Origin of the sequence: Marinobacter santoriniensis NKSG1 (assembly GCF_000347775.1) — a bacterium.
Classification (GTDB): Bacteria; Pseudomonadota; Gammaproteobacteria; order Pseudomonadales; family Oleiphilaceae; genus Marinobacter; species Marinobacter santoriniensis.
This window is the reverse complement of the sequence record NZ_APAT01000022.1, coordinates 115,343-230,685: the sequence shown is the minus strand read 5'-3', so window position 1 is coordinate 230,685 and position 115,343 is coordinate 115,343. Positions and strand designations below refer to the sequence as shown.

Sequence of the window (115,343 nt, the reverse complement as noted above, 5' to 3'; positions counted from 1 at the left end):
CATTCACGACGGTGGCACTGAGCACCGTCGCCATGGTGCCCAGCATCACCGTGATCACCGCCAGCCAGCGCCAGCGTTCGCCGTATCGGGCTCGGAGCCCCTCTACCGTATTATCCGACAGGTCCGGGCTCCGTTATGATTTCTGCTTTTCCGCATTTTCCATGATCTTGTGGAAAACACGCAGGCTCACCTCGATGTCCTCATCGCTGACACCATCAAGCATTTCCTCACGCAACCTCGCCGCTCGCTCGGACAGGTCGTCCATAAAGGAACGGCCGGCATCGGTCAGGTGCAGACGGCGGGCCCGACGATCGTTGGGGCAGGGACGGCGCTCGATCAGCCCCTGCTGTTCCAGGCTGTCGAGCAGACGTACGAGCGTCGGGTTCTCGATGGCCATCAGGCTGGCCAGTTCTCTCTGAGTCAGGCCTTCACCACCCTGCTGCAGGTACACCATGGTGCTCCAGCGAGCCTGGGTAACGCCCAGATCCTTCAAACGCTCATCCAGCATCTTGCGCCAGCGACGTGTAACCCGTGCCACCGCGAATGGAAACTGTTCTCTCATGAACTATCGCTCCTTTCCGAGAGGAAATGACTGTCAGTGCGGTCCGTACCGCAACAAAGCCTATGCTTACATTATCAGATAGCTACCAATAGTATGCTAACCATTGAAAAAAAACAGATGCCGATACAAAAATATCACCTTACGATCCGTTTATCTGGCCTGCTCGGCCTCTTGCGCCATGGTGTACGCTTCCGGAGACTGATGAAAGTCCTCGTTACGCGGATCCAGCTCGGTGAGCACCGGAGAGGACTCCGGCATGGCCGGCACGAAATGTTCCTGATCGGCGACAGCGACATCTTCCGTATGGCTGATCCGGTAACTGGTAATAACCGCCAGCAGGATCAGAACGATAGCATCACCCAGGAACAGCCCCCGGGGACCGACCACACCGATCAGTTCGGCGAGGACAATGGGGCCGATGACACTGCCAACGCCGTAACTCAGCAGAAGCGTCGCGCTGGCAGATACGATCCGGGAACTTTCCATCCGGTCGTTGGTGATCGCCACGGCAATCGGGTAGACGGTCGCCGACAGGCCGGTAAACACACCGACCAGCAGGGTCAGAAGCCACAGGTTCAATGCGCCAAGCAGTCCGACTGCACCGGCAGCCGCCGCCCCCGTCAGCGCTACCCAGAACATAACGCGCCGACGATCGAAACGGTCGCAGAGCCGGCCCAGAGGCCAGGCCAGAATCATGGCGGCCACAATGGCACTGGCCATGAACGTGGAGGTGCGGGCCACATCCAGCCCGGTGAGCGTGGCGTAGACCGGACCGAGGGCATAGAAGCCGCCGATCAGGATACCGCAGATCAGGGCACCCGCTACGCCGGTGAAGGACTCCCGCGCGAGGACAAAGAAAGAGAGGCGACTGACCTGCTCTATAGCCGGAGCCTCCATACGGGTCAGTGATAAAGGTACCAGCGCGAGGGTCAACAGAATCGCGGCGAGGGAGAAAGGCATGAAATTGGCCGGATCACCGACGTTCACCAGCAACTGTCCGCTGGCGGCCGACAGATAGAAAACGATCTGGTAGACGGCAAACAGGGCACCACGGTTGGCATTGGTGGCACGACTGGAAAACCAGCTTTCGATGACCACCAGCACACTGGCAACGGCAAACCCGGACAGGACCCGCAAGACCGCCCAGAACACCGTGGATACGGCCATGGGGTACATCAGGGAAACCACCGCTGCCAGTGCTGCCAATGCTGCGAAGGCGCGGATATGGCCCACCCGGCCAATGATTCGGTGCACGTAAAGCGTACCCAGCACGAATCCGATGGAATAACACACCAGCACCCAGCCAATCACATCGGGCGGAATCTGTTCAATACTCAGGCGGATGCCCAGCAGGGTCATCAGAAAAGCGTTGCCGCTTACCAGAAGCACGATACTCAGAATCAGAGCAGACAGGGAAGTGACCATACGGGTCATAACAACGGGCTCCAGAACACGTCTTACGGCAACAGTCGGATATGGAAAACAACATAGCAGCAGGAACCCGGAATTGCCGGGCACGGCATTAGAACAGCAACCGGATAGGGGCACCACTAGGCAATTGCCGATATGGAAAGGCATTCGTGCACAGAGATTGCTTTTACATGATTTTACATTATTAATGGGCCGTAACAGACCCGAACTCCGGGAGCAGGTACCATAAATTCACGTTTCCAAACGATTCCAACGAGCACCCTGGATATGAAAAAAACGGACTGGCCCATCCGCTGGGATCTGCTGCTTCGATATCGACTGATCGAAACCGTCGCTTACTGGGAAGGTCGGCTGACCACCAATCACATCTGCCACGGTTTCGGTATCGGCCGCCAGCAGGCGTCAAAGGACATCAACACCTACCTGCGCGAGCTCGCGCCAGGCAACCTGGTATACGACCGCCATCTCAAGGGTTACGTTCCTGCACCGGATTTTCGACCGGTGGTCACCAGTGGCCAGGTCAGTGAATATGTGGATTTGCTGGCTCGCCAGCAGAATCTCAGCCACACCGTGGATACCCTCAACATCGGATTGCCTGACAGCCACGTGGTCCAGGCCCCGAACCAGGCCATCTCACCCGACACCATGCGGGCGGTGGTAACCGCTACCCGGAATGGGCGGCGACTGAGAGCCAGTTATACGTCGCTGAGCCGGCCAGAACCGGTGGAAAGCATTATCGAGCCTCATACCCTGGTCTGTAACGGCGCCAACTGGCATCTGCGCGCCTGGTGCGACTCCAATCGTGAATTCCGGGATTTTGCCCTGACCCGCTTCCGTCAGGCACCGGAAGCCCTGCGCCAGCGTGCCAGACACACTCGCGACCAGGATGAGGACTGGAATCGTCAGGTTGTGCTGCTCGTAACCCCGGACCAGCGTCTGACACCACCGCAGAGAGACATCATCGCCCGGGATTACGGGATGACCGGTGGTCGCCTCGAGATCCGGACACGGGCCGCGCTGGCGCCCTACGTTCTGACGCAACTGGGTATTGCCTTTGACAACCAGCATCCGGACCCGCTGATCCAGCAACTGGAACTGGCCAATCCTGACCAGCTTGGCTTCGGCAGCCGCCGGGAGAGGGCGCTCAAGGCAGTCGCGGGCCTCTGCTGACCGGTCCGCGATGCTGTTTTTCCGCGCACTGCTCGCCGCGTGCCTGATCTTCCCGGGAACATCCTCCGCCCTCGCGGCAACACCCCCGTGCGGTGACCGGTTCACGCCCATCCATGCAGTCCAGGGATCAGGGGCCCGGTCTCCACTCGAGGGCAAGCTTGTCACTGTCGAAGGCATCCTGACGCTCGATTCCCGCAACCCTGGTGAATTCCAGGGTTTCTACCTCCAACAGGCCGACAACGAAACCGACGACGATCCGGACACCTCCGAAGCTCTTTTCGTGTACACCAGACGCAGCGCCGGTTCCCCCGGCAAACGCCTTCGCGTTACCGGCAGGGTCCGGGAGTTCCATGGCCTGACGGAACTGGCGGACATCAACTCGCTGCGGGTCTGCCAGGATGCCCCGATGCCTCGCCCGGTTACTCTGTCGGCTCAGGATCCGGGCAGGTTCGAAGCATTCGAGAATATGCGGGTTGACGTGCCTGCGGCCATGACCGTACTGGATACCCGCAACCTTGCGCGGTATGGCGAGGTGACCCTGGGATCCACGGATACAATCGTACCAACAGAATACCTGCCACCCGGGCCCTCGGCCGCCAGAAAACTCGCCAGCATCCACAACGGACAACTGGTGCTTGATGACGGTCGTGCCGTCCGTCAGCCACGGCCGATCCCCTGGCTGGGCGATCCCGGACATGGCCGGGCCACCCTTCGCAGTGGCGATACGCTGCAGGATCTTGGCGGCATTCTGGATTTCCGGTTCAAACGATGGCGCCTGCAACCGATCGGGACACCCAACCTGGCCAGGACAAATCCCAGATACCCGCCCCCGGCGCGCCCGCCAGGCGAGAAGACGGTCCGGGTCGTCGCCCTCAACCTGAACAACTTTTTCAATGGTGACGGCCAAGGGGGAGGTTTTCCAACGGCCCGTGGCGCACGATCCGAAAGCGAATTGCAGAAACAGCAGAAGCGGCTCGTCACGGCGCTGGGCCAATCCGACGGGGACATCCTGGCAGTGACCGAACTGGAGAACGATGGCTACGGGGCAAACAGCGCGATCAACCAGCTTGGCCACGCTCTGGGGCCCGCCTGGGACTTCGTCAGGACCCCCGGTCGGGACGGCTCAGATGCCATCCGCACAGCGCTGCTCTACCGCGCCGATCGAGTGGTCCCCACAGGACGTCCCCAACGCCTGACCAGCGGCCCGTTCCGGGACTGGGGTCGCCCGCCCGTGACGCAATCGTTTCGACGACTCGGCGGCCAACCATCGGTGCGGATCGTTGTCGTTCACTTCAAATCCAAATCCTGCCGGCATGCCGAGGGTGCCGACCGCGACCAGAACGATGGACAGGGCTGCTTCGCCCACCGCAGGACCCGTGAGGCGAAGGCCGTAACCGCGTGGCTGGATGACCTCCCGCCCGAAACCGACACGTCAGGGACGCTGGTAACCGGCGACTTCAACAGCTACTCCCGGGAGACCCCCCTGACCGTCTTCCGGGAACGCGGGTACCGCAACGAGGTGGCGCATCGCCACCCGTGCAAGCCCGAGGACTGCGACCACTACACCTATCGATTCAGGGGCCTCAAAGGTTCTCTGGACCATGCGCTGGTGTCCCCCGGCCTGAAGGCCCGCGTCATCGGTACCGCCACCTGGCTGATCAATGCCGACGAACCTCCGGCGCTGGGCTATCGGGGCGTGGCCGCAGATCGGGTCGACGGCCCCTGGCGCTCCTCTGACCATAATCCGGTCATTACCGACCTCCGCCTCTGACCTGTCCGGCACCGTGGCAGATGACCCGGCTGCCCGCGGCGGACGGCACCTGGGCCATCGCCCCGGCGCCGGCTGCCGCTACACTGATAGCTACAGTCAACGTGTCAGGATAGTGTATGAAAGTCCCCGCCCCGAATCTCTGGCCCGCGGCCCGTACCGGACAGCGCTGGTTACTCAATGCCCGGCGACGCACCACGACCCTTGATGGCCATGAAATGGTGTACCTTGAAAGGGGACAGGCCGGCGGCGGACGTCCGACAGTCGTGCTGATTCACGGTTTTGCGTCCATGAAGGAAAACTGGACACTCTGGCTTCAGCGCCTGCCCAGACACTGGCACGTGCTGGCACCGGATCTGCCCGGATTGGGAGAAAGCGATTACCGGCCGGACGCCAGCTATCGCTACGAGAGCCAGGCAAAGCGCCTCAGGGATTGGCTCACCGATCTGCCGACCGACAATATCCACCTGGCGGGAAGCTCCATGGGCGGCGCCATTGCCGCGATACTGGCCCACATCATGACGCCGGCGCCACGGTCGGTCACGCTGCTCAACAGTGCAGGCATTCCCGAGCATCCCGACGCGGACCTGAACGCGCCTTTCGAGAGCGATCGTGATGCCATTCTGATCCCTCAGGACTGGCGTGGCGTGTACCGGATGTTCAATACCGTCGGCAATGGCAAGCCGACGGTGTCGGGGATCGCCATGACCGGGTTGCTCGGCCCGGACCTGCTGGGACGAACCGAATCACTCCGCCATATTTTCCGGGACATGCTGGCCGACCCCCTGGCGCCGGCCCGTTACCTGGGAGCGGACACACCACCCTTGCAGGTCCAGTGGGGAGAGCGGGACGTGATCACGCCCACCCGCTGCGTCCGCTGGTTCGAAAAGGCCACGCCGGACGCAGAAGTGCATGTATTTCCCCGGGTAGGCCACCTTCCAATGGTTGAAACACCAGCGAAATCTGCGGCAGTGCTCCGACATTTTGTCGAGCGCTGTGCAGCCGGCCGGGAGCCGGCATAAGGAAAGGCAGTCGATCGGGCCAGTTGGCCCATCGAGCCGAATGAGACGTCACCGAAGCCATGGGCAGGGAGCGGACAGACGGGATAATCGAATAACTGACTTCATCCCTTACATAACAAGAATGACCTAACGAGGACATCCATGCACGCCTCAGTCTCAACCGCTCAGGACCTGGGTATGCCGGCGATCTACCTGCATATCCTGGCAGAACTGCTCCACAGTCTTGGAGTTGATGATCAGGGCCTACTGCTCCGTGTGGGCCTGGATCCCTCCCGTCTCAACTCCGCGGAACTGCGGGTCAGTCAGGCGCAGGCAAGCGAATTTGTGACTCGCGCTATCATCGAAAGCGGAGAGCCCGGACTGGGCATCCTGATGGCCCGGGAAATGAAGCTCCCCCTCCATGGCAACCTCGGCACCGCCGTCATGAGCAGCCGCAAACTGGCCGACAGCCTGGCCCTGCTCACCCGCTTCCTGACCCTGCGGGCGCCACACCTCCGGATCGAGAAACGCCTCGCCAACGATGAGGCCCACTTTCGCGTCTCCTGCGACGTGGATCTGGGCCCGCTGCAGGGTTTCATCATGGACGCGGTGTTGTTTGGCTGCGCCTTCATGGGCAGCCAGCTTACCGGTACGCCGATTGCGGGGGCGAGAATTCTGAGACGGGGCCCGGAGCCCCACTACTTTCCCCGGTTCCGAAAATCCATTCCGGTACCGGTCCAGTTCGATGCGATGGAGGACGCACTGGTCATACCCCGCGCGAGCCTGGACCTGTCGGTCCGGTTCTCGGATGATCAGCTTGCGGCCGCCTCACGCGCCCAGTGTGAAGAGGCCCTGCAACGCCTGACCGAAAATGCCGGCTTTGCCTGTCGGGTTCGTCGCGTCATCGAGACCAGCCACCCTTTCCCGCCGAAACTCGCGCGGGTTGCCGCCACCCTCTTCGTGTCCGAACGGACTTTGAAGCGACGGCTCCAGGAAGAAGACGCGAGCTTCCAGAATCTGGTGGACGACGTGCGGCTGGAGCGGGCCGGAGAGTTGCTCACCCGCACCCGGATGAACCTCAGCCAGGTGGCCGATGCCCTGGGTTACGCCGACGCCGCCAATTTCACCCGCGCCTTCAAACGTTGGACGGGATCCAGCCCCAGCCAGTACCGCAGCGACGCTCAGAAGGCTGCCGCCGACCTGGCTCGCTCCAGGGCGACCGCCTGAGGATCAGTCGATGCCGATGATCTTGTGCATCTGGAGCGTGAGACGCCAGCGCGGGTGTGCCAGGCAATAATCGGTGGCCTTCCGCGTGTTGCTCTGCTTGACCGGATCATCGCCGGCAGCCGGGGCCGACGGTGAAGCCATGGGGGACAGGAAATAATGGTGCGCATGGATGTGCTCGAACCGTTCGGGCATTGCCAGCGGCTGGGGGTAGACCAGTTTCAGTTCATCACAGGATTCAATCACCACCTCCGCGTCCGCCTTCGGACTGACACAAAGCCAGTCAATCCCTGCCGGTGCGGGCAGTGTCCCGTTGGTCTCAACCCCCACCTCAAAACCTCGGTGATGCAAGGCCGCGATCAAGGGCTCGTCGAGCTGCAGTAAAGGCTCGCCTCCCGTGCAGACGACATAAGGCCGTCCGGCCGCGTCGGGCCAGAGTCTTTGGATGTGATCCGCCATGGCCTCAGCGGTCTCGAACCGTCCGCCATTCTGGCCGTCGGTGCCGACAAAGTCCGTATCACAGAAATTACAGACTGCATTGGCCCGGTCCTTCTCCCGCCCCGTCCAGAGGTTGCACTTGCTGAAGCGGCAGAAAACCGCGGCCCGACCTGCCTGGGCGCCCTCTCCCTGAAGCGTGTAGAACGCCTCCTTGACCCGGTACATCAGGCGGATACCTCGTAATCCAGCGGATCGGTTACCCCGTTCGCCGCAAAGGCCTCAAGCCGTTCGACACAGGAACCGCACCGGCCACACGCCTTTTCACGGCCGTTGTAGCAGGTCCAGGTCTGGCTGTAGTCCAGGCCCAACTCCAGGCCGCGGGCAAGGATAGCGCCCTTGTCCATGGCCATGAAGGGCGCCTCGATCCCCACCGGTTCGTAGTTGGCGATCCGGCACACCGCATCCATCTTCCGGATAAATTCAGGGCGACAGTCGGGGTAGATGGCATGATCGCCCCCGTGGGCCCCGAACCATACGGCCGATGCGTCCGCGGTCACCGCATAGCCCGTGGCGAGGGAGAGCAGGATCATGTTCCGGTTGGGCACCACCGTTGCCTTCATGCTGTCCTCTTCGTAGTGCCCCTCCGGCACGTCGATATCAGAGGTCAATGCGGATCCACTCATGACCTCTGCCATGGCACGAATATCAATAACCTTGTGGGGAACCCCCAGATCGCGACAGACGTCCCGGGCACAGTCCAGTTCGCGAACATGGCGCTGCCCGTAGTTGAAGGACAGCGCATGGACGCGATAACCACAGGCCCGCGCATGGTGAAGGAGAGTGAACGAATCCATTCCTCCGGAGTAAATCACAACTACTGTGTCAGTCATTCAGGCTCCCATACCGGGTTTGGATAACCGTCGGTGTCATCACGGTTTTACAATGAGTGGAGATATTGTAACAGTGGAGGGCAAGGTTGGGTTCGCGTCTCGGCGGTGGGCCGGGTAAACTCGACTGAAAACAACGTTGAAAACGACACGGGTACCATGACCAGCGATTTCACTCCGGCATTCATCGATTTCGAGGCCTCAAGCCTGGATCTCATCGCAAGTTATCCCATTGAGGTGGGGATCTGCATGCCGGACGGTGAACTGCACAGCTGGCTCATCAGCCCCCATGTGCTCTGGCAGGACTGGTCTGAGAGCGCCGAGCGCATTCACGGCATCTCAAGGGAAACGCTGAACGAAGAGGGAATGGCCGTTGCGGAAGTGGCGCAACAACTGAACAGCCTGCTTCCGGACCAGGTTTTCTGCGATGCCTGGACCTTTGACAGCTTCTGGTTGCACCGGCTGTTCCGGGCCGCAAAAGCACAACCCAACTTCCAGCTGGAGTCGATCTCCATGCTCCTCAACAGCCAGCAGGTCCGGCACTGGTCCGGTGTGCGTCAGCAAGTCATTTCAGACTTGGGACTGCCCGTTCACCGCGCCGCAAACGATGCGCTGATCCTGCACAAGACCTGGGAACGGATTATTTTCCAGGACGAAGCCGCAGTGCAATAACCTGCAATCCGTCTTTAAGCGTGTGCAAGGTCCAGTAGGTTGCCAGGGCCATCAGCCCGGCGCCTGCAACCGTAAAGCTCAGATTCTCGCCTACCGCCTGCCCCTGGGCCAAGACCAGATAGCATACAAGCGCAGCGACCAGCGCCATTTCAACCATAAAATCAGTGCGGAATTTGTTGCTGGCAGATCCGGTTTCGTCGGACATTTTGTTCGGTTTCAACCTCTTTGTTCGTCTGGAAATTCACAATGTAGGGTGCGAATTATCTTCGAATTCCGACCAAAGGTCTGTACGAAGTACTGGCTACGAACTTTCCGAGATGCAAAAAAAAACGCAGCCAAGACGGCTGCGTAGAAAGGAGAGATCCATAGACACCTGGCGCGGCAGGCATCGCGGATTGCACAACGTAAAACACGTGACGCGGAGAATTATGCGTTCATGCCGGCCGCCCGTCTGTAAGGGTTTGCCGAAGCGGTGCGCCTATTGCAAAGCGGACGATAGCCGATACACTGAGGACTGAATCGAAACCAAAGAGCCGGTATGACCCGCATGACACCAGCCATCATTCTGAAAACAGCCGCCGACTGTCGCAAAGGGCAGGTCGTGCGCGCCATGGTGAAAGACATCTAGCGGCTTTCGGTCAGTCCCGGGAGCCTCTGCAGCGACCGGGTCGGTACTTCCCAGGAACCCCGGTTGCCAGTGGCACCGGGGTTTTTGTTTTTGCAGTCGCAAAACGATAAGGGGACTATCATGAAAAGACATCCGATACACCGCGCAGCCAATCAGCCCATGGCCAGTCGCCAGGGCCCTATCAAGCGCCCGGAGAAGCTGCCACTGCTGGATGCCATCTGCAAAAAACTCAACCAGCGCGTCAATCTGGACGATGAACAGCGGGTGCTTGGGCTCTATGAGCGAGGCTGGATTTTCAAGGGTGTCCTGGGCAACCTCGGGGGCGCCGAAGCCCGCTACGTGCGCGCCCTGGCGACCCGATACAATTCCTGGATAGCCCGCCAGGTCGCGTGAGCCAGTGAATCCCGGGGACCGGACCGGTCAGTGCGGCCGGTTCAGTCCCTGCATCATCGCCATTTCATTACCGTGAACCATGGCGTAGTTGTTGACCACGTCGTGAATCTTCTCCTGGGAATAGGGCTTGACCACATACCCATTCGCACCGGCACTGATCGCCTTCTGGATGCTCTCAATGGAATCATCGGCGGTGACCAGCACGACATGCTGCTCTTCACGCTGCTTCTTGAATTCAAGCATCAGGTCATGACCATTGCCATCCGGCAACCCGAGATCCAGCAGGATGATCTGGTATTCCTGGTCAGCGAATGCCGCACGTGCCGATGCCACGTCGACCGCCTCCACCACCTTTGATGCCCCCGCATGGTAGAGCATCTCTACCAGTCGCTCACGCATGACAGGCTCGTCTTCCACTACCAATACTCTAAGGTCCGTCATTCCTAATCTCCAATGATTTGACCCGCATTACCCCGGTTGTTGTTCATACACCATCGTTGCCGGTTCGACGGGGAAGATCCAGAGGCGCCGGACGAGGCCGGGCATCAGGATCGGTGGACGCCCGGCCCTTTTCAGCGGTCTCCGGCTGCCTTTCGTCGGCGGCAAACCGGGTCAGCAGGTTACTGATACTGACCGCCGTGCTGTACAGGGAAATGGCGATGATCAGAAGGACAGGCTGCACGAAGGCAACAAACCCCGGCACTTCCGCATTTCCGACGATGCTCAGCATCAGGATGATTGAGGGCCCCAGTACCACGAACAGGGTCAACGCAATGAAAAACACAATGCGTTCCTTGTAACGCCCCAGTTCCCGGTTGACCACCAGGCCGAGAACAAACTTTCCCATCGCGAGCCCGGCCAGGATGGCGGCGGCGATGCTGAGATCCGGCTGCATGAGCGTATCATACAGCTTGCCATCCCAGAGCCGCTGCATACCGATGACCAGGAAGGGAAAGAGCACGAACAGGATATCCGCGTAGGTCCCGTACATCATGCTCAGGGATTGCTGCTCACTGTCTTGAGATGTCGTTGCCATGGTGTGTTCCTGTCTTCCTCGGTATAAAGGGCTCAGGGCGAGGCCGTCTGCGACGCCAGCGCCCGGTCTATCATGTCATTCAGCGCCGAAAGCTCACTGCGGATCTGCTCCCAGTCCGGGTCGGCGATCTTTGCCAGAGCCTCCACAGTGCCCGCCTGCCGGGTCATCGCCGGATACCCCATGGCTCCGGCCGTCCCCTTGATCTGGTGGGCCTCTGTGCGCAGGCGCTCGCTATCACGGCTGCGGAGAGCCTCGTTCATAATAGTCTGGCGGCCTCCCAATCCATCCAGGAAACGGGACACCAGATCCGCTATATCCTCTTCCTCCGGCTCCCCGGAATGGGCTTCGGTCGCTTCCAGAAAGCGAGCGAGCAGCGCATCGAGATGCACCTGATCAATCGGCTTGTTCAGCACCCCGTCGCAACCAGCATCCATCAGGGCATCGGTCTCCTGCTGATCCCCGGCTGTGAAAGCGATGATGGGCCGACGGAATCCGGCCTGACGGAGCAGTCGGGTGGCCGCCACCCCATCCAGGCCCGGCATGTGGCGATCCATCAGTACCAGGTGAACCGTCTCCGCCAGTGCCGTTTTCACCGCCTGGTCACCACCGCTCACCGAGGTCACTTCCAGGCCCTGACGGCGCAACATCCGTTCCACCAGCTGCCGGTTATCCTCATTGTCCTCTGCCACCAGTACCCGGCCCCGGTAGCGATCGCTCGCGGATGCCGCCGAACCTGGCTGGACAACCAGATACCGGGCGAGCAATTCGTAGAACCGGCGTTTATCGATCGGCTTGGCCAGGTGTTCATTGCAACCGGCGAGTCGATAGTCGGCAATGTCTTCCGCCATGACGTTTGCCGTCAGAGCAATCACCGGGGTGTTTACCCCCGCCTCACGGAGCGCCGCGGTGGCGTCACGACCGTTCATGACCGGCATCTGGATATCCATCAGAATCAGGTCAAACGGTTCACGGATTGCCAGTTCCAGTGCCTCGGCGCCATTTCCCACGTGAACGAGCTCCGCCCCGGTCCGTGACACCAGCAGCGATACCAGGCGCCGGTTCACTTCATTATCCTCCGCACACAGAATGCGGCCGGAGAGCCTCGGCGCCAGCACCATGGGAATCGCACGGCGACGCTGACTCAGTTCGGATGCATCCCGCAGGAAATGGACACCGTCCAGCGAGCCCGTGCGGATGGTCAGTTCGAATTCACTGCCCTCACCATAGGTACTGCTGACAACGATGGTACCGCCCAGCAATTCCGCCAGTCGGCGGGAAATACTGAGGCCCAGTCCGGTGCCGCCATACTGGCGGGAAATGGCGGCACTGCCCTGGGCGAAGGGATCGAACAGTCGGCTGAGCTGTTCCGGCTTCATTCCGATGCCCGTATCCACGACTTTGGCGATCAGGGTTTCGCGGTCACTGTCGCAACGTATTACAAGCGTGATCGAGCCCTTTTCCGTGAATTTGAGCGCATTACCGCACAGATTGATGATGATCTGCCGGAAACGGGTCGGATCTGTGAGGATCTGTTCCGGCAGGGGGAAATCACAGACGATACTGAACTCCAGGCCTTTCTCCTGGGCGCGGGGCGTGAAGAATGCCCGGATTTCGTCCAGAAGCTCGGGCAGATTGACGGCCACGATGTCGACATCAAGTTTGTTGGCGTCGATCTTGGAATGGTCCAGGATGTCGTTCACCAGATCCAGCAGGTGTCGACCGCTGCGTACCACGGTCTCGGCACTGTTCCGCTTCTCAATGTCCGTCAGGTCCGGATCCAGGAGCGTTTCACCGTATCCGATGATCGCCGCCAGCGGCGTGCGGATCTCGTGACTCATATTGGCCAGAAACTGACTTTTCGCCTCGGCCGAATTACGCGCCAGCTCCTTCTCCAGGCGTTCCTGCTCACGTTCACGCTCGATACGCTGGCGCTGGTGGCTCTCCGTGGCATCGATGCAGGTGCCTTCAAGATGGGTCGGCTCCCCTTCGGCATCATAGACCGTGTGAAGGGAGAGTGTGGCCCAGCGTTCGGCACCGTCCCGGGTCAGATAGCGGGCCTCGATGCCCTTGACCGTCCCCTTGGTTTCCAGCTGTTCGATCACCAGTCGCCGGAGGCGTTCGTCCGGGAAGCAGGTCTCCAGCACGTCCGGATTCTGGCGCAGCAACTCTCCGCTGCTGCTGTAGCCGAGCATGCCCGCCATCGCCGGATTGGCGGTCAGGAAACGCCGGTCCACCGTCATCTGGAAAACGCCTTCGACGGCGTTATCGAACAGCGACTGGTAGCGTTTCAGGTTGGCCAAGGCTCGCTGGCTCCAACCCAGAGCCTCGCCCTGAACCTGCTTGATGCGATCCGCCAGCGAAAACGAAAAAAGGATGATCTGGGCAGTCAGGCCGATCTGGGTGGAATACATGGTGAAGGTATTCAGCGGCAGGTAGCCCATAACCGTCAGGGCGTATACACCCACGCCGATCAGCGCCAGGGTCCAGGCGAAAAAATAGGACCGGGCGGCCGGGTTGTAATAGCGCCAGGCCAGGTAACTGACCACGATCATGATGACACTGAGCAGGATCGATCCCAGTACGATCCACTCCATGGCAATGTGGTAGGGCAGGAAGAAACACAGGATAAAGGTCACCACCACCGAGTACAGGCACAGGCGGATCACCTGGTCGAGGTCGGCGGAATGTTCCCGGGTTTCCAGCAGGGACCGGGCCATCAGCAGGCCCCAGAACCAGGTCATCACGATCTGGAAATGCAGATACTGCTTGTTGAGAATGGCCGGTCGTTCGTCCAGCAGCTGGATACCATGCACCTGTTCGGTGGAAATGAAGATCACCGCCGAAACCAGGTAGAGCACGTAGTACACGTTGCTTCGTTCACGCACCGATACGGCCACAAACAGGTTGTAGGCGAGAATCGACAGAATGGCGCCCAGAAGCAGACCCCGGACCGCTTCCTCTACCGAGACTTTCTCGATATAGCTGTCCGGATGCCAGAGTGTGATCGGAAGCCGGAAAGTGTTGGTCGTGACAATGCGGAGGTACACGGAAGTAACCGTGTCCGGCAGCAACTTGAGACGGAACGTGGGATTGGGTACCGACAGATCCCGCTCCTGCCAGTTATCGGTATATCCCGCTCGGCCGGTAGAGACCATCTGGCCATTACGCACAAGGTACAGTGTCGCCTGGTCCACCAGCGGCAATGCCAGCTCCAGGATCCAGTCGGACGGGGCGGTGTCATCGGTGGTTTTCAGGTCGATCCGGGTCCAGTACGCGGATTCGGTATAGCCGAAATTGAGGATGCCACCGTCATGCAGGGTGAAGGCATCGGCGGGCAGGGCGAGAACATCCTCCAGCGTCATGGCCTTGCCCGGGTCCTCCAGATAGGCAATACAACCACCCAGATCCCGTATGCTGGTGGTATTGCTGTTCACCATCAGGGTGCCGTTCCGGCACCGCTCCTGTCCGTGCGCGGCCATGGACAGACAGAGCAACGCAAGCACCATCAACAGCGATACAAACACCGCCGGACGGGGACAGGAGTGGTTCAACCGTTGCTGCAAAATGTGATCTCCGCGCGGGCACAAGCCGGTATTATGATTTATTGTCAACGTCTGGGCCGGAAAGGTCGACCCGGCAGCAGGTCAACCGAGACCGCTTCCGGCCCCGCGGTTAACCACTTTAGCTTTTATTCTCACACGACGCACCTCAGGGCCTTCTGAAATGAGACATTCCTGCATTTTCACGACCGCTTCGCTACTTGTCACTGGCCTGGTGGGGTGCGGGATGGAAAGCACGGGGTCAACCACCATCAATCCGGCCCAGGATGTCGATCTCACATTCTCCACGTTCAACCTCACTAACACCGAGACCGTACCGGACAATCTGGATCACACCCGGTTCTGGGATTTCTACCGGGGTATCGAGCCGACGGGGTCCGATTCCGAGGACCAGCAAACGGTTGCCGAAATACGAAGCCACGTGGATATATTCATTGGCGCCACTCCGTCGGACGATGGCACGCACTATGTCACGGTTCGCAACCCGCTGGACCTGATGAACCAGGTCATCGCCTACGGCAATGTGGATAATTTCGATGAAGGCCGCCGTTACATCCGTCAGAGAATTGCAGACAGCGAGGCGGGCACCTATAACAGCCGGAGCAACGGCGCGCAGATCCGGTTCACGGATCAGGCGGCAACCCTGGACGCAGCACCACTCAATGACAGGATCTGGATGTATCCGACACTGGACTGGCGCTACCTGCCCCAGGGCGCCGAGGGATCGGGGCTGACCGAAAAAGTGTACCGGACCATCCAGTACGTCAGCCGTAGCGTTGACGACGCGGTCAAGGAGGATCAACCGGAACTGCTGAGTGTGCTGGCCGGGAGCCGATTCGACGCCAATGAGTTCGTGGCCCTCGGCTACAATGCGCCGGAATATGCGACCGCGGACTACCTGAGCCGCAACCATGGCAGCGTCGAGCTGCGCCAGGACTACGTCGACAATGTGGACACGCTGTTCATCAAGAGCCCGGATCAGACGGTCCTGACCCTCGGTGGTTATTCCGGTTATAGCGACAGCGATGAAAGCCCGGATTGCCTCCGGGTGGAGATGGACTACCCCGCACTCAAGGTGCGTATCTTCACATCCAACGGGGAACCCTCACGGATTGATGATCCCAACTCCGACGTCGATGGCGACACCATTCCCAACCCTGCTTACTGTGCCAACCAGGAGACCGGGGACGAAGTTACCGCCTGGAATGCCGAATCGGTATCGCAGCGTCAGTAGACGCCGCCGTCCTTGAGATCCCAGTTCTGAAGAAACCCTTTCTTGCGATCCAGCAATCGCTCGTAGGTCGAGATCATGATGTCGGCATGGGGCGCCCGGGTAAGTCGGAGAGTCTCGATGCGGCGTTCCAGTCGTTCGACTTCGGAGCGCACCTGGTCGCGCACGTGGCTACGCACACTCTCATGCTGGTCCAGCCGGACCGAGCGGCGGGTCTGCGCCTGGCGTGGGGGATCGGTTTTTTCCATGTTCGGCCTCGTCCGTTGAGCACTGAAACATCCGGTTTCTGAATGGCAGTCTGCCTGTTCCCGGGGCGGACTGCAATAAAAATGAACTGGGTTTCACTTTTGCCATCCGCCCCCGTATACCTGACACGCCAGATCCCCTGCTATAGTTCCATCTGGCAGCCATTGCGTTTCCCGTCCATTCCGGGCCACAGCAGAAGTCGAGTGAACCATGACCCAGACCACCGTTGCGGACACGCTCCGAGAATACCAGTCACTGCTGGAATTACTGGATGATGCCTACTGGGAAGCCAGCAGTATCCAGCACAAGGACATGCTTTACGACATCATCAGCATCCTCAGCCAGGAGGTGGCCGAGATCAACAAGCTGAGCGTTCAGGATCACCACTTCCCCTACGAAGTGGTGACTGAAGGCATGCGTCGGGTTGTCCCCAAGCTGGAGCGGCTGGACGAACACCGTGAAGATGTCATTCAGCGCACCCAGACACTGACCGATTTCCGGGACATCCTGTCCTCGGTACTCGGCATACTGGAAGCCCAGGTCGAAACGCTCTGAATCAGATCGCGATCAGGGGCCGCTGGGTTTCCGGAATCAGGGGGAACTGTTTGCAGACCGTGTAGACGAAGCGTGCGAGCGCCGGCAGGTGATGACCAACGATGGGGATGCCGGTGTTGAGCAGGCTGACCGAAATATCCCGTGCAGGGTCGGCCCAGCACATCTTGTTGATCAGGCCGATGTGGCCAAAAGCATACCGGCTCTGGGGCCCCCACAGGCCGACGGGGTTACCACCGAGCATCAGGCCGGCGCTGAAGCGCATCGGAATCATCATGGTCCGGTCGATCTGCAGGGAGCCAAACTGCTGGATAGCCCGCTTGACGGTAATTTCCCGGCATATCCGCTTGCCGTTCCAGACGCCACCATTGAGCATCATCTGGAAAAACCGGCCCATTTCTTCCGCCGTGCCGCAGAGATTGCCAGCGGGAATCACCGCCTCCTGGAATCGAGGGTCGTTGGTCACCTGTTCAACGGTCTTGATATCCCCGCCGAGAGCCCGGTTCACGACCCATGAGACCGGAAAGACCGGTCGCGGGCCGGTGGCATAGTTGGTCGCCAGCTCGGTGAGATGTTCGGGGGCAATCCCGTAGGTAAACCACTTCATACCCATCGGTTTGCGCAGATGCTCGTCGATATAGGCTTCAATACTGGCCCCGGTCACTTTCTCCAGCACCCGCTGCAGCACAAAGCCCCCGGTGATGGCGTGATAGGCCACCTTGGCACCATCGACCTCTACCGGCCTGGCCCCGCACAGGATTCGCCAGATTTCGTCCCGATCCCAGAGCACATCGATGGGCGTCTCCCGTGGAATGGCCGGAATACCGCCTCGATGGGAAAGAATCTGGTGAACGGTGATGGTCCGCTTGCCATGACTGGCAAATTCCGGGCAGTAATAGGAGACCGGATCCATCAGGTTGACCAGCCCCTGCTCGGACAGCATGTGCATCAGCAGGCCGGTCACCGCCTTGGACGCCGAGAAATAGCAAATCGGGGTATCTGTGGTCATCGGTACCTTCGGGGTATCGGGCCCATCCTCCGGGCCGTTGCCCCGGGTATGGCCGATCGCCCGGTGCAAGACCTGATGGCCACGGTGACGTACCGACAACTGGATACCAGGGTGGACCCCCGTCCGGTACAACGCTTCGACGCTGCGCCAGACGGCTTCAACGGAGGACGGCGACACGCCTGCCGCGCCTGGATTTTCGCCATCCGGATCCCGGAAGGTGACGCTGGCAAGGTCTTTGGGCACTTCGAAGGTGTGCAGGGTACGACGGGTAATCGACTTCATATTATCGTTTATCGTTGTTCGAGGCTGAAGGTTCGAGTGTGTCGGTGGTTTCCTCCGCTGACATTGGCCGAACTGCCATGACGACCCGATTGCGCCCTTCGGTCTTGGCGCTGTACATGGCCCGGTCAGCCGCGGCACAAAGCCGGGCCGGATCGATTCCGTGTTCGGGGTACACTGCAACCCCGACGCTGATCGTCAACCGGACGCTTTCGCCATTGTCGAGGCTAATGCGAGTATCACCGACCTTCTGACGCAATCGCTCCGCCGTTTCCTGCGCCTCACGGACATCCATTTCGGGCAGGATAATGACGAACTCTTCTCCGCCGAAGCGACCCACAATATCGACACTGCGAACGCTTTCCGACAACAACTGACTGGTGGAAACCAGCACCCGGTCACCGGCAGCATGACCATGGGTATCGTTGATCTCCTTGAAGTGATCGAAATCGATCCAGAGCACGGCCATGGACCGGCCATAACGCTTTGCCCGTTTCACTTCCTCATCCAACAGGCGCGTCGTTTCCCTCCGGTTGAACAGGCCGGTCAGCGGATCCCGGATGGCAAGCTCCTCAAGCTCGTCTTCCAGCGCCTTCCGATCCGAAATATCCAGAACGATACCTTCGAGCACCAGCTCGCCGCCGTCATCCTCAACTCCGCGCCCGCGCTCCCAAACCCAGATTTCCCGGCCATCCTTACGGATCAGGGGATATTCCAGAGAAAAGGGCTCTTCTTTTTCCAGGGCTGCCTGGACATCGCCAGTTAACTGTTCATTGATGTCTTCGCCGGCAATCAGGTCGGCAAAGGGTACGCTGCGATTGTTCACCAGCTCTTCTGGCCGGTATCCCGTCAGCCGCTCACAACCCTGGGAGACAAACAGCATGGTCCAGTACTCGTCAAAGCGGCACCGATAGGCCATGCCCGGGAGATTATCCATGAGGACGGACAGCTGACGTTCACGTTTCCGGAGTGCCTGTCTTTGATTATGCTGCAACCTCAGAAGCTTTCGATCCTTGTTGAGCTGGCGAAGCGTAACCGCGAACAGAACCGCGCCGGTCAGCAACACAAACAGAAAGCCTTTCCAGGTCTGAACGACGGTAAGGGCGTCGGAAGCCGGAAACCAATGCTCAACCAGACGATCCGAGAAGGCGACCCAGACGGTGCCAAACAAGACGTAAATAAATGCTGCCCAGAGTGCGCGACGGACGGGGCCGCGCTGGTCGCTCAAACGGCGAACACGCCGCTTGTCGACATCGAATGAAGCCATGGATACCCTTTACCCGGAATTCGGTCCTGTTCCCTATAGCAAAATAGCCCTGCCCGCGCTTCAAGTCGAGAGCCGGGAAGTCAAGCATCGTAAAAAGGAGCCCTCATGACACCCGGGATCAACACCGCGAAGCGGGCAAAGGTCAGCCACCATATCCACGAATACCAGCACGATCCAAACAGTGAGAGTTATGGCGAGGAAGCCGCGGAGAAACTGGGGGTCCCGGCGCAGCAGGTATTCAAAACCCTGGTGGTGACCCTGGACGGCAAGGAGCTGGTTGTGGCCGTTCTGCCGGTCAGTGCCATGCTCAGCATGAAGCTGGTGGCCAAGGCCGCCAGTGGCAAGAAGGCCGCCATGGCTGATCGGAAAGACGTCGAGAAGGCGACCGGCTATGTGCTTGGCGGCGTCAGTCCGCTGGGTCAGAAAAAACGGCTGCGCACGGTGATCGACGCGTCGGCGCGGTCTTTTCCAACCATTTACGTCAGTGCCGGGCGGCGTGGACTGGAAATCGAGCTGGCCCCGGACGATCTGCTGGCGCTCACCGGCGGGCAATATGCGCCGCTGCAACAGGAATAACGGCCTCCAGCGTAGGCATAAAAAAACCGGAGGCCCCTCGGGCACTCCGGTTTTTCGCCTCTGACAGGTAAGGCCTGACCAGATCACTTCACAGACGCACGGGCATCCTCGAGGATCTTGTTGAGGGTCTCACTTGGCTGCATGACATGGCAGACCTTTTCCATCGGCGGGTGGTAGTAGCCACCGATATCGGCGGGATGGCCCTGAACCACAGTCATTTCTTCCAGGATCTTGTCCTTGTTCTCTTCCAGCTGCTTGGACAGCTTGGTAAAGAACTCCTTGAGCTCCTTGTCGTCGTCCTGCTTCGACAGCTCTTCGGCCCAGTAGCGTGCCAGGTGGAAGTGGGAGCCACGGTTGTCCAGCTCGCCGGTGACGCGGGACGGAGACTGGTTGTTTTCCAGCAGGCGCTCGGTGGCCTTGTCCAGGGTCTGACCCAGCAGGCGGGCACGCTCGTTGTGCTGCTTCTCGCCCAGTTCGTCCAGGGAAACCGCCGTCGCCAGGAACTCACCCAGTGAATCCCACCGCAGGTGGTTTTCCTGAATCAGCTGCTGAACGTGCTTGGGCGCAGACCCCCCCGCACCGGTTTCGTAGAGGCCACCGCCATTGAGCAGCGGCACGATGGACAGCATTTTCGCACTGGTACCCAGCTCCAGGATCGGGAACAGGTCGGTGAGGTAGTCACGCAGGACGTTACCGGTAACAGAGATGGTGTCCAGACCGCGGATCAGACGCTCCATGGTCCAGCGGATGGCACGAACCGGAGACATGATGCGGATATCCAGACCTTCGGTATCGTGCTCCTTGAGGTACATCTCGACTTTCTTGATCAGCTGTGCGTCGTGGGCACGCTCGTCGTCCAGCCAGAACACGGCCGGCATACCAGTAGCGCGGGCGCGGCTGACGGCCAGCTTGACCCAGTCACGGATCGGCAGATCCTTGGTCTGGCAGGCACGCCAGATATCGCCCTGCTCGACGTTGTGCTCGGTGAGGACGGTGCCGTCCTCGGCGACCACACGAACAACGCCGTCTTCCTTGATTTCGAAGGTCTTGTCGTGGGAACCGTATTCTTCCGCCTTCTGGGCCATCAGGCCGACGTTGGGCACGGTACCCATGGTGGTCGGATCGAACGCACCGTGGGTCTTACAGAAATTGATGACTTCCTGGTAGATCGTAGCGTACGTGGACTCCGGCATGACCGCCTTGGTGTCCTTCAGTTTACCGTCACGGGCCCACATCTTGCCGGAGTTGCGGATCATGGCCGGCATGGAGGCATCGACAATGACGTCACTGGGAACGTGCAGGTTGGTGATGCCCTTGACCGAATCCACCATCGCGATTTCCGGACGGTGCTCGTAGCAGGCATGCAGGGCTTCCTGGATTTCTTCCTGCTTGGACTCCGGCAACTGCTTGATCTTCTCGACGACCGAGGAAAGACCGTTGTTCGGGTTGACGCCGATCTCTTCGAACAGGTCGCCGTACTTGTCGAACAGCTCCTTGAAGAAGACCTTCACCGCGTGACCGAATACGATCGGGTGGGAGATCTTCATCATGGTGGCTTTCACGTGCAGGGAGAACATGACGCCGGTGTTCTCGCAGTCCGCAATAGCGTCCTCGAAGAATTTCACCAGCGCTTTCTTGCTCATGAACATGCCGTCCAGCACTTCGCCTTCCTGCAGCGGCAGTTCGGATTTCAGAACGGTCTGCTCGCCCTTCTTGTTCTCGAACACGATGCGTGCATTGGTGGCCTTGTCCAGGGTGACAGACTGCTCACTGGAGTAGAAATCGCCACCGCGCATGTGCGCGACGTGGGTCCGGGAAGCCGGGCTCCACTCACCCATGGTGTGCGGGTACTTGCGGGCGAACGCCTTGACCGCGGCGGGCGCACGACGATCGGAGTTGCCTTCCCGCAGAACCGGGTTAACGGCACTGCCCAGGACCTTGCTGTAGCGTGCGTGGACTTCTTTCTCTTCGTCGGTCTCAGGATGCTCCTTGTACTCGGGGAGCTTGTAGCCCTGCTCGTTCAACTCTTTGATGGCCGCACGAAGCTGGGGAATGGACGCAGAAATGTTCGGAAGCTTGATGATGTTCGCGTCCGGGTCCTTGGTGTACTCACCCAATTCAGCCAGGGCATCCGGAACGCGCTGATCTTCCTCAAGGTAATCCGGAAACGCCGCCAGAATACGCGCCGCGAGAGAAATGTCGCTGGTTTCAAATTCAATGCCAGCCGGCTTGGAGAAGGTTTCCAGGATGGGAAGCAGGGACCGCGTGGCGAGAGCAGGTGCCTCGTCGGTCAGTGTGTAGACAATCTTGGCTTTGGATGATGTCATTTTCGTCCTCAGGCTATTGGGTGGATTCAGGACGGTCATTGCCGGGCCCGGGGTCTTTTGGACAGGGGGCCTGCGCCATGACTGATTCAGGAACTTTTGATAGGGCTACTAAGATACCATTTTTTCGTAATTCTTGGTTACGATCTTAGTATAAGAACGGACTAAAAATGCCGGATCTTCGGTTACAGGACGATGAAATGGCAGGAATTTACGAAAGTTTCTAACATTTTGAATTTTTTAGTCTGGGAGTATCGCAGTGGTGTGACCGCGGCCCAAAACCCGCTCAAGCCCGTCCATGGGGCGCTTGAGCTCCGCCATCCCTGGCTCCGCACAGTTTTGGGCCGCGGCCACACCACCGCTCTTCAGACGGTTTCGTCATCCTCCCGGACTGTGAAAAGAAACGGCGTATTGCGACCTTATATTGTCAACAATTTGCCGCCTCAGGCTGCCACAGGGCCTCAACCTTCCGGCAACAGTTTGGCGTCAGCCAATCGTTCCCGGATATGGTCCAGAGCTTCCGGATTCCCCAAGGCATCCCTGTTATCGGCTTTCTTGGAACCGTTGATCAGTCGGGCGACCGCCAATTCCACTTTCTTGCCACTGCGGGTGTAGGGAATGTCCGGCACCTCGACAATGTGTTTGGGCACGTGTCGGGGGCTGGCGCCCTCGCGGATGCGGGTGCGGAGTTGTTTGAGCAGGTCCGGGGTAAGATCCTGACCGTCGGCGGGCACCACCAGCAGGACGACTTCGACGTCGCCGTCGATCTGGCGCCCGACCACGAGGCTGTCTTTGACCTCGGCGACGGTTTCCACCTGTCGGTAGATTTCCGCAGTGCCGATACGGACGCCGCCCGGGTTCAGGGTGGCATCGGAGCGCCCATAGATGATGGCGCCAGCGTGCTCGGTGAACTCGATGAAGTCACCGTGGGCCCAGACGCCGGGGAAAGTGTTGAAGTAGGCATCGCGGTAGCGTTCACCCTCGGGGTCATCCCAGAAGCTGACCGGCATGGACGGCAGGGGCTGGCGGCAGACCAGTTCGCCCCGGCCCTCGCTCACTGGCTTGCCGTCATCACCGTAGGCGACGGCATCCACGCCGAGGAAACGGCACTGGATTTCGCCCCGGCGAACCGGCAACAGGGGACAGGCCCCTACGAAGCAGCCACAAATGTCAGTGCCACCGGCGATGGAACCCAGCAGTACGTCGGGGGAGCCATCGGTGTAGATCCAGTCGTAGTCTTCCGGCAGCAGCGGCGAACCGGTGGAGAACACGACGCGAAGGTCGCTCTGGTCCAGGGTCTTTGCTGGCTGGATACCCGCTTTCCGGCATCCGGCGATAAAGCGCGCGCTGGTGCCGAAGTGGGTGACCTTTTCCTGCGCCACGGTCTCCCAGAGGAAGCTCAGGTTCGGGTAACCGGGTGAACCATCCACGGTAATAACGGCAGCGCCGGTCATCAGCGCGGAGGCCTGCCAGTTCCACATCATCCAGCCGCAGGTGGTGAAATACAGGAAGCGGTCTTCCGGTCCGACATCCCCATGCAGCATCAGCTCCTTGGCGTGGTTGACCAGAAGACCGGCATTACCATGGACAATGCACTTGGGTTTTCCGGTGGTACCGGAGGAGTAGAGGATGTAGACGGGATGGTCCGGCGGCAGAGGGGTGAACGATGGGGCGTTACCCCGACCAAGGGCAAGCGCGTCGTCCCAGGTGGTTACCAGATTGCCCGGAACAGGGTCTTCGTCGGGAAGCTGCGCCACACTGACAACAGCCTTCAGTGACGGCAGGCCGGCAATGAGATCCGCGAAGTCGTCCTGGCGGGCAAACACCTTGCCCCCGTATCCGTAACCATTCACCACGATCAGCGCCGACGGTTCGATCTGACCGAAGCGGTCGTTGATCGCACCGATGCCGAAATCCGGTGACGCGGAACTCCAGATCGCACCCAGGCTGGTAGCCGCCAGCATGCCCACCATGGCCTCGTAGCCGTTGGTGACGACGCCGGCCACCCGGTCACCCTGCTGGATACCCTTGCTGCGCAGGAAAGCCTCCAGGGCACCGGCATCGGCCTTCAGCTCAGCGTAGGTTTTCCGGAGGACCGGCCGGGTTTCGCAGTAGGCCACGATCGCTTCACGATCGGCGTGATCCCCGTCCGCCAACCGCAACAGGTTGGCGGCAAAGTTCAGCTTCATACCCGGGAACCACTCGGCACCCGGCATATCACGCTTACCCAGCACCCGCTCAGCCGGGGTGTCACAGACCAGGCCACAGTAATCCCAGACTTTCTGCCAGAAGGTCTCCAGGTCATCAATGGACCACTGGTGCAACGCGTGATAGTCCGGGAAAGGGCCAAATCCCTGCTGTTCAAGCCATGCCTTGAACTCGCCCATCCGGGAATGAGTGAGTGTGTCTTCCGAGGGCGACCAGACCACCGGCGATTGTTCAGTCTTGCTCATCCGTTTCTCCTGATTCTTACTGCATATGCCATCCGTGACTGACCACGATGGACTGTCCAGTCAATGCGGCAGAGGGGAACGCGGCCAGGTGAACGGCCAGTTCCGCCACGTCTTCGAGGGTCGTGAACTCACCGTCCACGGTGTTTTTAAGCATGACCTTGCTGATCACTTCCTCTTCAGAAATGCCGAGCTCCTTCGCCTGCTCCGGGATCTGTTTGTCCACCAGGGGCGTGCGAACGAAGCCCGGACAGATGATGTTACTGCGCACGCCATGTTCGGCGCCTTCCTTGGCGACGGCCCGGCAGAGGCCAAGCATGCCGTGCTTGGCGGCAACATAGGGGGATTTCAGGGGCGAGGCTTCCAGCGAATGCACCGATCCCATATAGAGCATGCTGCCACCACCGCTTTCGTACATGTGGCGGAGCGCGGCCCGGGTCACCAGGAAGGCGCCGTCCAGATGCACGCTCATGACCTTGCTCCAGTCCGAGAAAGCCAGCTTGTGCACCGGATCAATATGCTGGATGCCCGCGTTGGCGAGGGCAATGTCCAGTCCACCCCATTGTTCCACCACCGCTTCGACACCCTGGTCCACCTGGTTTTCATTGGTGACATCCATGGCCACCGCCATGGCGGTACCTCCGGCTTGCTCGATGGCCGCCACAGTCTCCTGTGCACTATCGAGGGTCAGGTCGGCGACCGCCACCTTTGCCCCTTCCCGGCCGTAGGCTTCGGCGATGGCGCGGCCAATGCCGCGGCCGGCTCCGGTAATCAGGGCAATCCGGTTCTCTAGACGCATCGTCAGTCTCTCCTTAGTTGGCAGCAATGCTCGGCAGCCAGGTCGCAATACTCGGTATCAGGAACACAATAGCCAGGGCTGCCAGCTGTATGAGGATGTAGGGCACCACGCCACGGTAAATATCCGTCACCTTGATTTCCGGAGGCGCCACACCCTTGATGTAGAAGAGGGCAAAGCCGACCGGAGGCGTGAGGAAAGAGGTCTGCAGGCACATGGCGAACAGGATGGTGAACCACACCAGGTCAAACCCGAGATGCTGCACCACCGGCGCAACCAGGGGCAGGATGATCAAGGTAATTTCCACCCAGTCCAGGAAGAACCCCAGCAGGAAAACCGCGAACAGGATGGTCAGGATCACGCCGTCCGGACCGAAGGGCAGACCCAGCAGGGCATCCTTGATCACAACATCGCCGCCCAGGCCACGCAGCACCACGGAGAACGCCGTTGCGCCCAGGAAAATGGCAAAGATGAAGGCCGACGTCCGGGTCGTCTGATACAGGGAAGAGCGGAGTACCTCCAGGTTCAGTCGACGGGCCGCCAGTGCCAGTATCAGGGCACCCAGGGCACCAACACCAGACGCTTCCGTCGGCGTGGCAATGCCGGCGAAAATGGAACCGAGGACACCGAGAATCAGCGCTGCCGTCGGCAACACCGCCTTGAAGACTTCCCATACCAGCCCCCAGCTGACCTTCTCGATTCCCTCGGGAACCGGCGCCACCTTGGGCTGAAGGAAGGGGCGGATCAACGCATAGGCGACATACATGGTGCCGAGCAGCAACCCGGGCAGGAACGCGCCCATGAACAGGTCGCCCACCGAGGCCTCGGGAACCGCCAGACGATCGGCCATCAGAACCAGCATGATCGACGGGGGAATCAGAATGCCCAGGGTGCCCGTGGCACAGGCGGTACCCACGGCAAAGCCCTTGTCGTATTTACTCTGCAACATGACCGGTAATGACAGCATGCCCAGCAGAACCACCGACGCACCGATGATGCCGGTGGTCGCCGCCAGCAGAACACCAATCACAATCACCGTAACTGCAAAACCGCCACGGACATTACCGAAAAGCTTGACCATACTGGTCATCAGACGCTCAGCGACGCCGGACTGATCCAGCATGATGCCCATGAATATGAACATGGGTAGGGCCACAAGGGTGGGACTTTCAACAATGCTCCATATCCGTTCCGGCACCAGGCCCATGGAGGAGGGATAATCAAACCACAGGCTGGCCCCGAACTGATCCACGGCCACCACACCGATGACGGTCCAGATCACCGCCGTACCACCCAGTACCCAGGCAACGGGATAACCGGTCAACAACAGCACGCCGAACGTCGCGAACATGCCGATTACAAACAGGGTTTCGAGCTCCATCAGGACACATCCTCTTTCTTCGCGTTGTCGGACTGGACCCTGATGGGCCGGGGGAGACCAAACAGCAGGGCGGTCACTTTCAGAAGCCGGGAGACTGCCGCCATAGCAATGAGCATGAAGGCCAGGGCAAGCACTGCTTTCAGAACCCAACGATTGGAAAGACCGGCCGGGGCCTGACTGGTTTCGCCAACGTTATAGGCATTGATGGCGTAGGGCACCATCTCGTAGATGGCCAGCCCCAGGAAAGGCAGCAACAGGACCAGCAGGCCGAACAGTTCAACCCAGCCCTGGGTTCTGAGCGAAAACCGCTCGTGCAGCACATCGACCCGGACATGATCATCGACCACCAATGTATAAGCCATGCCCAGCAGCCAGCCGGCACCCGCAAAATGCCATTCCAGTTCTTCGAGCAGGACCGATCCATGGCCAAAGGCATAGCGGCCAACGACCGCGTAGATAATAAACCCGGTCACGATGACCCAGGCCCAGGACGCTCCTTTTCCGATTGCCGTCAGCAGGCCATCGATCCACTGACTGAGGCGGGTCGTGGGGAGCTCCGTGTGATGATGCAGAAATTCATCCGGATCGTCGATCGACGCCCGGGGGTTTTGCGGTGAGCCCTGATCAGACACCGTCATGGGGGAATACCTCGCTCAGAAAGCCGTTGGTGTGAAACACGGATGGCCCCGAAGGGCCATCCGTAGTGGTTCATGACGCCGAAGCTCCGTCCGGCGTTGGGAATTGGCTATCCGATCAATCCATATCCGCCGGCAGGTAAGCCCGCTGATCCCAAATCTTGTAGGTCTTCATGAACTCCTGCTGGCTCTCGTAGACTTTCTTGAAGTCTGCGTCCTTGGCCGCTTCTTCCTTCAGAACCTCCTGGGTAACGGACTTCAGCTTCTCCAGTACTTCGCGGGGAATCTGGTCCGCGTGAACACCTTCTGCCTGGAAGCCGGCCAGTACCTTACCGTTCTTGTACTCGCCTTCGGCCAGGCCGCGGGTAGTCGCTGCAGTACAGGATGCTTCAACCAGCGCCTTCTGGGCTTTCGTGGCTTTCGCCCATTCGTCGTTGTTGATCAGCATGTACTGGGCAGTGAACGGCTGGTGCCAACCCGGGAACAGGTTGTACTTGACGATCTGGTCAAAGCCGAGAATCTGGTCAATCGCGGGCATGGAGAATTCGGTGGCGTCGATGGTGCCTTTCTCAAGCGCCTGGTAAAGCTCGCCGCCCGGCATCATGGTAACGGACGCACCCAGTTTCTCGAGAACCTTGCCACCCAGACCGGCGAAACGGATCTTCATCCCCTTGTAGTCATCCAGGGATGTAATCTTGTTCTTGTACCAGCCTGCTGTCTCTGGCCCAATGATGCCGCACAGCTGCGCATGGACGTTGTAGCCTTTGTTGGCGTAGACGTCCTGGAGCATCTGCTCGCCACCACCGTAGTAATACCATCCGATGTAGGCCCAGGGCTTCATGCCGAAAGGCACGGCAGCGAATAGGGGAACAGCCGGAACCTTACCCTGGTCGTAACCGATCCAGGTGTAACCGGCGGCGACTTTGCCGTCAGATACGGAATCGAGAATATCGAACGGCGGAACCAGCTTGCCCGGCTCGTAGACGCGGACCTGGATGCTGCCGTCGGAAGCGGTGGTCAGGTTATCGGCAACCCAGGCAGCGGGGGAACCCAGGCCCGGGAGATTGGTGGAAAAGGCAACTGGCATTTTCCAGCGGAGGTTGTCTGCAAACGCGGAACCGGTGGTAATCGCGAGCGCACCGGCAATGACGGTGGCGGCCTTGAGCAGTTTCATCAATGATTCTCCTGGCATTGTTCTTGTATACGCCCGATGCAGAGAGAGGCATTCGGGTCTGTGTTTGGCCAGACAACGCAGGGAACGACACTGACAGGGGTCATTGGGTCCAACAGGGTTTCGTCAATATTGTATCTGCGTTGTTCTGACGTCCTGCATCTCACATGCAGCAGACATCGTGCCATCGATTGAAAACGCTTTCAAAACAGAAGGTTAGAAAATTACAGGCATTTCTGGAAAGGCGCAAACGTCCGGAAAACCGGACGCTCTAATACCCTGGTCGTAGGTAATTGTTCGGATATCAGGACATCTGTCCGGAAATCAGGACATCTTTGCAAGTTTCTCATAGAGAACGGATCGGGACACTCCCAGGAGTTTCGCCGCCCGGGTACGATTTCCGCGGGTAGCGACCAGGGCCTCTTCGATGGCCTGAGCCTCGGCGTCGGCAATGGTCTGGGCAAGCGGGCGGACGGGGCGGGGGGTGTTGGTGGACATCAGCCGGACGCTACTCCTGGGCAGAACCCGGAAAATTGCATCGGCGTCCAGGACACCGCCATCCTCACTCATGGTCAGGGCGCGCTCCAGGACATTTCGCAACTCCCGGATGTTGCCGGGCCAATCGTAACTGGAGAGGGCTGCCACGCCGGCGTCATTGATCTCACCTCGCAGATCCAGGCCGTCGCAGATTTCCTCCAGCAAACCCTCGCACAGCACACCAAGGTCCGCCATCCGGTCACGCAACGGGGGAATCGCGATCTCGAGGACGTTCAGCCGGTAATACAGATCGGAGCGGAATTCACCGTCGGCGATCATGGTTTCCAGGTTTCGGCTGGTAGCGGCGATCACCCGGACATCGACAGACACAACCTTGTTCGATCCGAGCGGTTCGATTTCGCCCTCCTGCAGCGCCCGCAGGAGTTTGGCCTGAAGCGGCAAGGGCATGTCGCCGACTTCGTCCAGGAAGAGCGTACCGCCGTTGGCCAAGTGAAACTTGCCCTCCCGGGTCCGCCGGTCAGCACCGGTGTAGGCACCCGGTGCCACACCAAAAAACTCGGCTTCCAGCAGGTTATCGGGAATGGCGGCCACATTCACACCAACAAAGGGCTTTTCGGCACGAACGGACACCGAATGAATCGCCTGGGCGAGGACTTCTTTCCCCGTGCCCGTCTCACCCAGCAGCAGAACCGGCATATCCCGACCCGCCGCCAGCCGGGCCCGGCGCTTGACCTCAAGCGCGGCGGGGCTGGCGCCGACAAAATCACCCAGACTGTACCGGGTGCCACGCGTTTTCCGGGCCAGCGCCTTGCGCGCGGCAGCGAGGTCCTGGTGCAATCGCCGGAACTTGCTCACCAACGGTGTCAGTGGCTGCAGGTCATCGTAAAGCACAAAGGCCACCGCACCGACAATGTTGCCCTCGTCGTCGTAGAAAGGCAGGCGCGTGACCACCAGCTGTTGCTCATTGTGCTCCATGATGTCCAATAACAGCGGCTTGCCGGTTTCCACCACCTCCGGCATGCGGGTGTGCGGAATGACCTGGCGAACCGGCCGACCCATGGCTTCGGTCGGATCCTTCAGCCCCAGGAGCTGGGAATAACTGTGATTGATCCAGGTAATCCGGGCTTCCCGGTCCACCGCAATGGCACCGGCGCTGGCTTCCTCGAACATGGGGAACAGGGCTTCAATCAGCTCACGGGTCAACCCGCTCCGGTTTGTCTTGCCAAAAAACTGCGTCATGTAGCCTGTACCATCGCCCTGGAGGTCCGACATCAGAAAAACTCCGGCACCCGAACGTGCGGGTGCGTTGACGAAAGTATATGGGGCCCCCGCAATGGGGGCAAACCGCTCATCCCGGGCGCGATGCCCGGGAGTGCCAGTGCACCGTTCACTGAGGTATCCGCAACTGGTTGTCGGCGAAGACGATGCGATCGGCCGGATCCGGATCCGCACTGATATCCGGAAGGTTCGCTGCCGACAGAGGGGTGCCCATGCTGCCCCTCGGCACGGTCCGCACCACCTGGCTTGGCGGCAGCGGTTGCCCGTCTTCCAGGTGCGCCCACACCAGGTCCAGGGCCTGGAAGTAATAGTGGTGGAGCGGCACGTATCGATCGGCGAAGCCCGGGAAACCGTTCAGGACATCCAGGTGGTGCGCGTTGAGCACCTCGTAGTAGCGTAAACCGGAGCCCGCACCCTCGACTTCCTGATTCAGGCCCACGTAGGGACGGGACGTGTGGTTGATCGGCAGGATGGCATCGGACCGACCCGTCACGATAACGGCCGGCTTGCCGTGCAGGTCGCCACCGGCGCGGATGGCATCGATTCCCCGGGCGATCCGCTCGGACCAGCCCCGATCCCTGCCAGTCAGCGCCTCACCGGAGGCCGGATTCCGGCCGGACGCGAGCCCCCTCAGACACAGAAGGGCATCCAGACCGTGATCCGCCAGACCGTCACTCGGAGACACGCTGGCAGCCAACAGTGTGGGCTGCCCGACGGCGCCGTCGTAGACCAGATTGACCCCGGCACTGGGCGGGATGCCGTTGCTGGTCGAGAACAGGGCGGCCTCTGCGGCTCCGGGCAGCGGGGCGACCGCGCCGTTACTGTCCGTTGCAGCCAGGCTCAGATCACACAGCCGGTCCTCAACACCGGCCCGGGCATAGGCGTTGGCGTAGGTCATCGAGATGCTCTGTGCCACCGAGAGGCCGAAATGGGCCGGAGCCAACAGGTTTTGCTCTGGCTGAATGGCGAATTCGTCGTTGAGGATCCGTAGCGCATCGGTTGCCTGTTCATCCAGGGTGGCACCGGTGACAAGCCCCTTGAGGGCCAGGGACTGACAGATATTCGCCCCGATCGCAGGCGGGTTCAGGGCCGCGTTCAGCGGCGCAGCATCGCGTACCGACGGCGCCAGGTTGGCGCACCCCTGGTACACGGCCAGCGCTGTGGTGTAATCCAGCAGGCTGCGGCTGTGCCGGGTAATGACCGGCCCATCGCCCTGCCGGATGGTGAACCGGCGGTCGACCTCCGGATTCACGTTCGGCTCGGAGACTGCCACTCCGTCAATCAGATTCTGGTCGTCCAGCTCCGCCGCCCGCACCGAGGCGCCACCGCCATTCGACACGCTGGAGGCAATCACCCGGGTATTCTCGGGCGTGATGGTAGCAAGCACCTTTCCGTTTGCGAGCTTGCGACCGAACTGCTCATTGAGCACGTAGAAGCCGAAACGGATCGATTGCAGGACGTGCCGTCCCCAGTCAGCTTCGGGATTCTGTTTTGAGTGGGCATGTTTCCAGGCAAAACGGTTCGGCCATTGGGCGCTGAAATCCGCCCGCTTCGTGTCGTTGAGATCCGCCCGGAACTGGACCGGTTCGTCAGCGGTGGTCAGCGTACCATCGAGCCGTTGGGCGGCATCGGTTTCGAGATTGTGCGAGCCCGTGCCGGTGCCTTTATCGGTATAAACCACCGTGCAGCCTTTTTTCAGCCCCCACTCACCGGCGGTGCCGATGGCGCCATAGATCCCGCGGGAGCCGGAAGACGGTGCGGTAATCATGCAGGGTTGGGCCGGGTCGAAGCTGTCAGGTACCTGGGCCATCACCGTGACCGGGACGTTGCTGCCGGGCACGGTCATGTAGGCGCGGTATTCCCGTCCGGCGATCAACCCCTCTCCCGACGTACCGACGCCCGGGCCGAAGAAGGTTCCGTAGCCACCACCCGGGACAGTGTCCACCAGGGCGCGGTAGTTATTGTAGATCGCCAGCCGTCTGAGTTCCGCCGGGGTCGGGTTGAGCGCGTCGTCGAACGCAGGCGGCGTGGTACTTGCGATTCCGGTGGCGCCCAGACCCGCCGTAAGCAGATCGTCGGTGACACCGTCATACTGGGTCATCTGGATCTCGCCCTGGAGAAACGCGGGGCGGACATTGAACGGTTCCTTGCAGGCAGACAAGGCAATACCGGTTGCACCGATGAGGGTGCAAAGCATGATTCGTTTCATGATCGATCCCTGTTTGTTGTTGTTAGCGAATCCGGTCCTGATTCCTGATCAAGACCAAACCCGCTTATGCGTATCCCATGCCAACAGGGCAAGCCATTGATTCAACAAGGATTTATAAGAAATGGTCTCGAATGACCGGCATTTCGCTCCGGAAATCCGGACATTTGAGAAACCGGTTAGCAGGAATTAGCAGGAAGAAGGCGCCTGTAACGCTACCGTCGAGGCAATTCGTCCTGTTATCCGGACAGTGTCAGGGTTTCCGGACACTGGATGCCTGGAGGGTCGATGGCATCAGCCAAGATGGAGGAACGGTAACAGGCTCAGACCCAGAATCACGACGGCGGCGAGCATCGCCACGATAACCCGGACCGGACGTTGCCTGAAGAGGAACCAGAAGCCGGTCTCGCCGCGGGCCTGCCGATCCTGGAAGTCCTGCCGTTGCCGCGTTCGGCGCTGATCCTGATAGTCATCCAGCAGGGCGCGGGCGCGCTCCGCCTCATCCTCGTCGTGGACCCAGAAGCCCCCCATGCTGATGCCCCATCGACTGGGAGGCGTTTCGTAATACCGGACGCCATGGGCCTCGAACAGCGCGCGAATCTCATCGGCTTCGTCGTCCGGGACATGGCGCAGGTTCATCAGATGGTGAGGCATGGCGGTTCGCTGGCTGGTATCGGGATCGGGGTTGGCGATATCCTATCATCAAAGGACCAACGACCGAATCCACCAGGACACTGCATGAGCGACAGCCCCCTCCGTCTGCTGCTGGACTTTGATGATCGCTTCCAGCGGGACAGAGACCAGTCCGCCGCTTTTCTCCATCGCCGGGATCGTCGTTTTGCACTGGACTGCGAACAGCAGGGCAAAACGCCGGACGTCGCCCGCTGGTTAACCTTCATGGACCGGCTCAGTGGGCCCGGTGGCCGGAGCGATACCAGCCGCCGGGACCTGAAGCGGTGGCGTTCCGTCAACACGGGCTTTGCCATCGCCGGCAGTGTGTTGGGCATTCTCACGATGACAGGCCTGCTCTTCTACGACGGTGGCCAGCGAATCAACATCACCGTCATCCTAGGGTTCGTCGCGCTGCAACTGCTTCTGGCCCTGGCCACCACCCTGCAGCCCCTGTTTGGCGGCCAGCCCTGGGCCTGGCTGCTCAGACGCCTGGGCCGGCCACCCACCACATCCGCACTGACCCGTCTGCAGCCCTTTCTGATGGCACGGGCCGCACACATCGGCGGCGCAGGCTTTGCCGCGACCGGCCTGCTGACACTTCTGGCGATGATTGTGGTGCAGGATCTGGCTTTCGGTTGGAGCACAACCCTGGACACCGCAGCCCCCAGTTACCACAGCCTGATCCGGCAGGTCGCCACACCCTGGGCCTGGCTGTGGCCATCGGCGGTGCCATCCATGGATCTGGTGGAGGCCACCCGGTTTTTCCGGGCGTCCGCGGAGGTCGGCGGGACCGACCCCCAACAATGGGGCCAGTGGTGGCCCTTCGTGGTGATGCTCTGGGTGACCTGGGTCCTGTTTCCGCGGGTTGTCCTGCTCGCCCTGAGCCAGGGGCTGCTTCGCCGGCGGGCCCGCCGCCTGCTGGCCGGTCACCCGGGCATGCAGGCGCTGCTGTACCGGATGGAAACCCCGGCGCTGGACACCGGCAGCGCGCACAACGACGCGGACGATCTTCCCGACATCCGCACCCGGTCCGCACCCGACCGGCTTCCGGACACCAACCTGCTGATCTGCTGGGCGGGCACGGGCGATTCGCCGTTGCCTGCCGCCCTGGAGGATCCCGGAACCCGGATTTTCAAGGCCGGAGGGCGAGCCACCCTGGCCGAGGACGAAGAGGTCATCCACGAAGTCGCCAGAGCCCTGGAACAGACCCGGGAACCGGCGGTCGTGCTGGTCAGCCGGAGCTGGGAGCCGCCGACCGGCGAGTTGCAGGATTTCCTTCTGGAGGCCCGGGAACACTGGCCCCGGAACACCCGGATTGCCTTGTTACCGCTGGCGCCCAATCCATTGCAGCGGCCGGCAGACGGACCGCTGCAGACCTGGCTCCGCTTCGCCGAGCGCTTGCCCGGCGGCCAGGCTTCGGTCGTCCTTCCGGCGCTGGAAGCACCGGAGATCCATCCCACCGGGAGTACCCTGCCATGACGCCGTCGCCGGTTTTTGCCGTGGTCGGTCATCCCAACAAGGGCAAGTCGAGCGTGGTCGCAACCCTGTCCCAGAACGACGCCATTGCCATCGCCCTGGAACCGGGTACCACCCGTCGGCGCCAGTCCTACCCGCTCGCTGTCGATGGCACCATACTCTACACCCTGGTCGACACGCCCGGATTCCAGCGACCCCGCCGTGTTCTCCAGTGGCTGGAGGCACACAGTCTGTCCGCCTCCGACCACCCGGATACGGTGCGAGCCTTCGTCGTTCAGCATCGCGGCGACGACCGCTTCGTCGATGAATGCGAATTGCTGGCCCCGCTTGTGGAGGGCGCCGGCATTATCTATGTGGTCGACGGCTCCGTTCCCTACAGCGCCGAACACGAGGCGGAGATGACCATCCTGCGCTGGACCGGCCGGCCCAGTCTGGCGCTGATCAACAGTATCGGCCCCGATGACCACAGCGACACCTGGCAAACGGCCCTCGGCCAGTTCTTCCAGGTGGTTCGCAGATTCGATGCCGTGCGCGCGCCTTTCGACCAGCACCTCAGTCTTCTCCGGGCCTTCGGCCAACTGGAACCGGAGTGGGAAGCCCCCTTGAATCTCGCCACCGAATTCCTGGCCAGACAGCGGGAACAGCGCCGACACCAGTCCGCCAACCGCATTGCCGAAGCCCTTGAAGACATGATGGCCTTCCAGGAAAAACGCATCCTGACTCCGGGCCAGGTTGCCGAAACCAGTGACACCACCGTCGCCGAGCAGCTCCGGGAACGCTGGTACCGACGGCAACGACAGAGAGAACAGACTCTCCGGTCCGACATCGAACACCTTTACCAGCATCAGCGTATCCGCCGTCAGGAAGCGGAGCTGAGCTGGCACCACGATCACGACCTGTTCTCCGAAAGCAGCCGGAAAAACTGGGCCGTCAGCAAACGCTACCTGGCCACGGCCGGCTTTGGTGCAGGGGCGGTCAGCGGGGCCAGCATCGACGCCCTGACCTTCGGCTCGTCCCTCGGCACCGGGGCACTGGTCGGCGGGCTGATCGGGGCCGCCGGCAGCTACCTGTACGGCGACCGCCTGGCCTTGCCGGCGCTGAACATCGGCCCATTAAAAAACGGGTTGAAAACAGGCACGTTCGGGCCTGTACAGGACAGTCAGTTCGGCTATGTTGTATTAGGAAGGGCTGTGGATCACTGGTGGCAAATCAGCAACCGGAACCATGCGGGTCGCGACCTCCTGGACCTGGCCCCAGCCGATCACCACTGGCTGGAAAACCTCGACAAGCACAGCCGACAGGTCATTCAGCGGACCTTCGACAAGTGTCGGAAGCAACGACCCCTGGACGATAGCCAGCGCCAGAAATTCGCGGCCGCCATTGAAAAGGCCATGTTGACCTATGACGACTGGCGGTTGAACCGCGGCTGATCCGCATGTTTATACTGTATGGCTATTCCATCACACATTGGGGAATGCAAATGAAAATTGTACGAGTTCAGGACATCATCGGTACCGAGCGTGAAGTCAGCGACAAGCAGTGGACCAGCCGCCGCCTGTTGCTGAAGAAGGATGGCATGGGCTTCTCCTTCCACGAGACCATCATCAAGGCCGGCTCGGAGCACACCTTCTGGTACAAGCATCACCTGGAAGCGGTTTACTGCGTTTCCGGTAACGGTCGCATCAAGGACCTGGCCACCGGCGAAGTCCACGAAATCACCGACGGCACCCTGTATGCCCTGGACAAGCACGACCGTCACACCCTGTACGGTGGCACTGAAGACATGCGCCTGATCTGCGCCTTCAACCCGCCGGTCACCGGTCGTGAGATCCATGACGAAGACGGCGCCTACCTGCCGGATACCAGCGACAACTGATCCGGTCGTCCGTGGCTGAACAACAGGCCGCAAACACGCCGCCACCGCCAGCAACGCTGCTGCCGGTGGCGGTGTTGCTTTGGCTGGCCGGTGTTTACCTCAGGATACCGGTATTGGTGGCTCCGCCGCTGGCTCCCTTCATCGGCGACGAGCTGGACCTGTCCAAGGCACTCACCGGGGCCCTGACCACCTTACCCATCCTGATGCTGGCGATCGGCGCCATGCCCGGTTCACTGGCCATTGCCCGCATGGGCCCGAGGAACACCCTCGCGATGGCCATGGTGGTCATGGCCGTCGGCTCCGCAGCGCGGGGACTCGTTCCGGACACCGCGAGCTTGCTGGTCGCCAGTGCCGTCATGGGCTTTGGCGTCGCCATGATGCAACCGGCACTGCCAGCGTTGCTGCCCCGGTGGCTGCAACCTCATCACCTCGCCATCGGCTCCGCCATCTACATGAACGGCATGCTCATGGGCGAATTCATCGGTGCCGGGATAACCCTGCCCGTACTGATGCCCCTGCTGGACAACAGTTGGCGCGCCACCCTGATCGCCTGGTCACTCCCGGCCCTGCTGATCGCCGCCGCGCTGTTCCTGCCCCGACGAGACCTGGCCCGCCCCACGCGAAAAATGGCCTGGCTGCCGGACTGGAAAAACCCGCTGACCCTGAAACTCGGCCTACTGCTGGGCCTCTCCGGCTCCATGTTCTTCGGCCTCAACGCCTACATGGGCAACCTGCTGGAACAGCAAGGTCAGTTTGACCGACTTTCCGAAGCCCTGTTCAGCTACAACATCGCCCAGGTGTTCGCATCCCTGATCATGCTCAAAATGGCCCGACTCTGGGTCGGCCGACGCACCCTGATCGTCGTCATGGCCAGCCTCAGCATCGCCGGCACCGTCGGCACCATCACCCTGGACGGCTGGTGGTCCATCGCCAGCGCCACCCTGATGAGCTTCGTCGCCGGCATCCTCCTGATCCTCCTGGTTGCCCTGCCGCCCCTGCTGGTCAGCTCCGAAGAAACCGGCCGACTCTCCGCCGGCACCTTCCTGGTGGGCTACACCATGGCCTTCACCGTTCCCATGCTCGGCGGCCTCCTGGCCGACTCGACCGGCGACGTCCGCCATGCCCTCATGGTCATGATCGCCTACAGCCTCCTGGTCCTCCCCCTGGCATTTACCCTGGATCTCAAACGACAAAAGGGCCAGCCCGAAGGCTGACCCTTTCAAGGACTCCAACGCCAACGGCCGAAGGCCGTGGGGCGGGGTGTCTTTCCGCCGGGAAAAAGATGTCCGAGCAAAGCGAGTTGTTTTTCCCAGAGGAAAGACACCCCGCCCCGCGGCCCGACTCCAGCTCAGATGTAATAGTCTTTAAGCGGAGGAAACCCGTTAAACTCAATGGCACTGTATGTCGTGGTATAAGCCCCCGTCGACAGCCAGTACATCCGATCCCCGATCGCCAGATTCAGCGGCAACGGATACTTGTGATGCTCGTACATGATGTCCGCACTGTCACAGGTCGGCCCCGCAATCACGCAGTCCTCGCCCTCACCGGACTTCTCCGTCCAGATCGGAAACTTGATCGCCTCATCCAGCGTCTCGATCAGACCACTGAACTTGCCAACATCGGTAAACACCCACCGGTGCAACGCCGTCCGCGACTTGCGGGAAATCAGCACGACCTCACTGACGAGCACCCCCGCATTGGAGATCAGCGACCGGCCCGGCTCGATAATGATTTCCGGCAACTCGTCACCAAAATCCTCGTGCAGGAACCGCGCGATTTCCTCCGCGTACACCCCCAGCTCATTGGTCCGGGTGATGTAGTTCGCCGGAAAGCCGCCGCCCATGTTGATCATCTTCAGTTCGATGCCATCCTCTTCCTTCAGGCGCTCGAAGATGACCTTGACTTTGTTCAGGGCCGCATCCCAGGCGCCGATCTCACGCTGCTGGGAACCCACGTGGAAGGACACGCCATAGGGCACCAGTCCCAGGTCCCGGGCCAGGATCAGCAGATCCATCGCCATGTCCGTCTGACAGCCAAACTTCCGCGAGAGCGGCCAGTCCGCCGTCAACGTGCCCTCGGTCAGGATGCGCACGTACACTTTCGAACCCGGTGCCGCCTTCGCAATGTTGCGCAGATCCGCCTCGGAGTCGGTCGCAAACAGGCGCACACCCTGCTCATAGAAGGTGCGGATATCCTTCGCCTTCTTGATGGTGTTGCCGTAGCTGATGCGGTCCCCGCTGACCCCCAGCGCCAGAACCTTATCCAGCTCATACACCGACGCAATGTCAAAACAGGCGCCCTTGTCCCGCAGCATGGTCAGGATCTGCGGCGCCGGATTCGCCTTCACCGCGTAGTACACCTTGGCGTACGGGAAACCTTCCACCAGTTCGTTGTACTGGCGATCGATGGTTCTGGTATCAATCACCACGAACGGAGTTTCCCGGGTATCGGAAAATTCCTTGATGCGCTTGAACGTCTCGGCATCGTAGTAGTCGGCAATGGTCGCGTTGGCGGCTTCAGTCATGGATGGTGTGTCCCTCCACAGGGCAATCGGGCATAAAAAAAGGCGCCACAGCAACGCTGCAGCACCCGTCAGATGGCGCGATCATCGGGCTTTTTTCAGGGAGCGGATATGAGCATTTCTACCCATGGTCCCGGAGGTTGGTTACACAACAATACGATCAAAAATTGACCAGGCACAAAAAGCCACAAAGTAGTCCTGTAAAGCATCGCTTCCTGACCCGATAAATACCTGAATAGTTTTAGAATGAAACTATCAGACTGTCAGAATAATCATTATAAGAGGCTCAGGGCATCATGCTTTTTAGACGCAACCATCTCCAACAGATCCTGGAGCAGGCCCTTGACGCTGTCGTCAGCATCAATGAAAAGAATCAGGTCACATTCTTCAACGCCGCCGCAGAACGCCTGTGGGGGTATGACCGAAGCGAAGTACTCGGCAAGAATGTAAAAATGCTGGTGCCCACGGAAATTCAGGGCGCCCACGACAGCTACATCGAAAAAAACCGCACCACCGGCGAAGACAAGATTGTCGGGACCAGCCGCAACGTTCTGATGACCCGCAAGGACGGTTCCACCCTGTGGGCCAACCTGGCGCTCAATAAGGTGGTATACGGCAAGTCCATCACCTATACGGCCTTCGTTCGGGACATCTCGGCGGAATACGCCGATCGGGAAATCATCAGCCAGACACTGGAACAGGCACTGGATGCGGTGGTGACGATCGATGAAAACAACTGCATCACCTTCGCGAACTCGGCCGCCGAGACCCTCTGGGGATACGACCGCGCGGAGATGCTCGGCCAGAATGTGAAGATGCTGGTCCCATCGGATATCCGCAGCCGACACGACGACATGGTCAACGCCAATCGCCGCACCGGCGTGGACAAGATTGTCGGAACCACCCGGGAAGTACCGGTTTATCGCAAGGATGGTTCAAGGCGCTGGGCGTCACTGGCGTTGTCCAAGATCCGGTTGGAAGACCGCATCCTCTATACCGCGTTTCTGAAGGACGTCACCGCCGAAGTCGCCCGCCGGGAGGAATTCCAGCTGCTCTCCATGGTGGCGAACGAAACGGATAATGCCGTGGTGATCACGGATCCCGAACGGCGTATCGAGTACGTCAACAAGGGTTTCAACCAGCTCACGGGCTATACCCTGGAGGAAGTGCAGGGTAAAAACCCTGGCACCCTGCTGCAGGGTCCTCACACCGACCAGGCAACCATCCGGAAAATCCGGGACAAGCTGGAACGTCGGGAGCCGTTCTACGATGAAATCCTGAATTATGACCGGAACAAACAACCGTACTGGGTCTCCCTGGCCATCAATCCGGTGTTCAACGATGAGGGCAAACTGACCCATTTCATTTCGATTCAGGCCAACGTCACCCAGACCAAGGAACAATCCCTGGAATTCACCCGTCGGTTTGACGCCATCAGCGCCAACAATGGTGTCGGGGAGTGGGACCTGGACGGCCACCTGATCAAGGCGAACAGCTACATGGTGTCTCACCTGGGCGACGCCACCGAAGAGGCCCTGAAGACCCGGAGCCGCAACCTGCGGGACATCGTCGGTGTCGATATCTTCCAGCGGGTACTGGCCGGTGAACAGGTCCGGGGCAGCTTCGACCTCCAGTCCAGCGACGGACGCTCCCACTGGTTTGATGCCACCCTTTGCCCCATTGCGGATTTCGAGGGCAATCTCCGTTACATCGTCACTTACGGGATCGACATCAATTCGAAGCTGGAGGCAGTTCGGGTTACGGATGAAGAAATGGGACTGGTGTTGAGCTCATCGCGGGAAATCTCCAACATCGTCGAGGTCATCAACGGTATCGCCAGCCAGACCAATCTTCTTGCGCTCAATGCCGCCATCGAGGCTGCCCGGGCTGGCGAGGCGGGCCGTGGGTTTGCGGTGGTAGCGGACGAGGTCCGCCAGCTTGCCCAACGCTCCAGCCAGTCGGCCGACGAGATCAACCGCCTGGTATCGGAAACCTCTCAACGGGTGGAAGACCTCGCCAACTCCCTTCGACGACTGAACGAGGTGTCCAGCGACGAGTTGAACGAGTCGACCTGAGCACAGGGCCGGGCGGTCCAACCCTAGCTGGCCAGCGGCCAGATCGGCGCTGGCGGCTGCGGACCGTCCGGGTCCTCCGGTCTGCTCTGCTGCCGGAGGTAGCTCAGGATTGCCGTCTTCAGTTCACCGCCCTGGTCGAGCCCCTTGTTGCCGAAAAGCCGATTGAATTCGAGGACATAGGGGTAACCTTCGACCAGGGCAATATCAAACCCGGCATGATCCACCCCCAAATCCCGGGCTAATCTCAACGCCAGATCCGTCGCTGCCGCCGGTACCGGGCCCTTGTCGATCTGCCCGCCCCGGGCCACGTTGTTGTAGAAGCCCTGGTCAGCCTGGGTCCGCCAGTAGGCGGTCAGGACCCTGTCGCCAACCACAACGACGCGAACATCCCGGTCAATGGGCAGGTACTCCTGGACATATAGCACATCGCTACGTTCGCAATAGCGTCGCCAGTCCTCCCGGGTCTCGATCAGCCAGACCCCTTCCCCCATGCTCGACTTGGGCAGCTTCGCGACAAAGGGATGGCTCATGGCGTCCCAGAGGCTTTCCCGTTCCTGTGGACCATTAGCTTCAATAAGCGTCCAGGGGGTATGCTCCGGCGCCACGGTCTGGAAAGCCCGGGTCATCTCGATCTTGTCGTGGCCGATACGATAGCTGGCCACGCTGGGGAATACGCGACACTTGAGCCCATGCACCAGCGCATTGAGCTGCCAGTATTCCGGGAACAGAACCCAGTCGGCCTCCTGCAACAACGCCTTGTGCTGCAGAAACTGCTCCGGCTTGAGAACCGTGGTATCCGGAAAACCCAGGGTCCGGAAGACATTGAAAGAAACACACTGCATGGAGTCGGGTACTCGGAAAGGGACCTGCGCATTTTATGCACAATTCCGGGTTTGGCAAGCCCTCAGCAGAACCCCGCCCGAAAACGGGACGGCGTGATGCCCTCCCAGCGCCGGAACGCCCTGGCAAAGGCGGCTTCTTCGGAGAATCCAAGACGCTCACTGACCGCTGTAACCGTTTGACCTGCCTGCAACAGGTCCACCGCCAACCGATGCAGTTCCCGCTCCCGGAGCACCTTGAAGGACAGCCCCTCGTCCGCCAGCAACCGGTTCAGGTGCCGGCCACTGACCGCCAGCTCAGACGCCACCCGCTCCTTGCCCCAGGCGGGGTTGGTCCGGACCAGGTATGCGACCTGGCCGCTCAGGCTTTGCTGGCCAAGGGCTGCCAGTGTTTCGTCGGCGAGCTGGCGCAAGTGATCGCGCAACGCACTGTTGGCCTGAATCAACGGAAGGGCGCCCTGGTCCCGCCGGAACTGCAGACAATGCCGGTCGCTGCCGAAGACCACCGACATACCCAGACGTTCCCGATACTGCGCCGGTTCCGCCAGAGGCTCGTGACCGAGCAGCAGTTTTTCCGGACGAAAGGCCCCGCCGGTCGCCCATCCCGCAAGCCTGACCAACGAGGCCATCACCGCCTCAACCCGCTCTGCAACCCGCACCCGATAGCCGGGGTGATAACAGAACGACACCAATGCACCTTCCTCCGACAGCGAAAATTCGCTGCCGTCTCCCACCACCGGGGCATAGTCCACCAGTGTCTCAAGTCCCTCACGCAGGGTGTCGCAACTCACCAGCAGCATCCCCGCACTGTCCAGGTGCCCCACCTGCAAACCCAGGCCGATTTCCAGGCCGGCCAGGGGATCCTTACTGGCCCGACAGTATTCGTCCCAGAGCTGGTCCTGGACCATGAGAGGCACCCGCTCGCCGGGCACCAGCTGTTCAATCACCGCATCGGACAACGCAATCCCCTGGCGCTCTGCCGCCTGGAGAATCGCCCGGGCATAAAGGTGGGTAACCGTAGGTGAAGATCCGATCATGGCTCGAATTGTCGTGGTTTGTGTCCCGTCCGGTCGGGAAAACCGGTTCGTAAGCTCATAAGATACGGGATGATAAAAACAAAATCAGGAAAAGCCATCATGTATGCAGTCATCGGTGCCGGGCCCATGGGCCTCGCCTGCGCCCGCAACCTCCAGAAACAGGGGATTCCGTTTACCGGATTCGAGCTTCACAGTGATGTCGGCGGTCTGTGGGATATCGATAACCCCCACAGCACCATGTATGACACCGCGCACCTGATCTCCTCCAAGCGGATGACCGAGTTTGCAGAATTTCCCATGGGGGATTCCGTCGCCCAGTACCCGAGCCACCATGAACTCAGGGCCTATTTCCAGGACTTTGTGGATCATTTCGGCCTGCGGCAGCATTACGAATTCAACACCCGCGTGATCGAGGTGGTGCCGGACGGCGAACAATGGCAAATCACCACCGAACACGAAGGTGAGCAGCAGACCCGCCGATTCGATGGCGTGATGATCGCCAACGGCACCCTGCACACCCCCAACATGCCAACCCTGCCGGGCACCTTCACCGGAGACCTGCTGCATTCCGCGGACTACCGGAGTCCGGACATCTTCCACGACAAGCGAGTGCTGATTGTCGGTTGTGGCAACTCTGGCGCCGACATCGCCGTGGATGCGGTCCATCACGCCCGCTCGGTGGATATGAGCCTGCGCCGGGGCTATTACTTTCTGCCGAAATTCCTCAAGGGCAAACCGGTGGATACCATCGGCGGCAAGCTGAAACTCCCACGTCCGCTCAAACAACGCCTCGATGCTCTGCTGATCCGCCTGGTCATGGGCAAACCCTCGGATTACGGACTGCCGGACCCGGACTATCGGATGTACGAATCCCACCCGGTGATCAACTCACTGATCCTGCATCACCTGGGACACGGCGACATCCGGCCCCGGCGCAGTATTGAGCGGGTCGAAGGCAAGACGGTCCATTTCAGCGATGGCGAGCAGGCTGACTACGACATGATCCTGATGGCCACCGGTTACCTGCTGAACTACCCGTTCATCGATCGGACGCATCTCAACTGGCCGGAGGGTGAGGACGCGCCCCGGCTGTACCTGAACATGATGCACCCGGACTACAACAACCTGTTCCTGATGGGGATGGTGGAGGCTACCGGTCTGGGCTGGGAAGGTCGCAACCAACAGGCCCGTCTGGCGGCCCTGTTCATCCGGGAGCAGCAGAAAGGCTCGGCCGCCGCCAGCGCCCTCCGGCAGCGGAAACAGGCCCGCACCGGTGAACGTCTGGACGGCGGCTATCACTACATCAAGCTCGCGCGCATGGCCTACTACGTCAACAAGGACACCTACCTGGAGGCACTGGCCAGGGACATCGATCAACTTGAACCCGGGCAGAGGGGATAAAGGCCAATGTCTGCTCCCCTGACCATTCATTTCAACCCGGCCAGCCTGATTACGCTGAACGCCATACTCGCCCTGATGATGTTCGGGGTGTCCCTGAACCTGAGGCCGGCCGATTTCCGGCGGGTCCTGTCCATTCCCCGGGCACCGGTAGCGGGTCTGTTTGCCCAGTTCGTGCTGTTGCCGGCGGCCACCTGCCTGTTCACCTGGGCTCTGGGGATCGATCCGCAACTGGCCCTCGGCATGATTCTCGTGGCCTCCTGTCCCGGAGGCAGCTTTTCCAACATCATGACCTGGCTGAGCCGGGGCAGCGTCGCCGTTTCGGTCAGCATGACCGCCATTTCCAGCCTGGCGGCCACGGTGATGACACCCCTGAACTTTGCCTTCTATGGATGGCTCAACCCGCATACCCGGGGCTACCTGCAGGAGATTGCGCTGCAACCGGAGAACGTGTTGATGCTGGTACTTCTGGTACTGGCACTGCCTCTGGTCCTGGGCATGCTGGTGGGCGGGCGGTTTCCGTCCCTTGCCGAGCGTAGCGAAAAACCGCTGCGTTTTACCTCACTGCTGATTTTCCTGGCGTTCGTGGCCATTGCCTTCTTCAACAATGTCGACCTGTTTCTGGCGAAGTTCCACACCTTCTTCTGGCTGGTCGTGGGCCATAACCTGCTGGCGCTGACATTGGGCTACGGAATGGCCCGGCTGATGCGCCTTTCGGTCCCGGACCAACGGGCCGTCACGCTGGAAGTCGGTATCCAGAATTCCGGACTGGGACTGGTGATCCTGTTCACTTTCTTCCCCGATGCCGGCGGCATGATGCTCATTACCGCCTTCTGGGGCGTATGGCACCTGGTATCCGGCCTGACGCTCTCCCAGATCTGGGCCCGGCGCCCGATCCCCGAACCCGTACAACAACAAAGCTGACGCCATGACCACCGACAAACGTATCCTGATCACCGGCGCCGCCGGCTACATCGGCCACCAACTGGGCAACCGGCTGGCGAAGGATTTCTTCGTAATCGGTACCGACATCCGACCACGGCAGGACCTGGACTTCCCCCTGGAAATCGTCGATGTCCGGGATCCTGATCTGTCCCGCCACCTGAGCGACAATCGCATTACCCACGTGGTTCACCTCGCCTCCATCCTTCAGGCCTCGTCGGATCGACAGCGTGACCACGACATCGACGTCAACGGCACCCGAAATGTGCTGGAAGCCTGCATCGCGGCCGGAGTCCGGCACATCACCGTAACCAGCTCCGGCGCCGCCTACGGTTACCACCCGGACAACCCGGAATGGATCGACGAAAACGATCCACTGCGAGGCAATCCCGAATTTGCCTATTCCGACCACAAACGGCTGGTCGAAGAAATGCTGGCCACCTACCGGACCGAACATCCGGAACTGCAACAACTGATCTTCCGCCCCGGCACGGTGCTGGGCGCGGAGACCCGCAACCAGATCACGGGTCTGTTCCTGGCACCCAGGCTGCTGGCGATCCGGGGCAGTGACTCGCCCTTCGTGTTCATCTGGGACCAGGACGTGTTGGCCGCCATGGAGCAGGGCATACGGGACGATCGCGCCGGGCGCTTTAACATGGCCGGCGATGGCGCCCTGACCATCGGCGACATTGCGAAGAAGCTGAACAAACCACTGGTTACCCTGCCGGCCACCGTTGTCAGAGCCGGGCTGCAGGTGGCGAAATGGCTGGGCAAACCGGTTGGCCCGGAACAGGTCAATTTTCTGAGGTACCGCCCGGTGCTCAGCAATCGTCGACTCAAGGAGGAGTTCGGTTACCGTTTACAGAAAACGTCGGAAGAGACCTTCGACCATTTCATTGCCCATGCCCGGCAGAAGGGGGACCTGTGACTGTCACGCTGATTACCGGCGCCGCCAGCGGCCTCGGCTGGGCCATGGCCCGTCACTGGTATCGCGCGGGGCACTGCCTGGTCCTGGCGGATATCAACACCGAAGCCCTGGCACAACGACGGGCGGAACTCGGCGACGATACGCGGGTGCACACCGTCACCGTTGACGTCACCCGACGCCCGGAACTGGAACACCTGATACGGGAAATCCAGAGCACCTTCGGACGCCTGGACCTGCTGGTGAACAACGCCGGAATTACCCACCGGTCACCGGCCATCAGCACCCGGCCGGAGGTGTTCCGGAAGGTCATGGCGGTCGACTGGCAGGGGCCGGTGGAACTCACCCAGCTGGCGTTGCCCCTGCTTGAGCAAAGCCGGGGCAGTATCATCAGTATTGGTTCCATGGCCGGCTGGATGCCCGTGCCCGGCCGGGCCGGCTACTGCGCCGCAAAGAGCGCACTGAGCCAGTTCTTCGAAGTGCTGCGACTGGAACTGGAGCCCCGGGGCGTCCATGTGCTCATGGTTTACCCCAGCTTCCTGGACACGCCGATCGAACACAACGCCCTGGGGGCGGACGGCGGACGGGCCAGACACGCCCGCTCCACCGTGGGCGGCATGGCCAGTGCCGATGACACGGCCCGCCGGATCGACCGCGCCTGGTGCAAACGACAACGCTGGCTGATGCCGGAACCGGTGTCGCGCCTGGGAAGCCTGCTCTGGCGAATCGCGCCATCGCTGTACCTGCGAACCGTGCGACGGAAGTTCGCCGGTGATATCCCGAATGGCGCCGAGGGTCCGGTCGCATGATCGATCCCTGGGTCTGGCTTGGCTGTGCCATCCTGCTCGCCTACACCATCGAAGCCATCACCGGGTTCGGATCCATCGTCATCGCCCTGTCCCTGGGGGCGTTGCTGTTGCCCATTTCCGAGATGTTGCCGGTACTGGTTCCACTGAACGTCTTGATGAGCGGATTCCTGACCTGGAAACATCGTCGGCATATCGACTGGCACCGTCTGAAAACCCTCATACTGCCCCTGATGCTGACCGGTACGGTAACCGGGTATCTGTTGGCACCCTGGCTGGGCGCCAACAGTCTCAGACTGTTGTTCGGCGCGCTGGTGGTCTGGTTTGCCGGCCGGGAACTGTGGCGCCTGTCCGGCGGACACGAGGCCATCCCCCACAGCCTGAACGCCAGCCGGGGCATCACCCTGGCGGCGGGCATTACCCATGGCCTGTTCGCCTCCGGCGGTCCACTTCTGGTCCACGCCCTGGCCGGTATCCGGCTGAACAAGGGCCGCACCCGGGCAACCCTGCTGACAGTGTGGTTCACGCTGAACCTGACGCTCAGCCTGCTCTACCTGTTCGATGGTCGCCTTACCGCCAGCGCCGGCCACCTGGTGTGGTATCTGCCACTTCTGGTGGTCGGGGTCCTGGTGGGGGAATATCTCCACCAGCGCCTTAACGAGATCCATTTCCGAAGGGCGGTCTATGGCGTCCTGCTGGTCACAGGCCTCCTCCTGGTCCTTCGCGCCGGCGTCTTTTTACTCGCTCCCTGACCCTGCTAACCTGACACAAACCCTTCCGGAACACGGCCATGGATGCGCAGGCAGAAGCGCTGCTATCGGCGCTGAAAAACGATCATCAGTCGGGAGCCACAAAGCTGGCCCTGAGAACCCTACGGGACCTGGCGGACTATCTGGACAAGGTCGGTCCCTCTATCCCGGAAAATGAGGCTCTGCTGACCGCGCTGAAACATGCCCGGCCCAGCATGGTAGTCATCGGCAATGCCATCGGGAAAGTGGAGACCCGGTTGCGGGCGCAGCCTGAACGGCCGGGCGAAGCAGTACGCAGTGTTCTGCAGCAGCTTGAACAGGCCACCAACGGAATTCTCGACCATGCCCTCGCGAAGATTCCCGATGGGGCGGTCATCATGACCCACAGCGCCAGCTCGGTGGTACTGGCCCTGTTCCGGCGACTGGCCAGGGAGAAGCGACCGGTGTCGGTCATCTGTACCCAGAGCAGTCCGGGCCAGGAAGGGCACGGGCTGGCCCGTGAGCTGGATGAACTCGCTGTTCCGGTAACCCTGATTACCGACGCCCAGATGGCGCTGTTCGTGGGTCGGGCAGATCTGGTGATCACCGGCTGCGACTGCTGGCTCGCCGACCACCACTTCATCAACAAGGCCGGCACCCGACTGCTGGCCCTGGCCGCCCGGGAACGGGGAGTCCCTTTCTGGGTGCTGGCCGACAGCTTCCGGGACAGCCCGGAAACCAGCAGGACCGTGACCCTGGAAGAAATGCCGGGCGAGGAACTTCAGGCTCCGGAAGGGTCGTGCATTACCCCCCGCAATATCTACTTCGAAACCGTCCCGGAATCACTGGTCTCGGGCCGGATCAGCGAGCAGGGCGTTTCTTTGTTCCCTGCTGGGGCTCGGCCGTGAACGGGTCTTCCGGCCACGGATGCTTGGGGTAGCGACCCCGCATGTCCTTGCGGACCTCCGGGTAGGCATTGCGCCAGAAACTGGCCAGGTCCGCGGTCACCGCCAATGGCCGTTGCGCCGGCGACAACAGGTGAATCACCACGGGAACCTGGCCACCGGCCACCCGGGGCGTTGCCGTCCATCCGAACAGGGCCTGAAGCTTGGCAGCGAGGACCGGGCCGTTGTCAGCGGTATAGTCCAGCGACACCTTCTGGCCTGTCGGTATCGTCAGGGCGCCCGGTGCCAACTCATCCAGCTTCTGCTGTTGCCGGTAATCCAGCAGGCTGTTGAGCGCCGGCAGCAGATTCAGTCTTGCCAGGTCGGCCCAGCGCCGCATGCCCACCAGGAACGGGGAAAGCCACGTCTCCAGGGTCGCAAGCAGGGCTTCGTCGTCAACGTCGGGCCAGTCTCCGGGAAAGGTTCTCGAAAGCAGTTTTACCCGGGCACACCACTGCCGGCTGGCGTCGCTCCATGGCAGACTGGCCAGCCCCTTTCGTCGCACCGCGTTCACCAGACCCTGCTGGATCAGCTCCGGGGCCGGCTTCCCCAGTTCTTTTTCCTCCAACACCAGTTCGCCGAGCTTCCGGACCCGCCGCGCGACCACCGTCCCCCGGGCATCGTCCCAGAGTGCGTCCTCGAGTTCATGGATATGGCCGCCAAGATCCTCCTCCAGATCCGGAAGATCCACGGGTGCCGCCAGATAGATCCTGGATTCCCGGGCATGACCATCCAGATCCGCGGCCACCAGCCACTCGTGGCGGGCCAGCGCATCCTCGTCCCGAAGCACGGCACCCTTGCCATTACTGAGCTGATATCGGGGTGCAGCGCCCGGTCGACGGCGGCCAATCCGGTCCGGGTAAGCGAGCGCCAGCAAACGTCCGACCTGGGCATCGGTTGGCAACTCATCCGTTTGTCGGTCATCGCCCACCAGGCGCCTGACCGACTGGCGAATGGCTTTCAGCCGGCTGGGATCCACCCGGACGCCTCCGGACTGCCCCCGCAAAACCCGAAGGCGTTCGTGCAGATCGGCACCCGCGGCCGGTCCCAGCAGATCCCGTTCTTCCAGCAGCGCTGCCAGTTCCGCCGCCGGAACGGCCATCCCCAGACGACGTCCCCGCAAGACCATATGGGCCAGTCGCGGATGAATGCCCAGCTCCCGTGCGGCCTTGCCGTGTTCGGTAACGGCACCCTCGTCATCCAGCATGTCGAGCCAACGAAGAAGGGCGACCGCCTGATTCCAGTGGGCCTGCGGCGGCGCATCCACCCAGGCCACCTGTTCCGGCTCCCGCGCACCCCACTGGGCAAGCTCCAGCACGAGAGGAGCCAGATCCGCCTCCTGAATCTCCGGCGGCGTAAACTCCGCCAGCCCGAACTGCTCGGACTCGCTCCAAAGCCGGTAGCACACCCCCGGCTCCACCCGGCCAGCCCGGCCCTTGCGCTGCTCCGCCGAGGCTTTTGAAACACGACCGGTGACCAGGCGCGTCATGCCACTATTGGCATCGAACACCGCCCGGCGCTGCTGACCGCTGTCGATCACCACCCGGACGCCTTCAATGGTCAGACTGGTCTCCGCAATCGCCGTGGCAAGCACCACCTTGCGCTGCCCCTCAGGCGCCGGCGAAATCGCCCGATCCTGCTCCTCGGCTTTCAGGTTGCCATACAGCGGCGCCACCGTTGCCCCTGCTGGCAACGCATCCCGTAGCCGACGTTCCACCCGCCGGATTTCCCCGGCACCGGGCAGGAACACCAGCAACGAACCACTCTGCTGTTCCAGTGCTTCAGACACCACGGCCACCACCCGGTCCTCCAGTCGAGCATTACGGTCCCGGGGGGGCGCCGGCCGATAAAACACCTCCACCGGAAACATCCGGCCTTCACTGGTGATCACCGGCACATCCCCCAGCACCCGGGCAATGGGCGCGGTATCCAGCGTCGCCGACATCACCAGCAACCGCAGATCCTCCCGCAACGCCTGCTGCGACTCCCGCACCAACGCCAGACCCAGGTCCGCCTGCAGCGACCGTTCATGAAACTCATCGAACAGCACCGCCGCATAGTCCTCCAGCATGGGGTCGTTCTGGATCAGCCGGGTCAGAATGCCTTCGGTCACCACCTCGATGCGGGTGGACGCCGACACCCGGGTATCCAGCCGCGTCCGATAGCCCACCGTTTGCCCCGGTTTCTCACCTAACTGCTTCGCCATGAACCGGGCAGCGGACCGGGCGGCCAGGCGCCGGGGCTCCAGCATCAGAATCCTGCGGTCCTCCCGCCAGGGCGCATCCAGCAACGCCAGCGGCACCCGGGTGGTTTTACCCGCACCCGGCGGCGCCTGGAGCAGGGCCGTGGTGGTCTGTTCCAGTGTGCGCTTCAGATCCGGGAGGATGTGGTCGATTGGGAGCATGAGGTTTCGTTTGGCTTGTTTTGGTCTGGGTTAAGACTGAGAGGATTGGGGGTGGCGCGGGGGCGCACTTGGATTTGGGCCGGGAAAGAACTCGCTGCGCTCAGACATCTTTCTCCGGTCCAAATCCAACTGCACCCCCACACCCGCCCAGGTTTTCAGTTAACGCGAGAGCTTACCATGGTCTGAATTGGGTTGGACCGATACAGATGCTGCGGGGAAGCCAGGGGAAAAACCTCGAACCCTTTGCTCTTTTTTATTTACCGATTTTTTTCATCATTTCGTCAACGACATCACCGTTGTCAGCTAGAGCGGGGTGGTGGGGGTATTTTCCCGCCAGAAATGGATGTCTGAGCGAAGCGAGTTCCATTTCCAAGGGAAAATACCCCCACCACCCCGATCAATCCCCCCAAACTGCCAGTCTTACGAACCAGCGCCAGAGTTAGAAGCATGCCAATCCTCCGGCCGCGGCACGAAGAACACGAACACCAGCCCGAACGCCAGCGCCGCCACGCCGATACCGAAGGCCGACACCAGGGTTCCGCCACCGTCCAGCCACTGCTTGGTCAGCCAGGGACCGACCATCTGGGTAAAGCCGTAAAGCGCCACCATGGCGGCCGACAGCCGGGGCCCCTGATGGGGATGCAGGGCTCGCCCAATGCGCTGGGTCAGCAGGACCGTGCCGAGAAAGGTGTTGCCCACCAGAAGCGCGCACAGAACCAGTCCGGTGCCGCCTGGCAGGATAACCGCAGCGAGCACGCCAAGGAGCTGGATCAGGAAATTCAGCTTCAATGCCGACAAATCGCCAATTTTCGCGCCCAATCGATTCCATATCCACGGCGCCGGAATGGTACACAGGGCCACGATCAGCCAGGTACCGTCCAGCAGCCAGTGCCCCGCCGGCAGTTCAAGTTTCGCGAGCAAAGGCAGGAAGGTCATGGGAAGAATGTAGCCCAGGCCGGCGCCGGCGTAGGACAGGAACAGGGGAACGCTGGCGCGATCGAGCAGCCGGGTGGTCGTCGGTTTTCCGGTGGTGTCACGATGGACTTCGGGCACATCCAGCCGGATCAGTTTGAGGGCCCCCCACCAGGCCAGGGGTATCGACAGCAGGGCGGCGGGCCACCAGCGCCCTGCGCCTTCCAGGAGGTTTGCACTTCCGGTCACAAGCCCGCTGGATAGCAGCAGGCCCAGACCAACGCCGATGTACACCAGGCCACTTTTCGACGCCCGGTTTCGCAGCACCAGCCATTCGAGAATCAGCGCCGGCGCGTGCACGAACACCATGCCGTTGGCAATGCCATTGAGCCAGCGGCTGACCGAAATCAGGGTCAGGTTGTCGGTCTGGGTGATCGCCAGGGTGGTAATGACATGCATCGCCAGCGCAACCGGCAGCAGGGTGCGAATCTGGTTAATGCGGTACCAGCGAATCGCCAGCATCGCGCCCATCAGGTAACCGAGGTAGTTCCAGGTGGCGACGGCAGCCCCGTTGGCGGCGCTGAACTGGCCATCGTCCACCAGGTACGGCAGCAGCGGGGTATAGATAAACCGCCCGAGACCGTGGACCACGAGCAGGACCACCGCGCCGGCGGCCAGGACGGTAACGAGTTCTTTGGGTGGTGTGGAGGTCTGGGCTGTCATCAAGAGCCCGCCCGCTCCCGATTGGCCCGGGCCCACTGGTAGATCCGTTCGAAGGCCTCGGCCAGCTGCCGGGGCTTGTGCGGGGGCTGGATGACCGCCTGCAGCTCACCATCGGGATTGATAAGCGCGAAATGCCCGCTGTGGTCCACCTGAAGCTGTCCGTTCTCCTGCCGGTGCACGAACACCGCATTCAGGCTCTTGGCCAGGGCACGGGTGGTATCGAGGTCACCGGTCAGGCCATGGAAGTGTTCGCCAAAGAAGCCCATATAGGTGTCGAGCTTTTCTGGCGTGTCATGCTCCGGGTCGGCGCTGATCAACAGGTAATCCGGTTGCGGCAGGGTCTTCGGCAACAGCTGATCCATCTGCCGGAGGTTGGTCATCGCCACCGGGCAGATGTCCGGGCAATTGGTGTAACCCACGAAGGCAAAGGTCCAGTGCCCTTTGAGGTCATCTCGCGTGACGGTCTTACCCGTCTCGTCGGTGAGCGAGAAGGGCGCCAGCGGTCGGCCCTGATCGTAGACAAACGTGTTCAGCTCGGCCAGATCCGGCGCCGGTATTGGCTCCTTGTCCACAAACAATGCCTGGCGGGCAATGACCAATCCAAAAACAAGCAATACGACCAACACCAGTGCAACCACGGTGATGCGAACAGAGCGATTCATTCAGGCTCCAACAGCAGAGTTCGGGGCCGGGGGTGGGAAATGTTTCTTCTGGGAAAAATAACTCGCTTCGCTCAGACATCTTTTTCCCGGCAGAAACACTCCCCACCCCCGCCCGGCAAAATAGGTTTATTCGTCAGAAAAACACAAAGTGATCCACAAGAATTACCACAAACAGCGTCATCAGGTAAGTGATGGAATATTTGAAGGTGTTGAGGGCCACCCGGCGATCGTCGCCTTTCAGCAACCGGATGGCGTAGTAGACAAAGCGTAAACCGAGGACCAGCGCCCCGATGAGGTAGATGCCGCCGGACATACCCGTGACAAAAGGTAGCAGGCTCACGGCCAGCAACATCAGGGCGTAGAGCAGGATGTGCAGTTCGGTGTAGGAGTTGCCATGGGTGACAGGCAGCATCGGAATGCCAGCCTTGGCGTATTCTTCCTTGCGGTGAATGGCGAGGGCCCAGAAATGCGGTGGCGTCCACGCAAAGATGATCAGGACCAGCAACAGGGCATGTCCCTCGATCTGGCCGGTCACTGCGGTCCAGCCCAATAACGGCGGCATGGCGCCGGCCAGTCCGCCGATCACGATGTTCTGGGGCGTCGCCCGTTTCAGGAACAGGGTGTACACGCCGGCATACCCGACCAGGGACGCCAGCGTCAGCCAGGCGGTGAGATGGTTGATCCACACCATCAACACCAGCATGCCGACAGCCGCCAGGGTCGCCGCGAAGATCATGGCGTCGACCGGGGCGATCCGTCCGGTGGCCACCGGACGTTTCCGAGTCCGGGCCATGACCGTATCCACTTTCTGGTCCACCACGTGGTTGACCACGGCGGCCGCGCCTGCCAGCAGTGCAATGCCCAGGTTACCCAGAACCAGCACGGTCCAGTCCGGGACGCCCGGCATGGCCAGCAACATGCCGATCACCGACGTCAGGATCATCAGGGCAACGACCCTGGGCTTGGTCAGTTCCAGGAAATCGCGCCAGGAGAGGGTTTGGCCAGCGGCCTCCACGGGGGATGGGGCTGGCAGTGTTTTCACAGATTCGCTCATACCGTTGCTCCCCGGTTGATGATGGCGGGCCCGGGTGCCCGGACCCGGGGTTGCTCAGGCAGGCGATGATGCCGCCAGGCAAGGTGAATGGTCGACAGCAGGAGACCGGCGCCCAGCGCGTTGTGCGCCACAGCAACCGGCAGCGGAATATGCAGCAGCACGTTGGCCATACCCAGCGTCACCTGGGCGACCAGAACGCCGGCCACCAGCAGGATCGAGCGGTCGAGGCCGCTCTGGCCGCGCCGTCTCCAGAGCGCACTGAGCAGGAGGGCGAAATAGCCAACCACGACCAGCGCGCCCACCCGATGAGTCATATGAATGGCGGTGCGGCCGTTGGCGAGGAGCTGCCCTCCCAGGTAGTTCGGGCCAACGTGCTGGGTCACGTCAAAGCCATGCCGGAAATCCATATCCTCCGGCCACCATTCGCCCTGGCAGGTGGGCAGGTCCACACAGGCAACCGCGGCATAGTTGGCCGCCGTCCAGGCGCCCAGCGCAATCTGCAGCACAACCAGCAGGACACCACCATATAGCCAGGGCCGGAAACCACTGAGGGCGGGCGTCGCGGGCGGTCTGGGCGTACCCCTGGCCCGGCGCCAGAGACGGAAGCTGAGCAGTGTCAGGAGGCTGAGGGTGGTAAACCCCCCGAGCAGATGTAGGGTGACCACCTGGGGCCAGAGTTTGAGGGTTACGGTCCACATTCCAAAAGCAGCCTGAAGCACGATAAAGGCCGCAATAAACGAGGGCAGTGCAACCGGAACACCCGCCTTGCGATGACGGATAGCCCAGCCCGCCAGGCCGAACACCATGAGGCCCAGCGTTCCGGCCGCGTATCGGTGGATCATTTCCGGCCAGCCCTTTTCGACGATCACCGGCGTGTCGGGAAAGCGGGCATTGGCCAGCGCGATGGAATGGTCGCTCTGGGGCACCGTCAGGAACCCGTAACACCCCGGCCAGTCCGGACAACCCAGACCGGCATGCACCAGTCGCGTCCAGGCACCGAGCATGATCACCATCAGTGCCAGGGTGGCGGCAGCAGTCGCCCAGATAGCCATGGTGCGATAGGCCCGGCGTGACACGGATTCCGTTGGGTGGGACAGATTCATGGCGTGCGCCTCCCCGAATCAACCGATCTTGGACAGCTTCAGCAGGTGCTTGAGATCCTCGAGCATGCCTTTGCCGGTATTCCCGATGTCGTAGTGCATCATCAGGTTTCCGAAAGGGTCCACCAACAGAATGCCCGGAGCCCTGGACGGGTTCACCCCATCGGGCCATTGCGGTGTGGTTCCCTCCGCCGGTGACAGGCGCTCCATCAACCGATACTCCGCGTTCCAGTTGTCGGCCAACGCCGGCGGAATGGTACCGAGCGCCGCGGCTCTGGAAACCCGGTTGGCGTTCTTGCCAAGTGCGATGTTGACCTGACGCGTCCGGTACAGAAGCGACTGGCACTCGGAACCGCACTCGTCTGCCACCACGATCAGCAACCATTGGGGCTCCGCGACCGTTGGTCCGAACCGTTTCGACAGGGGCTCACCGGAATCGGTCTGCAGGTGCAGTGACGACACCGGCACCGCCGGCTGGATGAGCCGGCCATTATTGGTATGGCTCGCAGGATTGAGCCAGCCGGTGTAATACATCACCGTAGCCAGAATCATGGGTCCGAAGCCCAGTGCGAACAGCAGATAGGCGGTTCGGCGGCCGCGACGCACCTGGGCGGGTGTCGGGCCCGTGGCCCGGTCTCCTTGGGGAATCCGATCAGCCGTTGTCATTGTCATTATCGGCTCCTGTCTTGCGAAAGCTTGCCACGACGGTCAGCACAACCAGAACAAATGCCATCGTGAACCATTGGGCGGCGTAGCCGTAATGGGTGCCTGGCCCCATCAGGTCCGGCGCCCAGTCCGCCCGATAAGCCCCGGGCTGTGGCTGGTCATCCAGCCGGATGATCATGCCGGCCAACGGCCCGGCCACCTCGCTGGCGCGGTCTTCCGGCAATGCCTGTACCCGTCGGGGCCACCCATCACCCTCGCCGGACGCCTCCCCCAGAACCGGCGGCACGGGATAATCGCCAAGCCGGCCGGACAGGGTAACCAGACCGTGAGGCGTTTGGATGGCCGGCAGCTGCGATCGTCGTTCCAGAGCCGGAACCCAGCCCCGGTTGACCAGTACCCTCGGCCCTTCCAGCGGCATAAACACCGTGATCACCTCGTACCCCGGCCGGCCATCCCGGGTCCGGTTGTCCAGCAGCCAGCTGTGGCTGCCGTAATGTCCGGTCACGCGAACCGGCTGCTCCGACGCCGGATTCGATGCCATCAGCGCCGCCCAGGGCCGGGTTTCGGCCTGCCGCTGCCAGCGCGCCAGCAAGGCCTCCTTCTGCCCCGCCCGGTCCAGCTGCCAGATACCCAGGCCAATGAGCAACGGCAGAAGCAATCCCGAGAACACCAGTAATCGCCAGTCCGGCCGCCAGACCCGTCCCGTCACCCGCGAATCAGACATGCTCTGCTATAGTGGTTCCATCGGTACCGATAACCTGCGGGTCCGGCAAACTCCACCCTCCAACAATACCCGGAGTGACCATGCTCAAAGCCGTGATCGTTATCCTGTTGCTCGCCGTCGTCGTCAGCCTGTTCAGTGGCCTTTTCTTTCTGATCAGGGACGGCGGCAAAACCCGACGTGTGGTTAACTCCCTGGCGATACGTGTCCTGCTCAGCATACTGCTCCTGGTGATTATCCTGATTGCCTTGTGGCAGGGCAGCCTGACGATGAATCCGACGCCCTGACACGCGGTCAGAGGATGTAAACGAACACGAAAAGCCCCAGCCAGACCACGTCCACAAAGTGCCAGTACCAGGACGCGGCCTCGAAGCCAAAATGGTTGTCGGCACTGAAATGCCCCTTGAATATGCGCACCAGCATGATGATCAGCATCAGACAGCCCAGGGTCACATGGGCGCCGTGGAAGCCGGTCAGCATGAAAAAGGTGCTGCCGTAGATCCCGGAACTGAGCGTCAGATCCAGCTCCGCATAGGCATGGTGGTATTCGAACGCCTGCAGGGTCAGGAAGGACAGCCCCAGGACAATGGTGGCCGCCAGCCACAGTTTCACCTTCTGACGGTTGCCGGCCTTCAGGCCGTGATGGGCGACAGTCACTGTGAAGGAGGAGCTGACCAGGAGAATGGTGTTGATCAGCGGCAGTCCCCAGGCGCCAATAACCTCTTTTGGCCCAGGGTAGGCAGACGGGTCGGGATTCTGGGTCAGTGGCCAGGTCGCCTGGAAACCATCCCACAGCATGGCCGAAGACCCCCGGTCGCCCTCGCCACCCAGCCAGGGCACCGCGAACGTCCGCACGTAGAAGAGTGCGCCGAAGAACGCGGCAAAGAACATCACCTCGGAGAAAATGAACCAGCTCATGCCCCAGCGGAAGGTCCGGTCCATCTGCGGGCTGTAGAGCCCGGCCCGGCTCTCCCGGATGACATTCCCGAACCAGCCAAACAGCATGTAGGCCATGATCAGGGCGCCCAGGAAAAACAGGGTCCACGGAATCGTCGTGCTCTCACCCTGGCTGCCGTTGACAAGAATGGAGGCCAATCCAAACAGGGTCAGCCCCAGGCCCACCGTTGCGATGATCGGCCACTTGCTCTGCTCCGGAACGTAGTAGGTCTGGTTCGTCGCCATGACAATCTCCGATGGCTCAGCCGTTGTTGATGTTTCCTGTTCCCTGGCCGCCGGCCAGACTATTTCACCTCCGGCGGCGTTTCGAAGGTGTGATAGGGCGCCGGTGACGGAAGTGTCCACTCAAGTCCCTCGGCGCCTTCCCAGGGCTTCGCCGGGGCCTCTTTCCCGCCCCGGATGCATTTGATCACGATGAACAGGAACAGAAGCTGGGTGGCCCCGAACGTGAACGCGCCGATACTCGACACCATGTTGAAATCCGCGAACTGCAATGCGTAATCCGGAATCCGCCTCGGCATGCCCGCCAGCCCGAGGAAGTGCATCGGGAAAAACGCCAGGTTCATACCAATGAACGACAGCCAGAAATGGGTCTTGCCCAGGGTTTCGTCGTACATGTGTCCGGTCCACTTGGGCAGCCAGAAGTAGGCCGAGGCGAAAATCCCGAAGATGGCACCGGGCACCAGGACATAGTGGAAATGGGCCACCACGAAATAGGTGTCGTGGTACTGGAAGTCAGAGGGGGCAATGGCCAGCATCAATCCGGAAAAACCGCCGATGGTGAACAGGATCACGAACGCCACCGCAAACAGCATCGGCGTCTCGAAGCTGAGGGACCCACGGAACATGGTCGCCACCCAGTTGAACACCTTCACGCCGGTCGGCACCGCGATCAGCATGGTCGCGTACATGAAGAACAGTTGGCCTGCGATGGGAATGCCAACGGTGAACATGTGGTGCGCCCAGACCACGAAGGACAGCAGGGCGATGGCGCCCACCGCATAAACCATCGATGCGTACCCGAACAGCGGTTTGCGGGAGAAGGCCGGAATGATATGGGACACCGCGCCGAATGCCGGCAGGATCATGATGTAGACCTCCGGGTGTCCGAAGAACCAGAACACATGCTGGAACAGCACCGGGTCGCCGCCGCCGGACGCATCAAAGAAGCTGGTGCCGAAGTTGATGTCCATGAGCATCATGGTGACCACCCCGGCCAGAACCGGCATGACGGCGATCAGCAGGAAGGCGGTGATCAGCCAGGTCCACACGAACAGCGGCATCTTCATCAGGGTCATGCCCGGCGCCCGCAGGTTCAGGATGGTGGCGATCACGTTGATCGCACCCATGATGGAGGAAATGCCCATTATGTGAATGGCAAAAATGAAGAAGGTGGTGCTCGGTGGACCATAGGTGGTGGACAGCGGCGCGTAGAAAGTCCAGCCGAAGTTGGGGGCACCGCCTTTCATGAACAGGGTCGACACCAGGATCAGGAACGCACAGGGCAGCAGCCAGAAACTCCAGTTGTTCATCCGTGGCAAAGCCATATCCGGCGCCCCGATCATCATCGGAATCATCCAGTTGGCCAGCCCCACGAACGCCGGCATGACCGCCCCGAACACCATGATCAGACCGTGCATGGTGGTCATCTGGTTGAAGAATTCGGGCTGCACGATCTGGAGCCCCGGCTGGAACAGCTCGGCCCGGATGACCATCGCCATGCTTCCGCCCAACAGGAACATGGTGAAACTGAACACCAGGTACATGGTCCCGATGTCCTTGTGATTGGTAGTCAGCAGCCACCGGGTGAAGCCCCGGGCCGGACCGTGGTGATGCTCCTGGGTGTGAGTATCTGCAACCGCACTCATGAAACCCCCCGTTTTCGCCGCGTCGTTGTCTGGCGATCGTTGTTATCTGACGTCGATTACTGCTGCTGTTTCTTGTAGTCCAGTATTTGCTTCGGTGTGACCATATCGCCCATGTTGTTGCCCCAGGCGTTGCGCTCGTAGGTGATGACCGCCGCCAGGTCGACCTCACTCAACTGTTTTCCGAAGGCCTGCATGGCGGTACCCGCCCGACCGTTGAAAACCACATCGATATGCCCTGCCAGTTCGCCGGTCGCGACCGGGCTGCCAATGAGGGCGGGGAACGCCGGCGGTGAGCCCGAGCCATCGGGCTGGTGGCAGGCCGCACAGGTTGTCTGATAAACCTTTTCACCCCGGGCCACCAGTTCCTCCATGGTCCAGTCTTTCTGGGTCAGTTCCCGCTCCTTCTCGGCGGCGGCCTTCTGATCGCTGACCCAGGCCGCGTACTCCGGCTGGGGTACGGCTTTGACCACGATGGGCATGAAGCCGTGGTTCTTGCCGCACAGCTCCGTACACTGGCCCCGATAGATTCCGGGCTCATCCACTTTCGCCCAGGTTTCATTGATATAGCCGGGAATGGCGTCTTTCTTTACGCCGAATTCGGGCACCCACCAGGAGTGGATGACGTCGTTGGAGGTCACGAGAAAACGTATCTTCTTGCCCACGGGGACAATCAGCGGGTTATCCACTTCCAGCAGATAGTGTTCGCCCTTGTCCTCGCGGTTGCTGATCTGGTCGGGTGGCGTGGCGAGATTCGAAAAATAGCCAAAGTTGTCATCGACATACTGGTATTGCCATTTCCACTGGTAACCGGTGATCCGTATATTCACGTCCGACTCGGTGGTGTCGTACATGTTAATCAGGGTGGCGGTCGCCGGAATGGCCATGATCACGAGGATCACAAACGGTATGATGGTCCAGAGAATCTCGACCACCGTGTTCTCGTGGAAATTGGACGCCTTGTGTCCCTGGGATTTGCGGTGCGCAAAGATCGACCAGAACATGACGCCGAACACCACAACGCCGATAGCGACGCAGATCCACAGAATGGTCATGTGGAGGCTGAAGATATCGTTACTGATGCCGGTCACCCCCGGGCGCATGTTCAGGGTCCAGTCCGCCTGGGACCAGGCCGGGAACATCAGTCCACCCAACAGGGCACCTGCCCGCTTAGCGTGCACGCGCATACTGTGTCTCCACAGGTTGTTATTCTTGTTGGATTTTGCGTTTCCCGGCTGACTCGACGGCGCCGGCTATGGGCCGGGGTCGCCAAGATCAGGCCGGAAGCCTGCTTTCAGATACTTCAAATTCGAGTATAGACACGGATCAAAAAAAGACTAAAAAATCACCTAAACCTAAAACTGCTAACCCGGGAACCTTAATAATTTTTAATAATATGCCGCTCCGCCTGTCTGTCACCGACCGCCGTCTCTGGGCGCTCGCGTGGCCACTCATGCTCACCAACCTGACCGTACCCCTGCTCGGCTTGGTGGACACGGCCGTCCTCGGCCACCTGGACCGGCCGGAGTACCTGGGCGCGGTGGCGGTGGGCGCCAACCTGTTCACGATCCTGTACTGGACCTTCGGGTTCATGCGTATGGGCACCACCGGCCTGGCGGCCCAGGCCCGGGGCAAACGGGACGCCTTTGCCCAGACCGCCTTGCTGCTTCGTTCGGTCATGTTGTCGACCGGTATCGGGTTATTGCTGATTCTCGGCCATGGTCCGTTGATCCAGCTCGGGCTTACCCTGATGAATCCCGGGCATGAAGTCAGGATACTGGCCGGGGAATACGCATCCATCCGGATCTGGAGCGCTCCGGCCGTGCTCTGCCAGTACACCCTTGTGGGCTGGCTGATCGGGATGCAGATGCCCCGCGGCCCGATGATCATGCTGATCGTCGCCAACGGCCTGAACATCCTGCTGGACGTTCTGTTTGTCACCGGCCTGGGCTGGAACAGCCGCGGCGTGGCCATTGCCACCATCTGCGCGGAATACGGCGCCGCCATCATCGGCGCTGCCATCGTGCTCAGCCGGCTGCCCGCCGGCCGACGACTGGACCGGGCCCTGTTTGGCCGAGTATCCGACTACCTGGCGATCCTGAAAGTGAACCGGTACATCATGGTCCGTACCATCGCCCTGCTTCTGGTCCTGGCCTTTTTCACCGCCCAGGGAGCCCGGCAGGGTGACATCATCCTCGCCGCCAACGCCGTCCTGATTACCTTCTTGCTGGTCATTTCCAACGCCCTGGATGGCTTTGCCAATGCCGCCGAGGCACTGATCGGCGAGGCCATCGGGCGGGGCAGCCGACGCCGGTTCCGACAGGTGTTCATCAGTGCACTGCGCTGGTCACTGTGGGGGGCGCTGCTGCTCACGGTGATCTTTGTCCTGGGGGGCCGACACCTGATCGGACTGCTGACGGGAATCGAGTCGGTCCGTGCCACTGCCAGCCATTACCTGCCGTGGCTGTGGCTGCTGCCGTTCACCGCTGTGTGGGGGTTTCTCCTGGACGGCGTCTTCATCGGCGCCACCCGAACCCGGGACATGCAGAACACGATGCTGTTCTCGGCCCTCGGTGTGTTTCTACCGGCCTGGGCACTCACCACAGGTTGGGGCAATCACGGACTCTGGTTTGCGTTGATCGCCCTGATGCTGGCCCGGGCTGCCAGTATGGGATGGCTTTTCTGGCGCCATACAACCCGGGGAACGTGGTTCGAAAATCTCCGGTGAGATGTTCAATCTGTAACATTTTGCGACGCCTTTTTACCGGTCCGAAACCGGCAAATCAATGAATGTCGGCTACACTACTCAGAAACGGCAGGCCGTGGTCAACGACGACCACGCTGACTGCCCTCCCAGACTTGCTCTGAACAACGGGAGGCGCCTTGCGACCTCAATTCGTTCAAACATCGGCATCTCCTGAAATGACACCACAGGCAGTCCTTGAAATCATTGATCAGGCCCGACGCAAGGAAGCGAGAACCGGCAACTTCCTTCGCCAGATGCGCGAGAAGGCCGCGTCGTTGCCTGCCTCGGTGGTTATTGAGGGCTATCAGCCGGCCCTGTCGCTGTTCCAGTTTGCCGTGGAGTACATTGAAATGGCGCCCCGGCTGATCGAATGCGTCGAGGCCTGCGCACGGGAAGCCGGCAAGGCTGAACTGTTCGAACCGTTTGTCACATCCGCCACCCGCTACTTCACCCAGCCGTCGATACTGCTGGTACGTTACGACGGCCTCGACGGGCTGCTGATCCGAGCCTACCTCTGCCATCGCCTGATGGAAGAGATGTATGAAAACAACCGCTGCACCCGGGTCAGCGACCTGGTGGATATCGAGGCCACAAGGGCGAATATCCTGGTGCACCAGCTCATCGGCGAACCCTTCGCCAACGAGCTGGACGATGCCATCACCGTCACAGTCCTCCAGATCGCCGGCACGCCGGACTATTACGAATTAAATCTGGACCCGTTCGTGGAATTGTTTAACAATTCCGCCTGGAACTGGATGCGCCAGTACTGGGAAAACCTTCTGGTCAGGAACCACATTCATTTTTCACTGGGTTCCGGCCTGCTCTAGCCGTATCAGGATCTTTATGAGACGCTCTATCGCCCTCTGGCTTGCGCTACTGACGCTGCCCGCCCCATCTCTTGCCGCCGAGATACCGATTACCGTCCGGGATGATAATGGACCGGTTCCGGGAGTCGTGGTGGCCCTGACAGGGAAAGAGGCGGTGCCGCCAGTCACCACGGAAATCTACCAGAAGGATCGCCGTTTTCATCCAAAGATCCTGATTATTCCGGTCGGTTCGACCGTGGATTTTCCGAATCGGGACAACACCCAACACCACGTGTATTCGTTTTCCCCCGCAAAGACCTTCGACCTCAAACTCTACGCAGGCCGGCCGGAAGCACCGGTGGTGTTCGACAAACCGGGCATTGTTGAGCTCGGCTGCAACATCCACGACCACATGCAGGCGTTTGTGATCGTCACCAACACCAGCGATATCGGTCGCACCGATAAGAACGGCCAGATCACCCTGTCCGCCGAGGCAGAGGACATGGATGGCCAGACCGTCGCCATAAAACTCTGGCACCCACGCCTCCCGGACAACACCCAACCGGAAATCCGGAAGATTACCCTTGGCAACCCCGCCAATCTGCACATTCGCCTGACACCGGAACCGACGGGCGATGACTCTCTCGAACGTCTTCAACAACGCTTCCGGGAGCTGTAATGACACCCCGCTTGCAGATCGGCTTCCGCGGTCGCCTGATCGCCGCCATGGTTGCCCTGGCGGCACTGATCAGCCTGGTGATTGGCGCGCTGATGATGGTGTATCTGTTCGAAGATGAGCAAGATCGGGCGCAGGAACAACTGACCATCGGTGCCCGGGTGACGTCCGAAGTCATGGCTCGACGGCGGGCGCTGGAGCTGTCCCGGCTGGACGTGGTGGTCAAGGATTTCGGATTCCTCTCTGCCGTTGCCAGCCGGGACAGCGCCACGCTCGACAGCGCCCTGGAAAACCATAGCGCCAGGGCGGGTGCGGATCTGGCGCTGCTGCTGGACAACCAGGGCAGGGTGATGGCATCGACCCTGAACCATTCATTGTCGACCACCCCGGAGGCACTGCTGACCGAAGCGAGGCAAAAGGGGTTTGCCAGCTGGATGGTTGTTCTCGACGACGTCGGCTATGAACTGCTGGCGGTCCCGGTCCAGGCCCCCGGTCTGCGAGCCTGGCTGCTCGCCGGTTACCGCCTGGATAACGAGCTTGCCGGAATCATCGCCGAACTGAGCGGTACCCGGGTGCTGTTTCGGGTACACGCGAAGAATGCCCCGGCATTTCCTCCATTCGCTACCAGCCTCGATAAACCGTTGCAGAACGATGGCCCCGTCGAAACACCCGGGCTCGCTTTCAATGCACATTACTTCACCCGGACCATCGATCTGGGGCCGGGAAATGACGAGCAACTCCAGGCGTTACTTCTCATCAGCCGTGAAGCCAGTCTGCAAAACTATTATCAACGCGCGGTGGAAACCGGCCTGCTGGTTCTCGCCAGTCTGGCGCTGGCCATCCTTCTGGCGCTGGTCCTTGCCCGATTCCTTGGTCGGCCGGTCCTGCAGCTGGCCGATTATGCCCGTGCCATCGGGGATGGCGAGACGCCCGAGCCGCCGCGTATCGTTGCCAGCGGGGAGCTCCGACAATTAAGAAACGCTCTCCGGGACATGCTCGCCCGCTTGCGGGAGCGTGAAGCGCATATCCGGTACACGGCCACCCATGATGAGGTCACCGGGCTGGCGAACCGCACCGCCATCCTTGAGGCGGTCGCTGACGTGTTCGCGAAACGCAGGGCCTGTACGCTGCTTGGCATTCGCCTGGACGATCTGTCGAACATCAACGATACCCTGGGGCTGGAACTGGGGGACCGGGTACTGGAGAGCACGGGGGAACGCCTCAAGCAACACCTGCCGACGGCCCACCTGATCGCCCGAACCGGCGGCCGCGAGTTTCTGGCCCTGGTGCCACCACTGGAAACAGAGGCGATGCTCCATGACGCGGTCCAGGCGCTGCACCAATGCTTCGAGCAGCCCCTGCAAATCGACCACACACCCTTTGCGATCCGGACCACCGCCGTTGCCATGCAACTTCCTGCCGATGCCGGCTCAATCAATGAGTTCCGGCGCCGGCTCAACCTGACCTTTGATCGGGCTCATAAGGGTGGCGAGTCGGTGCTTCGATATCGTCCCGGCCTGGATGAAAACCATCTTCGCAAGCTGCAACTGATCGGCGACCTGCATCAGGCCATCCGGGACGATCAGTTGCAGATGCAGTACCAGCCGAAACTCGATCTGCGCTCCGGGAAACTGATTCAGGTTGAAGCACTGGTGCGGTGGATTCACCCGACCCTCGGGTTTGTTTCTCCGGAAGAGTTCATCTTCCTCGCCGAGCAATCCGGTCAGATCAATGAACTGACGGCCTGCGTTCTGCGACAGGTTTCCAGAGACGCCCGACGCTGGGCTAACACCGGCCTGGATGTTGGCGTTGCAGTCAACCTGTCCGCCAAAGACCTGACCTGGAATGATCTGTCGGATCATGTTGCCCGAGCGTTTGGGCAATGGCACCAGCCCATGGACCGGATTACGCTCGAAGTGACTGAAAGCGCCCTCATGGAGGATCCCGACAAAGCCCTGGCCACACTCAACCGCCTGAGAGATCTCGGGGTCACCCTGTCCGTCGATGATTTCGGGACTGGCTACTCGTCCCTTTCCCAGCTCCGAAAACTGCCCGTTCAGGAGCTGAAGATCGACAAGTCTTTCGTCCTTGACCTCGACACCGAGCCCCAGGATCAGCTGATCGTGCGGTCCACCATCGACATGGCTCACGGCCTGGGTCTGAAGGTCGTCGCTGAGGGTATTGAGGAACTGGCAAGCTGGCACCTGCTGAGACGATGGGGCTGCAACCTGGGCCAGGGTTTCGGCCTGAGTCGTCCGGTTTCCGCGGACGCCCTGGCGGAGACGGCGGCGCACCTCGCCACACGTATCGACGAACTGACACAGACACCTACGGAGAACCCGTGATGTATAGATGGCTTATCCTGCTTATGGCCGGGTTATTCGCTCCAACCACCGCACTGGCCGACATCGGTAGCCGGCTCTGGGCCACTGGCGGTGTCACGACTATCGAAGGCAGTGCCGGTGGCGGCCTGGTGCCCTGGGCGTTGCTGGGCAGCTATGCCAGCGATACCGAATGGGGAGGCACCGTATCCATGAGCCAGGCCCGGGTCGATGACTACACTCTGTCGGTGATCGGGGCCGGCCTGAACTGGCACAACCGCGTCGAGTTGACGGTGGCCCGGCAGACTCTGGACCTGGACACGCTGGTGTTCACACTGAAAGACAGTTTTGGTCTGGAACAGGATGAACTGAATCAGGATATCTTCGGTGCCAAGGTCCGCCTGTTCGGCGACGTATTATACAGTCGCTGGGGACAATGGTCTGCCGGCGTCCAGTACAAGCGGCAACGGGACTTCACGGTGCCATCAGCGATCGGCGCGCGTGACGACCATGGTATTGACGGCTATGTCAGTGCCAGCAAACTGTTCTTCGCCGCCATAATGGGCCGGAACCTGCTGGTCAATGCCACGGCGCGCGCCACTCGGGCCAACCAGGGTGGTTTGCTCGGTTTTGGCGGCGACCGCCAGAATGGCTACGAGGTGATGGCCGAAGGCAGTGCCGGCGTGTTCCTGGACCGAAAGTGGCTGGTAGGTATGGAATACCGGCAAAAACCCGACAACCTGGGCTTCGCCGGGGAAAGCGACTGGTGGGACCTGTTCGTGGCCTGGGTACCGGACCGCCGGCTTGCCGTCACGGCCGCACTGGTCAACCTTGGTGATATCGCCACGCTGACCGATCAACAGGGCCTGTACCTGTCACTGCAAGGAACCTTCTGATGACCAAATTCTCCGCATTTTATCGGTCGACCACCGGACCGCTGATGGTTCTTCTCCTGACACTTGGCGGCTGCCAGAACCTGCCATCCAGCGACAACAGCAGTGACCTCTACGAGCAGCTTGGCGAACGCAAGGGGATTGCCAGCATTGTCGAAGACATGTTGTACCGGATTGTCGAGGACGACCGGATCAACCAGGCCTTCAAGGGCGTGGATGTCGTCCAGTTTCACCGGAACCTGACCGACCAGCTCTGCCAACTCAGCGGCGGGCCCTGCACCTATACCGGTCGGAACATGCGTGAGGTACACAAGGCCATGGCCATAACCGATACCCAGTTCAATGCCGTGGCTGAGGATCTGATCCTGGCCATGGAGAAAAACGGGGTGCCTACGTCTGCGCAAAACCGGCTCCTCGCCCGCATTGTCCCGCTTTACCCGAGCATCAGGGGGCTTTGAGTCCCCGGAGATAGCCGTTAAGCTCTCCCGCTGATGATCCAATCCCGACAGGAGACACCCTTTGCTGGAAAATGCCGATCTCGGAAAACTCGTTCTTCGTCTGACCCTCGGCGGACTCATGCTGTTCCACGGTATCGCCAAGCTGTTGCACGGTGTCGGCTTCATTGAAGGGCAGCTTGCAGCCCATGGCTTGCCGACCGTCCTGGCCTACGGCGTGTTCATCGGCGAACTGTTGGCGCCACTGATGGTGATCCTGGGATACCAGACCCGGATCGGTGCGCTGCTGATCGTGTTCAACATGCTGGTGGCCATCGCATTGGTGCACACAGGCCAGTTGCTCTCGCTTGGCCAGGGTGGCGGCTGGGCACTGGAACTCCAGGGATTTTTCCTGCTGACCGCACTGTCGGTCGTGTTCCTGGGACCGGGCCGTTACAAGCTGAAGAACTGATCCCGGCTCACAGGTCGGGCGCGGGTGCCGCTGCCGAGTCCCGGTAAATCATCACCCGGTTCCGGCCTGACGCCTTGGCGGCATACAGCGCCTCGTCGGCGTGGCGCACCAGGTCGTGGGGCTCCAGGTCCCGACGTGGCGACAGGGTTGCCACGCCCACGCTGGTGGTCAGGTGGACCGGCGGCACCCCTTCCCGGGTGTGGACAGCCGTCCGGGCCACGGCCTGACGCAAGCGTTCAGCCACCTGGACGGCGCCATCCTCCGAGGTGGCCGGCAACAGCACCACAAATTCCTCCCCGCCATAACGAGCCACCAGGTCGCCCGAGCGCTGAACAATGCCGGACAGAACTTCCCCGAACGTCACCAGGCAATCGTCCCCGACCAGATGACCAAGCTCGTCGTTGACCCGTTTGAAATGGTCGATGTCGAGCAACAGGAGACTCAGGGCTTCTTTTTGCCGATGTGCCCGCTTCCACTCGGCGTGCAGCTTTTCCTCGAATCGACGACGGTTGGCGACCTGGGTGAGGCCGTCAGTCAGGCTGACTGATTTGATCTGTTCATAGGCCTGTTCCAGTTCCTCGGTTCGCTCCCGAACCCGGGACTCCAGGGTCAGATTGGCCTGGCGCTGGATGTCGAGGGCCCGATCCTGCGCTTCCTGTGTGCGGCGACGTTCCAGGTTGATCCGATAGGCGAGGGCAAAAGACAGCAGGATGACCTCCAGGGCCACCCCCGCCTGCGGTGCCAGTTCGGTCAGCGCACTTCGGGGCATGATGCCGAGCTTACTGATCGCCAGGACCAGATGTCCGGCCAGCAACGGCGTCCATGCCAGTACGTAGAACCCGCCCAGAACCTGGCCACGGCGCCACACCAGCAGGCCAATCAACCAGGCCGCGGGTGTGGTGATCGCAGCCAGCACACTGACCAGTTCGATGCCGCTCTGGTAGGGCCCGAACAGCCCGTACAACACCGACAGCCCGGAACCGATCACCACCGCCTGCATAAACCGGTAACTGGGCCGGCTGTAACGTGCCACCGACAGGAACTTCAAGGTGAAGACCGTCGCAAACAGCAACGCCAGCCCCACCGCCGGAACCGTGAAATACCGGTTCAGGATGGGCGTGTCCGGCCAGAGCCACTGAAACACCAGCCCGTGGAAATTCAGTTGCACGAGTCCGGAGGCAATGACGGCGAGCACATACCACAGGTAGGTGCTGTCCCGGACAATGGCAAACAGGAACAGGTTGTACATCACCATGGCCGTGAGAATCCCCAGGAAGGTCATCTGCCAGCCATAGGACAGCTGTTCATGGGCCAGGAACTGCGCCGAGGGCGTCACCGCGACCGGAACCTGCACCGATCCCTGGGTCCGCACCCGGATGTAGGCCGTGACCGGCTCGGTTTTGGAGGGAACGAGAAACACGAAATCCCGGTGATAAATGGGGCGGGAGCTGAAGGGACGTCGGTCACCCGTGCGATGGCTTTCGATCATCTGTCCGTTCCGGACCCAGAAGACCGACACGTCGTCCAGCAGGGGATAGCCAATTTCCAGCACGCGGTTCACCGGTTGGGGAGGTACCGGCACCCGCAGCCAGAAGGTCCCGTTGCTGAATCCCCGGTTGAGCACCTGACCGGCGTCAAGCGTTTGCCACCGGGACTCCGGCAGGCTTTGGACCTGCACCAGGCTATCGTCGGCGCCGGGCAGCTCGATCCAGGAAAAACCGACCGGCGCCGCGCATGCCGGTCCGGCGGACAGCATGGACAGAACCAGCAAACAGATTCCCAGCGCGAAGGTTGGCAGGCGGCTCATAACGGTTTCCGGTTTTCCGGCCCTGTTTGTTGAACTACACTCTGATTCCCGGAGTGGAAACTTGGCGCATCCCTGCCGTGTTGATATCAGTTTAGACGCTCAATGCGCGCAAGTCCCCGCGACTTTCCGGGTAAACGGCACCATTTCCCGAGAGACCGAAGATGACCGACAGAAAAGCAACCATCGAACCGGGACGTTATCGACACTACAAGGGCATGGATTACGAGGTGATCGGTACGGCCCGACACAGTGAGACCGAGGAGCCCCTTGTCGTCTATCGATGCCTGTACGGCGATCACAGCCTGTGGGTGCGCCCTCTCGCCATGTTCCGGGAGACCGTCGAGGTGGCGGGAGAGCAGGTCCCACGCTTCGCCCGCCAGGACGACTAGCCTCCACGCACCTTCGGCAATCCCGCTTTGACTCCACCGGTCATTTCCTGCACATTACCGCGCTTTTCGTAGCGCCGACCCTCACAAGGGGCCGGTGGTTGTCCCAATTCCTATCCGGAGTTTGCCATGAATGCCGTTGTTGCCGCGGTACTGATCATGCTCGTCCTGAGCCTGTGCCGCATCCATGTTGTTGTCGCCCTGATCATCGGTGCCATCTCGGGCGGCCTGATTGCCGGTCTGTCCCTCGAAACCACCATCAATGCCTTCAATAACGGCCTGGGCGGAGGCGCCACCGTTGCCCTGTCCTATGCCACCCTCGGTGCCTTTGCCGTCGCAATCGGCAAATCCGGCCTGGCCCATGCCCTGGCCGACAAGGCCCTGGCGCTGGTGGGCAAACAGGACGACGGCGCGGCTGCAACAGGCATCCGTTTCGTGATCATCGGCATTCTGCTAGCCATTGCCATCTCCTCCCAGAACATCCTGCCGATCCACATCGCCTTCATTCCCCTCGTGGTACCGCCGCTGTTGTACGTGATGGCAAAGCTCAGGATGGACCGACGGCTGGTGGCCTGCGTTCTCACCTTCGGCCTGATCACCCCGTACATGTTCCTGCCGGTCGGTTTCGGCGGCATCTACCTGAATGAAATCCTGCTGGCGAACATCAGTAACAACGGCGTTGCCACCGATGGGCTCAATGTCATGAGCGCCATGGCCCTTCCGGCTCTCGGCATGCTGGTGGGTCTGATCATTGCGGTGTTCTTCAGCTATCGGGGCGAACGCCGTTATGACATGGAGGCCATTGCCCGGACCGAGCGGGTGAACGTCACCTACAGCCCGCGGACCCTGATCATGGCGCTGGTTGCCATCGTCGCGGCCTTCGTGGTGCAGCTCTGGCTGGACTCGATGATCCTCGGTGCCCTGGCCGGTTTCGTGCTGTTCAACGTGTCAGGCGTGGTGAAGTGGAAGGAAGCGGATGATCTGTTCACCGAAGGCATGAAAATGCTCGCCATGATCGGCTTCATCATGATTGCCGCCAACGGGTTTGCCGAGGTGATGCGCGAGACCGGCGACATTGCCTCGCTGGTCCAGGGCTCGGTCGCCGCCATCGGTGACAACAGGCCACTGGCGGCGTTCCTGATGCTCGCCGTGGGCCTGCTGATCACCATGGGCATCGGGTCGTCGTTTTCGACCATCCCGATCATTGCCGCCCTGTACGTCCCGCTGGCGCTGCAGATGGGTTTCAGCCCCCTGGCCATCGTCGCTCTGGTCGGCACCGCCGGTGCGTTGGGCGACGCCGGCTCCCCGGCCTCGGATTCCACCCTGGGCCCAACCGCGGGCCTGAACGTCGACGGCCAACACAACCACATCTGGGATACGGTGGTGCCGACCTTCCTGCACTACAACCTGCCATTGCTCGGCTTCGGGTGGTTGGCGGCGATGGTGCTGTAATTTTGGAGTACGCCCGTTTCCCGTAGCCTGCAGGCTTTGGGGCTTGAGAGGGCGCGGGTACTCCTTTCCTCTGGGAAAAATAACTCGCTGCGCTCAGACATCTTTTTCCCGGCAGAAAAGAGTACCCACACCCTCTCGTTCAAACATCACGGATATGTCCGGAAAAGCATCTTTCAGCACGATATCGGTCAGCGAGTAGAAGACGTTTTTCAAGCGATAACAGAGTGGTCTTGACGTGAGGGGGTAGGGGGATTTTTTCCCGCCAGAAATGGATGTCTGAGCGCAGCGAGTTCCATTTCCAAGGGAAAAACATCCCCCTGCTCCCTCGCAGCCCCCATACCTGTCAGGCTACCAGAAGGAGGATCAATCCTCCTGCCCGGACTTGAAGAACACCACCTGCTGAACCGTGTGATCGTCTTCGTTGCTGCGCTTGTTCACACGGGTCTCCAGTTCCAGCGACCCGGCATCCGGTTCCTCGGTCATGGCATCGGTGAAGCCGCAGGCCACGCACTCGCGGACCTGCTTGTCGTTGTCATCGGTGAACATCATGATTTTGTCCATCTCCGCACAGCGGGGACAGACGGCGCCGGCGATAAAACGTTTCGGACTCGCCATAACTCAACTCCCGATAAGGTACACGGCCGTCTCTACGACGGCCGACTGCAATGGGTTCAGGCGGCTTCGTCCGTGATGCCGGATTGTCTCAACAGGGCATCGACCTGCGGCTCCCGGCCCCGGAATGCCTTGAACAGCTCCATGGGCTCGCGGGAACCGCCTTTCTCCAGAATGTTATGGAGGAAGGCCTTGCCGGTGTCCGGATCGAAAATACCGTTTTCCTCGAACAGCGAGAAGGCGTCGGCCGCCAGCACTTCCGCCCACTTGTAGCTGTAATACCCGGCGGCGTAGCCTCCGGCGAAGATGTGGGAGAAGGCGTTGGGGAAGCGGTTGAACTCGGGGGCTTCCACCACGGCGATTTCGTCCCGGACCTTGCGGTGCATGTCCAGCGGGTTGGTCGGTGCCTCTTCGCTGAATTCCGCATGCAGGCGGAAATCAAAGAGCGAAAATTCCAGCTGGCGGACCATGCCCATGCCCGACTGGAAGTTTTTCGCCGCCAGCAGCTTCTGCAGAAGATCCTCCGGCAGCGGTTCACCGGTTTCATGATGGCTGGCAATCAACGCCAGTGATTCCGGATTCCAGCACCAGTTTTCCAGGAACTGGCTGGGCAGTTCTACCGCGTCCCAGGCCACGCCGTTGATGCCGGACACGTCCAGCACATCCACCTGGGTCAGCATGTGGTGCAGTCCGTGGCCGAATTCGTGGAACAGCGTGGTCACCTCGTCGTGGGTCAGTAGCGATGGCTTGCCGTTGACGGGCGGCGTGAAGTTACAGGTCAGGAACGCCACCGGCAACTGGAGCTGGCCGCGAAGGTTGCGCCAGCGGACCCGGCAGTCGGCCATCCAGGCACCGCCACGCTTGCCCTGTCGGGCATAAAGATCGAGATAGAACCAGGCGACCGGCTCGCCCCCCCGGCTGATGCAATAGGCGGTGGCATCCTCATGCCAGGTTTCAACTTCCGGCCGCTCCTCAATCTGGACGTCGAAGAGCTTCTCGGCGACCCGGAACAACCCCGGCACCACCTTGTTGACCGGGAACCAGGGACGCAGGGTTTCCGGAGATATGTCGTACTGCTTCTGGCGCAATTTTTCGCTGTAGTAACCAATGTCCCAGGCCTGCAGCTCATCCATGCCCTGTTCGTCGCGGGCAAAGGCCTTCAGCTCCGCCATTTCCTTTTCAGCGACCGGCTTGGACTTGGCGGCCAGCTGGTTGAGAAATTCCATGACCTCGTCGACACTGCGCGCCATCTTGGTGGCGAGCGAGCGTTCGGCAAAGTTGTTGAAGCCCAGCAGCTTCGCCAGCGCATGGCGGCGCTTGAGGATCTCGGCCATGACCGGGGTATTGTCCCAGGTGCCGGCATCCGGACCCTGGTCCGAAGCCCGGGTGACAAACGCCTCGTAGACTTCCCGGCGCAGATCCCGGTTGTCGCAGTAGGTCATCACCGGGAAAAAGCTCGGGAAATCCAGGGTAATCACGTAACCGTCGAGTTCCCTCTGTCGCGCCGCCTGTTTGGCCCCTTCGATGGCGGTCTCCGGCAGCCCCGACAGCTCGTCCACGTCGGTGATGTGTTTGTACCAGTGCTGGGTGGCATCCAGGACATTGTCGCTGAACTTGTTGGACAGCTCCGCCAGCTCCCGTGACAACTCGGCGTACTGTTTTTTCTGGTCGGCGGGCAGGTCGACACCACCGAGATGGAAATCTCTCAGGATGTTGTCGATGGACTTCCGCTGGGCCTCACTCAGATCCTTGAAATCATCCCGGGCCGCCAGCTTCTTGTAGGCGTTGCACAGGGTTTCATTCTGACTGATCTCGGTGCTGTACTCGGTGAGTTTCTCGAGGCAGTTCTTGTAAACTTTCCGCAGCTCGTCGTTGTTCATCACGCCATTGAGGTGGCAGATCACCGACCAGGCGTTACTCAGCTTGTCTTCCAGCGCCTGCATCGGCTGCGCCAGGGTCTCCCAGGTGGGATCGTCCTGTTCCGCCAGCTGGCTGATTTTCATCCGGTTCTCGCTGAGAATCTGGTCAATGGCCGTTTCCATGTGCTCGGTCCGGATATGGTCGAACTTCGGCAGCAGATCGTCGGTCAGCAAAGGGTTGTTCATAGGTCCTCTTCTCAGCTTCAGGTTTGTCAGGTAGCTTCAGTAACTCAACCTTGGGGTGAGGGCGCCTTTGGCGGACACACTTTCCAAAACACGCTCAGGCACGTCCATGTGGCGCTTGAGCTCCGCCATCCATGGCTCCGCACAGTTTTGGAAAGTGTGTCCGCCAAAGTCACCCCCGATCCAAGGGGTAAACCAACAAGGGTATATGTAATGACGAATGTACGCGCTCACAAGGGTATTACGCCACATTTTGGCGAACGGAGTTGGGTGGACCCCAGCGCGGTAGTCATCGGAGACGTGCAAACCGGTGACGATTGTTCCATCTGGCCGATGACGGTCGTGCGCGGTGATATGCACCGGATCCGGATCGGTGACCGGTGCAGTATCCAGGATGGTTCCGTTTTGCACATCACCCACGCCAGTGACTTCAACCCGGGCGGCCACCCACTGACCCTGGGGGACGACGTCACAGTCGGTCACAAGGCGCTGTTGCATGGCTGTACCATCGGCAGCCGGGTTCTGGTGGGCATGGGCTGCATCATTATGGACGGCGCCGTGGTCGAAGACGAGGTCATCGTCGCCGCTGGCTGCCTGGTGCCTCCCGGAAAGACCCTGAAATCGGGATACCTCTACGTCGGTTCCCCCTGTAAACAGGCCCGTGCACTGACGGACAATGAGCGAACCTTCTTCACCTACACGGCGGCGAATTACGTCAGGCTGAAGGACGAATACCGGGCCGGGGAGAAAGGCTGATACAGGTCAAATTTTGATCGGCACCTCCTTGAAAACGGGTCGGGCAGTCCTACATTCCGAAATAGCCGATGTTCACGGAGTACCGTCCGGGTGGCGCCACCGGTAGGAAGTGGTTCCGGGAACGAAGCTGAAACTGTCGATTCAGATTCGTTTAATGCGAAAAGGAGGACCTTTCCATGAGCAACCTGACACGCTGGAATCCGATTAACGAATTCGAAGACCTGATGAACCGTTACAACCGGATGTTCGGACTGACCCGCGCCGGCGAGCGCGAGGGACGTGATCTGTTCAACCGCAGCGACTGGTCGCCGGCGGTGGACATCAAGGAGACGGACAAGAACTTTACCATTGAGGCCGAGCTGCCGGGGATGTCCCGGGACGATGTCAAAGTCACGGTGCACGATGGTGTTCTGACCATCCAGGGAGAGCGGAAGCAGGAAGAGGAAACCAAGGACAAGAAAGTCCATCGGGTTGAGCGCTTTTACGGCAGCTTCCTGCGCCGGTTCACCTTGCCGGACAACGTTGACGAGAATTCGGTCAAGGCCAATTTCAGGGACGGCATGCTGACCCTGACCATCGACAAGGCCGAACCCAGGGAACCGAAAGCAATCGAAGTTGAAGTGAATTAACCGCGCCTGCCGGAGCAGGATGCAAGCAGGGCAGCGGGCCGGCGTCAGCCGGCCGCTGCTGTCCGTTGGGCACCCGCTCGCTCCAGTGCCTCAGCGTAGGCGCCGCCACGACGGTGTTCAGAAATCTGATCCAGGAGTGTTCGCCCGGACTCGTCGGGTGCATTGAGATCACGACCGGCCTCAACGAAGAACCCGATAAAGCGCTCGAAGTCCTCGGCGCGCATGGCCCGGTAGGCTTTGAGCAACACCTCGAAATCCACGTTAACGCTGCGATCATAGGGTTCGATCGCGAGAAAACTTTTAACCCGCTCGTCGCTCCATTCCTCACCAATGACTTTTGGTTTATCCGGTCCGCTCATAATCGCTCTCGACTGTCCTCAGGTTTGTTCGCAACGTCGGTTACCCGTTTCATGCGCACAGTATAAGGATTTGAAACAACAGGAGTTATATGAATTGCGAATGAGAATCTGCAACCCGAGCATAAGGCTCAGGGCATGATCTCCACCGGGAGGGATCCCTTGGGCGCCGAGCCCTTGCACGTCGGATTGCGGATGGCAATTTCAACCCGACGGTTTTTCGCCCGGTTTTCTGGACTGTCGTTGGGCACCAGCGGATTGGTTTCGGCGCGACCGGCGGCAATGACCCGGTCCGCCGGGATCTTCCGGTTCATGACGAGTTCGTGCACCACCGAGACCGCCCGGGCGGCAGAGAGATCCCAGTTGGAGCGGTAGCGGTTGCTGGTGATGGGCCGATCATCGGTGTAACCGGACACCAGCACATCGCCCTTGCAGGCGGAGAGCACTTCCACCACCCGGTCGATGATCGGAATCATGTCCGGTTTGATGTCCGCCTCCCCGGACTGAAAGGTTGCTTCTTCAGAGAAACGGATGACCACCTGGCTCTGATCGTAGTTAACACTGAGCGTGTCGGAGGCCACTTCCTGCTGGAGTTCCTGGATCAGGCGGCTGGCCAGATCGATCACGCCCCCGGGGATCTTGGTCTCGGCGCCGTCCCCGGCACGCTCGTCGATAAACTGGGGTTCGGTCTGCAGCGTATCGGTGGGCTCCGGCAGGGACACGGTATCCGACTCCACCGGTGTAATGGGCGAGCCGCCCACGGCATCAGCCAGGACATTGCTCGAACCGAAGGCCACGGCCATGGAATTGGCCATGGCGCGGTACTTGTCCACGTCCATCTTGGCAAAAGACAGCAACAGGATGAAAAAGGTAAGCAGCAGGGTTGCCAGATCGGCAAACGTGACAATCCAGCCCGGCGTCTCGTTCTTCAGGCGGATCTTTTTTTTCTGCCGGAGCACTTCCAAACCTCAGGCCTCCCGCTCCGGCGCCAGGCCGGTGCGATGCTCCGGGGTCACGAACGACGACAGCAATTCCGTCATGACTCTCGGATTCTCGCCGCGCATGATGTTGCGCATGGAGGTGGTGATCAGGATCTGGTTGCGGGTCTCGTCCTCCGCCTTGAGCTGGAGCTTGTCCGCCAGCGGCAGTGCCACCATCTGGGCAATGAATGCACCATACAGGGTGGTCAGCAGGGCAACGGCCATGGCCGGGCCGATGGTGGAGGGGTCATCAAGGGTGTTGAGCATCTGTACCAGCCCCACCAGGGTGCCGAGCATCCCCAGGGCGGGAGCGGATTCGCCAATGCCACGGAAGACTCTCTCGGCGACTTCGTATCGCTCCATGGTTTGCTGGGTTTCCTGGGCCAGGGCCTCTTCGACCAGTTCCGGCGGGTGTCCGTCCACGCAGAGATTGATCGCCTTCTGGAGGAATTCATCCCGGGTTTGATGGCTCTCCAGCCCCAGAATGCCTTCCTTGCGGACCACATGAGCAAGACGGCCCACTTCACGGATCAGCTCGGTCGGGCGGGCCACCCGATCGGTGAAGGCGGCTCGAAACGCCAGCCGGAACGCACTCATGACCGTGGGCAGTCGAAACTTGATGAGGGTGACGGCGAACGTGCCGCCGATCACGATGGCCAGTCCGGGGAGGTTCACAAAGGTGAGCAGCGAGGCGTTGGCCAACATCGCCAGAATGACGATCAGAATACCCGCCACCAACCCTACGAGCGTCAGAATGTCCATCGCCACCCCTTATCAGAATACATCGGCTGAAGCCGGTTGCCGGACCTCAGTCGGTCCGCAGTGTCTCGATGACCGCGGCAGTCCCGGGAAGCACGCCACGCCAGACACGGAATGACTCGGCCGCCTGTTCTACCAGCATCCCCAGACCATCGAACACCTGCGATGCCCCGTGTTCCAGGGCCCACTGGTTGAACGTGGTCGTCTGCAAAGAGTACATCATGTCGTACACCACCGTTCCGTCACCGATCACATTTGGCGACAGGGGTGGAAGATCTCCCTTCAGGCTCGCGCTGGTACCGTTGATGATCACATCGAACGGCGAGTCCGGTTGATCGAACCCGCACGCCGTCAGCCGGGTCTCATCCGCCTCCGGCGCAAACAACGCTGCCAGGGTTTCGGCCCGTGACAGGGTCCGGTTGGCAAGCACCAGCTCGGATGGATGCTCGGCCAGCAGCGGGCCCAGCACCCCACGGACCGCACCGCCCGCGCCGAGTACCAGTATGCGTTTGCCGGCCAGATCCACGCCGTGATTGTTCACCAGGTCCCGGACTATGCCGCACCCATCTGTATTATCGGCCACAAGCGCGCCATCTTGATCCTGGAACAGGGTATTCGCCGCACCGGCCTTTTCAGCACGTTCCGTGCGCCTGTACGCCAGGGCCCAGGCCTGCTCCTTGAAGGGCACTGTCACGTTCAGGCCCCTGCCGCCCTGTTCGAAGAAATGCCGGACCGTACCTTCGAAATCCTCCAGTGGCGCCTGGATGGCCGTGTATTCAACGGACTCCCCGGTCTGTTCGGCGAACAGGCTGTGAATGCGCGGCGATTTGCTGTGACTGACCGGATGGCCGATCACCGCATACAGGTCATTGCTCATGATGCTCTCCCAACCAGTCCCGACCGGTCAGGAAATACTCCGTCAGCCGAGCCTCTTCGGTACCCGGTTCGGGTACGCGGTTATAGTCCCAGCGCACCAGCGGTGGCAGGGACATCAGGATGGATTCGGTGCGCCCTCCGGACTGGAGTCCGAACAGCGTTCCCCGGTCGTAGACGAGATTGAACTCCACGTAACGACCCCGTCGATAGAGCTGAAACTCCCGTTGCCGGTCACCATAGGGAGCATCCATGCGACGACGGACAATGGGTTCGTAGGCTTCGATGTAGCTGTCGCCGATCGAACGCATGAACGCGAAATCCCGATCGAAATCCCCGGTATTGTGGTCATCGAAGAACAGACCACCAATGCCACGGGGTTCATCCCGGTGTTTCAGGTAAAAGTAGTCATCACACCACTGTTTGAAACGGAGGTAGGTATCCTCACCAAAGGGGTCGCACGCGCCCTTGGCGGTCCGGTGCCAGTGGACACAGTCCTCGTCGAAACCGTAATAGGGCGTCAGATCATAGCCGCCACCGAACCAGTAAACCGGCTCGGCGCCTTCCGGGGTGGCGACAAAGAACCGGACATTGGCGTGTGACGTCGGCACGTAGGGGTTGTGCGGATGAATCACCAGGGACACGCCCATCGCCTGCCACGGGGCGCCCGCCAGGTGGGGGCGATGGGCCGTCGCCGACGCCGGCATGGTCTCACCGGTCACGTGGGAAAAGTTCACACCGCCCTTTTCGAAAACCCGGCCGTCAGTAATGACCCGGCTGATACCCCCGCCCCCCTCGGGACGATCCCAGGCATCGGTCAGGAACGTGGCCTGGCCATCGAGAGCGCCGAGACGGTCGCAGATGGTTTCCTGCAGACCAAGCAGATAGTCTTTGACGGCCCGGGAATCGGGTTGGTATGCCATGAAATCTCCTATCGAAGCTGCTGACCCGTGACGATATCAATGATTCGGCTGGGTTTGCGATTACCGCCAAGATTGCCGGGCACAATCCGGTCCAGTTGATCACCAAAATAACGGCGCACCTGCCACGAGGAGCGCGCCGGCTGCCGGCCCGCCGGATTGCAGGACGTCGACACCAGGGGCATCCCGGCCGTCTCACAAAGCGCTTTCACAACCGGGTGTGCACTGACCCGAACCGCGATGGTTCGATGCTTGCCGCGCACCCATTCCGGCACCTGGCTGTGAACATCGGGTATCAGGCAAGTGACCGGGCCGGGCCAGTATTGCTGCGCCTCGCGACGAAGTTCGGGCGGCAGAGGGTCGAGCAGAAACCGGACCTGGGACACGGATGCCGCCACCAGGATCATTCCCTTCTCCATGGGGCGTTGTTTCAGCTCCAGGATCCGTTCCACCGCAAGGGCGTCCCAGGGATCGCATCCCAGTCCCCAGACCGCCTCCGTCGGGTAGGCGATAACGCCCCCGTCGAGAAGGGTTCTTCGCGCACAATCCAGGTGCCAGTCACTCAGAGGAAGAGGTTTGGCCATGTAACATATCATCTGATCGGTTTGGTAAAACGCACCGACTCAGGCCAGCCTGAGATACCCGCCGGGAGCAGAAGCCACCAGCCCCTGCAACTCCAGAAGCAGCAGGGACTGCATCAGCTGATCAGCGGACAAACCGGTGGCTGACGCCAGTGCATCGGTCGATACCGGATCATACCCTAATGCCCGAAACACCGCGATTTCCCGTTTCGCCAGGGCAGACAGGTCGGGCCCTTCAGCGGCTTCCGGCTTTTCGGTCACTGTCGGCTGCAACGACCACCAGGTGCCCAGCTCTTCCAGCACATCGTCCACGGTTTCCACCAGGCGGGCGCCCTGCTTGATCAGGTGATGACAGCCCCGGGCCACCGGGCTGTGGACGGAACCCGGTATCGCGAACACCTCCCGGCCCTGTTCCAGCGCCAGCCTGGCGGAGATCAGAGACCCGCTTTTCAGGCCCGCCTCGACCACCAGAATGCCCCGGGATAGCCCACTGATGATCCGGTTCCGCTGGGGAAAATGGCCAGCCCGGGCAGGGGTTCCAGGTGGGTATTCGGATACGATGACGCCCCGTTCCACGATTCGCCGGCCCAGCTTCTGGTGTTGCCGGGGATACAGGCGGTCCGGGCCGGAACCAATGACAGCGACCGTTGGCGCACCCGCATCCAGAGCGCCCGCATGCGCCGCACCGTCGATTCCGAGTGCCAGTCCGCTGGTCACCAGCAGCCCACGTTCACCCAGGGTTGCGGCGAACCGGCGGGCGTGATCCAGACCGGCCGGCGTTGCATGCCTGCTTCCGACGATGCCGATCTGGTCACGCTGGAGCAGTGCGGTATCCCCAAGACAATACAGTGCCAGTGGCGGGTTGTGGATATGACGCAGGGCTTCGGGGTAATTGTGATCGGGCCAGGTCAGGATGGTGATATTGCCTGCCCTGCAGTCCCGGACAATGGCCGCGACATCCATCATCAACGGATGACCACGGTCGCCTCGCTGCCAGGCAAGAATGCCGGTAAGAGCCTCAGCATTCAGCCCCATGGCGTGGAGCGTGGCAGAGCTCAGGGACAGGACATCACTCAGCGAATGCACCACCTGAAGGACCGACTGGCGCCGGCGGATTCCGAACCCGGGCAGCCGGGTCAGCAGGACCCAGGGCGCAGCGGGATCGGCAAGGGGATCATCAGCCAACAGAGGGCTCTCGCCCCCGGACAGAGAGGTTTTCATTACTTTTCATCCTTGAAAACGACAATGGCCGGGCAATCCCGCCCGGCCATTCATTCAACAACAGCCTGAAGTCGGATCAGGGGTTGGTCACCTTGTCTCCAACCGCCAGCGGACGGTTCGACTGGAGCACCAGGCCGTAGCTCATCTTTTCATACACCTGGAACACCATCATCAGGCCGGCACGTTCGGACGGCAGCTCGATGGTCTCGCCGGTGACCGGATCCCGCACCAGGTTACCGCTCTTGAGGACGGCCAGCACGTTACCGGATTTCAGACCATCCCGTTCGCCCCGGTTGATCACCACCACGTCGAACTGGCCGATCTGGCTGACCCCGCCATCGACCGCGATCATCAGGCCGGTCACCTTGTTATCGGGCGCACTTGGCACGAAGCTGGTGGCCAGCGGACGGTTGACGTTGGTCAGCAGGCGGTCACCAATGCGGACTTCCTGGTTGGAATTGGTCAGGGCCACGGTCAGGACATCGCCGTTTTCGGCGGTGATCTTGCCGGAACCGACACTGCGGGCTTCCAGTCCCAGGAATTCACCGGTTTCCGGATCTACGAACTGCTGTGTCCGACGGAAAATCCCCACCTTGTCCGCCGGCTTCTGGCCCCGGGCGTAAATACGGTCGCCGGCACCCGTAATGATCCGGCCATCTTCACCCTCCAGCACGTAAGGCGCACCGTTGAGTTCTTCCGGGGTAACCACACGGGTATCCGTCAGGAAACTGCTGATGGCGTCGAGCGGAATCGCCGGGATGGGCGTATCGATAGGTTCGGAGCGAACCTTGGGTGACAGTTTCACCACATCGTTGGTGGCCACCTTGGTGATGCGGGGCTTGCCATCGATGTAGACCAGGGCCAGGCGATCACCGGGGTAAATCAGGTGAGGGTTGGCAACCTGTGGATTCACGTGCCAGATTTCCGGCCAGTACCAGGGGTTCTTCAGAAATCGAGCCGAAATATCCCAGAGGGTGTCCCCTTTCACCACGGTGTAACGCTCGGGATGGTCGGACCGCAGCTCCGGTTGCGCCTGGGCCCAGGAGGTGAACAGCAGCATTGTGGCTGCCAGAGCGTACAGCAGTTTCCTCATTGTGTAAGTCCTTGATCGCGTGCCTTAAGGTCTTTGCATTCGGTTGATCTGCAACTGGTTACCTGCAGATTATTACTTTGTTATTCCTGTTACTATAGAAGAAGTCTCGGAAATTGTGATGTTATCTTTTGTTCTTCCAGTAAATTCTATCCCGCCGTCAAAAGATTTTAACTATTAACTGATCAGTTTGTACTCAATCGACGAATTAGGGGATAATAATCGTTATTGGATAGGCAGTCCCGTCCGGCCATTGAAAGTCGCGGTTTCAGCCCGACTATCGGTGTTGTAACAGGAACTTTGCCCAGTGGACGGCAACATTTCGGAGACTGCCTTCACACGGTTACAAATTGTAAAACGTCTGTTCTGAAAGAGCAGGCGTTACCGAATCCACTGCCCAGAATTACGAGCGTTATGATACTAGATATTCTCGAATACCCGGATCCCCGTCTTCGCACCATCGCCAAGCCGGTTGAGGCGGTAACCGACGAGATCCGCAAGCTGATCGACGACATGTTCGAGACCATGTACGATGCGCCCGGCATTGGTCTGGCGGCCACACAGGTCAACGTGCATAAACAGATCATTGTCATGGATCTGTCCGAGGACAAGAGCGAGCCCCGGGTCTTTATCAACCCCGAAGTGGAAGTGCTCGAGGGCGACCTGGAGCCCATGCAGGAAGGTTGCCTGTCGGTGCCCGGCTTCTACGAGGACGTCGAACGGGTCGAACACTGCATCATCCGGGCTCGGGATCGTGACGGCAATCCCTTCGAAATCGAGGCACAGGGACTGCTGGCGGTGTGTATTCAGCACGAAATGGATCATCTCAATGGTAAACTCTTCGTGGATTACCTCAGCGCCCTGAAACGCAACCGGATCCGCAAGAAACTTGAGAAACTCCATCGCAAGAGCGCCTGATCAGGCGGGCCAGCAGAACAGCACAGTTTGACGGACCGGGCGATGACCCGGTCTTTTCGTATTCAACGGAACAGAGACATACGCACCGTGCGAATCGTATTTGCGGGTACACCCGATTTTGCCGCTGTCGCCCTGCGGGCGCTTCTGGCCACCCACCATGAGATCGTCGCCGTCTACACCCAACCAGACCGGCCGGCCGGTCGTGGCCGCAAACCCTCGTCCAGTCCCGTGAAACAGGTGGCCGAAGCGCACTCGCTGGCAATCCGTCAGCCGGAAAGCCTCAAGACGGCAGACGCCCGGGAGGCGATGGCCGCCCTCGATCCCGATGTCATGATCGTGGCTGCCTACGGCCTGATCCTGCCGGCGGATGTGCTGACGATCCCGAGCCATGGATGTCTGAATATCCACGCCTCGCTCCTGCCACGCTGGCGAGGGGCGGCACCGATCCAGCGCGCCATTGCCGCTGGCGATTCCGAAACCGGCATCACCATCATGCAGATGGACGAAGGCCTGGACACCGGCGACATGCTGCTGAAGTCGATCACCGCCATCGAGTCCGGCGACACCGGCGGCAGCCTCCACGACCGTCTCGCCGACATGGGAGGTGCGGCCATCGTGAAGGCAATGGATCTGCTCGAGAAAGGCGAGCTGACGGGAGAGGCCCAGAACGACGAACGGGCCTGCTACGCCCGCAAGCTGACCAAAGAGGAAGGCCACCTGGACTGGCAGGCCGATGCGAATGCCCTGGAACGGCTCATCCGGGCCTTCAATCCCTGGCCGGGAACCTACGCGGAACTGGACGGACAGCGCATCCGGATTCACCAAGCGGGCGTCCTGCCCGAGTCCTCTGACCAACCGCCCGGAAGGGTGCTCCGGCGCAACCGGGACGGCATCGATATCGCCTGCGGTGAAGGTGTGCTCCGGGTGACGCGGTTGCAATTGCCGGGCGCACGCACCCAGACCGCCAATGATCTGATCAACGGCGGCAAGCAACTGCTGATGCCCGGCCAGGAGCTCCGCTGACATGACCAGCGGCCATCAACCCATCCGGGCCGTTGCGGCCGGCGTGCTGCTCTCCGTGGAGCAGGGCCAGTCACTCAGCCAGTGCCTGCCACCGGCCCTGAACCGGGTGGGCGATCATGAGCGGGCGGAACTCCAGGCCCTTTGCTACGGCAGTTGCCGCTGGTTTCACCGGCTCGATGCGGAACTGGGCGACCGCCTGAAAAAACCACTGCGCAAACCGGATCGAATCATTCACCATCTGATGCTCGTGGCCCTGTTCCAGCTGCGATTCAGTGACCGGGCCGCGACCTATGCCGTGGTCAACGAAGCGGTGGAAGCCTGCCGTGCCCTTGGAAAGCCGCATCTTACCGGCCTGGTGAACGGTGTTCTCCGGGGCGCCCAGCGGGACGACGCCCCCGAGCCAGGGGACGACCCGGCCCGCTTCAGCCACCCCCGGTGGATGGTTGATAAACTGCGCCATAACTGGCCGGACGACTGGCAGCGCATTCTGGACGCCAACAATACCCAGGCGCCCATGACCCTGCGGGTCAATGCCCGGCGCTTTACCCGTGAGCAATACCTGGCTCTATTGGAGGATGCCGGCATTGAAGCAACCCCCACCCGGTTTGCCCCCCACGGCCTGCAGCTGACCAGACCGACACCGGTGGATCGGCTGCCCTGGTTTGCCGATGGCGCCGTGAGCGTACAGGACGAAGCCGCCCAACTCTGCACCACACTGCTCGATCTGGCTCCGGGCCAGCGGGTCCTGGATGCCTGCGCCGCCCCTGGCGGCAAGACCTGTGCAATCCTCGAAGCCTGTGACGCATTGGCCGAGGTGGTCGCCATAGACGAATCCGCCGACCGACTGCCCCGGGTGGAAGAGAACCTGGAACGACTGGACCTGGTCGCGACTCTGAAACAGGCCGACGCCGCGCGGATCGAAGACTGGTGGGACGGCGACGCCTTTGACCGTATCCTGCTCGATGTGCCCTGCAGCGCCACCGGTGTTATCCGGCGGCATCCGGACATCAAACTGCTGCGCCGAGAATCCGACATTGTCCCCCTCGCCGGCATACAGCTTGGCCTGCTCAATGCCATGTGGACGATTCTGAAACCCGGCGGCAGACTGGTATACGCGACCTGTTCGGTGTTCCCCCAGGAAAACCACCGTATAATTCAACGGTTCCGGAAACAGTGTGCGGACAGCATACTGGTAGAGCCGGAGGTGACCTGGGGCCACGACACCGGCGCAGGCCGGCAGCTGCTACCGAATCCTGACAGCCACGATGGCTTCTTCTACGCGGTACTGGAGAAACCCGAACCATGAAGATCCTGATTCTAGGCGCCGGCCAGGTCGGCGGTACCCTGGCCGAGAACCTGGCCAACGAAGCCAACGACATCACCGTGATCGACAGCGATGGCGCCCGTCTCCGGGAGCTGCAGGATCGGCTGGACATCCGGACCGTGCAGGGTAAAGCCTCATTCCCGACGGTGCTGCGACAGGCCGGGGCCGAGGACGCCGACATCCTGATTGCCGTCACCAACAGTGACGAAACCAACATGGTGGGCTGCCAGGTCACCAAGCTGCTGTACAAGACTCCGACCACCATCTGCCGGGTGCGTGCCAATGCCTACCTGGCCCGGTCCGAGCTGTTCTATCAGCGCGACAAGGAAAAGGACCTGGACAGCCTGCGCGGTTTTCCGATCGACGTCCTGATCAGTCCGGAACACCTGGTCACCAAGCACATTACCCGACTGATCGAATACCCGGGCGCATTGCAGGTGCTGGAATTCTCCAAGGGGCTGGTCCGGCTGGTCGCCATCCGGGCGACCCAGGGTGGTCCCCTGGTTGGCCATGAGCTGTCCTACCTGCGCACCCACATGCCCCGGATCGAGACCCGCGTTGCCGCGATTTTCCGCAAGGACCGCGCGATCATGCCCCAGGGCGATACGGTGATCGAAGATGGCGACGAGGTGTTTTTCATCGCCGGCGCCGACCACATCCGGTCGGTCATGAGCGAACTGCAACCGCTGGTGAAACCGTACAAGCGCATCTTCATCTGCGGTGGCGGCAATATCGGCCAGCGCCTGGCGAAAACACTGGAAAGCCGTTACCAGGTCAAGCTGCTGGAGCAGGATCACGACCGGTGTGTGATGCTCTCGGAAAACCTCCGCAAGACCGTTGTCCTGGAGGGCAATGCCGCCAACAAGGACATCCTGCTCGAGGAGAACATCGAAAACACCGACGTTTTCTGCGCGGTCACCAACGACGACGAAGCCAACATCATGGCATCGCTGCTGGCCAAACGGCTCGGAGCGCGCAAGGTCTTCACCCTGATCAACAACCCGGATTACGTCGATCTGATCCAGGGCGGCGACATCGACGTCGCCATCTCGCCCCAGCAGACCACCATCGGCAGCCTGCTTACCCACGTGCGGCGGGGCGATGTGGTGAACGTTCACTCACTGCGCCGGGGCGCCGCCGAGGCCATCGAGGCGATCGCCCATGGCGACCACCGTTCCTCAAAGGTGGTGGGCAAGCGGCTGGACGAAATCAACCTGCCGGAAGGCACCACCATCGGCGCCATTGTCCGCCATAACGAGGTGCTCATCGCCCACGACCACCTGCGGGTGCAGCCGGACGACCACGTCATCCTGTTCCTGGTGGACAAGTCCCGGGTCCGGGATGTGGAGAAGCTGTTCCAGGTGGGTCTGACCTTCTTCTAGCGCAAAATCAAAGGCGTGAATCGCACTTAGAAATACCGCTTTGGCAAGCGTATAATGCGCCTTTTTTCGGAGTGTCCCGAGGGAACAGCGGGGCGCCACACACAGACTGAATCAGCAGGCAATCGTCGTGACAGACAAGGCAACGAACAACTCCGCGCCGGATATCAAGACCTTCCAGGGTCTGATCCTGGCTCTGCAGAATTTCTGGGCGCAGCATGGCTGCGTGGTTCTCCAGCCCCTGGATATGGAAGTGGGCGCCGGCACCTTTCACCCGGCCACCTTCCTGCGTGCCATCGGCCCGGAGACCTGGAATGCCGCCTATGTTCAGCCCAGCCGTCGTCCCACCGATGGCCGTTACGGTGAGAATCCGAACCGTCTGCAGCATTACTATCAGTTCCAGGTAGTCCTCAAGCCCTCCCCGGACAACATCCAGGAACTGTACCTGGACTCCCTGCGCGCCCTGGGCCTCGATCCCCTGGTGCACGACATCCGGTTTGTCGAGGATAACTGGGAATCCCCCACGCTGGGCGCCTGGGGCCTGGGCTGGGAAATCTGGCTCAATGGCATGGAAGTCACCCAGTTCACCTACTTCCAGCAGGTGGGCGGCCTGGAGTGCTACCCCGTCACCGGCGAACTGACCTACGGGCTGGAGCGGATCGCCATGTACCTGCAGGGCGTCGACAGTGTCTACGACCTGGTCTGGACCGAAGGCCCGGACGGGGTCGTCACCTATGGCGACGTGTTCCACCAGCAGGAAGTGGAGATGTCCACCTACAACTTCGAACAGGCCGACACCGACTTCCTGTTCCACAGCTTCGATGTGCACGAGCGCGAAAGTGCCCGGCTGATCGAGGCCGGGCTACCGCTTCCGGCCTATGAACAGGTGCTGAAGGCGTCTCATACCTTCAACCTGCTGGACGCCCGCCACGCCATCTCGGTCACCGAGCGGCAGCGTTTCATCCTCCGTGTTCGCACCCTGGCCCGCGCCGTGGCCCAGGCCTACTTCGACAGCCGCCGCAAGCTCGGCTTCCCGCTGGCCCCGGAGGCCTTGCGCGAGGAAGTCCTGGCCGCCGCCAAAGCGGCCGATGAAAAGGCCAACGGCAAGAAGAAGGGCAAGAAAGCGAAGCAGGCACAGCAGGAACAGGGGAACGCATAATCATGGCTACACAGGATTTTCTGGTCGAACTGGGCACCGAAGAGCTGCCTCCCAAAGCGCTCAAAACTCTGTCTGACGCTTTTACCCAGGGCATCGTCAAAGGCCTGGAAGAGGCCGGCATCGAATTTGGCAAGGTCGAGTCCTTCGCCGCGCCACGCCGTCTGGCCGTTCGGGTACGGGATCTCGCGGATGCCCAGCCGGACAAGCCGGTGGAGAAGCGGGGCCCGGCGGTCAAGGCCGCCTTCGACGACGCCGGCAACCCGACCCGGGCACTGACTGGCTTCGCCACGTCCCTGGGTATTACGCCGGACCAGCTGGACACGCTGGAAACCGAAAAGGGTGCCTGGGTGGTCTACCGCACCGTGGAACAGGGCAGACCGACGGTCGAGCTGATGCCCGAACTGGTCGAACAGTCCCTGGCGGCGCTGCCGATTCCCAAACGCATGCGTTGGGGCGCTCACCGCACCGAATTCGTTCGGCCGGTCCACTGGGCGATTCTGTTGTACGGCAACACGGTGATCGACGCGCCGATCATGGGCCTGAAACCGGGCAACACCACCCGCGGTCACCGCTTCCATTGCCCGAAACCCCTCATCGTCCCGACCCCGAGCGATTACGAGGTCGTCCTCAAGCAGGAAGGCTACGTGCTTGCTGACTTCGCCGAGCGCCGCGAGCAGATCCGCAAAGGCGTTGCCGCCCTCGCGGAGAAGGAAGCCGGCGGGAAGGCCGTGATTGACGAAGACCTGCTGGACGAAGTCACCGCTCTGAACGAGTGGCCGGTACCGCTGATGGGGCGTTTTGAGGAACGCTTCCTGGAGGTACCTGCAGAAGCCCTGATCTCTTCCATGGAAGAGCATCAGAAGTATTTCCACGTGGTGGGCAAGGACGGGAAGATACTTCCGCTGTTTATCACCGTGGCCAACCTGGAGAGCAAGGATCCGGCACAGGTGATTGCCGGTAACGAGAAGGTGATTCGTCCCCGCCTGTCGGACGCTGCGTTCTTCTACGAGACCGATCGCAAGAGCCGCCTGGAAGATCGCATCGAATCGCTCAAGCCGATCGTGTTTCAGGAGAAGCTGGGTAGCCTGTACGACAAATCCGTTCGTGTGGCGGCCCTGGCGAAGAAGATCGCCGACGCCATCGGCAGCGATCCGGCCCTTGCCGAGCGCGCCGCCATGCTGGCCAAGACCGACCTGGTCACCGAGATGGTGCTCGAATTCACCGACCTTCAGGGCATCATGGGTCAGTACTACGCCGCCAACGACGGTGAGCATGAAGATGTCGCCCGGGCGCTGAACGAGCAGTACATGCCACGCTTCGCCGGCGACAGCCTGCCCACCACACTGACCGGCTGCGCCGTCGCCATCGCCGACCGGATCGACTCGCTGGTGGGCCTGTTCGGAATCAATCAGCCGCCGTCGGGCACCCGGGATCCGTTTGCACTGCGCCGGGCTTCCCTCGGGGTGCTTCGCATCATCATCGAGCGGGAGTTGCCGCTGGATCTTCAGACCCTGTGCGAATGGGCCGAACAGAACTTTACGGTACTGACCGAGCAGCAGACTGCCAGCACCGTGGTGGACTACATGCTCGAGCGTTTCCGCGCACACTACGAAGAGCAGGGTATTGGCGCCGAGGTGTACCTGGCGGTGCATGCCCGTCGCCCGACCCGGCCGCTGGATTTCGACCGCCGCGTGAAAGCGGTGGAAGCCTTCCGCCAGCTGCCGGAAGCCCAGGCGCTGGCCGGTGCCAACAAGCGGGTATCCAACATCCTGACCAAACAGGGCGGTGACAGCATCGGCGAAACCGTGGATCCGTCACTGCTGCAGGATGCCGGGGAGAAAACCCTCGCCGCGCAGGTGGACGAACAGGCCCGGAAAGTACTGCCGATGTTCGAGAAGGGCGATTACGCGAGTGCGCTGAGTTCACTCGCCAGCCTGAGGGAGCCGGTGGACACGTTCTTCGATGAGGTCATGGTCATGGCCGAGGACGATGCGGTTCGCAACAACCGGCTGGCGCTGCTCAATCGCCTGCGCAACCTGTTCCTGCGGGTTGCCGATATTTCCCTGCTGCCCACCGCTGGCTGATCCCCTGTCGGCGGGTGCCAGCCAGCGCTGGCGCCTGCCGACACGGCCTGTCCCCGTTTAGCTGCGCCAGAAATCCGGCGACAGCATCACAAAGACGCTCAACAGTTCCAGACGCCCCAGAATCATGGTGGCCATCAACACCCACTTGGCCGCGTCCGGCAGGCTCTGGAAATTCCCCGCCGGCCCGATGATGTCACCCAGACCGGGCCCGACATTTGTCAGGGCCGTCACTGCCCCCGAGAAACTGGTCACGAGATCCAGCCCCAACGCGCCCAGCATGGCTGTCACCACCGCCAGTGTCGCCAGGAAGATGAACGAGAAGGCGACGCTGGAAGCCACAATGTCGTCTCCGATGACCCGACCGTTGTAATTCCGGGCAAACACCGCATGGGGATGGAGCAGTCGACGCACCTGCTCCCGGAGCAGCAGCATGGACAACTGGAACCGGAAGATTTTCATCCCACCGGCGGTCGAACCGGAACAGCCGCCAACGAAGGTGATGAACAGAAAGATCACCACCGCAAAGGGCCCCCACATCGAATAATCGGTGGAGGCAAAGCCCGTTGTGGTCACCACCGAGGTAACGTTGAACAGGGCGTGGATAAAGGTAAAGAACGGATCAGCATGATCGTTGACCACGCGGTAAACCGTCAGCATGGCGGCCACGGCCACCAGCAGCACCAGGAAAAACCGCACCTGCTGATCCCGGAACAGGGGCTGTCGCTGGCCATGGATAAACCGGACGAACAGGAAAAAGGGCATGCCACCGATCGCCATGAACACCGTTGCCACCAGCAGGATACCCAGCGATTCGAATTGACCCATGGAGCTGTCTGACGTGGAGTAACCTCCGGTGGACACCGTGGTCAACGCGTGGTTGAGGGCTTCGAACAGGGTCATGCCCAGGAGCCAGTAGCTCAGCAGGCAGGCCAGGGTAATGCCCAGGTAAACGCCGACCAGGCTGCGGGCCAGACTGTTGGTGCGGGGCACCACCTTCTCGCTCCATTCCGACGACTCCGTCGCGAACAGCCGCATACCACCGATGCGCAGGAACGGCAGGATGGCCACGGCCATGCCGATGATCCCGATGCCGCCCATCCACTGCATCAGCGAGCGCCACAAAAGAATGTCATCCGGCATGGAATCAAGCCCGGTCAGTACCGTGGAGCCGGTCGTTGTGACACCTGAGATACTCTCGAAAAACGCATCCGTAATGGTGAGGTTCATGCCGCTCAACAGCAGAGGGAGACTGGAAAACAGGGGAATGATCACCCAGGCCGACACCGTGAGCATGAACATCTGGCGCTGCTTGAGGGCATGCTTGCGCCTGCCCGACACCGACAGTGCCACCACGCCGATGACAAAACAGACGGACGCGGATTTGACGAACGCCAGCCAGTCCGATGTTTCGCCAAACATCAGGAGGTTAACCGGAAGGGTCATCAGGAAGCTGAGCAGTATCAGCAGAAACCCGAGGATCTGAACGATCGGGAGAATACTCACCGCAAATCGGACTCCACATGGCGCCAGGGCAGGGAAAACGGGCAAGTTATACACTTTTTGCCGATCAATTCCTACCCAATTGCTCCCACCGTCCGCGGGCCAGCGGCGACACAGGTCATCCCCGCTGGAATCTGTTACTGTTCCGGAAACGCCGATTCCAGTGAGACCGGGAGGTCCCGACCATGCAAAAAAAGCAACAGATCGTGGTGATCGGCCTGGGCGTGTTCGGAGAAACCATCGCCCGGGAACTGACCCGCCTTGGCCACGACGTGCTGGGTATCGACAACAACGAACAGGTGGTCGATCGCCTGTCCGAGTGCATCACCCACGCAGTGATCGCGGACGTCACCGACGAGCAGGCGATCGAGGAACTCAGTATCGCCGATTACGACGTCGCGGTGCTGGCGATCGGACGCAACTTTGAGGCAACCATCCTCGCCACCATGCACCTGCAGAACATTGGCCTCCGGAAAATCTGGGCCAAGGCCCTGACCACCCAGCACCAGAAGATCCTCCAGCGCCTCGGAGTCCACCGGGTTATCGCCCCGGAATACGAGATGGGGGTGCGGATCGCCCAGGAACTCAACTACCCGAATGTCCTTAACTATATCGGCCTGGGCGACGGCGATTACGTGGTTGAAATCGAAGGTGGTGAGGCCCTGGACGGCCACACCATGGAGGATATTCTGGAAAAAACCGGCGCCAACATTACCGCGCTGGTGATCAAACGCAGTACCAGCGTCCATCACGCCCCGGGGCATGCCTTCCAGATCAAGAAGGGCGATCACCTGGTACTCGGCGGTCAACTCGAGGAATTCCGTAAAATCGAGAGTTACCTGTAACCGGCCATGAGACTCCAGACCCGGGACCTGCTCCCCATTTCGCCCCGCGCCGGCCGTATGGGTCCGAAGCGCATCAGCCCGCCCGGCCTGCTGATCGAGGGCTTCTGTATCCTCATCGTCCTGGGCACCTGTCTGTTAAAGCTGCCCTGGGCAACCGAGATCCCGGTCACCTGGCTGGAGGCCGCGTTTACCGCGACGTCTGCCGTCACCGTGACCGGTCTCACCGTGGTCGACACCGCCACCGAGTACACCCTGTTCGGCCAGATTGTTATCCTGCTGCTGATTCAGCTTGGTGGACTGGGCCTGATGACATTCGCCGTTCTGACGGCGATGGCGCTTGGCTTCAAGCTGGGCCTTCGCCACCACCTCGCCGCTCAGGAAGCCTTTAACGAGATTACCCTGAGCACCACCAAGAGTGCCGGCACGTCCATCGCCATCTTTGCGCTGTCGGCGGAAGCCATTGGCCTGGTGATACTCGCCTTTTACTTTGTACCCGAGAAAGGCTGGGCCGACGGGCTTTACCAGGCCCTGTTCTATAGCGTGTCGGCGTTCAACAACGCCGGATTCGCCCTATCCCCGGACAGCCTGAGCGCCTATGTGGACAATGCCGGCGTCACCCTGACCGTCACCGGACTCTTCATCATTGGTGGGCTCGGGTATCTCGTCGCCCGGGAAGTCTTTGAAAACCGGGGGTTCTCGGGGCTGTCCATGTTTTCCCGGCTGATCCTCACCAGCACCCTTGTGATCAACCTCGCCGCCATGGCCCTGTTCCTCCTGCTGGAATATGGCAACCCGGGTACCCTCGGCGCCCTGGACAGTGTTGGTGACAAGCTGCTGGCGGCCTGGTTTCAGGCCACGACGACCCGGACCGCCGGTTTCAATTCAGTGGACATCGGCGCTCTCACGGCCGGTACCTCCGTGCTGTTCCTGCTTTTGATGTTCATCGGCGGCGCACCGAACTCCACCGCCAGCGGCATAAAACTGTCCACCTTCCTGGTTTTGCTCTCGGCCACCCGCGCCTTTCTGAAGGGCAACCTCACCGCCACCATGGGCCGCCATTCCCTGTCCCGGGAAACCGTCCTGAAGGCGCTCGCAGTGACCACCCTCGCCATGGTGGTCATCTTCCTGGGGGTGCTGGGACTGAGCATTTCTGTCCAGGGCGACTTCCTGGATATTGCCTTCGAAGTGGTATCCGCCTTTGGCACTGTGGGACTCTCGAGGGGCATCACCAGTGAGCTGGGGGCGCCCGGTCAGCTCATCATCATGGTGATCATGCTCGTCGGACGGGTGGGGCCACTGACCCTCGGCTATATGCTGACCATGCGTCGGAAATCCCTGATCCGCTATGCCACCACCGAAATTCCGGTGGGCTAGTCCGTACAACTCGCAGGATGAATTTCATCTTCAGGCGTTACGGGGGCTGGTAAAAGAAGATCGAATCCGTATAATACCGGCCGTTGTTCGGCGTGTGGCGCAGCTTGGTAGCGCACTTCGTTCGGGACGAAGGGGTCGCAGGTTCGAATCCTGCCACGCCGACCATTATCCCGCTTTGTTTTCCTTAGGCTCGGCTTGACACTTTGGGCCGCCCGAAACACCTAACTGTCTTTTTATCACCCTGCTCGTGTTGACGTGGCTGCATGCTGTCGTCGAGGCCTCGGTGAGTATGCCCAACTTTTCCGCATAATATCCAGCCGTCCCGGGGTGTTCAGCCGCAGGACCTGAGTCGCCATCTCGTCGTTCTTTACTTTCCAGATCTCGTTATCCATGTCCCGCCAGTAACGGGGCGGTCGGTGGGTTTGGCGATCGTGTTCGGCCGTCACCGGGTCGTTAGGCCGGTGTTCTTCCCAAAGGGGGGTGTCCGGCAGTGGCCGGCTGGTGTCCATAAAGTTCTGGAACATATCCCACAGGGCGTAGCATTCCTCGGGGCTGGTTTTGCCGATCAGGGTACCGATGGGGATCAGGATGTTGCGATACCGGTTTGCCAGGTACAGGGTGTGCACCACCCCGCCGCCGTGAATCAGCTCGTTGGAGGTGTAGGCATCAAACTCGTAAAACGGCGCGGTTTCTTCGTCCGGCTGGCCGGTTTTGCCCCAGGTGCCTTTTTTGTCGTAGTGGAACACGGTCACCAGGCCGGTGCGGCGATTGAGTTCCCACAGGGGGCCCTTGTCCGGCTTGATGAGCCACCGGGGGAAGAGCTTGAACAGGGCGGTGGGGATGAGGTTGCAGGCGATTAAAGGACCTAAAAACGTTGCTAATATTGGGAGAAATGCGAGAAGTGTCGCCCCAAACGGCTCACCCTTTGGCCGAATATGGAGATGGCCTGCGAACCCCAAGGCGAGTGGGAACATCATAAAGGCGATGATAATGGGATTGCCAAACGCTTTGAAAAACAACAGGATGCGTGTTCTCAGTGCCGCTGTCGCATGGCGGTAGCGCTGATGGTCAATGCGCTGATGAGTCTGCAGGTCTCCGAAGGGAGTTGGATTCTTCTCGAACTTCCGGAGCATTTCGGGACGGTTTCGCCGTCGAATGATCTGTGGCACGACATCCTCTGTGTGGCCCCAGGGCAGTTTTCGGTCCGCTTTTCGGTTAAACCAGGGCAGTGCCGGATTGGCGCCCGGTGCAGGGCGCTTCTGCTGGGGGAGGTGTTCGGAATCATAGGCCTTCGGGCCGTAGTATCCCGATGCAGGTTTATCGGTTGTCATCCCGTGGCTCCCGGGCTGCTGAATTCATTGATCCAGAAAAGCTGCTTCTTATCGCTGAAGTCTGGTTCCGTATGCTCACTATCTTTGCCGTCGAAAATGGTTGAATCCTTGGGTGGCGGTGCCGGAAACGCGAGTTCCCGGATGCCCGTTTCCACACGGATTTGGGCCTTTGGCAGCCAGGAGTAACTCACATTGTGAGTGCTGAAAGGGATGCCAAGGAATTTGGTCGTTTCTGTATGGTTAGAGGGTGTTCTAACAATGTATTCGTAGCCATCCGGCGTAGCACCCTCCCGGAGAATGTAGCTTTGCAGTTCGGTGTCAGGAACCGGCTGAGGGGCCAATGGAACCGAGTGGTTGCTGTCCTGTTTAACCCGGTGGCTGAGCAGTTGAAGCTTGAAAGTCATTTGTTGTTCAGTGAAGCCGGTCAAGCCTGGCAGATTGCTCTGAAGCCGGATGAGGTGTGTTGCCTGGGCAAAATCATGATTGTCCAGCCCCTGGCGTTTCAGCGCTACGCGGGTGGTTTCCGGAATCGGGTACATAGTGACCCGCACCTGAGAGAGCAGGTAGACCAGCCGGTACCAGGCTTCCAGGGCATTGTTGTCGCCTTGCAGATGCGGCAATCCGTTATGTTCACCGAAGGGGCCGTTCTTCAGCCAGTTCTCTATGGGTTCGTCTTCGTAGAGTGCGACAAGTACCGCACCACCAAGGATCAGGCAGAGGCCGGCCCAACCCAGAGGGCCCATGCCAAGCAGAGTGAGTTGGGCGGGTACCATTGCGGAGAGTGTTGTCACCACGCCACCCACAGTAACAATGCCATGGCCGAGAGCTGCCTGATCGCCAGTGTTTATGGCGTAGATCGTGTCAGACAGGCTGACACCCGTGAGGGCCAGCCCCCCAATACCACCGAGCAGCATTTTTACGGTCAACGCTTTTGCACCGAAGAACTGGGCGATAGCGGTGGCGGCTTGGTTTTCGAACTCATAGCTGAGAGCTTCGGCGATTCTTCGTTTGAGGGCTTCATTCGCAAACCTTTCTGACAAAAGAATTGCCGCTAACGCTCCGCCGTACCCAGAAGACAATAGGCCAGAAATAGCTCGATAATCGCTGCGTTCGCGGGATGTTCTCTTCAGAGAACCAAACGCATTCGCAACATTAACCCCCTCAATAGCCAACACCAGAAACGGCAACGCCGGTGTATTCAGTACCCGATGCAACCGGCTTCGTTCGGCCGCGTTAAGAATCATCCGGTGTGCCCTCGCCTCACCTTCGAGCTTGCGAATGTCCGCATTGATATCCCGAATCCGGCCGCCGGTCTGTTTCAGTTCGTCCACTACCTGATTGTACCGGTTCTGGGCAGCGTGGAGCCTCGCCCTGAGCTCTTCGTGAGTGCCGTTGGCCTCAGCCAGGGCCCGGCGCGCCAGGGTCAGGGTATTCTCGGCCCGGGTCAGGGCCTGAATAGCCTGGGTGGTGGGCTTATCCCGGCTCAGTACCCAGACCAGAGCCTTGCCTGCGGCGGGTGTTTCCAGATTGTAGCGTGTGCCGTCTGGCCGCAGGTCTTCCAGGCCGAGTACGTATTTGCCCTCGGCAATGGCGTCGCTCAGGGGCATTCGCCTCAAATCGGGCAACATCTCCGGCATGGCCCGGCGCAGGCCTTCCATGGGGTTCGCCATGGAGGCAATGCGCTGGGCCATCAGGCGTTGCTGGATGGCTTGCCGGGTTTCCGCGTGCTGTTGCTCCAGGCGGGCGCTGGCTTCATCAAAGTCTTTGAGGGCTCTGGCAGTTTCCTGCTCTTTCTGAAGCGCCTCGTTGCTGTTGAGCCTCATCCATTCCCGGCTGGCCGTGTCGAGTTCGGCTTCCAGAGCTGCCCGTTGCTGGGACAGGCGGGCCTGTTCGTCGGTCAGGTTCTGGAGTTGTCGGTCGTTATTCTCCAGCGCCGCCATGGCGGAACGGATGGACTGGTGCAGTTCGCTGTGGGAGCTGTCCAGCGCCTTCAAGCCGGAGTTCATGCCGGCGAGCATCAGTGTGGTCCGTGCGCCACTTTGAATATCGTCAGCCAGCCGAAGACCTTCCACCGTCAGTATTTCACTGCCATCCTCCGGCAAATCCCGCTTTTCCAGGGCGGCGAGGGCGGTGCCCCGGAATACACCTGTGCCATCGTTGGGGTCCGGCGTTTCCGGGGGCTGGTAGGGTTCGGTTTGGCTGTCAGGTGTAATTTGCGGCCACAACATACGGGCGAGAGACACTTCGTCTCGCGAGGCGCTGGCGGCTGCCTGTTCGGTACAAAGCGACCGCACCCAGGCCTTGCCGTCGCTATCCGGGCTGGGCTGGCTGTGTTCCGGGTCCAGTGGGTCCTGCTTGCAGGCAGGTTCCAGGGTGTCGCTGATAAAGTGCCCGGCGCAGCGGAAAGCGCCGGCATAGTCAAAGCCTTCGGAACTGAACAGGTCGGCCAGGGCTTGTTGGTAGGGCTGGCGTTTCAGACATTGCAGCAGTTCGGCCTGGGCCAGTGTGAGGTAGTGTTGCCCCAGGGTGCGCTCTTCGGTCATCAGTACGCGGCGAATTTTTTGCCGGCCATTGGAAGGCACTGCCAGGCTGTATTTAAACAGAGGGTTCTTCTGGCGACCGATCCGGCCCGGCAGGATGATCTGGTTCACCAAAAGGGCATTTTCCAGTTGCGGATTCTTGCGGGCCTTCCCGGTAGACAGGTTCAGCAGATGCCGGGCGGTGTTGATGCGTGCCTGCTGGTGCCGCATCTCGTAAAAATGATCTTCAACGCGCAGGCCACACACGCCCCGGGTTCTTAAATCTTCAAGGGCGTCTGGCTGGCAATCACCGGTTCGCCATTCCTCGTAGCTGAAGGGCCGTTGCGGTGGGGTTTCACCGGCCCGGTCCAGATCCTTTTGAATCACAATGCCGAGCGCAGCAGGCTCAGGGTGTTCAAAGGGTGCCAGGGGCGCAGTGCGCTCACCGGCATTCCACTCTTCATAAAGGCTGGCGGCCATATCCAGGGCTTTGCCGGCGTAGGTGTCGGTGGTATCGGCCAGGTATTCCCAGGGCCGCTCAAACTGCCATTCTTTGGCAGGGGCCCTGGGTCTTTGCGCTTCGACTTTGTCCAGACGGAACACGGTTCGCCTGGCGGCATCCGGCCAGCGGGCAAAGCCCATCTGGGGTTGATCTGCCGGGTACAGGTCCCGGAACTGACTGCATCGGTAATGGCGGAGCCCGGAATCGTTCTGCAGGCAATTCAACCGTGCCGCAGAGAGCGGGGATTCGCTGAAGGCGGCTTCCAGGGACTGATCCTGCCCGTCAAGGCGAATGGGAACCCAGATATCCGTCAGATGTTTGCCGACGGTGGGGCGGCGGTCATCGGTAAACTGGCCGTCTTCCGTGCGATGGTCCGCCAGCCTCACATCGCGGAATTGCGGCCGGTTGCCTTCCCAGGCGATTTGCAGCTCTCGCCAGAGTGCGCCGTTTCGGAACAGATAGAGGAATCCAGGGCGGGCCAGAGCCGGCCAGGTCAGGTGCTTGCCCTCGTGATCCATTCCCCGCACCCAGGCCATGGGCGCTGCAGGCATAAGGATGTTGGCAGAGATTTTGGAATGGATGCTCTCGGGCGCCGGAGTATCCGTGAGCGGTAAGTGAATCGGCGCACCCGATTCTACATCAACTTCCAATACCGCCCGGCTGGCAGGCTGGTTGTGCCAGGGCCAGATGTGCAGGGAGGATTCACCGTCTCGACCGCGCGCAGCCAGCTTTTCTGGATGCCATCCGGCAGGCGCCGTTCAACCCCGGGGAACGGAGATTCTGCAGTCTGAAAAACCACTGGGCGCTGTCCGTTACTGTGGTTTGTGCCAAGCACGGCAACAATGAAATCACAGAAGGTGCAGGGTGGGCCGTCTGAAAGGCGGCTATGGGCCAGGTTGCTCATGGCTGACGTTCCTTATCAATGGGTGAGCGAAGCTTCCTGCTTCGATGCCGCCAGATTCTATAAGGCCCGATGATTGATGTCACACCAGCGATCCTGTTCGCCCTGTATTTTTGATCTTCGACGAGGCCAACGTTGGCCTGGCTCTCTGCCCGGAAGGGCGATGGCCGTCAGGAAAGCAACTGCCATATCCTTGATAAGTCTGCTAACGTTCTCCCGTAAGACTGTCGCGGAGGGATACATTGAACAAGGCCACGGAGTTCAAGTCCGGCAATTTTGTATTTCTGGCAGAACACGACGGGTTATTCGTCGAGCTGGCCGAATCCGCCGAGCGTGCCTTTGCCAGCGACCCCAACACCACCCTGATCAAACTCCGCCAGCTGGGCGAAGCCTTGGCGCAGCATCTGGCCGCGCTCTCCGGCATCGAATTTGATGAACAGACCAGCCAGGCCGAATTGCTCTATCGCCTGAACCGCGAATTGCGCCTGGAACCGCAGATCAAAGAGCTGTTCCATATCCTGCGGATTGAAGGCAACAAGGCCACACACCAGTTCCGTACCCGGCACAAGGAAGCGATGGATGGCCTGAAAGTGGCTCGGGCCTTGGCTATCTGGTTTCACCGTTCCTTTGGCAAAGCCGGTGCCAGCTTCAAGCCTGGCCCCTTTGTGCCGCCCGCCGATCCCAGCGCCGAGTTGCGCCAACTCCAGGGCGATATCGAAAAGCTGCGCCACGAACTGCAGCACGCCAACATGGCGCTGGACAGCAGCCACCAACTGAGCCAGCTCATTGAAAAAGAGAAGGCCGAATACGAAGCCCTGGCCGTGGCCATGGATGAAGAGTCCCGCGCTCTGGCCGCGCAGGCCCACCAGCACGAACAGGCCCTGAGCCAACAGCAACAGGCTTACGAGCAAAAAATCAAAGCCCTGCAGCAACAGCTCTCAGAGCAGGGCGAGCAGACCGTTACCCAACAGCGCCAGCAGGTGGCCAAACAGACCAAAGCTGCCACAGATACCCTGGTACTGAACGAAGAACTCACCCGCATCCTGATCGACCAGCAATTACAGGAAGCCGGGTGGGAAGCCGACAGCCAGGAGATCACCTTCCAGAAAGGCGCCCGTCCGGAGAAAGGCACCTATCGTGCCATCTCCGAATGGCCCACCAATCACAACGGCAAGACGGGCCGGGCGGATTATGTACTGTTTGTTGGTCTTACGCCCATCGCGGTGGTGGAAGCCAAGAAAGAAAACACCAACGTCGCCGGCAAGATCCGCCAGGCAGAGCGCTACAGCAAAGGCCTGACAGTTGAGACGCCTTTGATCGGTGCCTGGGAGCTGATGGGCCGCACGATCGCCTGGCCTGCCGATGAAAGCGGCCACTACCACGTACCCTTTGTATATTCCTGCAACGGCCGGCCCTTCGTACCACAACTGGCCGAACAGTCGGGCACATGGTTCCGGGATGTGCGCGAACCCAGCAACCTGCGCCGGGCACTGCCGCAGTTCCATACCCCGGGCGGCCTGCTGGATCTGCTAGAACGGGACAAGGAAAACGCTGAAAAGCTTTTAAAGGAAGAACCCTTCGGTTATCTGAAACTGCGGGATTATCAACAGAACGCCATTGTCGCCACCGAACACGCCCTGACCCAGGGCGTGCGCACCGCGCTTCTGGCCATGGCCACCGGTACCGGAAAAACCCGAACCATCATCGGGTTGATGTACCGGTTCCTGAAGGCCGAGCGCTTCCACCGTATCCTGTTTCTGGTAGACCGTACCGCCCTGGGTCAGCAGGCCATCGATGCCTTCAACGAAGCGCCGCTGGAGCAGAACCACACTCTCAGCAAGATATACAACGTCGCCGAGCTGGGCGACATGGCGGCGGAAGCGGAAACCCGCGTTCAGGTGGCCACCGTGCAGGCCATGGTCAAACGCATCTTCATGAGCGACAACCCGCCGCCCATTGACCAGTTTGACTGCATCATCATCGACGAAGCCCATCGGGGCTACACCCTGGACCAGGAAATGACCGAGGGCGAACTGGCCACACGGGACACTAGCCAGTACCTTTCCAGCTACCGTCGGGTACTGGACTATTTCGACGCGGTGAAAATCGGCCTCACCGCCACCCCGGCCAAGCACACCAGCGAGATTTTCGGCAAACCCGTGTACACCTACTCCTACCGGGAAGCCGTGGCCGACGACTGGTTGATCGATCACGAACCGCCCATCCGCTACGAAACCCTACTTACCCAGAACGGCATTACCTTCGAGAAGGGCAAGCCCGTCGAAGTCATCAACACCCAGACCGGGGAAGTGGACACCACCGAACTGGAGGACGAACTCAGCTTCGAGGTGGATACTTTCAATCGCCGGGTCATCAACGAGAACTTCAACCGGGTGATCTGCGAACAGCTGGTGCAGGAACTGGCCCCCTTCGGCGATGAGAAAACCATGATTTTCTGCGCCACTGACCTGCACGCAGATATGGTAAAAAGCCAGCTTGATAAAGCCTTCAAGGATTTGTACAACGGCCAGTACAACGAAGCCGCCGTCGCCAAGATCACCGGCCAGAGCGACAAGGTCGACCGGCTCATCCGCCGCTACAAGAACGAACGCTACCCAAGCATCGCCATCACCGTAGATCTGCTCACCACCGGCATCGACGTACCGCGCATCTGCAACCTGGTATTCCTGCGTCGGGTGCGCTCACGCATTCTGTACGAACAGATGATCGGTCGCGCCACCCGCCGGTGCGACGAAATAGGCAAGACCGTGTTTCGCATCTACGACCCGGTGGACATTTACGCCGCCCTGCAGAGTGTGAACACCATGAAACCCCTGGTGAAAGATCCCGATATCACCCTTGAGCAGTTGGTGGACGAACTAACGGATGACGACAAACTGGAAACCGCATTCAATAGCCCCGGGGAACAACCCGATGAAAGCCAGGCCAACGTGGTCCTCAGCCAGCTCAGCCAGAAACTCATGCGGGTACTGCGCAAGGCGGACAAAAAAGCCGAAAACAATCCGCCGCTAAAACAGAAACTGGACGAGCTGCACCAGAGCTGGGGCGTGGAACCCAAATCCCTGCACCATCACCTGCATAAACTCGGGCCCCGGCAGGCTTCCGCGTTCCTCAAAACACACAGCGCCCTGCTGAACCAGTTGGCTGAGGTAAAGTCCCTCGTGGGCAGCAAATACATGCCGCTGATCTCCGATCACGAAGACGAAATTCGCGAACGCTTCCAGAGCTACGGCGAGCACGACAAGCCAGAAGACTATCTGGAAAGCTTCAACGCCTTCATCAAAGAACAGCTCAACCAGTCCGCGGCGCTGGCGGTGGTGGTCAACAAACCCCGGGATCTCACCCGGGAACAGCTCCGGGAAGTAAAACTGCTGCTGGACAGCCACGGCTACTCCGAAGCCCGCCTGCAAAGCGCTGTGCGCAACCAGACCAGCAAGGACATCGCCGCCAGCATCATCGGCTATATCCGACGCGCCGCCCTGGGCGAGCCGCTGATTCCCTTCGAACAGCGCGTGGCCGAAGCCATGGACCGCATCCTTACCCAGCACAACTGGACCCCGAATCAGCGCAAATGGCTGGAACGCCTGGCCAAGCAACTGGTGCACGAAGTGATCATCGACCGGGAATTTGTAAATCACCGCTTTGCCGACGACGGCGGGGCAAAACAGATGGACAAGGTGCTGGGGACTCAGCTGGATACGGTGCTGGAGGAGCTGAATGAGGCGATGTGGCCGGAGCGGAGTGCATGAGCAGCCAACACAACAACAAATTAAGTTGATAAATTAACCTCTAATTCCCATAATCAACAAAATTTCGCTTATTTTGAAATAATATGATCATTTCCCTACGTTTTAAAAACTTCTATAGCTTCTCGGACGCAACTGAGCTTAGCTTTGCTATGGGAAAAAAGCCGGCACCAACGGGCTACGATATCAACCTCCCTGATCGTCGGCTGAACAAGGTCATCGGTGTCGTAGGACCGAATGGCTCTGGCAAGACTAACTTTATTAAGCCACTGGCGTTCCTGAGTTGGTTTGCCTGTGACTCTTTTCTGAAGCTTGAACCAGAAAGCGACGTAGTCTACCAGACCCACATGCTGCACAGTGGCGCAGATACCGAGTTCGAACTCAATTTCCTAATTGGGAATTCTGAATACCGATATCTTCTGATACTGAACAATCGCCGGGTCAAGAAGGAAGTTCTCTCTGTCAGGACCAGTAGCCAATTCAGCTATCTGTTCAAAAGGGAAAAGACTGAAGACGGTTTTCTATTCCGGGAAAAGGGCTTCCCATTTCCCGCCACCAAGGCTCGCTCACTACGCGACAACGCTTCCTTATTAGCAGCAGCACACAGCTACGATATTCAGGAAGCAAAACCCGTCATCGATTTTTTTCGACGAATAAACAGCAATGTAGTCTACCGAGGTCGTGCACCCTTTAACGCATCAGACCTTATCCGAGTAGCCAAAAACTATCACGAAGACCTCGAACTGAAAGAACGAATGGTCCGGGCTATTCAAGAATTCGATCTTGGCCTCCGTGGGGTCGATATCGAGGAGCAACAGGCCACTACACCTGACGGGAAAACCGAAACAGTGTATGTTCCTGTGGGTTTGCACCGGGATGCTAATGGTAAGGAGTTTCGGCTGTCATTCTTCGACGAATCCAACGGTACCCAATCTGCTTTTGTCGTACTAGAGCATGTTCTTAAAACACTGTGCCGGGGTGGTTGCGCCGTTATCGATGAGATCGACAATGACCTGCACCCACACCTGATCCCCAGAATTCTGGATTGGTTCCGCTTTGAACACACCAATCCAAACAACGCGCAACTGATCTTCAGTTGCCACACGCCGGAGATACTCAACCGCCTTCAGAAGCATCAGGTTTATCTCTGTGAAAAGCACAATCAACACTCCGAGGCATGGCGACTGGATGAGATGGAGGGCCTCCGGGCCGATGACAATCTCTATGCCAAATACATGGCGGGCGCATTAGGAGCGGTACCGGAAATTTGAGGAGAACATGGCGAAAGGACGCAGTAAACGAAAGGCCCTTGTTCAAACCACATTATTAGTTGTGGGGGAAGGCGCAGACGACAAAGCCTTTATTACCCACATGAAACAGATTTTCTGCCCACGGGGCAGTGGGAGAAGGGCAAAAGTTGAAGCAGGCGATGGCGGCTCCCCCGGCAATATCATTACCAATGCCGTTCGAAGTTTTCGTGGTGAAGACTATGACCACAGGATTCTGGTGTTAGATTCTGATGTCCCGCCAACGGAACAAGACCGGAGGAAAGCAAAGTCCAACGGCTATACTATTATTCTATGGTCACCAACCTGCCTAGAGGGAGCCCTTTTGGATGTATTGGGTGAGCCGGTCAGAGAACATGAATCGGCAAGCTCTCTGAAAAAGCGGCTCCATCCTGCACTGGACGGCGCGCACACAAGCAGTGATGCCTATCAGAGACTTTTTCCTGAACCAGTACTCACAGCAACCACAAACAAATCTGTTGTGTCCCTACGACAAACGCTACGGCAAGAAGCAAACTGCACGACATGTTAAGAAAACCCGCTTTTCTTAACATGTCCCCCGCAACGTGCAAAGATTTTGGCATTTTTTATACATGAGGCGCTAACGAAAACGGCGCGTCTCTCAAAGGATCCCCCATGACCAACAACGACATCGTCCAGAAACTCTGGAACCTGTGCGACGTTCTGCGGGACGACGGCATCAACTACTCCGACTACGTTACCGAACTGGTGCTGCTGCTGTTTATCAAAATGGTCCATGAGAACACCGAAGCCGGCACCCTGAAAAAGCACCCGCTGCCGGAGGGCTGCCGGTGGACGGATATCAACGGCAAATCCGGCATCAACCTGCTGAATGACTACAAACGCATCCTGCTCAGCCTGTCCACCGGCAAGGATGGCGAGGGCAATCGGGTACACGACGACCCGCTGATCAGTGCCATCTACGCCGATGCCCAGACCCGCCTGCGGGAGCCGCGCCATCTGGAACAGATGATCAAGACCCTGGACCAGATCGACTGGTTCAGCGCCCAGAAAGACGGCCTGGGTGACCTGTACGAAGGCCTGCTGGAGAAGAACGCCAACGAAACCAAATCCGGTGCCGGCCAATACTTCACGCCCCGTGCCCTGATCAACACCATGGTACGCTGCCTGAAACCGCAACCGGGCGAACGCATCCAGGACCCGGCCGCCGGCACCGCAGGCTTTCTGATTGCCGCCCACGAATACATCAAAAGCCGGACCGACGACCTGTACGAACTGAGCGACAAAGACAAAACCTTCCAGACTACCCGGGCTTATGTGGGCATCGAACTGGTGCCCGGCACCCGCCGGTTGGCCCTGATGAACTGCCTGCTGCACGGTATGGAAGGGGATGCCGAGGGCATTGTGCACCTGGGCAACGCCCTCGGCCAGACCGGCGCCGGGCTGGAAAAGGCCGACGTCATCCTCGCCAACCCGCCCTTCGGCACCAGCAAAGGCGGCGATGCCAGCATCACCCGGGATGACCTGACCTACAAAACCAGCAACAAACAGCTGGCCTTTTTGCAGCACATCTACCGCAACCTCAAACCCGGTGGCCGCGCCGCCGTGGTATTGCCGGATAACGTACTGTTCGAGGCCGGCGTGGGCACCGACGTGCGCCGGGACCTGATGCACAAGTGCAACCTGCACACCCTCTTGCGCCTGCCCACCGGCATCTTCTACGCCCAGGGCGTGAAAACCAACGTGCTGTTCTTCACCAAGGGCAGCACCACGGACAAATACCAGGAAGAACACTGCACCGAGAACGTCTGGGTCTATGACCTGCGTACCAACATGCCCAGCTTCGGCAAACGCACGCCCTTTGGCGACGCGCACCTGAAGCCGTTTGAGGATGTATACGGCGAGAACCCCAACGGCGACAGCGAGCGCAAGGAAGGTGAATACAGCTTCCACTCCGACGCCATCGACCTGCCGGAGCACAGCGACGAAAACGAAGGCGTCGACCCCCGCCTGGCCCACAGCCGCTGGCGCAGTTTCAGCCGCCAGTGGATTGCCGAGCACAAGGGCGACTCGCTGGATATTTCCTGGCTGAAGGACAGTGACAGTGTCGATGCCGCCAATCTGCCGGAGCCGAGTGTGTTGGCGGGTGAGGCGATGGGGGAACTGGTGCAGGCGCTGGGTGAGTTGGATGCGTTGATTCGGGAGTTGGGGGCTGAGGAGGAGGCCGATGGGGCTCGGGTGCTTTTGGGGGAAGTGATGGGTGAGGCTGGAAAATGAGCCTGCTTCAAACTCCAGACAACTGGAACTCTGAACTCCTCGAGAACCTTCTTGTTCACATCATTGGTGGAGATTGGGGAAAAGATCCTGATCACCAAGAAAAAGACTATCAAGCCGTCGCGTGTATTCGAGGCTCCGAATTCAGAAACTGGTCCAAAGAAAGTGGTCGCACTGCGGTCCTCCGCAAAGTGAAAGCAAACAGCCTAGATAAACGTTCATTGCTTCCAGGGGATATTCTTCTCGAAATCTCCGGAGGCGGCCCAGATCAACCGGTGGGACGTACTGTACTCATTAACCAAGCTGTCCTAGATCAATTCGATATACCAGTCGTTGGAACTAACTTTCTGAGACTCCTGCGTCCGTCAGCGGCTCTAGATCAGCGATTCTTGAATAAATATCTGGAATTGTTCTATAGCTCGGGAGAAGTCATCAAATACCAAGGAGGGAGCAATAATCTCAGAAATCTGAAGTTCAAAGAATACTCGCAGATTTCCGTGCCGGTGCCCCCCCTGGCCGAACAAAAAGTCATCGCCGACAAACTCGACACCCTGCTGGCCCAGGTGGAAAACACCAAAGCCCGCCTCGAACGCATCCCGCAAATCCTCAAGCGCTTTCGCCAGTCCGTGCTGGCTTCGGCGGTGAATGGGCGGTTGACGGAGGAGTGGCGTGCGCTCCATGACTTTGAGGAAGATTCATGGTCTTCAATGCCACTGAAGAACATTGCGGAAGTTCTCGACCCGAACCCTTCCCATAGATATCCGAAGCCTGAATTTGGAGGCATACCAATTCTCTCTACGCAGCAATTTGCTGGTTACTCTGGGTGGACAACGGATAAGGCCAAGCAGGTCAGCCGTGACTTTTTCGACGAGCGGAAAGGTAAGTGTGGTTTCTATGAAGACGACATAATTTTTGCGCGAAAAGGCCGTTTGGGGCTGGCTCGATTTGCACCAAAAGGTTTCGATTATGTATATAGTCACACGGTGTTTATCGTCAGGCCACGTAGAAATGTAAGCCCATCATTTCTTTTGTGGTCACTCCGACCCGATTCTGTGGTCGATTATCTGTTAATGGCGATGAACTCTAATACAGGCGTACCCACGCTTGGGAAGGGGGTGTTTGAGAAGATGGAGGTCAACGTTCCGAGTCCGGAGGAACAAACCGAAATCGTCCGCCGGGTAGACCAGCTCTTCGCCCACGCCGACCGCATCGAACAACAGGTCAACAACGCTCTGGTCCGTGTCAACAATCTCACCCAGTCCATCTTGGCCAAGGCCTTCCGGGGTGAACTCACCGAGCAATGGCGCAAGGATAACCCAGAGCTGATCAGCGGGGAGAACAGTGCGGAGGCGTTGCTGGAGAGGATCAAGGCGGAGCGGGCGGCAATGAAGCCGGTGAAGAAGACTCGAAGCAAACAAGCTACCGTTTAGCTTCTCTCTGAACTACTCTTTAGAATTCAGTATGTTAAAAATAATCTGAGAAAAAGGCGACACGATGCAACACGGACGTTATCGGCATTTTCCGTCAAGGACACTTGACAACAGCGGGCCTGACTACCAAACTTCGCAACACATCCGCCCCTTGGCAGTAAGCCCCCTCACACATCCGGAGGGTGCGCCGATCCCCTGGGGCTTTCTTATTTCTGGACTCTCGAAAATCTCTGCTTTCGGGAGTCAGCCATGAGCCACCGCAACATTGCCATCCTTATCGATGGTGGCTTCTTCCTCAAGCGCCTTCCCAAGCTCGTAAATGCCGATGGTTGCGATACCATAACCAAAATAGCCGATTGCATTCGCCGGATGTGCAAGCAGCACATTAGATCTTTGACGGGCGACAGCAATCGACAGTGGCAGCAGCATGTTTACCGAATTTTCTTCTACGATGCGCTGCCTTACGACGGCAAAGCCCACCACCCAATAGATAATCGTGCTATCGATTTTTCCAAGTCTGATGTCGCGAGGCAACGTCACGAACTGTTCGATGCTCTCAGAAAACAGCGAAAAGTCGCGCTTCGGCTGGGAAAGGTCAATAAAGACAGTGATTGGACCATCAATCCCAAGTACACGAAAAAACTTCTGAAGACCCGAGAGTGGTTGTCCGCGCTTGATCAGATTCCCTCGCCAGACGGTGATTCGATGCCTGATGAGACCAAACTAACCCTGTCACCCGAACAAACTCAGAGCCTGCTTAAACTGCGGGATCTGTGGGACACACTGGATGGTGGCACCGTAAGTCTGGGACTCCGGCAGAAAGGTGTGGATATGCGAATTGGCATCGATATCGCGTCACTGACGCTCAAACAGCAGGTCGATACGATCATTCTGGTAGCAGGCGACAGCGACTTCGTTCCTGCCGCTAAAATGGCACGGCGTGAGGGCATTGAATTTATCCTCGATCCGCTTTGGCAGGAGGTCAACGCTGATTTATTCGAGCATATAGACGGCCTTCAATCTGGCCTTCCCAAGCCCGGTAGCCGAACGCCTCCCCACGGATAAAAAAACCGCCGATAGCACTTGTGAAATTGCGTAAGGCCAACCCGGCGGCGACATCGAAGCGGGCGGTTAAAAATGGGGGGATTACCCCCGAATCTTATGACTGAAATCAAACCCTGGCTCGAAACTTTCCCTGTCGCAATCGAAATCGGCCCTGCGGACTCGACGTTACAGGATTCCAGTGCTTGATTGTTATGGATCGCCATCAATTGCTGGCACCAGGGAAAGGAGAAAAGCGATGATCCCGTCCGACGAACCCAACCTCCCCGAAGAGCACAAGAAAGACCTGGCATCCCGTTTTCCCACGGCCTACACGATACTATTCGGACTTATCGTGCTCGTGGCCGCGCTGACCTGGATCATCCCCGCGGGGCAGTACGACCGGGTACAGAATGACGAAGTAGGCCGCGAAGTGGCCTTACCGGGCACCTACAAGGAAGTAGATCCGAACCCACAGGGATTTGTCGACATCATGCTTGCGCCGGTCTCAGGGTTCTACGACCCGGACAGTTATGTCGCCAACGCCATTGATGTCGCTCTGTTCGTGCTGTTCCTCGGCGGGTTTCTGGGCGTCACCAATGCCACCGGGTCCATCGATACCGGCATAAAGACGGCCATGAGGCGAATGTCCGGGCGTGAAATCTGGATGATACCGATTCTCATGGGCCTGTTCTCCATTGGCGGCACCACCTATGGCATGGCCGAGGAGACGCTGGCCTTCTACGCCATACTCATTCCCGTGGTGATATCCGCCGGCTACGACGCAGTCACCGGCGTGGCCATCATCCTGATCGGGGCGGGCATCGGCGTATTGGGTTCCACCATCAATCCGTTCGCGACGGTGATCGCCTCCAACGCCGCCAGTATCCCGTTCACCGACGGCATCGTTGCCAGGTTCATCCTGCTGGTCGGCGGGCTTCTGATTTGCGCAGCCTATGTCATGCGATACGCCCGGCGGGTCAAGGCCGACCCGACGCGGTCTGTGGTGGCCAAGCAGCTCGAGGCCCACCGGAAACTGTTTCTGCAGGATCATGAGGAAGGGTTCGAGGAGGCACGACTCACCACCACCCAGAAACTGGTCCTGGTGGTCTTCGCCCTGACCTTTGTGGTCATGATCTGGGGCGTTTCCTCACAAGGCTGGTGGATGGCCCGCATGGGCGCACTGTTCCTTGGTGCGGCCATCGTGATCGGTCTCATCGGCCGACTTGGGGAAAAGGGCCTGACCGGCAGTTTTGTCGACGGCGCCCGGGATCTCCTGGGTGTGGCACTGGTGGTCGGACTGGCCCGGGGCATCGTGGTCATCATGGAACAGGGGCTGATCGCCGACACCATTCTGCATTCTGCCGAGCAATCGGTGGGCGGTCTGTCCAACCTGCTGTTCATCAACCTGATCTTCTGGATTGAAGTGGGCATGAGTTTCTTCGTGCCATCCTCCTCCGGCCTGGCGGTACTCTCGATGCCCATCCTCGCGCCGCTGGCGGATTTCGCCGGGGTCGGCCGGGAGCTGGTGGTAACGGCGTACCAGTCCGCCAATGGTCTGGTGAACCTGATCAACCCCACCTTCGCCGTTGTGGTCGGCGGACTGGCGATCGGCCGCGTCTCCTACGATCGCTGGCTGGCCTTCATCTGGCCGCTGCTACTGATACTGACCATCTTCATCTCTGTGGTGATCAGTGTCTCGGCACTGATCTGAACCGTCTCCAAAGGAGCTAACGCCATGGACAAGTATACACTGGGCGTGCATTCGGAAACCGGAACCCTGCGGCAGGTTATCGTCTGTCGACCCGGCCTGGCCCACCGCAGGCTCACCCCCTCCAACTGTGACGAACTCCTGTTCGACGACGTGTTCTGGGTCAAGCAGGCCCAGAAAGATCACGATGTCTTTGTCCAGTTGATGCGGGCAAGGGGCGTGGACGTTCTCGATGTAAATGACCTTCTGGCCGAGACTCTCGACATCCCCGAGGCCCGGCAATGGATTCTCGACCACCGGATTACCAACAACTATGTGGGCATGGGGATGCTGGCGGATTTGCGGGCCTGGATGGACCAGCTCCCGGGCCGAACCCTGGCCGAGTACCTGATGGGCGGCCTCCGGGTATCCGACCTGCCCTTCGATACTTCCGGTTTATTCGGCAACCACCTGGGCGCACTCGGATTTGTGCTGCCTCCGCTGCCGAACTTCCTGTTCACCCGTGACAACAGCGCGTGGATCTACGGCGGGGTCACCCTCAATCCCATGTACTGGCCCGCGCGGAAACCGGAAACCCTGCTGATGGCCGCGGTCTACCGTTTCCATCCGACGTTTGCCGGCAAGGTCAACGTCCACTGGGGCGATCCGCTGCAGGACCATGGCCTGGCAACGATTGAAGGCGGTGATGTGATGCCCATCGGTAAGGGCACGGTCCTGGTTGGAATGGGCGAGCGCTCATCGCCCCAGGGTGTGGGACAGCTGGCGAAATCACTGTTTGACAGCGGCCAGGCCGAACGGGTGATCGCCTGCCAGATCCCGAGGGCCCGCGCGTCCATGCACCTGGATACCGTGTTTACCTTCTGCGGTGGCAACGTGGTGACGACCTTCAAGGAAGTGGCCGACGAAATTATCTGCTACGACCTGTATCCGAGCACCGACAACCACCCGTTCCGATTCCACCGCGATTCGCGGCACCTGTTTGAGGTCGTCGCCGAGATCCTGGGGTACCCCAGCCTGGAGGTCGTCCCCACAGGAGGCAACGACCCGGCCGAACGGGAACGGGAGCAATGGAACGACGGTAACAATGTGCTCGCTCTGAGTCCGGGGGTGGTGGTGGGTTACGACCGCAACGACGACACCAACGCGGCACTGGAGGCGGTCGGTATTGAGGTGCTGGCCATGCCCGGCGCCGAACTCGGTCGCGGACGCGGAGGCGGACGGTGCATGAGCTGCCCCACCATCAGAGATCCGGAGTAATCGGAAAGGAGAACGATCATGGCGTTTAACCTGAAAAACCGCCACTTCCTGACACTGCAGGACTTTTCGCCCCGGGAAATCGAATTCCTGCTGAAACTGTCGTCCGACCTGAAGACCGCAAAATACGCCGGTACCGAGGTGCCACGACTCACCGGCAAAGACATTGCACTGATTTTCGAGAAAAATTCCACAAGAACCCGGGTCGGCTTTGAAGTGGCCGCCTACGATCAGGGCGCCCGGGTCACCTACCTGGGGCCTACGGGCACCCATATCGGCCATAAGGAATCGGTCAAGGACACCGCCCGGGTATTGGGGCGGGTCTATGACGCCATCGAGTACCGGGGGTTTGGCCAGTCGGTGGTCACTGAGCTGGCCCAATACGCCGGCGTTCCGGTGTTCAACGGGCTGACCGACGAATTCCATCCGACTCAGATTCTGGCGGATTTTCTCACCATGCGGGAACACGTGGAGAAACCGCTGCGGGAGGTGGCGTTTGTGTTTATCGGCGATGCCGGCAACAACATGGGGGACAGCCTTCTGCTTGGGGGCGCCAAGATGGGCATGGACGTGCGACTGTGCGCGCCCAAAGCCTGCTGGCCCAAGCCGGAGATTGTCGATGAGGCGCGGCAGATCGCGGAGCAGACCGGCGCCCGGGTGATGATCACCGACAATCCGGATGAAGCCGTCCCGGGTGTCGATTTCATCTATACCGACGTCTGGGTCTCCATGGGAGAGCCCAAGGAGAAGTGGAAGGAACGGATCGCCCTGCTCAGCCCCTATCAGGTCAACGCCGATCTCATGGCCAAAGCGGGAAATCCGCGGGTTCGGTTCATGCACTGCCTGCCGGCCTTCCACAATACCGACACCACGGTCGGCCGGGAGATGCATGAGGAATTCGGCCTGTCCGCCATGGAAGTGACCGACGAGGTCTTCGAAAGCGAAGCCTCCATCGTGTTCGACCAGGCGGAAAACCGCATGCACACCATCAAGGCGGTCCTTGTCGCGACGCTGGGAGGCTGACATGCTGATTGTTGCAGCCCTCGGCGGTAACGCCATGCTCCAGCGTGGCGAGCCCTTGACCGAGGACAACCAGCGGGAAAACATTCGCAAGGCCGCCAAACCCCTGGCGGATCTTGTCCGGGCCGGCCACCAACTGGTGGTGACCCACGGCAACGGCCCCCAGGTTGGCCTGCTGGCCTTGCAGGGCATCGCCTATAAACCGGATGAACTGTTCTCCCTCGATGTCCTCGGGGCCGAATCCGAGGGCATGATCGGGTACATGATCGAGCAGGAGCTGGAGAATGAACTGGACCACTCCGTGCCCGTGGCAACCCTGCTCACCCAGGTTATTGTCGATGCCGACGACCCTGCCTTCTCTCATCCCACCAAATTCATTGGCCCGGTGTACGACCAGGCTGAAGCGGAGACCCGGGCAGAGCACCTGGGCTGGGACATCGCCCGGGATGGCGACAAATGGCGCCGGGTGGTGGCCTCTCCGGCACCCGCCGAAATCCCGGACCTGAACATCATCCGGTTTCTGATCGACAAGGGCGCCATCGCCATCTGTGCCGGAGGCGGCGGCATCCCGGTGATCCGACGGCAGGACGGTAGCCTGACGGGCGTCGAAGCGGTGATCGACAAGGATGCGGTCAGTGCCCGGCTGGCCACTGAAATTGGTGCAGACCGCCTGTTATTACTGACCGATGTCGACGGTGTCTACCGGAACTTCGGTCAGCCGGATGCTTCCCGCGTGGCCGAGATGGACACCTCGGAGGTACAGAATTTCCAGGCTCCCGCCGGCTCCATGGGCCCCAAGCTGAGCGCTGCCAGAAATTACGCAAGCCAGGGCGGCATGGCTGTCATTGGCAACCTGAAGGATGCCCTGGCAATGATTGAAGGGGACGCCGGAACCCGGATCCGAAAGATCACCTGAAGGTGACGCCAGTCACCGATACCCCCTTTCAAACCGGACAACGAGTGGCTGGCACACCCTGGAGTGATGCGCTCGCGCCATTATATTACTATTTCGTATAACGTTAGATTCATTGGTTTGCTAGTATGGTAGGTAATTCGCGTCAAAGCCGATCCAATACATCGTGCATTACAAGAAAAGAGGTCAGAGTCATGAGCGCAACGCCTACCCCCCAAACCGCCAGCCGAGGCCATACCGTCCTGATTGTGGGTGGAGGAGCCGCCGGCATCTCGGTTGCCGCCAGTCTCCATAAGCGGGACCGGTCGCTCGATATCGCCATCATCGAACCATCCTCGACCCACCATTATCAGCCAGGCTGGACCATGGTGGGCGGCGGCATCTTCCGGACCGAACAGACCAATAAACCGATGAGCGATGTCATGCCAGGGTTTGTAACCTGGTACCAACAGAGCGTTCAGTCGGTGAATCCCGAAGAGAACCAGGTTGAGATGGCGGACGGCTCCCGGATTACCTACCGGTTCCTGGTGCTGGCGCCAGGGCTTGAACTCCACTGGGAAGGCATCGAAGGTCTGAAGGAGGCGCTGGGGCAGAACGGCGTTACCTCGAATTATCGGGAAGGCCTGGCCAGATATACCTGGGAAAACGTCCAGAAGCTCAAAAATGGTCGTGCCCTGTTCTCCCAGCCGCCGATGCCGATCAAGTGTGCCGGGGCACCGCAGAAAGCCATGTACCTGTCTTCAGACTACTGGCTGCGTCATGACGTGCTGAAAGACATCAATGTGGAATTCCACAATGCCGGTGGCGTCCTGTTCGGCGTGCCGGCCTACGTGCCTGCCCTGGAGGAGTACATCCGGAAATACGGCATCAACGTCAACTTCCAGAGCAACCTTGTGGCGGTCAATGGCCCGGCCCAGAAAGCGACGTTCCGCCAGACCGACGCCGACGGCAACACCGAGGAC

Annotated in this window: 99 protein-coding genes and 1 tRNA gene (2 of these 100 running past the window's edge); 52 read left to right on the top strand and 48 right to left on the bottom strand. The window is 60.3% G+C overall.

Annotated features, from left to right (window positions below; translation table 11 throughout):
- The 3 genes from MSNKSG1_RS15160 to MSNKSG1_RS15150 all read right to left on the bottom strand — a co-directional run.
- Window positions 1-121: the start of a DHA2 family efflux MFS transporter permease subunit gene (locus MSNKSG1_RS15160; protein WP_040886969.1), read on the bottom strand. Its footprint begins 1,271 nt before the window's first position; only the first 121 of its 1,392 coding nucleotides appear in the window; its start codon is at window positions 119-121; the stop codon falls past the left edge of the window.
- 12 nt (window positions 122-133) lie between these two features.
- Entirely contained in the window at window positions 134-562 is a 429-nt protein-coding gene (locus MSNKSG1_RS15155) for a MarR family transcriptional regulator (RefSeq protein WP_008940169.1), read from the bottom strand.
- Between the two features lie 150 nt (window positions 563-712).
- Window positions 713-1,996, bottom strand: coding sequence for an MFS transporter (locus MSNKSG1_RS15150; RefSeq protein WP_008940168.1), 1,284 nt, complete (start codon window positions 1,994-1,996; stop codon window positions 713-715).
- A 264-nt stretch (window positions 1,997-2,260) separates the two neighbouring features.
- Between MSNKSG1_RS15150 and MSNKSG1_RS15145 the strand changes: the two genes are divergently transcribed.
- The 4 genes from MSNKSG1_RS15145 to MSNKSG1_RS15130 all read left to right on the top strand — a co-directional run bounded on the left by MSNKSG1_RS15145 (window position 2,261) and on the right by MSNKSG1_RS15130 (window position 7,159).
- On the top strand, window positions 2,261-3,163 hold the full coding sequence (locus tag MSNKSG1_RS15145; protein ID WP_008940167.1) for a helix-turn-helix transcriptional regulator: 903 nt from the start codon (window positions 2,261-2,263) through the stop codon (window positions 3,161-3,163).
- A gap of 10 nt (window positions 3,164-3,173) precedes the next feature.
- On the top strand, window positions 3,174-4,934 hold the full coding sequence (locus tag MSNKSG1_RS15140; protein ID WP_008940166.1) for an ExeM/NucH family extracellular endonuclease: 1,761 nt from the start codon (window positions 3,174-3,176) through the stop codon (window positions 4,932-4,934).
- A 116-nt stretch (window positions 4,935-5,050) separates the two neighbouring features.
- Complete coding sequence (locus tag MSNKSG1_RS15135) at window positions 5,051-5,953, top strand: alpha/beta fold hydrolase (protein ID WP_008940165.1); 903 nt, start codon at window positions 5,051-5,053, stop codon at window positions 5,951-5,953.
- A 141-nt stretch (window positions 5,954-6,094) separates the two neighbouring features.
- Complete coding sequence (locus MSNKSG1_RS15130; protein WP_040886968.1) at window positions 6,095-7,159, top strand: AraC family transcriptional regulator; 1,065 nt, start codon at window positions 6,095-6,097, stop codon at window positions 7,157-7,159.
- A 3-nt stretch (window positions 7,160-7,162) separates the two neighbouring features.
- Here the strand turns inward: MSNKSG1_RS15130 and queE are convergent, their stop codons facing one another.
- Both queE and queC read right to left on the bottom strand, forming a co-directional pair.
- The gene (queE, locus tag MSNKSG1_RS15125; protein ID WP_008940163.1) at window positions 7,163-7,819 is read right to left on the bottom strand and encodes a 7-carboxy-7-deazaguanine synthase; all 657 of its coding nucleotides are present in this window, start codon (window positions 7,817-7,819) and stop codon (window positions 7,163-7,165) included.
- Window positions 7,819-8,484 (bottom strand): 7-cyano-7-deazaguanine synthase QueC, encoded by a 666-nt coding sequence (queC, locus tag MSNKSG1_RS15120; RefSeq protein ID WP_008940162.1) that lies wholly within the window; start codon window positions 8,482-8,484, stop codon window positions 7,819-7,821. Before queC ends, queE begins: the two co-directional genes overlap by 1 nt.
- A gap of 156 nt (window positions 8,485-8,640) precedes the next feature.
- Between queC and MSNKSG1_RS15115 the strand changes: the two genes are divergently transcribed.
- On the top strand, window positions 8,641-9,153 hold the full coding sequence (locus MSNKSG1_RS15115) for a 3'-5' exonuclease (RefSeq protein ID WP_040886988.1): 513 nt from the start codon (window positions 8,641-8,643) through the stop codon (window positions 9,151-9,153).
- Here the strand turns inward: MSNKSG1_RS15115 and MSNKSG1_RS15110 are convergent.
- Window positions 9,122-9,358 (bottom strand): hypothetical protein, encoded by a 237-nt coding sequence (locus tag MSNKSG1_RS15110; RefSeq protein ID WP_008940160.1) that lies wholly within the window; start codon window positions 9,356-9,358, stop codon window positions 9,122-9,124. The genes MSNKSG1_RS15115 and MSNKSG1_RS15110 overlap by 32 nt on opposite strands.
- Before the next feature lie 543 nt (window positions 9,359-9,901).
- On the opposite strand from MSNKSG1_RS15110, the gene MSNKSG1_RS15105 reads away from it, so the two are divergent.
- On the top strand, window positions 9,902-10,174 hold the full coding sequence (locus tag MSNKSG1_RS15105; RefSeq protein ID WP_008940159.1) for a hypothetical protein: 273 nt from the start codon (window positions 9,902-9,904) through the stop codon (window positions 10,172-10,174).
- Between the two features lie 27 nt (window positions 10,175-10,201).
- On the opposite strand, the gene MSNKSG1_RS15100 is transcribed toward MSNKSG1_RS15105, so the two are convergent.
- Genes MSNKSG1_RS15100 through MSNKSG1_RS15090 form a run of 3 tightly spaced genes read right to left on the bottom strand, consistent with a single transcriptional unit; the run spans window position 10,202 to window position 14,773 of the window.
- Window positions 10,202-10,615, bottom strand: a complete 414-nt coding sequence (locus tag MSNKSG1_RS15100; protein ID WP_040886967.1) for a response regulator — start codon at window positions 10,613-10,615, stop codon at window positions 10,202-10,204.
- 43 nt (window positions 10,616-10,658) lie between these two features.
- The gene (locus MSNKSG1_RS15095) at window positions 10,659-11,210 is read right to left on the bottom strand and encodes a hypothetical protein (protein ID WP_008940157.1); all 552 of its coding nucleotides are present in this window, start codon (window positions 11,208-11,210) and stop codon (window positions 10,659-10,661) included.
- Between the two features lie 32 nt (window positions 11,211-11,242).
- Entirely contained in the window at window positions 11,243-14,773 is a 3,531-nt protein-coding gene (locus tag MSNKSG1_RS15090) for a response regulator (protein ID WP_008940156.1), read from the bottom strand.
- A gap of 223 nt (window positions 14,774-14,996) precedes the next feature.
- Here MSNKSG1_RS15090 and MSNKSG1_RS15085 point away from each other — a divergent pair, with 223 nt between their 5' ends.
- Entirely contained in the window at window positions 14,997-16,004 is a 1,008-nt protein-coding gene (locus MSNKSG1_RS15085; protein ID WP_008940155.1) for a hypothetical protein, read from the top strand.
- Here the strand turns inward: MSNKSG1_RS15085 and MSNKSG1_RS15080 are convergent.
- Window positions 15,998-16,249, bottom strand: coding sequence for a hypothetical protein (locus tag MSNKSG1_RS15080; RefSeq protein WP_008940154.1), 252 nt, complete (start codon window positions 16,247-16,249; stop codon window positions 15,998-16,000). The two genes, MSNKSG1_RS15085 and MSNKSG1_RS15080, sit on opposite strands and share 7 nt — an antisense overlap.
- Before the next feature lie 208 nt (window positions 16,250-16,457).
- Between MSNKSG1_RS15080 and MSNKSG1_RS15075 the strand changes: the two genes are divergently transcribed.
- The gene (locus MSNKSG1_RS15075) at window positions 16,458-16,802 is read left to right on the top strand and encodes a hypothetical protein (protein ID WP_008940153.1); all 345 of its coding nucleotides are present in this window, start codon (window positions 16,458-16,460) and stop codon (window positions 16,800-16,802) included.
- A gap of 1 nt (window position 16,803) precedes the next feature.
- Here MSNKSG1_RS15075 and MSNKSG1_RS15070 read toward each other — a convergent pair whose 3' ends face one another.
- Both MSNKSG1_RS15070 and MSNKSG1_RS15065 read right to left on the bottom strand, forming a co-directional pair.
- Window positions 16,804-18,090 carry a serine hydrolase domain-containing protein gene (locus tag MSNKSG1_RS15070; protein ID WP_008940152.1) on the bottom strand — a complete coding sequence of 429 codons (1,287 nt, stop codon included), beginning with the start codon at window positions 18,088-18,090 and terminating at the stop codon, window positions 16,804-16,806.
- A gap of 1 nt (window position 18,091) precedes the next feature.
- Window positions 18,092-19,354 carry a sensor domain-containing diguanylate cyclase gene (locus MSNKSG1_RS15065; protein WP_008940151.1) on the bottom strand — a complete coding sequence of 421 codons (1,263 nt, stop codon included), beginning with the start codon at window positions 19,352-19,354 and terminating at the stop codon, window positions 18,092-18,094.
- A 105-nt stretch (window positions 19,355-19,459) separates the two neighbouring features.
- Here MSNKSG1_RS15065 and ybaK point away from each other — a divergent pair, with 105 nt between their 5' ends.
- Complete coding sequence (ybaK, locus tag MSNKSG1_RS15060; RefSeq protein WP_008940150.1) at window positions 19,460-19,930, top strand: Cys-tRNA(Pro) deacylase; 471 nt, start codon at window positions 19,460-19,462, stop codon at window positions 19,928-19,930.
- A gap of 83 nt (window positions 19,931-20,013) precedes the next feature.
- On the opposite strand, the gene MSNKSG1_RS15055 is transcribed toward ybaK, so the two are convergent.
- The 9 genes from MSNKSG1_RS15055 to MSNKSG1_RS15015 form a co-directional block, all read right to left on the bottom strand.
- On the bottom strand, window positions 20,014-22,257 hold the full coding sequence (locus MSNKSG1_RS15055; protein WP_008940149.1) for an NADP-dependent isocitrate dehydrogenase: 2,244 nt from the start codon (window positions 22,255-22,257) through the stop codon (window positions 20,014-20,016).
- Window positions 22,258-22,715: 458 nt separating this feature from the next.
- Window positions 22,716-24,707: an acetoacetate--CoA ligase gene (locus tag MSNKSG1_RS15050; RefSeq protein WP_008940148.1), complete on the bottom strand. Its 1,992-nt coding sequence runs from the start codon at window positions 24,705-24,707 to the stop codon at window positions 22,716-22,718.
- Window positions 24,708-24,723: 16 nt separating this feature from the next.
- Complete coding sequence (locus tag MSNKSG1_RS15045) at window positions 24,724-25,503, bottom strand: 3-hydroxybutyrate dehydrogenase (protein WP_008940147.1); 780 nt, start codon at window positions 25,501-25,503, stop codon at window positions 24,724-24,726.
- Between the two features lie 13 nt (window positions 25,504-25,516).
- Complete coding sequence (locus tag MSNKSG1_RS15040) at window positions 25,517-26,881, bottom strand: TRAP transporter large permease (protein ID WP_008940146.1); 1,365 nt, start codon at window positions 26,879-26,881, stop codon at window positions 25,517-25,519.
- Window positions 26,881-27,519 carry a TRAP transporter small permease subunit gene (locus tag MSNKSG1_RS15035; protein WP_008940145.1) on the bottom strand — a complete coding sequence of 213 codons (639 nt, stop codon included), beginning with the start codon at window positions 27,517-27,519 and terminating at the stop codon, window positions 26,881-26,883. The genes MSNKSG1_RS15040 and MSNKSG1_RS15035 overlap by 1 nt, the downstream gene beginning before the upstream one ends.
- A gap of 115 nt (window positions 27,520-27,634) precedes the next feature.
- The gene (locus MSNKSG1_RS15030; protein WP_008940144.1) at window positions 27,635-28,690 is read right to left on the bottom strand and encodes a TRAP transporter substrate-binding protein; all 1,056 of its coding nucleotides are present in this window, start codon (window positions 28,688-28,690) and stop codon (window positions 27,635-27,637) included.
- 321 nt (window positions 28,691-29,011) lie between these two features.
- Window positions 29,012-30,457, bottom strand: a complete 1,446-nt coding sequence (locus MSNKSG1_RS15025; RefSeq protein ID WP_008940143.1) for a sigma-54 interaction domain-containing protein — start codon at window positions 30,455-30,457, stop codon at window positions 29,012-29,014.
- A 115-nt stretch (window positions 30,458-30,572) separates the two neighbouring features.
- Window positions 30,573-32,672 (bottom strand): 3-hydroxybutyrate oligomer hydrolase family protein, encoded by a 2,100-nt coding sequence (locus tag MSNKSG1_RS15020; RefSeq protein WP_008940142.1) that lies wholly within the window; start codon window positions 32,670-32,672, stop codon window positions 30,573-30,575.
- A gap of 291 nt (window positions 32,673-32,963) precedes the next feature.
- On the bottom strand, window positions 32,964-33,323 hold the full coding sequence (locus tag MSNKSG1_RS15015; RefSeq protein WP_008940141.1) for a DUF6164 family protein: 360 nt from the start codon (window positions 33,321-33,323) through the stop codon (window positions 32,964-32,966).
- Window positions 33,324-33,407: 84 nt separating this feature from the next.
- On the opposite strand from MSNKSG1_RS15015, the gene MSNKSG1_RS15010 reads away from it, so the two are divergent.
- Genes MSNKSG1_RS15010 through MSNKSG1_RS14995 form a run of 4 tightly spaced genes read left to right on the top strand, consistent with a single transcriptional unit; the run spans window position 33,408 to window position 37,907 of the window.
- Window positions 33,408-34,820, top strand: coding sequence for a DUF2868 domain-containing protein (locus MSNKSG1_RS15010; RefSeq protein ID WP_008940140.1), 1,413 nt, complete (start codon window positions 33,408-33,410; stop codon window positions 34,818-34,820).
- The gene (locus MSNKSG1_RS15005) at window positions 34,817-36,247 is read left to right on the top strand and encodes a GTPase/DUF3482 domain-containing protein (RefSeq protein ID WP_008940139.1); all 1,431 of its coding nucleotides are present in this window, start codon (window positions 34,817-34,819) and stop codon (window positions 36,245-36,247) included. Before MSNKSG1_RS15010 ends, MSNKSG1_RS15005 begins: the two co-directional genes overlap by 4 nt.
- A gap of 50 nt (window positions 36,248-36,297) precedes the next feature.
- Window positions 36,298-36,693 (top strand): ectoine synthase, encoded by a 396-nt coding sequence (locus tag MSNKSG1_RS15000; RefSeq protein WP_008940138.1) that lies wholly within the window; start codon window positions 36,298-36,300, stop codon window positions 36,691-36,693.
- A gap of 11 nt (window positions 36,694-36,704) precedes the next feature.
- Window positions 36,705-37,907, top strand: a complete 1,203-nt coding sequence (locus tag MSNKSG1_RS14995) for an MFS transporter (protein WP_040886965.1) — start codon at window positions 36,705-36,707, stop codon at window positions 37,905-37,907.
- 134 nt (window positions 37,908-38,041) lie between these two features.
- Here MSNKSG1_RS14995 and MSNKSG1_RS14990 read toward each other — a convergent pair whose 3' ends face one another.
- On the bottom strand, window positions 38,042-39,217 hold the full coding sequence (locus MSNKSG1_RS14990; protein ID WP_008940136.1) for a type III PLP-dependent enzyme: 1,176 nt from the start codon (window positions 39,215-39,217) through the stop codon (window positions 38,042-38,044).
- A 293-nt stretch (window positions 39,218-39,510) separates the two neighbouring features.
- On the opposite strand from MSNKSG1_RS14990, the gene MSNKSG1_RS19650 reads away from it, so the two are divergent.
- Window positions 39,511-41,289, top strand: coding sequence for a PAS domain S-box protein (locus MSNKSG1_RS19650; protein WP_008940135.1), 1,779 nt, complete (start codon window positions 39,511-39,513; stop codon window positions 41,287-41,289).
- 23 nt (window positions 41,290-41,312) lie between these two features.
- Here MSNKSG1_RS19650 and MSNKSG1_RS14980 read toward each other — a convergent pair whose 3' ends face one another.
- On the bottom strand, window positions 41,313-42,131 hold the full coding sequence (locus MSNKSG1_RS14980) for an ATP-grasp domain-containing protein (RefSeq protein ID WP_008940134.1): 819 nt from the start codon (window positions 42,129-42,131) through the stop codon (window positions 41,313-41,315).
- A 62-nt stretch (window positions 42,132-42,193) separates the two neighbouring features.
- The gene (locus MSNKSG1_RS14975; protein WP_008940133.1) at window positions 42,194-43,165 is read right to left on the bottom strand and encodes an AraC family transcriptional regulator; all 972 of its coding nucleotides are present in this window, start codon (window positions 43,163-43,165) and stop codon (window positions 42,194-42,196) included.
- A gap of 99 nt (window positions 43,166-43,264) precedes the next feature.
- Here MSNKSG1_RS14975 and MSNKSG1_RS14970 point away from each other — a divergent pair, with 99 nt between their 5' ends.
- The 6 genes from MSNKSG1_RS14970 to MSNKSG1_RS14945 are packed head-to-tail and all read left to right on the top strand — an operon-like array spanning window position 43,265 to window position 48,872.
- Window positions 43,265-44,566, top strand: coding sequence for a flavin-containing monooxygenase (locus tag MSNKSG1_RS14970; RefSeq protein WP_008940132.1), 1,302 nt, complete (start codon window positions 43,265-43,267; stop codon window positions 44,564-44,566).
- Between the two features lie 6 nt (window positions 44,567-44,572).
- Window positions 44,573-45,487, top strand: coding sequence for a bile acid:sodium symporter family protein (locus tag MSNKSG1_RS14965; protein WP_008940131.1), 915 nt, complete (start codon window positions 44,573-44,575; stop codon window positions 45,485-45,487).
- A gap of 4 nt (window positions 45,488-45,491) precedes the next feature.
- On the top strand, window positions 45,492-46,433 hold the full coding sequence (locus MSNKSG1_RS14960; protein ID WP_008940130.1) for an SDR family oxidoreductase: 942 nt from the start codon (window positions 45,492-45,494) through the stop codon (window positions 46,431-46,433).
- Window positions 46,430-47,239 carry an SDR family oxidoreductase gene (locus MSNKSG1_RS14955; RefSeq protein ID WP_008940129.1) on the top strand — a complete coding sequence of 270 codons (810 nt, stop codon included), beginning with the start codon at window positions 46,430-46,432 and terminating at the stop codon, window positions 47,237-47,239. The genes MSNKSG1_RS14960 and MSNKSG1_RS14955 overlap by 4 nt, the downstream gene beginning before the upstream one ends.
- On the top strand, window positions 47,236-47,988 hold the full coding sequence (locus MSNKSG1_RS14950; RefSeq protein WP_008940128.1) for a sulfite exporter TauE/SafE family protein: 753 nt from the start codon (window positions 47,236-47,238) through the stop codon (window positions 47,986-47,988). Before MSNKSG1_RS14955 ends, MSNKSG1_RS14950 begins: the two co-directional genes overlap by 4 nt.
- Before the next feature lie 38 nt (window positions 47,989-48,026).
- Window positions 48,027-48,872, top strand: coding sequence for a translation initiation factor eIF-2B (locus MSNKSG1_RS14945; RefSeq protein ID WP_008940127.1), 846 nt, complete (start codon window positions 48,027-48,029; stop codon window positions 48,870-48,872).
- Here MSNKSG1_RS14945 and hrpB read toward each other — a convergent pair.
- The 7 genes from hrpB to MSNKSG1_RS14910 all read right to left on the bottom strand — a co-directional run bounded on the left by hrpB (window position 48,826) and on the right by MSNKSG1_RS14910 (window position 57,153).
- A complete protein-coding gene (gene hrpB, locus MSNKSG1_RS14940) occupies window positions 48,826-51,312 on the bottom strand; it encodes an ATP-dependent helicase HrpB (protein WP_008940126.1) in 2,487 nt (828 codons plus the stop codon). The genes MSNKSG1_RS14945 and hrpB overlap by 47 nt on opposite strands.
- 420 nt (window positions 51,313-51,732) lie before the next feature.
- Window positions 51,733-52,947 (bottom strand): YbfB/YjiJ family MFS transporter, encoded by a 1,215-nt coding sequence (locus MSNKSG1_RS14935; protein WP_008940125.1) that lies wholly within the window; start codon window positions 52,945-52,947, stop codon window positions 51,733-51,735.
- Window positions 52,947-53,609 carry an SCO family protein gene (locus MSNKSG1_RS14930; protein ID WP_008940124.1) on the bottom strand — a complete coding sequence of 221 codons (663 nt, stop codon included), beginning with the start codon at window positions 53,607-53,609 and terminating at the stop codon, window positions 52,947-52,949. Before MSNKSG1_RS14930 ends, MSNKSG1_RS14935 begins: the two co-directional genes overlap by 1 nt.
- Before the next feature lie 133 nt (window positions 53,610-53,742).
- A complete protein-coding gene (cyoE, locus tag MSNKSG1_RS14925) occupies window positions 53,743-54,663 on the bottom strand; it encodes a heme o synthase (RefSeq protein WP_008940123.1) in 921 nt (306 codons plus the stop codon).
- Window positions 54,660-55,766, bottom strand: a complete 1,107-nt coding sequence (locus MSNKSG1_RS14920) for a COX15/CtaA family protein (RefSeq protein ID WP_008940122.1) — start codon at window positions 55,764-55,766, stop codon at window positions 54,660-54,662. Before MSNKSG1_RS14920 ends, cyoE begins: the two co-directional genes overlap by 4 nt.
- 18 nt (window positions 55,767-55,784) lie before the next feature.
- On the bottom strand, window positions 55,785-56,435 hold the full coding sequence (locus MSNKSG1_RS14915; protein ID WP_201764960.1) for a hypothetical protein: 651 nt from the start codon (window positions 56,433-56,435) through the stop codon (window positions 55,785-55,787).
- A complete protein-coding gene (locus tag MSNKSG1_RS14910; RefSeq protein ID WP_008940120.1) occupies window positions 56,416-57,153 on the bottom strand; it encodes an SURF1 family protein in 738 nt (245 codons plus the stop codon). The genes MSNKSG1_RS14915 and MSNKSG1_RS14910 overlap by 20 nt, the downstream gene beginning before the upstream one ends.
- Window positions 57,154-57,233: 80 nt before the next feature.
- Here MSNKSG1_RS14910 and MSNKSG1_RS14905 point away from each other — a divergent pair, with 80 nt between their 5' ends.
- Window positions 57,234-57,437 carry a twin transmembrane helix small protein gene (locus tag MSNKSG1_RS14905; RefSeq protein WP_008940119.1) on the top strand — a complete coding sequence of 68 codons (204 nt, stop codon included), beginning with the start codon at window positions 57,234-57,236 and terminating at the stop codon, window positions 57,435-57,437.
- A 7-nt stretch (window positions 57,438-57,444) separates the two neighbouring features.
- Here the strand turns inward: MSNKSG1_RS14905 and MSNKSG1_RS14900 are convergent, their stop codons facing one another.
- Genes MSNKSG1_RS14900 through coxB form a run of 3 tightly spaced genes read right to left on the bottom strand, consistent with a single transcriptional unit; the run spans window position 57,445 to window position 61,159 of the window.
- Window positions 57,445-58,332, bottom strand: coding sequence for a cytochrome c oxidase subunit 3 (locus MSNKSG1_RS14900; protein WP_008940118.1), 888 nt, complete (start codon window positions 58,330-58,332; stop codon window positions 57,445-57,447).
- A gap of 59 nt (window positions 58,333-58,391) precedes the next feature.
- Window positions 58,392-59,975 (bottom strand): cytochrome c oxidase subunit I, encoded by a 1,584-nt coding sequence (ctaD, locus tag MSNKSG1_RS14895; RefSeq protein WP_008940117.1) that lies wholly within the window; start codon window positions 59,973-59,975, stop codon window positions 58,392-58,394.
- Window positions 59,976-60,031: 56 nt separating this feature from the next.
- On the bottom strand, window positions 60,032-61,159 hold the full coding sequence (gene coxB / locus MSNKSG1_RS14890; protein WP_008940116.1) for a cytochrome c oxidase subunit II: 1,128 nt from the start codon (window positions 61,157-61,159) through the stop codon (window positions 60,032-60,034).
- Between the two features lie 209 nt (window positions 61,160-61,368).
- On the opposite strand from coxB, the gene MSNKSG1_RS14885 reads away from it, so the two are divergent.
- From MSNKSG1_RS14885 to MSNKSG1_RS14855, 7 genes are all read left to right on the top strand, one after another.
- A complete protein-coding gene (locus tag MSNKSG1_RS14885) occupies window positions 61,369-62,700 on the top strand; it encodes an MATE family efflux transporter (protein ID WP_008940115.1) in 1,332 nt (443 codons plus the stop codon).
- 194 nt (window positions 62,701-62,894) lie between these two features.
- The gene (locus MSNKSG1_RS14880; RefSeq protein ID WP_008940114.1) at window positions 62,895-63,545 is read left to right on the top strand and encodes a hypothetical protein; all 651 of its coding nucleotides are present in this window, start codon (window positions 62,895-62,897) and stop codon (window positions 63,543-63,545) included.
- Window positions 63,546-63,561: 16 nt separating this feature from the next.
- Entirely contained in the window at window positions 63,562-64,203 is a 642-nt protein-coding gene (locus MSNKSG1_RS14875; RefSeq protein WP_008940113.1) for a methylamine utilization protein, read from the top strand.
- Window positions 64,203-66,545: a putative bifunctional diguanylate cyclase/phosphodiesterase gene (locus MSNKSG1_RS14870; protein ID WP_008940112.1), complete on the top strand. Its 2,343-nt coding sequence runs from the start codon at window positions 64,203-64,205 to the stop codon at window positions 66,543-66,545. The genes MSNKSG1_RS14875 and MSNKSG1_RS14870 overlap by 1 nt, the downstream gene beginning before the upstream one ends.
- The gene (locus MSNKSG1_RS14865; protein WP_008940111.1) at window positions 66,545-67,417 is read left to right on the top strand and encodes a DUF3034 family protein; all 873 of its coding nucleotides are present in this window, start codon (window positions 66,545-66,547) and stop codon (window positions 67,415-67,417) included. The genes MSNKSG1_RS14870 and MSNKSG1_RS14865 overlap by 1 nt, the downstream gene beginning before the upstream one ends.
- Window positions 67,417-67,872 (top strand): group I truncated hemoglobin, encoded by a 456-nt coding sequence (locus MSNKSG1_RS14860; RefSeq protein ID WP_008940110.1) that lies wholly within the window; start codon window positions 67,417-67,419, stop codon window positions 67,870-67,872. The genes MSNKSG1_RS14865 and MSNKSG1_RS14860 overlap by 1 nt, the downstream gene beginning before the upstream one ends.
- A gap of 61 nt (window positions 67,873-67,933) precedes the next feature.
- Window positions 67,934-68,320 (top strand): DoxX family protein, encoded by a 387-nt coding sequence (locus tag MSNKSG1_RS14855; RefSeq protein ID WP_008940109.1) that lies wholly within the window; start codon window positions 67,934-67,936, stop codon window positions 68,318-68,320.
- A gap of 7 nt (window positions 68,321-68,327) precedes the next feature.
- Here MSNKSG1_RS14855 and MSNKSG1_RS14850 read toward each other — a convergent pair whose 3' ends face one another.
- Complete coding sequence (locus MSNKSG1_RS14850; RefSeq protein ID WP_008940108.1) at window positions 68,328-70,127, bottom strand: sensor domain-containing diguanylate cyclase; 1,800 nt, start codon at window positions 70,125-70,127, stop codon at window positions 68,328-68,330.
- A gap of 161 nt (window positions 70,128-70,288) precedes the next feature.
- Between MSNKSG1_RS14850 and MSNKSG1_RS14845 the strand changes: the two genes are divergently transcribed.
- Window positions 70,289-70,516 (top strand): DUF1653 domain-containing protein, encoded by a 228-nt coding sequence (locus tag MSNKSG1_RS14845; RefSeq protein WP_008940107.1) that lies wholly within the window; start codon window positions 70,289-70,291, stop codon window positions 70,514-70,516.
- 126 nt (window positions 70,517-70,642) lie between these two features.
- Window positions 70,643-71,965, top strand: a complete 1,323-nt coding sequence (locus MSNKSG1_RS14840) for a Na+/H+ antiporter family protein (protein WP_008940106.1) — start codon at window positions 70,643-70,645, stop codon at window positions 71,963-71,965.
- A gap of 363 nt (window positions 71,966-72,328) precedes the next feature.
- Here MSNKSG1_RS14840 and MSNKSG1_RS14835 read toward each other — a convergent pair whose 3' ends face one another.
- Both MSNKSG1_RS14835 and prlC read right to left on the bottom strand, forming a co-directional pair.
- Entirely contained in the window at window positions 72,329-72,580 is a 252-nt protein-coding gene (locus MSNKSG1_RS14835) for a YheV family putative zinc ribbon protein (protein ID WP_008940105.1), read from the bottom strand.
- Between the two features lie 56 nt (window positions 72,581-72,636).
- Window positions 72,637-74,682, bottom strand: coding sequence for an oligopeptidase A (gene prlC, locus MSNKSG1_RS14830; protein WP_008940104.1), 2,046 nt, complete (start codon window positions 74,680-74,682; stop codon window positions 72,637-72,639).
- A gap of 210 nt (window positions 74,683-74,892) precedes the next feature.
- Here prlC and MSNKSG1_RS14825 point away from each other — a divergent pair, with 210 nt between their 5' ends.
- Both MSNKSG1_RS14825 and MSNKSG1_RS14820 read left to right on the top strand, forming a co-directional pair.
- Window positions 74,893-75,435, top strand: coding sequence for a gamma carbonic anhydrase family protein (locus MSNKSG1_RS14825; protein ID WP_040886964.1), 543 nt, complete (start codon window positions 74,893-74,895; stop codon window positions 75,433-75,435).
- Window positions 75,436-75,611: 176 nt separating this feature from the next.
- The gene (locus tag MSNKSG1_RS14820; protein ID WP_008940102.1) at window positions 75,612-76,064 is read left to right on the top strand and encodes an Hsp20/alpha crystallin family protein; all 453 of its coding nucleotides are present in this window, start codon (window positions 75,612-75,614) and stop codon (window positions 76,062-76,064) included.
- A 44-nt stretch (window positions 76,065-76,108) separates the two neighbouring features.
- On the opposite strand, the gene MSNKSG1_RS14815 is transcribed toward MSNKSG1_RS14820, so the two are convergent.
- The 8 genes from MSNKSG1_RS14815 to MSNKSG1_RS14780 all read right to left on the bottom strand — a co-directional run bounded on the left by MSNKSG1_RS14815 (window position 76,109) and on the right by MSNKSG1_RS14780 (window position 82,847).
- A complete protein-coding gene (locus MSNKSG1_RS14815; RefSeq protein ID WP_008940101.1) occupies window positions 76,109-76,423 on the bottom strand; it encodes a PA4642 family protein in 315 nt (104 codons plus the stop codon).
- 128 nt (window positions 76,424-76,551) lie between these two features.
- Entirely contained in the window at window positions 76,552-77,385 is an 834-nt protein-coding gene (gene tssL, locus MSNKSG1_RS14810) for a type VI secretion system protein TssL, long form (RefSeq protein ID WP_008940100.1), read from the bottom strand.
- A 3-nt stretch (window positions 77,386-77,388) separates the two neighbouring features.
- A complete protein-coding gene (locus MSNKSG1_RS14805; RefSeq protein ID WP_008940099.1) occupies window positions 77,389-78,162 on the bottom strand; it encodes a motility protein A in 774 nt (257 codons plus the stop codon).
- Window positions 78,163-78,208: 46 nt separating this feature from the next.
- Entirely contained in the window at window positions 78,209-79,036 is an 828-nt protein-coding gene (gene aroE, locus MSNKSG1_RS14800; RefSeq protein WP_008940098.1) for a shikimate dehydrogenase, read from the bottom strand.
- Window positions 79,026-79,955: an oxygen-dependent coproporphyrinogen oxidase gene (gene hemF / locus MSNKSG1_RS14795; RefSeq protein WP_008940097.1), complete on the bottom strand. Its 930-nt coding sequence runs from the start codon at window positions 79,953-79,955 to the stop codon at window positions 79,026-79,028. The genes aroE and hemF overlap by 11 nt, the downstream gene beginning before the upstream one ends.
- Before the next feature lie 8 nt (window positions 79,956-79,963).
- Entirely contained in the window at window positions 79,964-80,536 is a 573-nt protein-coding gene (locus MSNKSG1_RS14790) for an L-threonylcarbamoyladenylate synthase (protein WP_008940096.1), read from the bottom strand.
- Between the two features lie 39 nt (window positions 80,537-80,575).
- Entirely contained in the window at window positions 80,576-81,754 is a 1,179-nt protein-coding gene (gene dprA / locus MSNKSG1_RS14785; RefSeq protein WP_008940095.1) for a DNA-processing protein DprA, read from the bottom strand.
- 76 nt (window positions 81,755-81,830) lie between these two features.
- Entirely contained in the window at window positions 81,831-82,847 is a 1,017-nt protein-coding gene (locus MSNKSG1_RS14780; RefSeq protein ID WP_008940094.1) for a LysM peptidoglycan-binding domain-containing protein, read from the bottom strand.
- Window positions 82,848-83,258: 411 nt separating this feature from the next.
- Here MSNKSG1_RS14780 and def point away from each other — a divergent pair, with 411 nt between their 5' ends.
- From def to glyS, 6 genes are all read left to right on the top strand, one after another.
- Window positions 83,259-83,762: a peptide deformylase gene (def, locus tag MSNKSG1_RS14775; protein WP_008940093.1), complete on the top strand. Its 504-nt coding sequence runs from the start codon at window positions 83,259-83,261 to the stop codon at window positions 83,760-83,762.
- 87 nt (window positions 83,763-83,849) lie between these two features.
- Window positions 83,850-84,785: a methionyl-tRNA formyltransferase gene (gene fmt / locus MSNKSG1_RS14770; RefSeq protein ID WP_040886981.1), complete on the top strand. Its 936-nt coding sequence runs from the start codon at window positions 83,850-83,852 to the stop codon at window positions 84,783-84,785.
- A gap of 1 nt (window position 84,786) precedes the next feature.
- Entirely contained in the window at window positions 84,787-86,091 is a 1,305-nt protein-coding gene (gene rsmB / locus MSNKSG1_RS14765; protein WP_008940091.1) for a 16S rRNA (cytosine(967)-C(5))-methyltransferase RsmB, read from the top strand.
- Window positions 86,088-87,491 carry a Trk system potassium transporter TrkA gene (gene trkA, locus MSNKSG1_RS14760; RefSeq protein WP_008940090.1) on the top strand — a complete coding sequence of 468 codons (1,404 nt, stop codon included), beginning with the start codon at window positions 86,088-86,090 and terminating at the stop codon, window positions 87,489-87,491. The genes rsmB and trkA overlap by 4 nt, the downstream gene beginning before the upstream one ends.
- A gap of 127 nt (window positions 87,492-87,618) precedes the next feature.
- On the top strand, window positions 87,619-88,647 hold the full coding sequence (gene glyQ, locus MSNKSG1_RS14755; protein ID WP_008940089.1) for a glycine--tRNA ligase subunit alpha: 1,029 nt from the start codon (window positions 87,619-87,621) through the stop codon (window positions 88,645-88,647).
- Between the two features lie 2 nt (window positions 88,648-88,649).
- Entirely contained in the window at window positions 88,650-90,731 is a 2,082-nt protein-coding gene (gene glyS, locus MSNKSG1_RS14750; RefSeq protein WP_008940088.1) for a glycine--tRNA ligase subunit beta, read from the top strand.
- Between the two features lie 57 nt (window positions 90,732-90,788).
- Here glyS and MSNKSG1_RS14745 read toward each other — a convergent pair whose 3' ends face one another.
- Entirely contained in the window at window positions 90,789-92,234 is a 1,446-nt protein-coding gene (locus tag MSNKSG1_RS14745) for a TrkH family potassium uptake protein (protein ID WP_008940087.1), read from the bottom strand.
- Window positions 92,235-92,416: 182 nt separating this feature from the next.
- On the opposite strand from MSNKSG1_RS14745, the gene MSNKSG1_RS14740 reads away from it, so the two are divergent.
- From MSNKSG1_RS14740 to MSNKSG1_RS14730, 3 genes are all read left to right on the top strand, one after another.
- A complete protein-coding gene (locus MSNKSG1_RS14740) occupies window positions 92,417-93,076 on the top strand; it encodes a potassium channel family protein (RefSeq protein WP_008940086.1) in 660 nt (219 codons plus the stop codon).
- A 6-nt stretch (window positions 93,077-93,082) separates the two neighbouring features.
- A complete protein-coding gene (locus MSNKSG1_RS14735) occupies window positions 93,083-94,450 on the top strand; it encodes a TrkH family potassium uptake protein (protein WP_008940085.1) in 1,368 nt (455 codons plus the stop codon).
- An 88-nt stretch (window positions 94,451-94,538) separates the two neighbouring features.
- Window positions 94,539-94,615 (top strand) — tRNA-Pro (locus MSNKSG1_RS14730).
- A gap of 71 nt (window positions 94,616-94,686) precedes the next feature.
- On the opposite strand, the gene MSNKSG1_RS14725 is transcribed toward MSNKSG1_RS14730, so the two are convergent.
- Together MSNKSG1_RS14725 and MSNKSG1_RS14720 are read right to left on the bottom strand one after the other, a co-directional pair.
- Window positions 94,687-95,781: a hypothetical protein gene (locus tag MSNKSG1_RS14725; protein ID WP_008940084.1), complete on the bottom strand. Its 1,095-nt coding sequence runs from the start codon at window positions 95,779-95,781 to the stop codon at window positions 94,687-94,689.
- Entirely contained in the window at window positions 95,778-99,452 is a 3,675-nt protein-coding gene (locus MSNKSG1_RS14720; RefSeq protein ID WP_152638794.1) for an ABC transporter permease, read from the bottom strand. Before MSNKSG1_RS14720 ends, MSNKSG1_RS14725 begins: the two co-directional genes overlap by 4 nt.
- 493 nt (window positions 99,453-99,945) lie before the next feature.
- Here MSNKSG1_RS14720 and hsdR point away from each other — a divergent pair, with 493 nt between their 5' ends.
- The 11 genes from hsdR to MSNKSG1_RS14665 all read left to right on the top strand — a co-directional run.
- Window positions 99,946-103,473 carry a type I restriction-modification system endonuclease gene (gene hsdR, locus MSNKSG1_RS14710; RefSeq protein WP_008940081.1) on the top strand — a complete coding sequence of 1,176 codons (3,528 nt, stop codon included), beginning with the start codon at window positions 99,946-99,948 and terminating at the stop codon, window positions 103,471-103,473.
- An 83-nt stretch (window positions 103,474-103,556) separates the two neighbouring features.
- Entirely contained in the window at window positions 103,557-104,741 is a 1,185-nt protein-coding gene (locus MSNKSG1_RS14705; RefSeq protein WP_008940080.1) for an AAA family ATPase, read from the top strand.
- Window positions 104,742-104,748: 7 nt separating this feature from the next.
- Window positions 104,749-105,288, top strand: coding sequence for a hypothetical protein (locus tag MSNKSG1_RS18980; RefSeq protein WP_008940079.1), 540 nt, complete (start codon window positions 104,749-104,751; stop codon window positions 105,286-105,288).
- Between the two features lie 104 nt (window positions 105,289-105,392).
- The gene (locus tag MSNKSG1_RS14700; RefSeq protein WP_008940078.1) at window positions 105,393-107,015 is read left to right on the top strand and encodes a class I SAM-dependent DNA methyltransferase; all 1,623 of its coding nucleotides are present in this window, start codon (window positions 105,393-105,395) and stop codon (window positions 107,013-107,015) included.
- A complete protein-coding gene (locus MSNKSG1_RS14695) occupies window positions 107,012-108,442 on the top strand; it encodes a restriction endonuclease subunit S (RefSeq protein ID WP_008940077.1) in 1,431 nt (476 codons plus the stop codon). The genes MSNKSG1_RS14700 and MSNKSG1_RS14695 overlap by 4 nt, the downstream gene beginning before the upstream one ends.
- 249 nt (window positions 108,443-108,691) lie before the next feature.
- A complete protein-coding gene (locus tag MSNKSG1_RS14690; protein WP_008940076.1) occupies window positions 108,692-109,507 on the top strand; it encodes an NYN domain-containing protein in 816 nt (271 codons plus the stop codon).
- Window positions 109,508-109,742: 235 nt separating this feature from the next.
- Window positions 109,743-111,197, top strand: coding sequence for a YfcC family protein (locus tag MSNKSG1_RS14685; RefSeq protein ID WP_008940075.1), 1,455 nt, complete (start codon window positions 109,743-109,745; stop codon window positions 111,195-111,197).
- A 24-nt stretch (window positions 111,198-111,221) separates the two neighbouring features.
- Window positions 111,222-112,451 (top strand): arginine deiminase, encoded by a 1,230-nt coding sequence (locus MSNKSG1_RS14680; RefSeq protein ID WP_008940074.1) that lies wholly within the window; start codon window positions 111,222-111,224, stop codon window positions 112,449-112,451.
- A gap of 18 nt (window positions 112,452-112,469) precedes the next feature.
- Window positions 112,470-113,471: an ornithine carbamoyltransferase gene (gene argF / locus MSNKSG1_RS14675; protein WP_008940073.1), complete on the top strand. Its 1,002-nt coding sequence runs from the start codon at window positions 112,470-112,472 to the stop codon at window positions 113,469-113,471.
- A 1-nt stretch (window position 113,472) separates the two neighbouring features.
- On the top strand, window positions 113,473-114,384 hold the full coding sequence (gene arcC / locus MSNKSG1_RS14670; RefSeq protein ID WP_008940072.1) for a carbamate kinase: 912 nt from the start codon (window positions 113,473-113,475) through the stop codon (window positions 114,382-114,384).
- Window positions 114,385-114,575: 191 nt separating this feature from the next.
- A protein-coding gene (locus MSNKSG1_RS14665) for an NAD(P)/FAD-dependent oxidoreductase (RefSeq protein WP_008940071.1) crosses the window boundary here: on the top strand, window positions 114,576-115,343 show its 5' portion. Its footprint extends 492 nt past the window's final position; only the first 768 of its 1,260 coding nucleotides appear in the window; it begins with the start codon at window positions 114,576-114,578; the stop codon falls past the right edge of the window.

Coding starts and splice junctions, on each gene's coding strand:
- MSNKSG1_RS15110 (WP_008940160.1), bottom strand. CDS start 9,358: ATGTCCGACGAAACCGGATCTGCCAGCAACAAATTCCGCACTGATTTT.
- MSNKSG1_RS14850 (WP_008940108.1), bottom strand. CDS start 70,127: ATGAGCCGCCTGCCAACCTTCGCGCTGGGAATCTGTTTGCTGGTTCTG.
- hrpB (WP_008940126.1), bottom strand. CDS start 51,312: ATGCTCCCAATCGACCACATCCTCCCGGATCTGAAGCGCACACTGGAA.
- MSNKSG1_RS14695 (WP_008940077.1), top strand. CDS start 107,012: ATGAGCCTGCTTCAAACTCCAGACAACTGGAACTCTGAACTCCTCGAG.
- queC (WP_008940162.1), bottom strand. CDS start 8,484: ATGACTGACACAGTAGTTGTGATTTACTCCGGAGGAATGGATTCGTTC.
- MSNKSG1_RS15105 (WP_008940159.1), top strand. CDS start 9,902: ATGAAAAGACATCCGATACACCGCGCAGCCAATCAGCCCATGGCCAGT.
- MSNKSG1_RS15000 (WP_008940138.1), top strand. CDS start 36,298: ATGAAAATTGTACGAGTTCAGGACATCATCGGTACCGAGCGTGAAGTC.
- MSNKSG1_RS14805 (WP_008940099.1), bottom strand. CDS start 78,162: ATGGACATTCTGACGCTCGTAGGGTTGGTGGCGGGTATTCTGATCGTC.
- MSNKSG1_RS14860 (WP_008940110.1), top strand. CDS start 67,417: ATGACCAAATTCTCCGCATTTTATCGGTCGACCACCGGACCGCTGATG.
- MSNKSG1_RS14780 (WP_008940094.1), bottom strand. CDS start 82,847: ATGAGGAAACTGCTGTACGCTCTGGCAGCCACAATGCTGCTGTTCACC.
- MSNKSG1_RS15085 (WP_008940155.1), top strand. CDS start 14,997: ATGGAAAGCACGGGGTCAACCACCATCAATCCGGCCCAGGATGTCGAT.
- MSNKSG1_RS15015 (WP_008940141.1), bottom strand. CDS start 33,323: ATGCCTCACCATCTGATGAACCTGCGCCATGTCCCGGACGACGAAGCC.
- MSNKSG1_RS14705 (WP_008940080.1), top strand. CDS start 103,557: ATGATCATTTCCCTACGTTTTAAAAACTTCTATAGCTTCTCGGACGCA.
- trkA (WP_008940090.1), top strand. CDS start 86,088: ATGAAGATCCTGATTCTAGGCGCCGGCCAGGTCGGCGGTACCCTGGCC.
- queE (WP_008940163.1), bottom strand. CDS start 7,819: ATGTACCGGGTCAAGGAGGCGTTCTACACGCTTCAGGGAGAGGGCGCC.
- MSNKSG1_RS14825 (WP_040886964.1), top strand. CDS start 74,893: ATGACGAATGTACGCGCTCACAAGGGTATTACGCCACATTTTGGCGAA.
- arcC (WP_008940072.1), top strand. CDS start 113,473: ATGCTGATTGTTGCAGCCCTCGGCGGTAACGCCATGCTCCAGCGTGGC.
- MSNKSG1_RS15145 (WP_008940167.1), top strand. CDS start 2,261: ATGAAAAAAACGGACTGGCCCATCCGCTGGGATCTGCTGCTTCGATAT.
- MSNKSG1_RS14920 (WP_008940122.1), bottom strand. CDS start 55,766: ATGAATCTGTCCCACCCAACGGAATCCGTGTCACGCCGGGCCTATCGC.
- aroE (WP_008940098.1), bottom strand. CDS start 79,036: ATGAGCAATGACCTGTATGCGGTGATCGGCCATCCGGTCAGTCACAGC.
- MSNKSG1_RS15070 (WP_008940152.1), bottom strand. CDS start 18,090: ATGAAGTCGATTACCCGTCGTACCCTGCACACCTTCGAAGTGCCCAAA.
- cyoE (WP_008940123.1), bottom strand. CDS start 54,663: ATGAGCGAATCTGTGAAAACACTGCCAGCCCCATCCCCCGTGGAGGCC.
- ctaD (WP_008940117.1), bottom strand. CDS start 59,975: ATGAGTGCGGTTGCAGATACTCACACCCAGGAGCATCACCACGGTCCG.
- MSNKSG1_RS19650 (WP_008940135.1), top strand. CDS start 39,511: ATGCTTTTTAGACGCAACCATCTCCAACAGATCCTGGAGCAGGCCCTT.
- MSNKSG1_RS14950 (WP_008940128.1), top strand. CDS start 47,236: ATGATCGATCCCTGGGTCTGGCTTGGCTGTGCCATCCTGCTCGCCTAC.
- MSNKSG1_RS15010 (WP_008940140.1), top strand. CDS start 33,408: ATGAGCGACAGCCCCCTCCGTCTGCTGCTGGACTTTGATGATCGCTTC.
- MSNKSG1_RS14910 (WP_008940120.1), bottom strand. CDS start 57,153: ATGTCTGATTCGCGGGTGACGGGACGGGTCTGGCGGCCGGACTGGCGA.
- glyS (WP_008940088.1), top strand. CDS start 88,650: ATGGCTACACAGGATTTTCTGGTCGAACTGGGCACCGAAGAGCTGCCT.
- MSNKSG1_RS15055 (WP_008940149.1), bottom strand. CDS start 22,257: ATGACATCATCCAAAGCCAAGATTGTCTACACACTGACCGACGAGGCA.
- MSNKSG1_RS18980 (WP_008940079.1), top strand. CDS start 104,749: ATGGCGAAAGGACGCAGTAAACGAAAGGCCCTTGTTCAAACCACATTA.
- MSNKSG1_RS15130 (WP_040886968.1), top strand. CDS start 6,095: ATGCACGCCTCAGTCTCAACCGCTCAGGACCTGGGTATGCCGGCGATC.
- MSNKSG1_RS14815 (WP_008940101.1), bottom strand. CDS start 76,423: ATGAGCGGACCGGATAAACCAAAAGTCATTGGTGAGGAATGGAGCGAC.
- MSNKSG1_RS15140 (WP_008940166.1), top strand. CDS start 3,174: ATGCTGTTTTTCCGCGCACTGCTCGCCGCGTGCCTGATCTTCCCGGGA.
- MSNKSG1_RS15030 (WP_008940144.1), bottom strand. CDS start 28,690: ATGAAACTGCTCAAGGCCGCCACCGTCATTGCCGGTGCGCTCGCGATT.
- MSNKSG1_RS15075 (WP_008940153.1), top strand. CDS start 16,458: ATGACCCAGACCACCGTTGCGGACACGCTCCGAGAATACCAGTCACTG.
- MSNKSG1_RS14980 (WP_008940134.1), bottom strand. CDS start 42,131: ATGCAGTGTGTTTCTTTCAATGTCTTCCGGACCCTGGGTTTTCCGGAT.
- MSNKSG1_RS15115 (WP_040886988.1), top strand. CDS start 8,641: ATGACCAGCGATTTCACTCCGGCATTCATCGATTTCGAGGCCTCAAGC.
- MSNKSG1_RS15065 (WP_008940151.1), bottom strand. CDS start 19,354: ATGGCTTCATTCGATGTCGACAAGCGGCGTGTTCGCCGTTTGAGCGAC.
- dprA (WP_008940095.1), bottom strand. CDS start 81,754: ATGAAAACCTCTCTGTCCGGGGGCGAGAGCCCTCTGTTGGCTGATGAT.
- MSNKSG1_RS14915 (WP_201764960.1), bottom strand. CDS start 56,435: ATGACAATGACAACGGCTGATCGGATTCCCCAAGGAGACCGGGCCACG.
- MSNKSG1_RS14880 (WP_008940114.1), top strand. CDS start 62,895: ATGACACCACAGGCAGTCCTTGAAATCATTGATCAGGCCCGACGCAAG.
- MSNKSG1_RS15020 (WP_008940142.1), bottom strand. CDS start 32,672: ATGAAACGAATCATGCTTTGCACCCTCATCGGTGCAACCGGTATTGCC.
- def (WP_008940093.1), top strand. CDS start 83,259: ATGATACTAGATATTCTCGAATACCCGGATCCCCGTCTTCGCACCATC.
- MSNKSG1_RS15080 (WP_008940154.1), bottom strand. CDS start 16,249: ATGGAAAAAACCGATCCCCCACGCCAGGCGCAGACCCGCCGCTCGGTC.
- coxB (WP_008940116.1), bottom strand. CDS start 61,159: ATGCGCGTGCACGCTAAGCGGGCAGGTGCCCTGTTGGGTGGACTGATG.
- MSNKSG1_RS14960 (WP_008940130.1), top strand. CDS start 45,492: ATGACCACCGACAAACGTATCCTGATCACCGGCGCCGCCGGCTACATC.
- MSNKSG1_RS14965 (WP_008940131.1), top strand. CDS start 44,573: ATGTCTGCTCCCCTGACCATTCATTTCAACCCGGCCAGCCTGATTACG.
- MSNKSG1_RS15050 (WP_008940148.1), bottom strand. CDS start 24,707: ATGAGCAAGACTGAACAATCGCCGGTGGTCTGGTCGCCCTCGGAAGAC.
- MSNKSG1_RS15155 (WP_008940169.1), bottom strand. CDS start 562: ATGAGAGAACAGTTTCCATTCGCGGTGGCACGGGTTACACGTCGCTGG.
- MSNKSG1_RS14820 (WP_008940102.1), top strand. CDS start 75,612: ATGAGCAACCTGACACGCTGGAATCCGATTAACGAATTCGAAGACCTG.
- MSNKSG1_RS15100 (WP_040886967.1), bottom strand. CDS start 10,615: ATGACGGACCTTAGAGTATTGGTAGTGGAAGACGAGCCTGTCATGCGT.
- MSNKSG1_RS14945 (WP_008940127.1), top strand. CDS start 48,027: ATGGATGCGCAGGCAGAAGCGCTGCTATCGGCGCTGAAAAACGATCAT.
- MSNKSG1_RS14870 (WP_008940112.1), top strand. CDS start 64,203: ATGACACCCCGCTTGCAGATCGGCTTCCGCGGTCGCCTGATCGCCGCC.
- MSNKSG1_RS14970 (WP_008940132.1), top strand. CDS start 43,265: ATGTATGCAGTCATCGGTGCCGGGCCCATGGGCCTCGCCTGCGCCCGC.
- MSNKSG1_RS14975 (WP_008940133.1), bottom strand. CDS start 43,165: ATGATCGGATCTTCACCTACGGTTACCCACCTTTATGCCCGGGCGATT.
- MSNKSG1_RS15025 (WP_008940143.1), bottom strand. CDS start 30,457: ATGTCGGACCTCCAGGGCGATGGTACAGGCTACATGACGCAGTTTTTT.
- MSNKSG1_RS14685 (WP_008940075.1), top strand. CDS start 109,743: ATGATCCCGTCCGACGAACCCAACCTCCCCGAAGAGCACAAGAAAGAC.
- MSNKSG1_RS15040 (WP_008940146.1), bottom strand. CDS start 26,881: ATGGAGCTCGAAACCCTGTTTGTAATCGGCATGTTCGCGACGTTCGGC.
- MSNKSG1_RS14875 (WP_008940113.1), top strand. CDS start 63,562: ATGAGACGCTCTATCGCCCTCTGGCTTGCGCTACTGACGCTGCCCGCC.
- MSNKSG1_RS14905 (WP_008940119.1), top strand. CDS start 57,234: ATGCTCAAAGCCGTGATCGTTATCCTGTTGCTCGCCGTCGTCGTCAGC.
- MSNKSG1_RS14735 (WP_008940085.1), top strand. CDS start 93,083: ATGAGACTCCAGACCCGGGACCTGCTCCCCATTTCGCCCCGCGCCGGC.
- rsmB (WP_008940091.1), top strand. CDS start 84,787: ATGACCAGCGGCCATCAACCCATCCGGGCCGTTGCGGCCGGCGTGCTG.
- MSNKSG1_RS14835 (WP_008940105.1), bottom strand. CDS start 72,580: ATGGCGAGTCCGAAACGTTTTATCGCCGGCGCCGTCTGTCCCCGCTGT.
- MSNKSG1_RS15095 (WP_008940157.1), bottom strand. CDS start 11,210: ATGGCAACGACATCTCAAGACAGTGAGCAGCAATCCCTGAGCATGATG.
- hemF (WP_008940097.1), bottom strand. CDS start 79,955: ATGGCATACCAACCCGATTCCCGGGCCGTCAAAGACTATCTGCTTGGT.
- MSNKSG1_RS14865 (WP_008940111.1), top strand. CDS start 66,545: ATGTATAGATGGCTTATCCTGCTTATGGCCGGGTTATTCGCTCCAACC.
- MSNKSG1_RS14790 (WP_008940096.1), bottom strand. CDS start 80,536: ATGGCCAAACCTCTTCCTCTGAGTGACTGGCACCTGGATTGTGCGCGA.
- MSNKSG1_RS14740 (WP_008940086.1), top strand. CDS start 92,417: ATGCAAAAAAAGCAACAGATCGTGGTGATCGGCCTGGGCGTGTTCGGA.
- MSNKSG1_RS14690 (WP_008940076.1), top strand. CDS start 108,692: ATGAGCCACCGCAACATTGCCATCCTTATCGATGGTGGCTTCTTCCTC.
- MSNKSG1_RS14700 (WP_008940078.1), top strand. CDS start 105,393: ATGACCAACAACGACATCGTCCAGAAACTCTGGAACCTGTGCGACGTT.
- argF (WP_008940073.1), top strand. CDS start 112,470: ATGGCGTTTAACCTGAAAAACCGCCACTTCCTGACACTGCAGGACTTT.
- MSNKSG1_RS14990 (WP_008940136.1), bottom strand. CDS start 39,217: ATGACTGAAGCCGCCAACGCGACCATTGCCGACTACTACGATGCCGAG.
- MSNKSG1_RS14845 (WP_008940107.1), top strand. CDS start 70,289: ATGACCGACAGAAAAGCAACCATCGAACCGGGACGTTATCGACACTAC.
- MSNKSG1_RS14935 (WP_008940125.1), bottom strand. CDS start 52,947: ATGACAGCCCAGACCTCCACACCACCCAAAGAACTCGTTACCGTCCTG.
- MSNKSG1_RS14900 (WP_008940118.1), bottom strand. CDS start 58,332: ATGGCGACGAACCAGACCTACTACGTTCCGGAGCAGAGCAAGTGGCCG.
- MSNKSG1_RS15150 (WP_008940168.1), bottom strand. CDS start 1,996: ATGACCCGTATGGTCACTTCCCTGTCTGCTCTGATTCTGAGTATCGTG.
- MSNKSG1_RS14680 (WP_008940074.1), top strand. CDS start 111,222: ATGGACAAGTATACACTGGGCGTGCATTCGGAAACCGGAACCCTGCGG.
- MSNKSG1_RS15135 (WP_008940165.1), top strand. CDS start 5,051: ATGAAAGTCCCCGCCCCGAATCTCTGGCCCGCGGCCCGTACCGGACAG.
- MSNKSG1_RS15045 (WP_008940147.1), bottom strand. CDS start 25,503: ATGCGTCTAGAGAACCGGATTGCCCTGATTACCGGAGCCGGCCGCGGC.
- MSNKSG1_RS15005 (WP_008940139.1), top strand. CDS start 34,817: ATGACGCCGTCGCCGGTTTTTGCCGTGGTCGGTCATCCCAACAAGGGC.
- MSNKSG1_RS14885 (WP_008940115.1), top strand. CDS start 61,369: ATGCCGCTCCGCCTGTCTGTCACCGACCGCCGTCTCTGGGCGCTCGCG.
- MSNKSG1_RS14725 (WP_008940084.1), bottom strand. CDS start 95,781: ATGACAACCGATAAACCTGCATCGGGATACTACGGCCCGAAGGCCTAT.
- MSNKSG1_RS15035 (WP_008940145.1), bottom strand. CDS start 27,519: ATGACGGTGTCTGATCAGGGCTCACCGCAAAACCCCCGGGCGTCGATC.
- MSNKSG1_RS14930 (WP_008940124.1), bottom strand. CDS start 53,609: ATGAATCGCTCTGTTCGCATCACCGTGGTTGCACTGGTGTTGGTCGTA.
- prlC (WP_008940104.1), bottom strand. CDS start 74,682: ATGAACAACCCTTTGCTGACCGACGATCTGCTGCCGAAGTTCGACCAT.
- ybaK (WP_008940150.1), top strand. CDS start 19,460: ATGACACCCGGGATCAACACCGCGAAGCGGGCAAAGGTCAGCCACCAT.
- MSNKSG1_RS14840 (WP_008940106.1), top strand. CDS start 70,643: ATGAATGCCGTTGTTGCCGCGGTACTGATCATGCTCGTCCTGAGCCTG.